The organism is Kribbella sp. C-35 (assembly GCF_046549195.1).
In the GTDB taxonomy this organism is placed as follows: domain Bacteria; phylum Actinomycetota; class Actinomycetes; order Propionibacteriales; family Kribbellaceae; genus Kribbella.
The window spans coordinates 738,792-854,134 of the sequence record NZ_JAJPWG010000005.1 but is presented as its reverse complement, the minus strand read 5'-3'; the positions used below and the strand labels follow the sequence as shown (position 1 = coordinate 854,134).

Annotated in this window: 94 protein-coding genes and 1 pseudogene (2 of these 95 cut by a window edge); 51 read left to right on the top strand and 44 right to left on the bottom strand. The window is 68.0% G+C overall.

Features of this window, described 5'->3' with window-relative positions; all coding sequences use genetic code 11:
• The 7 genes from ACLJOO_RS34305 to ACLJOO_RS34275 all read right to left on the bottom strand — a co-directional run.
• Positions 1-767, bottom strand: partial view of an ABC transporter permease gene (locus ACLJOO_RS34305; RefSeq protein WP_410791819.1) — the 5' portion only. The gene continues 172 nt to the left of window position 1, outside the view; only the first 767 of its 939 coding nucleotides appear in the window; its start codon is at positions 765-767; its stop codon lies beyond the left edge, outside the window.
• Positions 764-2,314, bottom strand: a complete 1,551-nt coding sequence (locus ACLJOO_RS34300; RefSeq protein ID WP_410791818.1) for an ABC transporter substrate-binding protein — start codon at positions 2,312-2,314, stop codon at positions 764-766. The genes ACLJOO_RS34305 and ACLJOO_RS34300 overlap by 4 nt, the downstream gene beginning before the upstream one ends.
• A 108-nt stretch (positions 2,315-2,422) precedes the next feature.
• Entirely contained in the window at positions 2,423-4,057 is a 1,635-nt protein-coding gene (locus ACLJOO_RS34295; RefSeq protein ID WP_410791817.1) for a ricin-type beta-trefoil lectin domain protein, read from the bottom strand.
• A 39-nt stretch (positions 4,058-4,096) separates the two neighbouring features.
• The gene (locus ACLJOO_RS34290; RefSeq protein ID WP_410791816.1) at positions 4,097-6,004 is read right to left on the bottom strand and encodes a glycoside hydrolase family 2 protein; all 1,908 of its coding nucleotides are present in this window, start codon (positions 6,002-6,004) and stop codon (positions 4,097-4,099) included.
• Positions 6,005-6,019: 15 nt separating this feature from the next.
• Entirely contained in the window at positions 6,020-6,856 is an 837-nt protein-coding gene (locus ACLJOO_RS34285) for a carbohydrate ABC transporter permease (protein WP_410791815.1), read from the bottom strand.
• Positions 6,853-7,764, bottom strand: coding sequence for a carbohydrate ABC transporter permease (locus tag ACLJOO_RS34280; RefSeq protein ID WP_410791814.1), 912 nt, complete (start codon positions 7,762-7,764; stop codon positions 6,853-6,855). The genes ACLJOO_RS34285 and ACLJOO_RS34280 overlap by 4 nt, the downstream gene beginning before the upstream one ends.
• Entirely contained in the window at positions 7,765-9,120 is a 1,356-nt protein-coding gene (locus ACLJOO_RS34275; protein WP_410791813.1) for an ABC transporter substrate-binding protein, read from the bottom strand.
• A gap of 129 nt (positions 9,121-9,249) precedes the next feature.
• Between ACLJOO_RS34275 and ACLJOO_RS34270 the strand changes: the two genes are divergently transcribed.
• Positions 9,250-10,278: a LacI family DNA-binding transcriptional regulator gene (locus tag ACLJOO_RS34270; RefSeq protein ID WP_410791812.1), complete on the top strand. Its 1,029-nt coding sequence runs from the start codon at positions 9,250-9,252 to the stop codon at positions 10,276-10,278.
• A gap of 7 nt (positions 10,279-10,285) precedes the next feature.
• Entirely contained in the window at positions 10,286-10,705 is a 420-nt protein-coding gene (locus ACLJOO_RS34265) for a DUF1801 domain-containing protein (RefSeq protein ID WP_410791811.1), read from the top strand.
• On the opposite strand, the gene ACLJOO_RS34260 is transcribed toward ACLJOO_RS34265, so the two are convergent.
• Positions 10,702-11,661, bottom strand: a complete 960-nt coding sequence (locus ACLJOO_RS34260; RefSeq protein ID WP_410791810.1) for a DUF5937 family protein — start codon at positions 11,659-11,661, stop codon at positions 10,702-10,704. The genes ACLJOO_RS34265 and ACLJOO_RS34260 overlap by 4 nt on opposite strands.
• A gap of 56 nt (positions 11,662-11,717) precedes the next feature.
• On the opposite strand from ACLJOO_RS34260, the gene ACLJOO_RS34255 reads away from it, so the two are divergent.
• On the top strand, positions 11,718-12,968 hold the full coding sequence (locus ACLJOO_RS34255) for an MFS transporter (protein ID WP_410791809.1): 1,251 nt from the start codon (positions 11,718-11,720) through the stop codon (positions 12,966-12,968).
• A 269-nt stretch (positions 12,969-13,237) separates the two neighbouring features.
• Here the strand turns inward: ACLJOO_RS34255 and ACLJOO_RS34250 are convergent, their stop codons facing one another.
• Positions 13,238-15,535 (bottom strand): hypothetical protein, encoded by a 2,298-nt coding sequence (locus ACLJOO_RS34250; protein ID WP_410791808.1) that lies wholly within the window; start codon positions 15,533-15,535, stop codon positions 13,238-13,240.
• 159 nt (positions 15,536-15,694) lie between these two features.
• On the bottom strand, positions 15,695-16,504 hold the full coding sequence (locus ACLJOO_RS34245; protein ID WP_410791807.1) for a PaaX family transcriptional regulator C-terminal domain-containing protein: 810 nt from the start codon (positions 16,502-16,504) through the stop codon (positions 15,695-15,697).
• 147 nt (positions 16,505-16,651) lie between these two features.
• Between ACLJOO_RS34245 and ACLJOO_RS34240 the strand changes: the two genes are divergently transcribed.
• Genes ACLJOO_RS34240 through ACLJOO_RS34225 form a run of 4 tightly spaced genes read left to right on the top strand, consistent with a single transcriptional unit; the run spans position 16,652 to position 23,228 of the window.
• On the top strand, positions 16,652-17,962 hold the full coding sequence (locus tag ACLJOO_RS34240) for an MFS transporter (RefSeq protein ID WP_410791806.1): 1,311 nt from the start codon (positions 16,652-16,654) through the stop codon (positions 17,960-17,962).
• A gap of 12 nt (positions 17,963-17,974) precedes the next feature.
• The gene (locus ACLJOO_RS34235) at positions 17,975-19,591 is read left to right on the top strand and encodes an FAD-dependent monooxygenase (RefSeq protein WP_410791805.1); all 1,617 of its coding nucleotides are present in this window, start codon (positions 17,975-17,977) and stop codon (positions 19,589-19,591) included.
• The gene (locus tag ACLJOO_RS34230; protein ID WP_410791804.1) at positions 19,588-21,591 is read left to right on the top strand and encodes an acetate--CoA ligase family protein; all 2,004 of its coding nucleotides are present in this window, start codon (positions 19,588-19,590) and stop codon (positions 21,589-21,591) included. The genes ACLJOO_RS34235 and ACLJOO_RS34230 overlap by 4 nt, the downstream gene beginning before the upstream one ends.
• Positions 21,591-23,228: a (2,3-dihydroxybenzoyl)adenylate synthase gene (locus tag ACLJOO_RS34225; protein ID WP_410791803.1), complete on the top strand. Its 1,638-nt coding sequence runs from the start codon at positions 21,591-21,593 to the stop codon at positions 23,226-23,228. The genes ACLJOO_RS34230 and ACLJOO_RS34225 overlap by 1 nt, the downstream gene beginning before the upstream one ends.
• Here the strand turns inward: ACLJOO_RS34225 and ACLJOO_RS34220 are convergent.
• The gene (locus ACLJOO_RS34220) at positions 23,225-23,968 is read right to left on the bottom strand and encodes an IclR family transcriptional regulator (RefSeq protein WP_410791802.1); all 744 of its coding nucleotides are present in this window, start codon (positions 23,966-23,968) and stop codon (positions 23,225-23,227) included. The two genes, ACLJOO_RS34225 and ACLJOO_RS34220, sit on opposite strands and share 4 nt — an antisense overlap.
• Before the next feature lie 68 nt (positions 23,969-24,036).
• Here ACLJOO_RS34220 and ACLJOO_RS34215 point away from each other — a divergent pair, with 68 nt between their 5' ends.
• The 7 genes from ACLJOO_RS34215 (at position 24,037) to ACLJOO_RS34185 (ending at position 29,141) form a co-directional block, all read left to right on the top strand.
• On the top strand, positions 24,037-25,167 hold the full coding sequence (locus ACLJOO_RS34215; RefSeq protein WP_410791801.1) for a cupin domain-containing protein: 1,131 nt from the start codon (positions 24,037-24,039) through the stop codon (positions 25,165-25,167).
• Positions 25,164-25,973, top strand: a complete 810-nt coding sequence (locus ACLJOO_RS34210; protein WP_410791800.1) for a fumarylacetoacetate hydrolase family protein — start codon at positions 25,164-25,166, stop codon at positions 25,971-25,973. The genes ACLJOO_RS34215 and ACLJOO_RS34210 overlap by 4 nt, the downstream gene beginning before the upstream one ends.
• Complete coding sequence (locus ACLJOO_RS34205) at positions 25,973-26,584, top strand: maleylpyruvate isomerase family mycothiol-dependent enzyme (protein WP_410791799.1); 612 nt, start codon at positions 25,973-25,975, stop codon at positions 26,582-26,584. The genes ACLJOO_RS34210 and ACLJOO_RS34205 overlap by 1 nt, the downstream gene beginning before the upstream one ends.
• A gap of 130 nt (positions 26,585-26,714) precedes the next feature.
• Positions 26,715-27,044 carry a hypothetical protein gene (locus ACLJOO_RS34200; RefSeq protein WP_410791798.1) on the top strand — a complete coding sequence of 110 codons (330 nt, stop codon included), beginning with the start codon at positions 26,715-26,717 and terminating at the stop codon, positions 27,042-27,044.
• Between the two features lie 92 nt (positions 27,045-27,136).
• Positions 27,137-27,412 (top strand): twin-arginine translocation signal domain-containing protein, encoded by a 276-nt coding sequence (locus ACLJOO_RS34195; protein WP_410791797.1) that lies wholly within the window; start codon positions 27,137-27,139, stop codon positions 27,410-27,412.
• Between the two features lie 44 nt (positions 27,413-27,456).
• Positions 27,457-28,833, top strand: a complete 1,377-nt coding sequence (locus tag ACLJOO_RS34190; protein ID WP_410791796.1) for a DUF4331 domain-containing protein — start codon at positions 27,457-27,459, stop codon at positions 28,831-28,833.
• Positions 28,830-29,141, top strand: a complete 312-nt coding sequence (locus tag ACLJOO_RS34185; protein ID WP_410791795.1) for a hypothetical protein — start codon at positions 28,830-28,832, stop codon at positions 29,139-29,141. The genes ACLJOO_RS34190 and ACLJOO_RS34185 overlap by 4 nt, the downstream gene beginning before the upstream one ends.
• On the opposite strand, the gene ACLJOO_RS34180 is transcribed toward ACLJOO_RS34185, so the two are convergent.
• The 7 genes from ACLJOO_RS34180 to ACLJOO_RS34150 all read right to left on the bottom strand — a co-directional run bounded on the left by ACLJOO_RS34180 (position 29,124) and on the right by ACLJOO_RS34150 (position 39,703).
• On the bottom strand, positions 29,124-30,134 hold the full coding sequence (locus ACLJOO_RS34180) for a zinc-binding dehydrogenase (RefSeq protein WP_410791794.1): 1,011 nt from the start codon (positions 30,132-30,134) through the stop codon (positions 29,124-29,126). The genes ACLJOO_RS34185 and ACLJOO_RS34180 overlap by 18 nt on opposite strands.
• A gap of 9 nt (positions 30,135-30,143) precedes the next feature.
• Positions 30,144-31,511, bottom strand: a complete 1,368-nt coding sequence (locus tag ACLJOO_RS34175) for an MFS transporter (protein WP_410791793.1) — start codon at positions 31,509-31,511, stop codon at positions 30,144-30,146.
• A gap of 19 nt (positions 31,512-31,530) precedes the next feature.
• Positions 31,531-33,000: a mannitol dehydrogenase family protein gene (locus ACLJOO_RS34170; protein ID WP_410791792.1), complete on the bottom strand. Its 1,470-nt coding sequence runs from the start codon at positions 32,998-33,000 to the stop codon at positions 31,531-31,533.
• A complete protein-coding gene (manD, locus tag ACLJOO_RS34165) occupies positions 32,997-34,238 on the bottom strand; it encodes a D-mannonate dehydratase ManD (RefSeq protein WP_410791791.1) in 1,242 nt (413 codons plus the stop codon). Before manD ends, ACLJOO_RS34170 begins: the two co-directional genes overlap by 4 nt.
• Entirely contained in the window at positions 34,222-35,160 is a 939-nt protein-coding gene (locus tag ACLJOO_RS34160; RefSeq protein WP_410791790.1) for a 2-hydroxyacid dehydrogenase, read from the bottom strand. The genes manD and ACLJOO_RS34160 overlap by 17 nt, the downstream gene beginning before the upstream one ends.
• Complete coding sequence (locus tag ACLJOO_RS34155) at positions 35,157-36,182, bottom strand: LacI family DNA-binding transcriptional regulator (protein WP_410791789.1); 1,026 nt, start codon at positions 36,180-36,182, stop codon at positions 35,157-35,159. Before ACLJOO_RS34155 ends, ACLJOO_RS34160 begins: the two co-directional genes overlap by 4 nt.
• Positions 36,183-36,259: 77 nt before the next feature.
• Positions 36,260-39,703 (bottom strand): putative Ig domain-containing protein, encoded by a 3,444-nt coding sequence (locus ACLJOO_RS34150; RefSeq protein ID WP_410791788.1) that lies wholly within the window; start codon positions 39,701-39,703, stop codon positions 36,260-36,262.
• Positions 39,704-39,859: 156 nt separating this feature from the next.
• Here ACLJOO_RS34150 and ACLJOO_RS34145 point away from each other — a divergent pair, with 156 nt between their 5' ends.
• The 5 genes from ACLJOO_RS34145 (at position 39,860) to ACLJOO_RS34125 (ending at position 44,931) form a co-directional block, all read left to right on the top strand.
• Positions 39,860-40,861, top strand: coding sequence for a hydroxyacid dehydrogenase (locus tag ACLJOO_RS34145; protein WP_410791787.1), 1,002 nt, complete (start codon positions 39,860-39,862; stop codon positions 40,859-40,861).
• Between the two features lie 106 nt (positions 40,862-40,967).
• Positions 40,968-41,888, top strand: a complete 921-nt coding sequence (locus tag ACLJOO_RS34140) for an ABC transporter permease (RefSeq protein ID WP_410791786.1) — start codon at positions 40,968-40,970, stop codon at positions 41,886-41,888.
• Between the two features lie 5 nt (positions 41,889-41,893).
• Complete coding sequence (locus tag ACLJOO_RS34135) at positions 41,894-42,805, top strand: carbohydrate ABC transporter permease (protein WP_410791892.1); 912 nt, start codon at positions 41,894-41,896, stop codon at positions 42,803-42,805.
• Positions 42,806-42,844: 39 nt separating this feature from the next.
• Positions 42,845-44,404: a DUF3502 domain-containing protein gene (locus ACLJOO_RS34130; protein WP_410791785.1), complete on the top strand. Its 1,560-nt coding sequence runs from the start codon at positions 42,845-42,847 to the stop codon at positions 44,402-44,404.
• A gap of 11 nt (positions 44,405-44,415) precedes the next feature.
• Positions 44,416-44,931, top strand: a complete 516-nt coding sequence (locus tag ACLJOO_RS34125) for a LacI family DNA-binding transcriptional regulator (RefSeq protein ID WP_410791784.1) — start codon at positions 44,416-44,418, stop codon at positions 44,929-44,931.
• Here the strand turns inward: ACLJOO_RS34125 and ACLJOO_RS34120 are convergent.
• Both ACLJOO_RS34120 and ACLJOO_RS34115 read right to left on the bottom strand, forming a co-directional pair.
• Positions 44,915-46,000 (bottom strand): LacI family DNA-binding transcriptional regulator, encoded by a 1,086-nt coding sequence (locus tag ACLJOO_RS34120; protein ID WP_410791783.1) that lies wholly within the window; start codon positions 45,998-46,000, stop codon positions 44,915-44,917. The two genes, ACLJOO_RS34125 and ACLJOO_RS34120, sit on opposite strands and share 17 nt — an antisense overlap.
• A gap of 7 nt (positions 46,001-46,007) precedes the next feature.
• Positions 46,008-47,066 (bottom strand): LacI family DNA-binding transcriptional regulator, encoded by a 1,059-nt coding sequence (locus ACLJOO_RS34115; protein WP_410791782.1) that lies wholly within the window; start codon positions 47,064-47,066, stop codon positions 46,008-46,010.
• Positions 47,067-47,137: 71 nt separating this feature from the next.
• Between ACLJOO_RS34115 and ACLJOO_RS34110 the strand changes: the two are divergent.
• The 3 genes and pseudogenes from ACLJOO_RS34110 to ACLJOO_RS34100 all read left to right on the top strand — a co-directional run.
• Positions 47,138-47,809: pseudogene (locus tag ACLJOO_RS34110) on the top strand (alpha/beta fold hydrolase); the annotation flags it as partial.
• Between the two features lie 194 nt (positions 47,810-48,003).
• Positions 48,004-48,375, top strand: a complete 372-nt coding sequence (locus tag ACLJOO_RS34105) for a hypothetical protein (RefSeq protein ID WP_410791893.1) — start codon at positions 48,004-48,006, stop codon at positions 48,373-48,375.
• The gene (locus tag ACLJOO_RS34100; RefSeq protein ID WP_410791781.1) at positions 48,372-49,037 is read left to right on the top strand and encodes a hypothetical protein; all 666 of its coding nucleotides are present in this window, start codon (positions 48,372-48,374) and stop codon (positions 49,035-49,037) included. The genes ACLJOO_RS34105 and ACLJOO_RS34100 overlap by 4 nt, the downstream gene beginning before the upstream one ends.
• Positions 49,038-49,143: 106 nt before the next feature.
• On the opposite strand, the gene ACLJOO_RS34095 is transcribed toward ACLJOO_RS34100, so the two are convergent.
• Positions 49,144-50,844 carry a DUF222 domain-containing protein gene (locus tag ACLJOO_RS34095; protein WP_410791780.1) on the bottom strand — a complete coding sequence of 567 codons (1,701 nt, stop codon included), beginning with the start codon at positions 50,842-50,844 and terminating at the stop codon, positions 49,144-49,146.
• Between the two features lie 273 nt (positions 50,845-51,117).
• Positions 51,118-51,597, bottom strand: coding sequence for a winged helix-turn-helix transcriptional regulator (locus ACLJOO_RS34090; RefSeq protein ID WP_410791779.1), 480 nt, complete (start codon positions 51,595-51,597; stop codon positions 51,118-51,120).
• A gap of 151 nt (positions 51,598-51,748) precedes the next feature.
• Between ACLJOO_RS34090 and ACLJOO_RS34085 the strand changes: the two genes are divergently transcribed.
• The 3 genes from ACLJOO_RS34085 to ACLJOO_RS34075 all read left to right on the top strand — a co-directional run bounded on the left by ACLJOO_RS34085 (position 51,749) and on the right by ACLJOO_RS34075 (position 57,554).
• On the top strand, positions 51,749-52,753 hold the full coding sequence (locus ACLJOO_RS34085; protein ID WP_410791778.1) for a helix-turn-helix domain-containing protein: 1,005 nt from the start codon (positions 51,749-51,751) through the stop codon (positions 52,751-52,753).
• Positions 52,754-53,011: 258 nt separating this feature from the next.
• Positions 53,012-53,854: an alpha/beta fold hydrolase gene (locus tag ACLJOO_RS34080; protein WP_410791777.1), complete on the top strand. Its 843-nt coding sequence runs from the start codon at positions 53,012-53,014 to the stop codon at positions 53,852-53,854.
• 361 nt (positions 53,855-54,215) lie between these two features.
• Positions 54,216-57,554: an alginate lyase family protein gene (locus ACLJOO_RS34075; protein WP_410791776.1), complete on the top strand. Its 3,339-nt coding sequence runs from the start codon at positions 54,216-54,218 to the stop codon at positions 57,552-57,554.
• 45 nt (positions 57,555-57,599) lie between these two features.
• Here ACLJOO_RS34075 and ACLJOO_RS34070 read toward each other — a convergent pair whose 3' ends face one another.
• The 3 genes from ACLJOO_RS34070 to ACLJOO_RS34060 all read right to left on the bottom strand — a co-directional run bounded on the left by ACLJOO_RS34070 (position 57,600) and on the right by ACLJOO_RS34060 (position 61,741).
• Positions 57,600-58,820 carry an alginate lyase family protein gene (locus tag ACLJOO_RS34070; protein ID WP_410791775.1) on the bottom strand — a complete coding sequence of 407 codons (1,221 nt, stop codon included), beginning with the start codon at positions 58,818-58,820 and terminating at the stop codon, positions 57,600-57,602.
• Between the two features lie 38 nt (positions 58,821-58,858).
• Positions 58,859-60,616: a glycosyl hydrolase family 28 protein gene (locus ACLJOO_RS34065; RefSeq protein WP_410791774.1), complete on the bottom strand. Its 1,758-nt coding sequence runs from the start codon at positions 60,614-60,616 to the stop codon at positions 58,859-58,861.
• A 105-nt stretch (positions 60,617-60,721) separates the two neighbouring features.
• Positions 60,722-61,741, bottom strand: a complete 1,020-nt coding sequence (locus tag ACLJOO_RS34060; RefSeq protein WP_410791773.1) for a LacI family DNA-binding transcriptional regulator — start codon at positions 61,739-61,741, stop codon at positions 60,722-60,724.
• Between the two features lie 94 nt (positions 61,742-61,835).
• Here ACLJOO_RS34060 and ACLJOO_RS34055 point away from each other — a divergent pair, with 94 nt between their 5' ends.
• Together ACLJOO_RS34055 and ACLJOO_RS34050 are read left to right on the top strand one after the other, a co-directional pair.
• Positions 61,836-62,888 (top strand): Gfo/Idh/MocA family protein, encoded by a 1,053-nt coding sequence (locus ACLJOO_RS34055; protein ID WP_410791772.1) that lies wholly within the window; start codon positions 61,836-61,838, stop codon positions 62,886-62,888.
• Entirely contained in the window at positions 62,885-64,039 is a 1,155-nt protein-coding gene (locus ACLJOO_RS34050) for a Gfo/Idh/MocA family protein (protein ID WP_410791771.1), read from the top strand. The genes ACLJOO_RS34055 and ACLJOO_RS34050 overlap by 4 nt, the downstream gene beginning before the upstream one ends.
• Before the next feature lie 6 nt (positions 64,040-64,045).
• On the opposite strand, the gene ACLJOO_RS34045 is transcribed toward ACLJOO_RS34050, so the two are convergent.
• Both ACLJOO_RS34045 and ACLJOO_RS34040 read right to left on the bottom strand, forming a co-directional pair.
• The gene (locus tag ACLJOO_RS34045; RefSeq protein ID WP_410791770.1) at positions 64,046-65,311 is read right to left on the bottom strand and encodes a sensor histidine kinase; all 1,266 of its coding nucleotides are present in this window, start codon (positions 65,309-65,311) and stop codon (positions 64,046-64,048) included.
• Positions 65,308-66,000 (bottom strand): response regulator transcription factor, encoded by a 693-nt coding sequence (locus ACLJOO_RS34040; protein ID WP_410791769.1) that lies wholly within the window; start codon positions 65,998-66,000, stop codon positions 65,308-65,310. Before ACLJOO_RS34040 ends, ACLJOO_RS34045 begins: the two co-directional genes overlap by 4 nt.
• Positions 66,001-66,125: 125 nt before the next feature.
• On the opposite strand from ACLJOO_RS34040, the gene ACLJOO_RS34035 reads away from it, so the two are divergent.
• From ACLJOO_RS34035 to ACLJOO_RS34005, 7 genes are all read left to right on the top strand, one after another.
• Positions 66,126-66,368, top strand: a complete 243-nt coding sequence (locus tag ACLJOO_RS34035) for a hypothetical protein (protein WP_410791768.1) — start codon at positions 66,126-66,128, stop codon at positions 66,366-66,368.
• Positions 66,365-67,351 (top strand): AAA family ATPase, encoded by a 987-nt coding sequence (locus ACLJOO_RS34030; protein ID WP_410791767.1) that lies wholly within the window; start codon positions 66,365-66,367, stop codon positions 67,349-67,351. Before ACLJOO_RS34035 ends, ACLJOO_RS34030 begins: the two co-directional genes overlap by 4 nt.
• Positions 67,348-68,277: a DUF58 domain-containing protein gene (locus ACLJOO_RS34025; RefSeq protein WP_410791766.1), complete on the top strand. Its 930-nt coding sequence runs from the start codon at positions 67,348-67,350 to the stop codon at positions 68,275-68,277. The genes ACLJOO_RS34030 and ACLJOO_RS34025 overlap by 4 nt, the downstream gene beginning before the upstream one ends.
• A complete protein-coding gene (locus ACLJOO_RS34020; RefSeq protein ID WP_410791765.1) occupies positions 68,274-69,212 on the top strand; it encodes a VWA domain-containing protein in 939 nt (312 codons plus the stop codon). The genes ACLJOO_RS34025 and ACLJOO_RS34020 overlap by 4 nt, the downstream gene beginning before the upstream one ends.
• Positions 69,213-69,368: 156 nt before the next feature.
• Positions 69,369-70,154, top strand: a complete 786-nt coding sequence (locus ACLJOO_RS34015; RefSeq protein ID WP_410791764.1) for a S1C family serine protease — start codon at positions 69,369-69,371, stop codon at positions 70,152-70,154.
• Positions 70,155-70,487: 333 nt separating this feature from the next.
• On the top strand, positions 70,488-71,525 hold the full coding sequence (locus ACLJOO_RS34010; protein WP_410791763.1) for a M23 family peptidase: 1,038 nt from the start codon (positions 70,488-70,490) through the stop codon (positions 71,523-71,525).
• A gap of 20 nt (positions 71,526-71,545) precedes the next feature.
• Positions 71,546-72,493 carry a helix-turn-helix domain-containing protein gene (locus ACLJOO_RS34005; RefSeq protein WP_410791762.1) on the top strand — a complete coding sequence of 316 codons (948 nt, stop codon included), beginning with the start codon at positions 71,546-71,548 and terminating at the stop codon, positions 72,491-72,493.
• Here ACLJOO_RS34005 and ACLJOO_RS34000 read toward each other — a convergent pair whose 3' ends face one another.
• Genes ACLJOO_RS34000 through ACLJOO_RS33980 form a run of 5 tightly spaced genes read right to left on the bottom strand, consistent with a single transcriptional unit; the run spans position 72,494 to position 79,527 of the window.
• A complete protein-coding gene (locus ACLJOO_RS34000) occupies positions 72,494-74,197 on the bottom strand; it encodes a right-handed parallel beta-helix repeat-containing protein (protein WP_410791761.1) in 1,704 nt (567 codons plus the stop codon). It abuts the gene before it with no gap.
• Positions 74,198-74,205: 8 nt separating this feature from the next.
• Positions 74,206-76,020, bottom strand: coding sequence for a hypothetical protein (locus ACLJOO_RS33995; RefSeq protein WP_410791760.1), 1,815 nt, complete (start codon positions 76,018-76,020; stop codon positions 74,206-74,208).
• Positions 76,017-77,645 carry an extracellular solute-binding protein gene (locus ACLJOO_RS33990; protein WP_410791759.1) on the bottom strand — a complete coding sequence of 543 codons (1,629 nt, stop codon included), beginning with the start codon at positions 77,643-77,645 and terminating at the stop codon, positions 76,017-76,019. Before ACLJOO_RS33990 ends, ACLJOO_RS33995 begins: the two co-directional genes overlap by 4 nt.
• Positions 77,646-77,662: 17 nt before the next feature.
• A complete protein-coding gene (locus ACLJOO_RS33985; protein WP_410791758.1) occupies positions 77,663-78,553 on the bottom strand; it encodes a carbohydrate ABC transporter permease in 891 nt (296 codons plus the stop codon).
• Positions 78,550-79,527, bottom strand: coding sequence for an ABC transporter permease (locus ACLJOO_RS33980; RefSeq protein WP_410791757.1), 978 nt, complete (start codon positions 79,525-79,527; stop codon positions 78,550-78,552). The genes ACLJOO_RS33985 and ACLJOO_RS33980 overlap by 4 nt, the downstream gene beginning before the upstream one ends.
• Before the next feature lie 97 nt (positions 79,528-79,624).
• Between ACLJOO_RS33980 and ACLJOO_RS33975 the strand changes: the two genes are divergently transcribed.
• Positions 79,625-80,647 carry a LacI family DNA-binding transcriptional regulator gene (locus tag ACLJOO_RS33975; protein ID WP_410791756.1) on the top strand — a complete coding sequence of 341 codons (1,023 nt, stop codon included), beginning with the start codon at positions 79,625-79,627 and terminating at the stop codon, positions 80,645-80,647.
• Here the strand turns inward: ACLJOO_RS33975 and ACLJOO_RS33970 are convergent.
• Positions 80,612-81,478: a phytanoyl-CoA dioxygenase family protein gene (locus ACLJOO_RS33970; RefSeq protein WP_410791755.1), complete on the bottom strand. Its 867-nt coding sequence runs from the start codon at positions 81,476-81,478 to the stop codon at positions 80,612-80,614. The two genes, ACLJOO_RS33975 and ACLJOO_RS33970, sit on opposite strands and share 36 nt — an antisense overlap.
• An 86-nt stretch (positions 81,479-81,564) precedes the next feature.
• Here ACLJOO_RS33970 and ACLJOO_RS33965 point away from each other — a divergent pair, with 86 nt between their 5' ends.
• From ACLJOO_RS33965 to ACLJOO_RS33915, 11 genes are all read left to right on the top strand, one after another.
• A complete protein-coding gene (locus ACLJOO_RS33965; RefSeq protein WP_410791754.1) occupies positions 81,565-82,407 on the top strand; it encodes an AraC family transcriptional regulator in 843 nt (280 codons plus the stop codon).
• A gap of 73 nt (positions 82,408-82,480) precedes the next feature.
• Positions 82,481-82,831, top strand: a complete 351-nt coding sequence (locus ACLJOO_RS33960; protein ID WP_410791753.1) for a hypothetical protein — start codon at positions 82,481-82,483, stop codon at positions 82,829-82,831.
• A 17-nt stretch (positions 82,832-82,848) separates the two neighbouring features.
• A complete protein-coding gene (locus tag ACLJOO_RS33955) occupies positions 82,849-83,154 on the top strand; it encodes a hypothetical protein (protein WP_410791752.1) in 306 nt (101 codons plus the stop codon).
• A gap of 10 nt (positions 83,155-83,164) precedes the next feature.
• A complete protein-coding gene (locus ACLJOO_RS33950; RefSeq protein ID WP_410791751.1) occupies positions 83,165-83,686 on the top strand; it encodes a DUF6507 family protein in 522 nt (173 codons plus the stop codon).
• Positions 83,686-89,544, top strand: a complete 5,859-nt coding sequence (locus ACLJOO_RS33945; RefSeq protein ID WP_410791750.1) for a toxin glutamine deamidase domain-containing protein — start codon at positions 83,686-83,688, stop codon at positions 89,542-89,544. The genes ACLJOO_RS33950 and ACLJOO_RS33945 overlap by 1 nt, the downstream gene beginning before the upstream one ends.
• 197 nt (positions 89,545-89,741) lie before the next feature.
• Entirely contained in the window at positions 89,742-90,086 is a 345-nt protein-coding gene (locus ACLJOO_RS33940; RefSeq protein ID WP_410791749.1) for a hypothetical protein, read from the top strand.
• A gap of 362 nt (positions 90,087-90,448) precedes the next feature.
• Entirely contained in the window at positions 90,449-94,447 is a 3,999-nt protein-coding gene (gene eccCa / locus ACLJOO_RS33935; protein WP_410791748.1) for a type VII secretion protein EccCa, read from the top strand.
• Entirely contained in the window at positions 94,444-94,824 is a 381-nt protein-coding gene (locus ACLJOO_RS33930) for a hypothetical protein (RefSeq protein ID WP_410791747.1), read from the top strand. The genes eccCa and ACLJOO_RS33930 overlap by 4 nt, the downstream gene beginning before the upstream one ends.
• Positions 94,817-95,860 carry a DUF6177 family protein gene (locus ACLJOO_RS33925; protein WP_410791746.1) on the top strand — a complete coding sequence of 348 codons (1,044 nt, stop codon included), beginning with the start codon at positions 94,817-94,819 and terminating at the stop codon, positions 95,858-95,860. The genes ACLJOO_RS33930 and ACLJOO_RS33925 overlap by 8 nt, the downstream gene beginning before the upstream one ends.
• 4 nt (positions 95,861-95,864) lie before the next feature.
• Positions 95,865-97,190: an EsaB/YukD family protein gene (locus ACLJOO_RS33920; RefSeq protein WP_410791745.1), complete on the top strand. Its 1,326-nt coding sequence runs from the start codon at positions 95,865-95,867 to the stop codon at positions 97,188-97,190.
• 15 nt (positions 97,191-97,205) lie between these two features.
• Positions 97,206-97,931, top strand: coding sequence for a TSUP family transporter (locus ACLJOO_RS33915; RefSeq protein WP_410791744.1), 726 nt, complete (start codon positions 97,206-97,208; stop codon positions 97,929-97,931).
• A gap of 311 nt (positions 97,932-98,242) precedes the next feature.
• On the opposite strand, the gene ACLJOO_RS33910 is transcribed toward ACLJOO_RS33915, so the two are convergent.
• From ACLJOO_RS33910 to ACLJOO_RS33885, 6 genes are all read right to left on the bottom strand, one after another.
• Positions 98,243-99,985: a glycoside hydrolase family 35 protein gene (locus tag ACLJOO_RS33910; RefSeq protein WP_410791743.1), complete on the bottom strand. Its 1,743-nt coding sequence runs from the start codon at positions 99,983-99,985 to the stop codon at positions 98,243-98,245.
• Positions 99,986-100,057: 72 nt separating this feature from the next.
• Positions 100,058-101,125 (bottom strand): LacI family DNA-binding transcriptional regulator, encoded by a 1,068-nt coding sequence (locus tag ACLJOO_RS33905; protein WP_410791742.1) that lies wholly within the window; start codon positions 101,123-101,125, stop codon positions 100,058-100,060.
• 22 nt (positions 101,126-101,147) lie between these two features.
• Entirely contained in the window at positions 101,148-103,091 is a 1,944-nt protein-coding gene (locus ACLJOO_RS33900; RefSeq protein WP_410791741.1) for a glycoside hydrolase family 43 protein, read from the bottom strand.
• A gap of 6 nt (positions 103,092-103,097) precedes the next feature.
• Complete coding sequence (locus tag ACLJOO_RS33895; RefSeq protein ID WP_410791740.1) at positions 103,098-103,967, bottom strand: carbohydrate ABC transporter permease; 870 nt, start codon at positions 103,965-103,967, stop codon at positions 103,098-103,100.
• A gap of 21 nt (positions 103,968-103,988) precedes the next feature.
• A complete protein-coding gene (locus tag ACLJOO_RS33890) occupies positions 103,989-104,948 on the bottom strand; it encodes a carbohydrate ABC transporter permease (protein WP_410791739.1) in 960 nt (319 codons plus the stop codon).
• A complete protein-coding gene (locus tag ACLJOO_RS33885; protein WP_410791738.1) occupies positions 104,948-106,213 on the bottom strand; it encodes an ABC transporter substrate-binding protein in 1,266 nt (421 codons plus the stop codon). Before ACLJOO_RS33885 ends, ACLJOO_RS33890 begins: the two co-directional genes overlap by 1 nt.
• 293 nt (positions 106,214-106,506) lie before the next feature.
• On the opposite strand from ACLJOO_RS33885, the gene ACLJOO_RS33880 reads away from it, so the two are divergent.
• Complete coding sequence (locus tag ACLJOO_RS33880; protein ID WP_410791737.1) at positions 106,507-106,866, top strand: DUF4345 domain-containing protein; 360 nt, start codon at positions 106,507-106,509, stop codon at positions 106,864-106,866.
• Here ACLJOO_RS33880 and ACLJOO_RS33875 read toward each other — a convergent pair.
• From ACLJOO_RS33875 to ACLJOO_RS33865, 3 genes are read right to left on the bottom strand one after another with little or no spacing between them, the layout of a single operon-like run.
• Complete coding sequence (locus ACLJOO_RS33875; RefSeq protein ID WP_410791736.1) at positions 106,812-108,224, bottom strand: carboxyl transferase domain-containing protein; 1,413 nt, start codon at positions 108,222-108,224, stop codon at positions 106,812-106,814. The two genes, ACLJOO_RS33880 and ACLJOO_RS33875, sit on opposite strands and share 55 nt — an antisense overlap.
• On the bottom strand, positions 108,221-109,363 hold the full coding sequence (locus ACLJOO_RS33870; RefSeq protein WP_410791735.1) for a CaiB/BaiF CoA transferase family protein: 1,143 nt from the start codon (positions 109,361-109,363) through the stop codon (positions 108,221-108,223). The genes ACLJOO_RS33875 and ACLJOO_RS33870 overlap by 4 nt, the downstream gene beginning before the upstream one ends.
• Positions 109,364-109,368: 5 nt before the next feature.
• Positions 109,369-110,688 carry an SLC13 family permease gene (locus ACLJOO_RS33865; protein WP_410791734.1) on the bottom strand — a complete coding sequence of 440 codons (1,320 nt, stop codon included), beginning with the start codon at positions 110,686-110,688 and terminating at the stop codon, positions 109,369-109,371.
• A gap of 103 nt (positions 110,689-110,791) precedes the next feature.
• Between ACLJOO_RS33865 and ACLJOO_RS33860 the strand changes: the two genes are divergently transcribed.
• Entirely contained in the window at positions 110,792-111,493 is a 702-nt protein-coding gene (locus ACLJOO_RS33860) for a FadR/GntR family transcriptional regulator (RefSeq protein ID WP_410791733.1), read from the top strand.
• Complete coding sequence (locus ACLJOO_RS33855; protein ID WP_410791732.1) at positions 111,490-112,254, top strand: sulfite exporter TauE/SafE family protein; 765 nt, start codon at positions 111,490-111,492, stop codon at positions 112,252-112,254. The genes ACLJOO_RS33860 and ACLJOO_RS33855 overlap by 4 nt, the downstream gene beginning before the upstream one ends.
• Before the next feature lie 2 nt (positions 112,255-112,256).
• Here ACLJOO_RS33855 and ACLJOO_RS33850 read toward each other — a convergent pair whose 3' ends face one another.
• A complete protein-coding gene (locus tag ACLJOO_RS33850) occupies positions 112,257-113,570 on the bottom strand; it encodes a hypothetical protein (RefSeq protein ID WP_410791731.1) in 1,314 nt (437 codons plus the stop codon).
• Between the two features lie 339 nt (positions 113,571-113,909).
• The gene (locus ACLJOO_RS33845) at positions 113,910-114,332 is read right to left on the bottom strand and encodes a MarR family winged helix-turn-helix transcriptional regulator (RefSeq protein WP_410791730.1); all 423 of its coding nucleotides are present in this window, start codon (positions 114,330-114,332) and stop codon (positions 113,910-113,912) included.
• A gap of 77 nt (positions 114,333-114,409) precedes the next feature.
• On the opposite strand from ACLJOO_RS33845, the gene ACLJOO_RS33840 reads away from it, so the two are divergent.
• Both ACLJOO_RS33840 and ACLJOO_RS33835 read left to right on the top strand, forming a co-directional pair.
• Positions 114,410-115,096: an alpha/beta fold hydrolase gene (locus ACLJOO_RS33840; protein WP_410791729.1), complete on the top strand. Its 687-nt coding sequence runs from the start codon at positions 114,410-114,412 to the stop codon at positions 115,094-115,096.
• Between the two features lie 27 nt (positions 115,097-115,123).
• Positions 115,124-115,343, top strand: the 5' portion of a protein-coding gene (locus ACLJOO_RS33835; protein ID WP_410791728.1) for an FAD-dependent oxidoreductase. 1,121 nt of this gene lie beyond the right edge of the window; the window shows 220 of its 1,341 coding nt (coding positions 1-220); the start codon lies at positions 115,124-115,126; its stop codon lies beyond the right edge, outside the window.

Sequence of the window (115,343 nt, the reverse complement as noted above, 5' to 3'; positions counted from 1 at the left end):
GCCTCGACGACGATCACCCCGCCGACCAGCCAGTCGACCGTGCGCGCGAGTTGCTGGACCGATGGTGCGAGCGCGTTGGGCAGCGCGTGCAGCAGCCGGATGCGGACCGGCGACAGTCCGATCGTCCTGGCATGCCGCACGTAGTCCGACTGCTGCGCGTCGATCATTCCGGCGCGCACCAAGCGGCTCAGCGAGCAGATCGGGCGCAGCAGGAGCACGACGACCGGCAGTACGAGAACGGCCGGGTTGTCGGCGAGCGACGTACCGACGGCTGTTGGCGGGAACCAGCCGAGCTGCACGGCGAAGACCGTGACCACGAGGATTCCCATCGCGAACTCGGGAGCCGAGTACAGCCCGACCGTGCTGCCGGTGATCAGGCGATCCCAGCGACTGCCCTCGCGGTGCGCGGCGAGCAGACCGAGCCCGAGCGACAGCGGAACGAGCAGTACCACCGTCAGACCGGCCAGCAGAACCGTCGGCGCGGCGGCGGCCGCCACGATGTCCGCCACCGAGCGGGGACCGATCAACGAGTGACCGAAATCGCCGTGCAGCACCGCGACCAGCCAGTCGCCGAGCCGGTGCCAGGCCGACTCGTTCAGGCCGAGGCGTTCCCGGAGCGCCGCGATGATCGCCGGGTCCGGATTGTCTCCGGCGATCGTCACCGCGGCGTCGCCGGGTAGCGCTTCGGTCAGGAAGAACATCCCCGTCATCACCACGAGGACCTGGACGATACCGAGCAGCAGGCGATGGACGACGTACCGCGTCACGCGATCCAGACCTTGTCGAAGCGTGCCCAGTTCAGAGTGTTCGCGGGGGCCTTGGCATCGATGCCTTGCACGGTCGGCGCCGACGCGACGATCCAGTCCGAAACGCCCCACCAGAGGAAGCCGCCCTCGTTGAACAGCTGCTCCTGCATGCGCAGGTACAGGTCGGCGCGTCGCTTCTCGTCGGTGGTCGACTGGGAGTCGTAGTACAGCTTGTCGAACTCCGGTCGACGCCATTGCGTGTTGTTCGTCGTCGAGCTGGTCAGCAGTCGCTGCGAGATGTGCGACTCGAGCGGCATCGCGCCCGATCGATAGCTGGCCAGCACGCCGTTCTTCGCGATGTCGGCCCAGTAGGTGTCCTTGTTGCCGAGCTTCACGTTCAAGTGGAGTCCGACGGTGCGCGCCTGGTCGCTGATCGCCAGTGCGGCCTCCTTGAGGCCGGTCGAGGCGTCGGAGGTGTCGAAATCGATCGTCAGGCCGTCGGCCCCGGCCTGCTTCACCAGCGCCTTGGCGCGCTCCGGGTCCTGACTGCGCTGGCCCAGGCCGTCGGCGTAGTAGCGGTAGTTCTTGCCGTAGAGATCGTTGCCGACCTCACCCGATCCGTGCAGAACGGACCGGATCAACTCGTCGCGGTCGACCAGGTGGAACAGCGCCTGGCGTAGCTCAGGCCGGTTGAAGGGCGGACGGTCGATCTTCATCGCGAGCCCGTGGAAGTTGCTCAGCGGAAGCCGATGGATCTGGACGGTCTTCTCGTGCGTGCGGGCGCTGGTCGGCGTGAGGTCGTGGGCGTACTCGACCTGCTTGCCCAGCAGGGCGTTCACGCGGGCCGCTTCGTCGTTGCTGATCACGAGGTGCAGCTCGTCGACGTACGGCGCCCCGTCCCAGTAGTCGGGGTTGCGCTCGGCAACGAAACTGCGACCGGGTTCGAACGACCGGAACCGGAACGGGCCCGACCCGACCGGCTTGGCCGGATCAGGTGTGCCCGTCGGCACGATATAGGTCCCGAGCGTGGCGAGCGCGTTCGGGAATTCGCCGTACGGGCGTTTGAGCCGGAACTCGATCGTACGGTCGCCGATCGCGCGGCTGTTCGCCAGATCGATCACCGACAGCGCCGACTTCGCGCGCCGGGTGGATGCCGGCTCGACGATCCGCGCGAAGCTTGCCAGCACATCCGCGGGCCGCACCGGGCGGCCGTCGTGGAAGTTTGCCTCGCGCAACGTGATCCGCCAGGTCCGCAGGTCGGCGCTCGGCTCCCATCCCTGCGCGAGCCGCGGTTCGGGTGCCATGTCGGAGCCGTAGTCTGCGAGCTTGTCGAACAGCGCCTTGGCCCGCGCGATCTCGACGTACAGGTTGGTCTGATGCGGATCGAGCACCTCGGTCGCGCCGCCACCGGAGAACACGGCCCGCAGACGCCCGCCGGTCCGCGGCTTTCCGACGGCCTGCTGGGTGCCGCTTCCGCCGGCGCACCCAGGCAGCACCGCGGCCGCTGCACCGGCCGCGGCCAGGCCGAGCAGCGTCCGACGGCTCAACGCATGACTTGACGGGGACATCTGGGACCTCACTCCTCACGACACCGGCAGACAGTCGAAAATGATAATGGTTTTCATCTCATCTGACCAACTGCCAGCCGATCCCGTGAAGCGTTCGGCATGCTCGCGTTACAGCGGCACCTTCCATTTCTGGGGGTCGAGCCCGTTGCAGTCGTAGATCTGGAGTTTCGTGCCGTCGGCGGTGGCGCCGCCGGGGCTGTCCAGGCAGCGGCCGGATTGTGGGTTCAGCAGCGAACCGTTGGCCTGCGGTTGCCAGATCTGTCCACCGGCGGTTCCGCAGTCCCAGAGCTGGACTTTGGTGAGGTTCGCCGTACCGTTGCCGACGATGTCCAGGCACTTGCCGAAGGCGCGGATGGTGCCGTCGGCCATCATGGTCCACTGCTGGCCGGGTACGGCGCCGCAGGTCCACAGTTGCGCGGCGTTTCCGTTGACTGCGGTGTTGTGGTCGACGTCCAGGCACTTGCCGGCTGCGGCCGGTCCGGTGATCGCGCCGGTGAGGCCGCCGACGGCTCCGGTGCCGAAGCGGACTTGGCATTGGTTCCCGGTGCCGAGCCACGTGGCTGCCAGGTAGAGGAACGACGTACCGTTGGCCGACGGAACGATCGGCGAACTGTAGCCGGGACAGCCGGGTGCACCCGGGCCGTAGCTGCCGGTGGGATTGACGTTGACGGGAGCCTCGAGTTCGGTCCAGCTGCCGCTGCCGAGGGAAGTGTTTGCCAGGAGCACCGATCCCGACTCGGCCATCACTGCTTTGTTGCCGGTCGGTCCGGTGACGACACGTTGGCCGGAGAGGAGCAGCGTGCCGTTCGGGCCGCCGCCCGGGATCCAGGCGACGTACGGCGTGTGCAGGAGATGCCGGCCGTCGTTGGTCTGAGCGAGGGTGCCTGGACTGTTTGTCGGTGACCAGTTGAGGCCGTCGGGGCTGGTCTTCAAGTAGACCTCGCAGGCGTGGTCCGCGTTGGTGGCGTCGCGGCACAGCTCGTAGGTCATCATGAACTGGCCGTTGGGCAGCGGGGTGATGATCGACATACCTGGGCGCGCCAGGTTGTCCGCGGGGAAGGCGACGTCCGGGGTGATGCTCCCGCTCCAGCTCGCGCCGCCGTTGGTCGAGGTGTAGTGGCCGATGATCTGGTTGTTGGTCGGCGAACCGGCTGGGCGTTCGTCGGAGATGAAGCAGGCGAGGGTGTTGTTCGGCGCGAGCAGGAACCACGGTTCCCAGATGCCTTGACCGATCGTGTTCGGTTGGCCGCTGGTCTGGGTGCAGTTCGACAGGTATTGCCAGCTGGCGCCGTGGTCGGTGCTCTTGAACACCTCGATCTTCTGGGCGGTGAAGTTGCCCTCGTCCCAGGCGGTACCGGCCGCGAGCAGGTCGCCGGCGTTGAGCCCGTTGGCGGTGCGCGGTACTTCGTAGATCACGGGCGCACCGAGATCCCACCCGGCCGTGTTCGAGGTGATCGTACTGATCGGGTTGCCACCGAACGTGGCGCCGCCGTCGGTACTGCGGAAGACCGGGAAGTTGCTCGGTCCGGATTCGTTGCGCCGAGCGAAGGTCGCGAGGACCGTCCGGCCGGCGTTGCCGTCGTGGTCGAGCCGGATCGCCCGCGGGTAGCTGGCGTCGGCGTTCGGGAAGGTGGACAGGTTCGGGCTGTACAGCACGTTGCCCGGTGGTGCGGCGCTTGCCGGCAGGGTGACGAGCGCTGCCGCAATGATGCCAAGGGCAACCAGTAGCCTACGGATGGGCATGGATCCTCCTCTGACGAAGGGCGGTGGGTCGAGGGAAGGTCACTCGGTGGTGACGTCGATGAAGGCGCGAGCCACGACGGTGCCGGCGGCGTCCGTGAGCCATAGCCGGACGCGTCCGGGCTCGGACACCGTGACGTCGATCGGATCGGTGACGGTGAAGGGCTTGGCGTCGACCGGTGCCGTACCAGTTGCCCAGTGCAATGTGCCCAGCAGAGGCTCATGCCCGTGGTGAGAGACGCGGATCGGGACAGTCGCGGCCTCTCCTGAGAGCACGAGGTCACGGCCCGGCGCCTCAGGTGTCAGGTCGACGATCAGTACGGTTTCTGCGTGGACGTCGGACGGGACGACGCCGCCGAGATCCTTGGTACGGCGGTCGTAGGTGTGGACACCGACCGTCTCGTGCTCGATGTCGTACAACTCGGTATAGATGTAGCCCGCGTTGCGCGGGTGCCGGCGGAGCTCCTGGGTCTGCCAACGGAGGTGCCACCCACGTTCCACGCTCGTCGCGCCGCCGCCGTACTCACCGTTCAGCTGGATCTTGTCGGTCGCATCGAAGCCGGGGGCCGCGATCGCCTTGTCCACCAGGAGATCAGGCCCGAGCTTGACCGGAAAGGCGCCGTCGGCGGTATTGACCAGCCGGTCCACGGTCGCTGCCCACGAGGCGACGTTCTCGTCGTAGTAGTGCCAGTCGACCAGATCGGTCTCGACATGCGCCCAGCCCGAGTTGTCGACAATCGGACGTGTCGGATCCGCGTCCCGGATGATCCGGTACGCACGACGTACGGCGTCCTGCTTCGCCGGGTCACCGGGCACGTCCCAGTCGAGCCCCCACTCCTCGTTGTACCCGCCCCAGATCACGATGCTCGGATGGTTGCCGTCCCGTGCGACCATCCCGGCCGTCACGTCCTCGAAGGCCGCGACTGCCTCAGGCGTGAAGCGCCCGGTCGACGGCGGCTCGGCCCACACCAGCATCCCGAGCCGGTCGGCCCAGTACAGCCACCGCGGATCCTCGAGCTTGATGTGCTTGCGAACCAGGTTGAACCCGGCCGCCCGCGCCAGCCTGAGGTCCTGCTGAAGGGCCTCGTCGCTCGGCGCCGCGTGCCCGCCCGTCGGCCAGAATCCCTGATCGAGCACGCCTCGCACGTACGTCGGTACGCCGTTCACCATGAGGTTGCCGCCGTTCCACTCCACCTTCCGCAACCCGGTGTATCCACGCACCGTGTCCGCGCCGGCGGTCACGACTACGTCGTACAGATGCGGATCGTCAGGACTCCACAGGCGGGGCTGGGCGATCGGCAGCGTCGCCGTCCCGGGCCATTCGTCGTACTCGCGGACCACGACCCCAGGGATCTCGATCCGGACCGGCGACGGGCCGGAGAACGTGACCTCGATGCCGTCGAGCGCTTCGGTCGGGCGGAGATCGAGCTGGGAGATGTACGACGGCGGCCGCGGCTCGAGCCACACGGTCTGCCAGATCCCGCTGGACGGGGTGAACGCGCAGCCGTCGTAGTCGTCGGCGGGCATACTGCGCTGTTTCCCGTGCGGGATGAACCGCTTGTCGGTCGGCGCGGCGACCTGGACGACGAGTTCGCCGGCGCCGTTGTCCAAGAGCTCGGTGATGTCGGCCTCGAACGGCAGGTAACCGCCTTCGTGCTCGACGGCGAGCTCGCCGTTCACCCAGGCGGTCGCGCGATGATGGACGGCGCCGAAGTGCAGGATGGTCCGCTCCGCGGCCCAGTCGGCCGGGCGCTCGATCTGTCGCCGGTACCAGGCCGTCGGCAGCCAGTGTGCGACGACACCGGAGGCGGCGTGCTCCCACGGAAACGGGACGACAACGGTTTCCGTGAACTCGCCGGGACTCCGCGCGAACTCCCATTCGCCGTTGAGGTTGAGCCAGCGGCCGGATCGGTCGAAGTGCGGGCGTGGATATTCGGGACGTGTGTTCACAGTTTGCTCCAGGTCTCAGCCCTTGAGGCTGCCGGCCATGACGCCTTTGATCAGGTGACGTTGCAGGAAGACGAAGACGACGAGGACAGGGATCGCGGCCACGGTGCTTGCCGCGAGCAACTGACCCCAAACGCTGGTCCAGTCCGCGCCGAGCTGGCCCGAGCGGATGTTCTGTGCGAGTGCCGAGAGCATCACCTGGAGGGTCTGGTGCTGCTCGTCGTTCACCGCGACCACGGGCCAGACGAAGTCGTTGTAGATGTTGATGAAGGTCAGTACGCCGAGTGCCGCCAGCCCCGGCCTGATCACCGGGAGCACGATGCTCGCGAAGATCCGCAGCTCGCCCGCGCCGTCGACCCGGGCCGCGTCGAGCAGCTCGTCGGGGATCGCCAGGATCACCTGCCGCATCCAGAACACGCCGAACGCGTCGATCGCGCCGGGCAGGATCAGGGCCTGGAACGTGCTCACCCAGCCGAGCTGGCTCATCTCCAGCAGCAACGGGATCAGCAGGACCAGCGTCGGCAGCATCAACGTGGTCAGCACGGTCGCGAACAGCAGCCGCTTGCCCGGGAAGGCGTACTTCGCGAACGCGAACCCGGCCATCGGGCAGAAGACCATCGTCAGCGCGCCCTTGACCAAGACCACGATCGCGGTGTTCCGGAAACCGGTGCCGATCGGGATCGTGTCCAGCATCGACCGGAAGTTCGTCAGCGTCAGCTGCCCCGGGTCGAAGCTGAACGGCCGCGCGATGATGTCACCGCCGGCCTTGAGCGACGAGGCCATCATCCACAGCAGCGGCGCGAGACTGATGACACCGGCGACCGTCAGCAGGCCGTAGCGTCCAAGAGACTTCATGAATCCTCCCTGGACCGCAGTAGCCGGATCGACGCGAGCGACAACGCCAGCACCATCACCACGAGCAGCATCGAGTTCGCCGCCCCGAGGCCGAGGTCGGAGTTGGTGATGTGCTTGTAGAGGTAGAGCCCGGCGGTCCTGGTCGCGTTGAACGGTCCGCCGCCGGTCACGACGTACGGCTCGGCGAACAACTGGAAGACAGTCAGCGTGCCGATGACGACGACGAAGCTGAGCGTCCGGGTCACCAACGGGACGGTGATCGACCAGAACTGCTGCCAGGCGCCGGCCCCGTCGATCCGGGCTGCCTCGTAGACGTCTGAGGGGATTGTCGACAATCCGGCCAGCAACAGGATGACGGCGTAACCGGTCGTTCTCCACAGGACGAGGAGCGCGACCGTCACCTTCGCCCCCGCGGAGGTTGTCAACCAGCCGATTGTCGGCAATCCGATCGACGACAAGCCGTGGTTGACGGCGCCGAAGTCCTGGTCGAAGAGAATGATCCACACCTGCGCCATCGCCACCAGCGGCGTCACGAACGGCGCGATCAGCGCGGCACTGAACAGTCCGCGGAACCGGGCCTTGCGCAACGCGACCGCGATGGTCAGCGCCAGCAGCACCTGCGCCGGTACGACGAGCAGCCAGAGCGCGCCGGACGTCGCCATCGACTGCCAGAAGTCCGGGCTGGTCAGCAGGTACCTGTAGTTCGCGAGCCCTGTGACCTTCAACGCGCCCGCGCCGTGCCAGTCGGTGAAACTCAACTGCAGGGCGAAGAAGATCGGGTACGCGCTGAACGCGGCGAAGACCAGGACGAAGGGCGCGACGAACAGGTACGGCGCGGCCTTGACCCGGCGCCGTCGTACTCGGTGCGCCCGCCGCCGGGTCGTCGTCGCCTCGGTAAGGGTCGCCATTCAGCTGGGCCCCATCAGGTTCTTCTGGATCTGGGTCGCCGACGTCTTGAGGACCTCATCGGGTGTCATCTGCCCGGCCAGCAGCTTCTGCACGTTGACGCCGAAGTAGTCGACGGCCTTCCCCCACCAGGTGGGAATCGTGTACCCGCTCGGTACCTGCTTGCCTGCCTCGACCGCGACCTTCCACAGGTCCTGGCCGCCGAGCGCCTCGATCGGCTTGAACAGCGGGGCGTTCGGGTCGAGCGCCGGGAGGTACGACGGGATCGACGTGTTGAGCCCGCCCGGGTACACGTCGTTCGGTCCGTAGACCGTCGTGTAGCCCTCTTTGCTGAACACGAGGTGCTCGTACAGCCGCCAGGCCAGCTCGGGGTTCTTGGCCTTGGCCGGGATGACGAACGACGAACCGCCCATCACGCCCGCCCGCGCGCCGCCGGCCTGCCAGGCGGGCAGTGCGGCCGCCCGCCATTTGCCCTTGCTTGCCTTCAGCAACTGTTGCGGCGCGAACACGAACCACTGTGCCCAGGGCACGAACACCTGGGTGCCGTTGTCCTGCGTCTGCAGATCGGTCGGCTGGGTGTACTTCGCCAGCGTCCCCAGCCCTTCGGACCGGACCTTGTCGAGCCAGGTCAGCACGTTGCGGTACGGGTCGGAGTCGATCGTGAGCTTGCCGTCGGCGCCGACCATCCCGCCGCCTTGCTGGTTGGCGAACATGTCGATCCACAGCTGAGCGAGGAACTGGTCGTTCTCGAGGTGGATCGGCTTGGCGTTCGGAGACTTCTCCCGGACAGTCCGCGCGGCGTCGAGCAGAGCGTCGTACGTCGTCAGGCTCGCCGGGTCGACGCCCGCCTGCGTGACGATGTCCTCGCGGTAGAACAGGAGCCCGGGATCGAGGTCCCAGGGCACCGCGACGACCTTGCCGTCGACGGTCACCACACCGAGTTTGTACGGCGCGATGTCCGGCTTGTACTGCTCGATCAGCTGGCTGAGATCGTGCAGGTGCGGCGCGACACCGGTGAGCAGCGCATCGTCGTAGAACGCACCGTCGGGCACGCCCGCGCCGCTGATCAGTGTCGCCGGCAGCTTGGCGTTGATATCGACGGCAACGTGGTTGACCTTCACCTGCGGGTACTTCGCGGTGAACGACGCGATCGCCTTGTCGAACACCTTGTACAGGTCGCCGGTGCGGTCCCAGATGGTGATCTCACCGGACGGCTTGGTTGCGCTTGCACTCGGCAGCGGACTGCTGCCGGTGGTGGTGCCGGGAGCGCAGGCGCCGACGCCGCCGGCCACCAGCGCGGCGCCGGCCCCGCGGAACAGGGTGCGGCGGGAAAGTGGGCTTGCCAGGGGAGTGGTCATGGCGTGAGTCCTTCATGACTTTTGCTGAGCTTGCAACGTTGCAAGTGGTGCTGGAGACGCTAAGGTTGCAACGTTGCAAGTGTCAAGACTTCAGCCGCTCACGAAACCGCTCACGAAACGAGGTGCCCAGTGGCCGCCACACTGCGCGAAGTCGCCGAGCGGGCCGGTGTCTCGGTCCGGACGGTGTCGAACGTCGTCAACGACTTCCCGCAGGTCGCCGCGGAGACCCGTGCCCGAGTGCAACGTGCGCTCGACGAGCTGGGATACCAGCCGAACGCGGTCGCCCGGACGCTGCGCAACGGCCGCTCCGGACTCATCGCGCTGGTGCTGCCTGAGCTCGACGTACCGTATTTCGCCGAGCTGACCCGGGCCGTGATCGAGCAGGCGGCGGTGGCGGGCTACACGGTCGTGGTCGACCAGACCGACGGCGACCCGGTCCGCGAGCGCGAACTGGTCATGCGCGGCAACCGGGCCGCGATGTTCGACGGGCTGATCTTCAACCCGCTGGCACTCGGCCGTGCCGATCTGCGCAACCGGGCGTCGTCGACGCCGGTGGTGCTGCTCGGTGAGCGTGTCATCCAGGGCGGGCTCGACCACATCATGATCGACAACGTCGGCGCCGCCGAGCTCGCGACGCGGCATCTCATCGAACTCGGCCGGCAGCGGATCGCCGCGATCGGCGACCAGTTCGACGAGACCCGCCAGACCGGTCAGCTCCGGACGCAGGGTTACCGGGCTGCTCTCCGCTCGGCCGGCCGACAGGTGATCCCCGAGCTCGTTCGGCCGACGGAGTATTTCCACCGGGCCGACGGCGCCGCCGCGATGGCCGACCTGCTCGCGCTCCCCGAGCCACCCGACGCGGTGTTCTGCTACAACGACCTGCTGGCCCTCGGTGCACTCCGCACCATCCTCAGCCGTGGCCTCCGCGTCCCCGACGACATTGCCCTGGTCGGCTTCGACGACATCGAGGACGGCCGGTACAGCACCCCGAGCCTCACCACGATCAGCCCCGACAAGACCCAGATCGCCAAGAACGCCGTACGACTCCTGCTGAACCGCCTGGACGGCGACCGCTCCGCGCCTGCCGAACTACCCGCCGACTACACCCTCCAGATCCGCGAAAGCACCACAGGCCAGGACGCGGGCGCAGTGGAATGATGCCGTTATGACGAGCTCGGAGGTTGAGTCCCACCTCGCCAAGGTGCGCTCGGCGACGCGTCGCCGGGACGCCGAGACGATGATCGAGCTGATGCGCCGGGTCACCGGCGAGGAGCCGCGGATGTGGGCCACCGTTGTGGGTTTCGGTGAGTACCACTACCGGTACGAGAGTGGCCGGGAAGGCGATGCACCGGCGGCCGGTTTCGCGCCGCGGTCGACGGCGACCACGGTCTATCTCAACGACGGTGTCGGGGCGCACGCCGACCTGCTCGAGAAGCTGGGTCCGCACACGACCGGCGTCGGCTGCGTGTACATCAAGAAGCTCGACGAGATCGACCTCGACGTGCTCGAGACGGTCGTACGGCGCTCGTACCAGAATCTGACCGCCGGTACCTACCCGCACCGCGCCCGCGAGTCGTCGGACTAGGCCCCGTGGACCAGTCTGTCGCCGAGGTCTGAGCGGCGGTAGAGGACGGAGCGCCCGTGGCGTGCGGAGATGAGGAGGCCGGCCGCTCGTAGTGCTCGCAGGTGCTGGTTGACGGCGGTCGGCGTGACGTCCAGGCGTACGGCGAGTTCGGTCGACGATGTCGGTGTTTCGAGGAGTCCCATCAGCCGGGCGCGGACGCGGCCGATCAGGCCCACCAGGGCAAGAGCCGGCGTACTTGTCTCGGTCTGCCAGAGCGTTCCGAGGCCGCGCGCCGGGTACATGATGTGCGGTGCTTCGTCGGGGGAGATCGGCGACGACGCCCGCCTGCTGAACAGCGACGGGGCGAGCGTCAGCCCGCGGCCGGCCGTCGTGGCGCGGTACGAAAGGTTGCTGCGCAGGCGCACGCACACGACGTTGTCCTCGAGATGAATGTGCTGGGCGAGGTCGGCGAACATCGCCGCGAGGCCGGATTGTGCTGTGACCCGGCCCCGGTAGACGACATCGGCCTCGAGCACGGTCCGCATGCGTTGCCAGTACGGCTCGAAGCAGGCATCCCAGTAGTCCCTCAGCGCCTCCACGACACGGGTGAGCACCCTGTCCGGCCGGCCTCGAAGCGCCGGCGGCAGTGCGTCGGCGTGGACCTCGGCCAGGTCCGCGCGTACGACGCTGGTCGGTGTGGTGCTCACGGCTGAGAGCTCGTCGTCGATCCTGCCGAGCGGGGTGTACGGCCGCGGGGTGAGGAAGTCCGGCGTCCACAGCTCTTCGTTCGTCAAGGCGCGGAGCAGATCCAGTGGGAGCCCGGCACGGGCCGCCTCGGTGGCGCGCAGCCAGGGCAGCTGCAGCGGGAACCGGCCCGGATCGCGCAGCGTCCGTAGCGACAGCACGAGCTCGTTCAGCGGGGAGATCGCGAAACGCACCTCACCGAGATCGTTGTCGACGAGCTCGTACTCGATCATGAAGCAATACGCTACATCAGTGGTGGCGCCGGACACCCGGATGCGACAACTGACGCGTGCCCGAACTCCTTCGTGATCCTGTCGAGCGTGCGCTCGCCTCCGCTGTGTCCGCGCTGGCGCTGTCCCGTGGGATGTTCTTCGCGGTCAGCGCGCTGTATTTCACTCGCGGGGTAGGCCTGTCCCCGGCCACGGTCGGAATCGGTCTCGCCCTCGCCGGTGCAGTCGGTGTCCTGGCGTCGTACGCCGGTGGGCGGCTGAGTGACCGCTGCGGCGCCGATCGGCTTCAGCAGTGGGCCCTCGCCGCGCACGGCGTCGCACTGCTGGGATACGCCTTTGCCCACGACGTCGTCACCTTCGTCGTGGTCGCGGCCTGTGTGTCCGCCTCCCGCGGTGTGCAGAGCACCGCCCAGATGACGCTGCTCGCCCGATGGTTCGTCGGCCCGGAGCGGGTTGCCGTCCGCGCCCGGTTGCGCGTGGTGATGAACGTCGGCATCGGGATCGGCACCCTGCTTGCGGGTCTGGCTCTGGTGGTGGACACGGCAACGGCGTACCGCCTGACGGTGGTGCTTGTCGGCGTCATCACCATCCTCGGCACGATCCCACTGGCCGGTCTGCGCCGGAGAGTCTCCGGGCTGGCGGAGCGAATGGATGCCTCCGCAAGCGTCGAGGCGCCGCGGGGACCGTCGCCGCTGAAAGATCGCACGTACGTCGCATCGACCGTTCTCAACGCTCTACTGGCGATCCACTTCGGGCTGACGTCGGTAGGCATCCCGCTGTGGGTGGCGGATCACACCGAGGCGCCGACCGTCGTCGTATCGGCGCTCCTCGTGGTCAACACGGCGTACGTCGCGCTCTTCCAGGTCCGCGCGTCCCGCGGCACCCAGGACCTGCGCACGGCCGGACGATCAGCACGCCGAGCCGGCCTGCTGCTTCTCGCGGCCTGCTTGCTCTTCGCACTCGCAGGTCACCTCGGCGCCGCTGCAGCGACCGGCGTCCTGTTGCTCGGCGCGATCGCCTCTTCCGCAGGCGAGACGCGCGGCGAAGCGGGGAGTTGGGGTATGGCGTTCGAACTCGCCGACCCCGCTCGGGCCGGCGCCTACCAAGGCCTCAGCCAGACCGGCCTCGCGCTGGCACTGATGCTCGGCCCGGCGGTCGTCACCACAACCGCCATCGACCACGGCACTCTGGGCTGGATCGCACTCGGAACCCTCTTCGCAGTCACCGGCACCGCAACCGCGATCGTCGCAAACCGCGCCGCAGCAAGCAGAAGCCGGTCGTGCTCTCTGGTCAGAGGCGTTTCAGCATGATGTTGCGCCAGCGGCAGGCGGCGAGGAACTCCTCGATGGGTGCGGCGTACTCGAGCATGTCCGCCTTCTCGCGGGAGAAGGGCTCCGCCGACGTCGCCGGGTCGTCCTCGCGGAGGCCGACGGGGTTGCCGGTGGCGTCGAGCCGGGCCCGGCCGGCGGCGGAGCATGACGCCGGTGTCGGCGGGCCAGTCGGGGTTCAGCTCGAGGGTGGGACCTGCATGGCCTGGTCGCCACCCACCTCGACCAGGCCATCACCCGCTGGGAAGCCCTTAGTTGAAGGTGCGGTCGGGGCAGTTGAGCATGCGGACGGTGAGTGGTCCGTCGGTTGTCACGTGCAGGTCGGCGTCGCAGGTGACCTTGGCCTGCTGGGGGTCGATCGTCACCGTGCTGATGTTCGTTGCGGTGATGTCGAGCCGGTTCGCGGTCGGTGCACTGACGGGAGCCGGCTTGGTGCGGTGTTCGGAGGTGTAGGCGTTGACGGGCACTGTCGAGCCGGTCGCGACGCCCGCGCCGGTGACGACCGGGGCGGCTGGTGCGTCGGCGAGGCCGAAGCCGTGCGACTGTACGTCGATGGTGCCGAGGTCAGCGGAGCGGCTCTGGATGGCGGACAACCAGTAGGCGTGGTCGCCGACCAGTCCGGATTCCGGGTCGTCCATGGCGGGGTTGCGTACGTAGGTGACGTGGAACGGATCCTGCGTGCCGCGCATGTCGCCGAGCCAGTCGGTCAGCACCTTCCAGGTCGCGTTCGCGCACATCACCACGTGATCGGAGGATGCGCCGAGCCAGCTGTCAAAGGTGAAGTCGTACTGCGCGCCGGCGATATAGGCGTTCGCACGCTCCCGGGGGATGTTGTACGGGATGTAGTTGTCCGGAAGGCCGGCCCATTCCAGCACCGGTTGGTTGCGGCGTGACGGCAGCAACGGTGTCAGGACCGAGCCAGCTTCGTGCTGCGTCGCGGTGTCGACGGGAAGAGTGTCGGCGATGCCGTTGATCCCGGGGAACGACGGTGCCATGTTCAGGCCGTCGCAGATGAAGGCTTTGCTGAACACGTCGGGGAACTGCAGTGCGAGTTTGTTCGCGCCGTACGCGCCGCTCGAGAAGCCGCTCATCACGGTGCGCGTGGGGTCGAGCCCGAACGCGCGCCGCGCATCGGCGAGCGCCTCGAACACGGATGCTCCGGAGCGTCCGTAGTACCAGTTGTCGTTGCCGCGGCCGTCGACCGAGATCACGACGGTCGGGGCGGACGGGCGGTTCGCGACCTGATGGAACAGGTCCCGGTCACCGGCCGGCAGCAGCGCTCCGGTTCCGGGGTCGCCGACCTGGTCGTTCGCGCTCTGGGCGTAGCCGGGGGTCCAGACCATGCTCGCGTAGCCGTTGGCCGGGCGCGGCAGGGCGGGGACGTAGGCGACGTACCGCTGCAGCCGGCCGGGGAGGTCGGAGACGCAGTCGTCGCGGCAGATCCAGCCGAACTGGACACTCGGCATACCTGCACCGTCGACGGTCGCGCCGTTCTGCTGGGTGAAGGACCCGAGCGGGGGCTTGCCCGCGTCTCCCGGCAACCGGCGGCCCTGCGCGACCTCGCTGTTCGTGGCGTAGAGCCGCTCGATGTAGCCCGAGGTCGGGACGGCGCTGTTGTCGGTCGTGTGCTGCGCCAGCTTGGCGAAGTCCACGTTCGCGAAGAACTTGCCGATGTTGCCGCTGGCAAGCGTCGTCTTCTGGTTGTCGTTGCGCCACGGCGAGTCGAACGGCTCCTGCCGGAACGCGACGTCGAAGTACGCCGACGGTCGCAGGCCGGCCGTGAGCGCGCCACCTGGGTGGGTCGCGTCGGCGACCGCCTGCGGGAGCAGGAACTTGTCTCCGGCGCGGTCCCACAGACCGGCTGCCGCGGCGACCCGGACGGTGCGCGTGCCGGGGTCGTAGGCGGTGTGCGGGACGCGGACCTCGACCTGCCGGCGCGCGACGTCGACCGAGACCGTCGGTGCCACGGGTGACGTCTTGCCGGTGGCCGCGTCGACGATGTCACCTGTCCGGCCATGGACGGTGACGAACTTCTCGGCCGGCATCAGGGTGTTCGCGCCGTGCGGCGCCTGCTTCGGGAGCAGCGAGTTGCCGAGCGCGATCGTCGTACCCACCAGGTCCGGGTCGGTCATCGTGTTGAAGGTGATCCGGAACGCGGTCGCGTCGGCGAGCGGCTTGACGCGAACCTCGACCAGGTCGGCGGCGTTGCCTCGGTACGCCGGGTTGGTCGGATACGTGTACGCGAACGTGAGGGAATGTTCTGGCCAGTTGGTGGTGACGAGCTGGGCGCCCTGGTCGTCGTACACGCAGCCCTGGTTGAGGAACTCGCCGTCGCGGTACGCGTTGCTGTGGCACACCATGGTCGGCTGGGCCTGCCAGATGCCGGTGTTCTCCAGTTGTGCGGCGGTGGGCGGGAGAGCGTTCAGTACGCCGGGACCCGGGGCGGGTGGTGTTGCGGCGGCGGTCTGCTGGCCCGCGGCGGGATACGCCCACCAGGCGAGTAGCCCGCCCGCGGCCAGCACGGCAAGGGTCGATTTGATCGGTCTCATCGGCGGTGCCTCCAGAGCACGCGAGGGGGAGGGCGGACCGGGGCCGGCGATCCTGTTCGGGGCTGGTACTTGAAATACGTGGGGATTGAAGTACATATGTACGCCGCTCGTCAAGAATCTGACACATGACAACGTTGCCGCGTCGCCGTACCTGACGAGTCAGGCGACGCGGTCGGTGCCAGCGGCCTCGACGAAGAACCCGTCGGCGGGCGCCTTCAGGGCCTCGTGAGCCTGGAGGAAGAGGTCATGCGCCTCGCGGCCGTGCCAGCCGGTGGGGAGCAGCTCTTCGGGGAGATCGGGATCGCGGAACGGGAACATCCGGTAGTCGTGAACCAGTTTCATCCGCTCGACGAGCGCCTCGCGTGGCGACAGGGAGCCGGCGCGGTACGAGCGCATGCGCGGCCGGTAGGTCCGCAGCAGGGTCGCGTAGTCGGCGTCGAGGGAGTCGAGTTCCCAGCATCGCGCCGCCATTTCGCGGTCGCGGGACAGTCCGGACGAGGTGCACTGCAGCAGATCGAGCTGGATCGACGGCTGATCGGCGAAGTGCTCCTGGATCTCGGTGAGCCGGTCGTGCGGACTCACCCAGGTCGACGACGTCAGCGGCCCGAACCCGAGCCAGGCGAGCTCCTTGCGCAACTCCTCGCGGAGGGCTCGCTCGCTCTCCGGGACGGAGTAGATCACCATCGACCACTGCCGGTTCCATGGCTCACGGGACCGTTCGAAGATCCGGGTCCGCCCCTCGTCGAGCAGTCGCCAGCTCTTGTCGTTGAGTGCATACACCGTCTCGCGGCCGTCCCGCCGGGTGTCGAACCAGCCCTCGCGCCGCAGGCGCGCCATCACCACCCGCACGGTGCTCTCGCCCACGTCGAAGCACTCCAGCAGCGCGGTCAGTGTGCGCAGCCGGACCTCGCCGCCGTGATAGCGGATGTAGTCGCCGAACAGGTCGAAGACGATCGACCGAGGCTTCATCGCGTCTCCTCGGAGCCGTTCCCAGTGGTTCGCTGCGCTCATCCTCTCATGATGCCATCAGAAGCGTGTCAAAGTCTTGACGGTCGTCCCTGAATCGTCCTACTTTCGTCACATCCACCGTCAGTCCGGCACCGAAACGAGGCCGCCATGACCAGTTCCCCTGCCGCAACCACCACCCGGTCCAGGACCGGGCTCTGGGTGGTCGCCATCTGCTTCGTCACGATCGTCTTCGACGGTTACGACCTGATCGTGTACGGCGCCGTCGTCCCGTCCCTGCTGAAGAACCCGGACTGGCACCTCACGCCTGGTCAGGCCGGTGCGATCGGCAGCTACGCGCTGACCGGGATGGTGATCGGGACGCTGTGCGTGGGCGCCCTGACCGACATCCTCGGCCGGCGCCGGATCATGTTCGCCAGCATCACCTGGTTCTCACTCGCGATGGGTGCGACCGCGCTGGCGCCGAACGCCGAGGTGTTCGGAATCCTCCGCTTCGTCACCGGCCTCGGGCTCGGCGGCGTGGTCCCGACCGCGATCGCCCTCACCGTCGAGTACGCCCCACCCCACCGCCGGAACTTCAACAACGCGCTGATGTTCTCCGGGTTCTCGCTGGGCGGCGTGCTGGCCGCGGTACTGGCGATCAACCTCGTACCGGTGCATGGTTTCCGCATCATGTTCGCGATCGGCATGGCTCCTTTGGTCCTGGTGCTGCCGCTGGCCTGGCGGTTCCTGCCCGAGTCGGTCAGCTTCCTGCAGGCCCGCGGCCGGTACGACGAAGCGGCTGCGCTCGCGGCCAAGTACGGCGTACAGCCCGAGCCCGCTGAGACGAAGCGGACCCCGCTCGCGGTGCTGTTCGGGCGCAAGCATCTGGTTGCGACGATCCTCTTCGGACTTGCCAGCTTCTTCGGCCTGCTCCTGGTGTACGGGCTGAACACCTGGCTCCCGCAGATCATGCGCCAGTCCGGCTACCCGCTAGGCTCCTCGCTGCGGTTCCTCCTGGTGATGAACGTCGGCGCGGTCGTCGGCGCCCTGGTCGCCTCGGCCCTGGCCGACTGGCTCGGCTCCAAGGTGGTCACGACGGTGGCCTTCTCCCTCGCCGCCGTGTCCATCTACGCACTCAGCACCGACCCGGCCGCGTTCGCGCTCTACCTACTGATCGCGATCGCCGGTGTCGGCACGGTCGGCACGCAGATCCTGGTCAACGGGTACGTCGCGACGCACTACCCGGCCGGGAGTCGCGCGACCGCGCTCGGCTGGTCCCTCGGCGTCGGGCGGCTCGGCGCGATCGTCGGTCCGCTCTTCGGCGGATGGGTACTGGACTCGGGCCTGAGTCTGGACTGGAACTTCTACGGGTTCGCGGTCCCTGCAGTGCTCGGTGCGCTGGTGATTGCCGCCGTACCCCGAGGCGACCGCGAGCGTCGGCCCGAACCCGCCCTTGGTACGACGCCCCAGACGGCTTGAGAGGGAATGACGATGCGGATCGCGATTGTCGGTGGCGGGCCCGGTGGGCTGTTCCTCGCCACTCTGGTGAAGGCGAGTGACCCGGCCGCCGAGGTGACCGTGTTCGAACGCAACCGTGCGGACGACACGTTCGGTTTCGGGGTGGTCTTCTCCGACGCCACCTTGGCCGGAATCCACGCGGCCGACCCCGTGGTCCGCGACGCGTTGACGGAGTACGGCGTGCACTGGGACGCGATCGAGGTCCGCCTCAAGGGGGAGCGGTTCCGCTGTGGCGGGATGGGGATGGCGGCGATCGCCCGCAAGACGTTGCTCGCCGTACTGCAGGAACGCGCTGAGGCGGTTGGGGTGACCCTGCGCTTCCGGACCGAGGTCGAGCTCGAGGACCTGACCGGCTTCGACCTGGTGGTCGCGGCCGATGGCGCCAACTCGCGGATCCGGGAGCGGCTGGCCGCCGTTCTCGAGCCGACGGTCGAGACGGCCGCGGCCAAGTTCATCTGGTTCGGTACGACGTACCACTTCGACGGGCTCACCTTCGTCCATGAGCGTGGCGACGACGGAGTGTTCGCCGTTCACGGTTATCCGATCAGTCCCGAGGTCAGCACGTTCATCGTGGAGACCGATCGGGAGTCGTGGCTGCGGGCCGGGCTGGACGAGTTCGACGTGTCGCAGCCGCCCGGGCCGAGCGATCTGAAGACCAAGCAGTACCTGGAGAAGCTCTTCGCCGAGCAGATCGAGGGGCATCCGCTGCTGGTGAACAACTCCCGCTGGGCGAGCTTCCGGACCCGGCGGACCGGGCGCTGGTCGCACGGCAACGTCGTACTGGTCGGCGATGCGGTGCACACCGCGCACTTCTCGGTCGGGTCCGGGACCAAGATGGCGATGGAGGACGCGGTCGCACTGGCCGCGGCTCTCTCGGCGTACGACGATGTCCCGGCGGCGCTCGCGGCGTACGAGGAGTCGGCGCGGCCCTCGGTCGAGAAGATCCAAGGTTCGGCACGGCCGTCGTTGTCGTGGTGGGAGCACTTCGGGCGATATCACGACACGTTGGAGCCGTGGCAGTTCGCCTTCCACTTCCTGACCCGCAGCATCAGCGGCGGCAAGCTCGCCCGCCGCGACCCAGCCTTCGTCGCCGCGACACGCTCCTGTTGGCACGCCGCGTACGGGCCGGCTCCGCTGGAGACACCGTTCCGGTCGGCCGGTCTGACCTTGCCCGGTCGTTGGGTGGCGGTTTCCGACGTTGGCGACCGCGCGCTGTGGGTGGAGGCGCCGGCCTCGGAGCAGGACTTGCCCAGTGCGCTGGCCGCGCTGCACTCCGCCGTGCTGGCTGGGCCTGCGGTGGTGGCGGTTCACGGCGGCTCGCGATTGACGCGGACTTTGCTGGCGGAGGAGGCCCGGCTGGTGGCCGGGACTCCCGCGATGGTGATTGATGACGAGCTGACCCCGGACGACGCGGAGACCCTCCTCCTGTCCGGCCGCGCCGACCTGGTGGGCCGGACCAGCGGCAGTCCGGACAGGCACCCGCTCGCCGGGGTCAGCCGTAGTGTGGGCGTGAGCGAGCGTAGCGAGCGAACCAAGGGTAGAGCCGCGTCGTTCACGCCGGAGGCGAGCGCCAGCGAGGTGAAGGTGTGAAGGGCCTGGACGGGTTGTTTGCCCCTCGCGGGGTCGCAGTGATCGGCGCCTCGCGCAACCCGGCCAAGCTCGGCGCGGTAATGGCGCGCTCCCTCTCCATCTACGACGCACCACTCGCGCTGGTCAATCCGCGCGACTCCGAGCTGCACGGTTCTGTCGCCGAGGCAGTGGATTCCCTCGGCGCACCGATCGACCTCGCTGTGGTGTGCGTTCCGGCCGCCGCGGCTGCTGATGCGGTGGCTGAGGCAGCGAAGGCGGGTGCCTCGGCGGCTCTCGTGTGTGCGGGAGGTTTCGCGGAGGCCGGCCATCCGGAGTACCAGCGCGCGTTGGTGGACGTGGTCGATCGCCATGGCATTCGGCTGCTCGGGCCGAACACTTCTGGCTTCCTGGTGCCTGGTCGCGGACTGACGGCCAGCTTCGTGCCGAGCGTCGGGTCGGTGCCTGCCGGTGGAGTCGCCGTCGTCGCGGCCAGTGGCGGCGTAAACCATGCGCTGTCCTTCCTCCTCGCGGAGGCCGGGTACGGCGTGAGCCTCGCGGTCGGACTGGGGAACGCCGCCGACATCGACGCAGCCGACGTACTGGACCATCTACTGGCGGATCCGGCGACCAAGGCCGTTGCTCTGCACATCGAATCGGTCGCCGACGGGTCGCGGCTCGCCGGCGCCGTCGCGCGGCTCTCGGCGCAGAAGCCGGTGGTGGCGTTGGTTGTCGGGCGCAACGATGTTGGCGCATTCGCGAAGTCGCACACGGGCGCACTGGCGACCTCGTGGCGGACCACTCGGGGCGTACTGCGGCAGTCCGGCGCCGTCCTTGTCGACGACGAACGTCAGCTGGTCGATGCTGTCGGCGCCTTGTCGACAACTCGATTGGCACCGGCTGCGTCGCCCGGCGTGGGTGCGGTGACAGCGCAGGCCGGTCCAGGGCTGTTGTTGCTGGACGGGCTGCGGGGCGCCGGGATCCGGGTTCCGGTGCTTGCGGATGAGACGCAGCAGCGGCTTGGTGAGCTGCTACCTCCCATGACATTCCAGGCCAATCCGGTGGACACCGGTCGGCCGGGCCCTGGGTTCGGTGAGGTGGTTCAGACGGTTGGCGACGACCCCGACATCGACCTGGTCGCGGTCTACGCGTTGACCGAGCCGGACAGCGTCGACCTCGTGTCCGAGCTCTCCCCGCAAACCGCTTCGACGCCTACTGTGGTCGCCGTGGGCGGTTCCATGGCGGACGTCACCGCAGTTCGGTCGGGCCTGCACGAGCGCGGCTACCCGGTAGCCACGAGCCCGGCCGCCCTCACCCATGCGATCCGAGCGCTGGTCGAGGACGCCTGCCTCAGCAACCGGCGATCCGCGGACCAGCCCCTCCCATCGGTCGCCGTACCCCAAGGTCCCTGGGACGAACACCAAGCCAAGACCGTCCTGGACGCCCTTGGCGTGCGCACCCCACGCCGCGCTGCCTGCAACACTCCTGAGGAAGCCCACGCCGCCCTGGACACGCTGGGTGGTCTGGTCGCACTCAAGATCCTCGACGCCACGATCCTCCACAAGACCGAGATCGGCGGAGTACACCTGGGAATCCGCACCCATGCAGAACTGCAGGAAGCACTGGATGCCTTGGGTGTGGAGCGGGTGCTGGTGGAGCGGATGGCTGCACCGGGAGTCGATCTGATTGTCGGCGCGCGGCGGGATCCGGTGTTCGGGCCGGTGGTGTTGGTCGGGCTGGGTGGTACGACGGCGGAGGCCCTTGCGGATGTCGCCGTACGAGCGGCGCCGCTGTCCGCGGCCGAGGCAGCCTCGATGGCGGATGAACTGCTCGGGCGTGCCCTGCTGGACGGCTGGCGCGGTGGACCTGTGCTGGACCGGAGCGAGCTGGCTCGCGTTGTGCGGGCGTTGGGGCAGGTCTTGCTGGACGCACCCCAGGTGGACGAGATCGAGATCAATCCCCTCCGGCTGACGCGTGACGGTCTGATCGCGCTGGACGCCGTGATCACGGGCAAGGAGCAGTGATGGTCAGTCCGATCGCTGATGGCGTGGTTCCGTGGCCGGCCGAGGAGGTGGAACGCTACGTCGCGGCCGGCTACTGGGAGGGGCGAAGTCTGCCGTCTCACATCTGGGAGCAGGCCGCGCGTACTCCGGACAAGGTCGCACTCGTCGATGGCGATCTCCGGCTCACGTACGCCGAGCTCACCACCCGCGCGGACTCCGCCGCGACGGCGTTGACCGACCTCGGACTCCGGGCCGACGACCGGATCGTCGTACAGCTGCCCAACGGGTGGGAGTTCGTCGTACTCACGCTCGCCTGTTTCCGCGCAGGCATCGTCCCTGTGATGGCGCTGCCGGGGCACCGGTACCACGAGCTGTCCTACCTGGCGGCTCATGCCGAGGCCGCGGCGATCGCCGTACCCGATGTCCTGCGCGGCTTCGACCACCAGGCGCTCGCACATCGGCTGAAGGATGAAGTCGACTCGCTCGATCACGTCCTGGTCGTCGGCGGGGATCTGACCGAGGGCGGCGTGGATCTGCGCGCCCTGTGCTCAGGCGCCGACGCATGGCGAGGCCCCGAGCCGGACAGCCGCAGCGTGGCGGTCTTCCTCCTGTCCGGCGGTACGACGGGACTTCCGAAGCTGATCGCCCGCACCCACGACGACTACACCTACAACGCCAAGCGCAGCGGGACGGTGTCCGGGATGGACGCCTCCACGGTCTACCTGGTCGCGCTGCCGGCCGGACACAACTTTCCGCTCGCCTGCCCGGGTCTTCTGGGGGCACTGCTCGTCGGCGGGACGGTGGTGATGCTGCCTAGTCCGGAGCCGATCCGCACGTTCGCGACGATCGCCGCGGAAGGTGTTACGCACACCGCAGTGGTGCCGGCGGTGGCGCAGCGCTGGCTGGACGAGTACTCCGACTCGTACGACCTGTCGTCGCTGCGGGTCCTGCAGGTGGGCGGTGCGCGGCTGGCCGACAAGGTAGCGCGCAAGATCAAACCGGTGCTGGGGTGCACGCTGCAGCAGGTGTTCGGGATGGCCGAGGGCCTGCTCAACTACACCCGCCTGGACGACCCGGAAGACGTCATCTGTACGACGCAAGGCCGCCCGATGTGCCCTGACGACGAGCTCCTGGTGGTCGATCCGTTCGATCGTCCGGTCCCGCTCGGCGAACCGGGTTCGCTGCTGACCCGCGGACCGTACACGCCCCGAGGCTACTACAAGGCCGAGCAGCAGAACGCCCGCGCCTTCACGCCGGACGGCTGGTACCGCAGCGGCGACGTCTGCCGCATCGTTGCTGGCGGCAACCTGGTGGTCGAGGGCCGGGACAAGGACATGATCAACCGCGGCGGCGAGAAGATCTCCGCCGAGGAGGTCGAGAACCTCACCTACACGCTCCCCGGTGTCCAGCAGGTCGCCGCGGTCGCGATGCCCGATCCGAGCCTCGGTGAACGCGTCTGCGTGTACGTCGTCCCGCGCGGCAGCACCGACATCACCCTCGACGACGTCCGGCACGCGATGGCCGAGCTGGGCGTGGCGCCGTACAAGTTCCCCGAACGCCTGGTTCTGATCCCCGAGCTCCCCACCACGAAGGTCGGCAAGATCGACAAAGTCGCCCTCCGCGCCGACATCGCAACCCGCCTGGAGACCGGCGTCTAGGAGAGGGCGGTCGAGATGGCGTTCGCCGCGGTGGTGAGGGCGGGCGTGATGCGGCGGACGCGGGCGGTCGAGTAGCGGACGCTGGGCATCGAGACCGAGACGGCCGCGACGGTGGTCCCGGTGGTGTCGGTGATGCCGTGGCCCATTGCGATCAGGCCGCGTTCGGTGCGTTCGAGGTTGATGGCGATGCCGCTGCGCCGTACCGCTTTCAGTTCGGCGTGGAGTTTGCTCAGGTCGATGCGTTCGCCGGGCGGCGCGGCGTCGTACAGCGTGCTGATCTGCTCATTGGTGAGTGCGGCGAGCATGACGAGGCCGCCGGTGGATTGGTGGGCGGGCAGGACCATGCCTTCGCGGCTGCCGACGCGGAGGGTTTGGCGGGATTCGACCGAGGCGATGAAGCGGATGGTGCGGCCGGTGCGGATGCTGAGGTTCACGGTTTCGTCGACGGTGTCGACCAGTGCCTGCATGGGGCCGAGGGCGGCGGCACGGATCGCGCCGGTCCTCGAGTGTGCGGTGGCGGCGAGTTCGAGGACCGGGCCGGCGTGGTAGCTGCGGTCGTCGTCCTGTACGGCGAAGTCGCGGTAGACGAGCGTGGTCAGGAGCCGGTGCGCGGTGGACTTGGCGACGCCGAGGCGCTCGGCCGCGGTCGAGACGGTGAGGGGTCCCTCGACCTGGAGGATGACGGCCAGTCGCAGGGCGTGGTCGACACTTGTCACGCCGTACGCCGGCGGGTTCTTCATCGTCTCGCTCCGTTCTGCTGTGCAGAATCTTCTGTTCCAGAATCGCAGGGACCAGCACCGTAGTCCATATGACCGAGTCACCTGTGAAACTGACCGCGGAGAACGGCCCCGACCAGCCGCCGGCCACCCCCGAACTCGAGGATCTGTACCGCGGCTTCGAGAAGGAGCTGCTGGTCCCGTTGTGGACCCGGATCGGTGACCTGATGCCGCAGCAGCCGGTGTCGAAGGCGCAGCCGCATCGGTGGGAGTGGAAGCAGCTGGTCGAGTTGGCGGCGCGTTCTGGTGAGCTGGTCCCGGTCGGCCGGGGCGGTGAGCGGCGGGCGATCGCGCTGGCGAACCCGAGCCTCGGCGGGCGCCCGTACGCGACACCGACGTTGTGGGCTGCGATCCAGTACCTGATGCCCGGTGAGAATGCGCCGGAGCATCGGCACACACAGAACGCGTTCCGGTTCGTGGTCGAAGGTGACGGGGTCTGGACGGTGGTCGAAGGTGACCCGGTGCCGATGCGTCGCGGCGACTTCCTGCCGCAGGCGGGGATGAACTGGCACGCGCACCACAACTCGGCCGAGCAGCCGATGGCGTGGATCGACGGCCTGGACATCCCGTTCCAGTACGACGTCGAGTCGCAGTTCTTCGACTTCGGCCGCGAGCAGCTGTCGGAGGAAGAGCACGCGACGCCGGATCGCTCCCGGTCGGAGCGGCTGTGGGGTCATCCCGGGCTGGTCCCGGTATCGCAGTTCAAGGCGGCCGCGGGCAGTCCGTTGCTGTGCTACCGCTGGGCGGATACCGACGCGGCGCTCGCGGATCAGCTGGAGCTGGAGCAGGCGGGCTACCCGGGCACTGTCGAGCGGGGTCACGCGGTCGTGCGGTACACGAACCCGACCACGGCGGGGGATGTGTTGCCGACGATCCGGGTGCAGTTCCACCGGATCGCGGCGGGTGTCGAGACCGCGCCGCGGCGCGAGACGGGTTCGTCGGTGTACCAGGTGTTCGACGGTTCGGGACGGGTGACGGTCGGTGACTTCTCCTGGTCGGTGCAGCGCGGCGATCTGTTCGTCGTACCGTCCTGGATGTCGTTGTCGGTCGTGTCGGAGGCGTCCGGGTCGGACTCGGACTCGGGTGCGCTGGATCTGTTCCAGTTCAGCGACGCGCCGATCTTCAGCAAGCTCAATCTGTTCCGCGAGGAGGTCGGCCGGTGAAGCTGGCAACGGTCCGCATCGACGGGCGTACGACGGCGGTGCGGGCCGAGGGCGACGTACTGGTCGATCTCGGGGTGCCGGACGTCGGCGCCGTACTGGCCGGAGCTGAGGTTGCCGACGGCAAGGAGTATGCGCTGGCGGGCGCCGACTTCGCGCCGCTGATCCCGCAGCCGAGCAAGGTCGTGTGCGTCGGGCTGAACTACCGCAACCACATCCAGGAGATGGGCCGGGACCTGCCCGAGTACCCGACACTGTTCAGCAAGTTCTCCGACACACTGATCGGTGCGTACGACGACATCGTGCGGCCGGCCGAGACGTCGGAGTTCGACTGGGAGGCCGAGCTCGCGGTGGTGATCGGACAGCCGGTACGGCGAGCCGACGAGGCGACCGCGATCGCGGCGATTGCCGGGTTCACCGTGCTGAACGATGTCACGTGCCGGGACTGGCAGTTCCGGACCAGGGAATGGCTGCAGGGCAAGAACTGGGACTCCACGACGCCCGTCGGCCCGTGGCTGGTCACGCCGGACGAGGTCGGCGGACCGCGACCCGCTCTCGACATCCAGTGCTCGGTGAATGACCAAGTGATGCAGAAGGACAACACCGGCGACCTGCTCTTCGACCCGGTCGACCTGGTCCGCTACGTGTCCACGATGATCCGCCTGAACCCTGGCGACCTGATCGCCACCGGCACCCCCGGCGGCGTCGGGCACGCCCGCAAACCGCCGGTCTTCCTCCGCGGCGGCGAAACCGTCGTCACCCAGATCGAAGGTATCGGCCGCCTCGAGAACCACGTGACGACCGGCTGATGCGCGCTCGTGAATGGGTCACCGAGGGTACGGCGCTCTCCCGCCGTGCCCTCGTCGACCTGGACGGCCCGTCCTTGCTCCCGGGATGGACTCGTCGACATGTCGCCGCCCACCTGTCCCTCAACGCCGAGGCACTCGGCAACCTGGTCCACTGGGCGCGAACAGGCGACGAGCGGCCGATGTACTCGTCGCCCGGTCAGCGCAACGCCGACATCGAGGCAGGTGCCCTCCGTCCGCCGGACGACCTGCGCGCCTGGTTCGACGAGTCCGCGAGCAAACTGTCCGCTGCGATGGACGAGCTGACCGCCGAGCAATGGCAAACCCCGGTCCGCACCGCCCAGGGCCGCCAGGTCCCCGCCACCGAAATCGTCTGGCTGCGCAGCCGCGAGGTGATGATCCACGCCGTCGACCTGGGCGCCGGCATCACCTTCGCCGACCTACCCACCGACTTCCTCGAGGCCCTGTCCCGAGACATCCGCACCAAACGCGATGATGCCCCAGAAGTGCGTGGCCCCCTCCCGGACACAACCGCCTACCTGGCCGGCCGCCCGTACACAGGAGTCCACACCCTCGACGGTGCCCCCGCCCAACCACTCCCGCCCTGGCTGTAGCGTCCTGCGCCGCGCCTGGCTCCGCTGAGCCATCTTTGAGAAGCCACCGATCATTCTCGCGGCCCGATCGTGGTCGGTGGGTTCCCAAAGATGGGATCCGCGGGGTGAATGGCCGTGGGAGACTCGGTGGGTGGCGACGTGGCGGGATGTCGAGCGAATCGCTGGGGGTTTGGCCGGTGCGCGGCCGGGGCGTGCGCATGAAGGTTCGCCGACGGTCGACGTCGGGCGGCATCCGTTCGCCAGATTGCGGTGGGACGACGCAGGGCGGGAGATCTTGCAGTACTGGAGTCTCGACCTCGATTCGGAGGACGCCCTCGCCGACCGCCGCGACGTGTTCTTCGCCGTGTACAGGTTCAAGGTCAAGGTGTCGATCTGGGCCTGGCTCGATCGGCTGGACGAGGACGAGCTGACCGAGATCCTGACCGACTCGTGGTTGGCCCGGCGCGGCGTCCGGGCCTGACGGCAGGTCAAATCCGCCGCCCATCTGCTGGTGCGGGTGCTCCGAATGCCCACGGGCGCTCGATGTGCCTGACAGCAGAGGGAGGAACAGTCATGAGTGACGCAACACGCCGGGGTTTCCTGGTGGTAGCGGGCGCGGGTACGGCGGCCGCGGTCGGGGCGGTCGCGGTGCCGAAGGTCTTCGGCGATCGGTCGACGGAGGCCTCGAACCAGCCGCTGACGGCGGCGGACCTGGGGAATGCGGAGTCGTTCGTGGTCCACGTGAAAGACGTGCGCACGGGCCGGATGGCGATCCTGGTCGGCGAACGCGAGGTGCCGGTGACGGACCGCGAGCTCGCCGCGCGGATCGCCGGCCTGACCACCCCCTGACCATCGCCTGACTCTCGCCAGAATTCCAGTGGAGGAACCCCGTCATGTCTTCGCACCGCGAGGCGCCCGAGATCTCGAAGGACCCGGTCGCCGACAACACCGATGTCTACGCTTTCGTCAGTCCTGACAAGCCGGACACCGTGACCTTGATCGCCAACTTCATCCCGTTCCAGAACCCGTACGGCGGCCCGAACTTCTACGAGTTCGGTGACGACGTGCTCTACCAGATCCACATCTCGAACAGCGGTTCCGGCAAGGCCGACATCTCGTACCAGTTCCGGTTCCGGGCCGAGATCCGCAACAAGAAGACCTTCCTGTACAACACCGGCCCGATCACCTCGATCAAGGACCCGGCGTGGAACCGGCCGCAGTACTACTCGGTCACCCGGGTGGAGCACGGCCGGTCCCGGGTGCTGGCCCGCAACCTGGCCGCGCCGCCGGTCAACGTCGGGATCCGCAGTACGCCGGACTACGCCAAGCTCGCCCGCCAGGCGATCCACACCATCGGCACGAACCGCAAGGTGTTCGCCGGCCAGCGCGCGGACGGGTTCTTCGCCGACCTCGGCAGCATCTTCGACCTCGGTACGTTGCGCCCGTTCCAGATGGCGCACCTGATCCCGTCCGCCGCGGCGATGGGCGTCAACGGCCTGCAGGGCTCCAACGTGCACACGATCGCGCTGCAGGTCCCGATCCGCGACCTGACCCGCGACGGCAAGCGGCCGACCGACGTGATGGACCCACAGTCGGTCATCGGCGTCTACGCTTCGGCGAGCCGCCGGTCGTCCAAGATCCTTGACGACGCACGCGGGATCCCGGTCTGGCACGGCCCGCACAAGCAGGTGTCGCGGCTGGGCAACCCGTTGTTCAACGAGGTCATCGTGCCGATGGCCGACAAGGACAAGTGGAACGTGCTGCCCCCGAGCGGCGACAAGCGGTTCGCGGCGTACGTGACGAAGCCCGAGCTGGCCGGGTTGCTGCCGGTCCTGTACCCGGGCGTGTTCCCGAACCTCGCGGCGTACAAGAAACCGCGGGCCGACCTGGCGGCGATCCTGCTGACCGGGATCCCGAAAGGCGTCGTCCCCGGTTTCCAGAACTACACCGGCCCGGTCCAGGCGGACCTGTTGCGGCTCAACGTCGCCGTACCGCCGTCGAAGTCGCCGAACCCGCTCGGCCTGGTGGCCGGCGACGCGGCCGGGTTCCCGAACGGCCGCCGGGTGTTCGACGACGTGGTCACTGTCGAGCTGCGGGCGGTCGCCGGGCTCACGATTCCGCTGGTGGATCCGTCGTTCAAGCCCGACGATGCGACGGCCGCGATCACGGACGGTACGTCGAACACGAACGCCGACTACCTGACCTGGTTCCCGTACCTGGGCACGCCGGCCGGCGGGTACCAGTCCAAGCCCGGAAGGCCGGCCGCATGAGCGAGAATCCGCATGCAGGCAAGGGATCGTCGGTGCTGCTGGACATCGGCGGTGACGTCGGGGCGCTCGTCATCGAGATGCCGGCCGCGCTCGAGGGTGAGGAGATCGAGCTACGCGGACTGCACCAGCATGTCGCCGTGGTTCCGCGGTCGGTGCCGGACGGGCAAGTCATTCATTCGGCGGTGTTCTTCGAAGTACCTCGGGGCAGCTACGAGCTCTACGTCCGCCCGTCGGGACCGGTGCAGTTGACCGTCGACGTCACCGGTGGGGCAGTCACCTACGCGAAGTGGTCAGGGCCAGAGGGTTAGGAGGACTTTGCCGGAGAGGTCGGAGTTGGCGGCGGTGGTGAACGCGTCGACCGCTTGGCTCGCCGGGTACTCGTGGGTGATGACCTGGTCGAGCGCGGGATTCGTGGTGAGGAGTCGGATCGCCTCGTCGATCTCGTTGTTGAAGCGCAAGGTGCCGCGCAGTTGGAGTTCGCGGGAGACCAGGGGAGCGAGGTTCACGCCGCGCGGCTCGTCGGCGGGGATGCCGACGAGTACGACGGTGCCCGCCCGGCGGGTCGCGGCGAGCGCGGCACTGAGCGCGGCCGGTACGGCGGTGCACTCGAGGACGACGTCGAAGTACCCCGCTGGGATCTCGTCCTTGCCGACCTGGAGCGTACCGTGCACCCCGAGCTCCCGGGCCCGCCGCAGCGGGCCCGGGAGTACGTCGGTCGTCACCACCTCGGCCGCACCCGCGGACAGCGCGGCCGACGCCGTGAGCAGGCCGATCGCACCCGAGCCGGAGACGAGCACCCGCTTGTCCTTCACGCCGTCGGCGATAGCGATGGCATGCAGGGCGACGGCCAGCGGCTCGGCCAGGGCAGCACGGCGAAGAGGCAGCGACTCCGGCAACGTTCGCACCATGTGTTTGGCGACGACAACGAATTCGCTCATGCCGCCCTGGGTGTGCGGCCAGGTGGAGGCGCTACCCAGGTAGGCGCCGTTCGGCCACAGGTGCGGGCGGTCCTCGATCCCCGGCTCCGGCGTCCCGAAGGTGGCTGGGTGGATCGTGACCGGCGTACCGGGTGCCAGCTCGCCGGACGGGTCGAGGTCGACGGTGCCCGACAGTTCATGACCGGGCACCAGCGGTTCGCGGACGACGTACGCGCCGTTCGCGCCCTCGTGGTAGTAGTGCAGGTCGGACCCGCAGATCCCGCCGTACGCCATCCGGAGGCGAACCTGGCCGGCCTGTGGCTCCGGGGTCGGCAGCTCGGTCTCGACGAGGTCGAGCTTGCTCCGGATGACGATCGCCTTCATGGTTCTCCTTCAGGCCGTGGCGGTGGCGGTGGCAGTTGCGGTCGCGGGCAAAGGTGCGCGGTCGGTGGCGTTCTCCGGCGCGAGCAGGTCGCGGTCCCGGGTCTCCGGCGCGAACAGCGCGGCGCCGAAGGTGATCGCCATCGCGACGGTCATGTAGATCGCGACCGGCACCCAGGAGCCGAACGCGTTCATCAGCGCGACCGCGATGAGTGGTGCGAAGCCGCCACCGAGTACGGCGGCGAACTCGCGGCCGAGCGTGACACCGGCGTACCGGTACCGGCTGCCGAACAGCTCCGGGAAGTAGCTCATCGTCACCGCCACGCCGCCCTGACAGGCGAACACGAAGCCGACGATCATGGCCAGGTAGATGACCGTGAGATTTCCGGTGCTCAGGGCAACGAACGTCGGGAACGGCAGGAGCAGCAGCAACCCGGCGATGCCGAGGAACACGGACCGCCGTCCGAACAGGTCGGACAGGTAGCCGAGGACGACCGCGCCGAGTCCTCCGAAGATCGCTCCCACCAGCAGGATCTCCGGCACGGTCTGCGCGTCGATCTTCACGGTTCCCTTGAGATAGGAGGCCATGAACACCTGGTACGTGTACGACTGCACGCTCAGTCCGACGGTCATCAAGGTAACCAGGGCAACGGCCTTCTTGCCGTTCCGGAACACCTCACGCACCGGAGCGGCTGCGGCGGTGCGCTCGGCCTTGATCTCCGCGAACACCGGCGTCTCCTTGAGCTTCCGCCGCAGGATGTACGCCGCGATCGTAACGAACGCACTGCTCAGGAACACCACCCGCCAGCCCCACGACATCAACTGGTCGTCCGGGAGCAGCTGCACCAACGCCCACGCCCCGGCGCCGAGCGCCGTACCGGCCGCTGCTCCGGTCATGATCAGGGCCGCCAGCCGTCCGCGCTTGCCGCGTACAGCCGTCTCGGTCAGTAGAGTGGCGCCGCCGGACTGCTCGGCGCCGGCGCCGAAGCCCTGCAGGAACCGGCTCAGGACGAGCAGGATCGGCGCCCAGACGCCCACGGACTCGTACGTCGGCAGTACGCCGATCGCCATCGTCGCGACGCCCATCAGGGTCAACGTGGCCACCAGGATCCACTTGCGCCCGAGGCGATCGCCGTACCGCGAGAAGAAGAACCCGCCGAGCGGCCGGGCGCAGAAGCCGACCGCGTAGGCGCTGAAGCTGGCGAGCAGCCCGGCCGTCGCGGAGATGTTGGGGAAGAACAGATGACTGAAGACCAGCGCTGACGCGGTCCCGTAGATGACGAAGTCGTACTGCTCGAGAGCGGTGCCGATCAGGCCGGCGAGCGCGGCCCGGCGGACCTCCTGCCGAGACGGCTCGGGGGTCGAGGGGTTGGGTTCCATGGCGGATTCCTTCGGGGTCTCAGGCCGCGGGCGAGGCGTGCGGCCGGGACGGTCGGGAGCGCGCGGCCTCACGGGCCGCGGCGCGGACGCCGTCACGGGTGATGACGGCGACGTAGTCGCTGACGCGCCGGGCAAAGTCATTGCTCTCGGCAAGTTCCGTGGCGAACACCTGGCCGATCGCCGACCGGACCAGGTCCTCGGTACTGCGGGACTGCGCCGCGAGCGCCCCGAGCCGCTCGCGGGCAGGGTCGACCATGGCCCGCGCGTGCGGACCGGGATCGAACCCGTGCAGGGGTACGACGCAACACAGCCAGGCGGCGCACGTCAACGCGAGATGCTCCGGCATCACGCCCTGACGTAGGAGCTCGAGCGCCGGCGAAGGGACGCGCTGCGGCAGCTTGACGGATCCGTCGCTACCGACCTGCTGGGTCCGGTGACCGAGCGCGTCGTTGGACCACCGCTCGAACAGCGAGGCGATGTACGCGTCGACGTCGAAGTCACGCGGCAGCGTGACCGTGGGCAGGTACTCGTCCTCGAGGGCGGCCCGGGCAGCAGACTCGATGAAGCCGGTGGCGCGCGCCTCAGGGATGGTCGCGTGCCCATCGAGCGCACCGAGGTACGCGATCAGTGAGTGTGTGCCGTTCAGCAGCCGAAGCTTCAGTAGTTCGTACGCCTCGACCTCGTCGGAGAACACCGCGCCGCCGCGTTCCCACGCCGGTCGCCCGGCGGCGAAGCGATCCTCCATCACCCACATCGTGAACGGCTCGGCCGGCACAGGGCTGAGGTCGTGCACGCCCAGCAGTTCGTACGCCGCCGCACGGTAGGCATCCGTGGTCGCGGGGACGATGCGGTCGACCATGGAGTTCGGGAAGGCGACGTTCTCCGCGACCCAGTTCTCGGCCTTACTGCCTTGCAGGAACTCGAGCACCAAACGACGGGTCTGGGTTCCGTTCGCCTGCATGTTGTCGCAGTTCAGGACGGTGATCGGAGCGCCGTGCGTCGCGGCCCGGCGTTCCAGGGCGCGCGCGATCTGCCCGATGACAGTGCGTGGTGTCGCGCCGGAGAGGTCCGCCACGATGCCGGGATGATCCAGCGCGAGCCGATGCGTACTCGGGTCCATGCAGTAGCCGTGCTCGGTCACCGTCATCGAGACGATGCGAGTGTCCTCGGCCGCGATGGCGTCGACCACCGCAGTGGGGTTGCTCGCGGCAACGATCGCGCCGGTGTGAACACCCGGGACGCTGATGGACGAGCCCTCGGGCGACAACTCCAGCACGGAGTACAGACCGCCCTGCGCGTTCATCGCCTCGGCAACCTCGGTCGAGCGGCTCGCGACGCCGAGGATGCCCCAGCCGTCGTCGGCCTGCGCGGTGTAGACGGCTTGATGGGCCCGATGGAAGTTACCGAGGCCGAGATGCACGATGCCGGTGCCGGTCGGCCGGGCGGTCAGCAGGTGCCGGGAAACCGAGGCGCGGTTCAAGGCGCTCACCAGTCGGTCACTGAACCGTCGAGGCGGCGCGCAACGGGCAGATACGCGGGTTCGTACGGGAACTTCGCGGCCAGCGCCTCGTCGACCTCGACGCCGAGGCCGGGTGCTTCGCCCGGGTGCAGGTAGCCGTCGCTGAACGACCAGGCGTGCGGGAACACCTCGTGCGCAAGGGCGTCGTACCCCATGTACTCCTGGATGCCGAAGTTGTACGTCGACAACCCGAGGTGGACGCTCGCGCCGAACGAGACCGGCGAGACATCGGACGGCCCATGCGGCGCCGCCTTCACCTGGTACACGGAGGCGAGCGCGAAGATCGAGCGTAGGTGGCTGATCCCGCCGGCATGCGCGACCGCGACCCGGATGTAGTCGATCAGCTGCCCGGTGATGAGGTCCTTGCAGTCATAGATCGAGTTGAAGACCTCGCCGATCGCGAGTGGAGTGGTGGTGTGCTGCCGGACCAGACGCAGCGCTTCCTGGTTCTCCGCCGGGGTGACGTCCTCGAGCCAGAACAGGTCCGCGGGTTCGAGCGCCTTGCCGAGTCGCGCGGCCTGCTGCGGCGTGAGTCGGTGATGCGCGTCGTGCAGCAGTGCTAATTCCGGGCCGACGTGCTCCCTCACCTTTGCCAGCACGCCAGGCACGTGGCGCAAGTAGGCGTCCGTGTCCCACGACTCGACCACCGGTGCAGCACCACGCTTCGCCGGCTCGTACCCGGCGGCCTCGCGATGAACGCCGTACACGGTCTCCAGCCCTGGTACGCCGGACTGCGCGCGGACCGCCCGGAATCCGTCCTCGCGGCGTGCGTCGACCTCGTCGAGCAGTGCGGGCAGCTCCCAGGCCGAGGCGTGCGTGTAGGCGAGGACGCGGTCGCGGACCGCGCCGCCGAGCAGTTGGTAGACGGGCATCCCGGCGGCCTTGCCCTTGATGTCCCAGAGGGCGAGGTCGACCGCGCTGATCGCGGCCATCGTGATCGGGCCGCGGCGCCAGTACGCCCCGCGATACAGGTACTGCCAGGTGTCCTCGATCCGCGCCGGGTCGAGGCCGGTGAGCAACGGTACGACGTGGTCGCGCAGGTAGCTCGCGACGGCGAGCTCACGGCCGTTGACGGTGGCGTCGCCGTACCCGACGAGGCCGTCCGCGGTCTGCAGTTTGAGGGTGACGTAGTTGCGGCCGGGGCTGGTGATGATGACCTCGGCGGCGACGATGCTGGTCATGAGGATGCTCTCAGAGTCGGACGACATTGCGCAGCTCGTTGCCCTCGGCAAGGGCGGTGAGGTTGGCGGCGATGTCGTGGATGCGGCCGCGGTAGGTCTGCTGGGTGATCCCGGACAGGTGCGGGGTGAGCAGCACGTTGTCCAGTTCCCCGAACGGTGCTTCGGCCGGTTGGGCGTGGTCCCCGTTGGACGGGTACGAGTACCAGACGTCGAGGGCGGCGCCGCGGATCGTGCGGTTGCGCAGAGCGTCGTACAAGGGCTGCTCCTGGACGAGCGGGCCGCGGGCGACGTTGACGAGTACGCCGTCTGCGCCGAGTTTGCTCAGCTCGGCGGCGCCGACGATGCCGCGGGTGGCCTCGGTCAGCGGAGCGGACACGACGAGGACGTTCGACTCGTCGAGTAGGCGTGGGAGTTGGGAGGTGTCACCGGCCCAACTCAGGCCATCGGCCTTTCCGCTCGCGGTCACGGCTTGGGCTTGTGCGCCGAAGGACTGGAGCACTCGCCAGGTGGCTCGGCCGATGTGGCCGAAGCCGAGGAAGCCGACCTTCGCGCTCGACAGCGTCTCGGGTTGCGGGAGTGCCGCGTCGTACACGGGCGAGCGCCACCGGTTCTGGCGGAGGGCGGCGTCGGCTTGGGGAAGCTCGCGGCGCAGGGCGATCAGGGCCCAGACGATGTACTCGGCGATCGAGTCCTCGTGGTGATAGGTGTTCGCGACCGGTACGCCAGTCGCCTGGACGCGATCGGTGCCGGCTCCGGCCACCTGCACGAGCCGGAGGCCGGGCGCGGCGTCCGCCATTTCCTGGGTGAACGCCGGACCCACCAGGACGTCGGCGGTCTTCAACGCATCGAGGAGATTGTCGGGAAGCCAGATCAGTTCGGTTTGAGGCACCAGGGCCTCGAGCTCATAGCGCAAGGGCAGCAGGTTGGGGTCAGTGACGACGACTCTCATGCGTCGCTCCGTTCGCGGCGCGCGGGGGTCCATCCGGCGACCGGGCCGGTGCTCTGACGGACGACGAGCTGGGTCGGCAGTGTGACGGTGCGCGGCTCGGCCGGAGTCTCTGCGGTCAGTTGCTGGTGGAGCATGTCGATGCTCATCACGCCGGCCCGCGACATCGGGACCTGGATGCTGGTCAGCGTGGGGCGGCCGACCTCCGCGAGCGGGGTGTCGTCGATGCCGATGACGCTCAGCTCGGCCGGTACCTCGACACCGAGCGCGGCCGCGCCGGCGATGATGCCCAGTGCCATCAGGTCGTTGTGGGCGATCACCGCCGTGGCGCCAGAGGCGACGACGCTAGCTGCTGCGGCCTGGCCGCCGGCCACCGTCTCCGCCTGCCAGCCGAGGACTTCCAGCTCGATATCGGTCTGGTCGGCCAGTTGCCGAATCGCTTCCACCCGGGTCTGGTTCGACCAGGACAGCGGCGACCCTTGGGCGTAGGCGACATGCTCGTGACCGAGGACGCGCAGATACTCCAGCGCCTGACGCAGACCGTCGGCGGCGTCCGGTACGACGCTGCTCGTCTCGTCGCTCGTCCGGTTCACCAGGACGAGCGGGGTGTCGCCGCACAGTTCGACGATGTCGTGCGCTGGCAGCCGGGGCGAGCAGACGACGAACCCGTCGACCCGCTCGTGCAGTTCGCCGATGATCTCCCGCTCGCGGTCCGGGCTGCCGTCGGTGTCGGTCAGCACGACGGTCTGGCGGCGGTTCCAACCGTGCGCCTGGGCGGCCTTGACGAAGCTCGCCCAGACCGGGTTGCCGATGTCCGGGACGATCATCGCGACGGTCGCCGAGCGGGTCGGGAGCCCCGACCGGGAGCGGCGGCCGGCCGAGGCGACGTACCCGATCTCCTCCGCGGCGCCGATGATCCGGCGCAGGGTGTCGCGGCCGATCCGGTCCGGGTCGCTGAACGCCCGGGACGCGGTCGACAACGACACACCTGCGCGCTGCGCGACGTCGGTCAGGGTGGGATTCACGGCTCGCTCCAGAGGTTGCGCCAAGGTTTCGCCAAGATTGCGGCAAGTTGCGCAACTCTGTCAAGAGCTCGGTTTGGTCAGCTGTCCAGGAGCTGGACCTCCGCGAGGTTGGTGAAGCCGCCGTGCGTGTCGGCGATCCGGATCATCGGGTACGACGCCTGCGTGGCCAGCGGGAACGCGTACCACTGGTTGCCGTCGGTGATGCCGTTGATCGTGGTCAGCGTGGTCCAGGTGGTACCGCCGTCGCTCGAGCCCTGGACGAGGTCGCCGTTGGCTCGTGCGGGGAAGTTGCTGCGCGGACGGACCCGGACGGCGTCGAACGTGAGGTTCGTGCCGGCCGGGGGAGTGACGGAGACCCATCCGTTGCCGGAGGTGGTGTCGGTGAAGGTGTTGAGGTCCCCGTCGAACATCCGCCAGCCGTTGGCCTCGGGGGTGCCGACGCCGGGGAAGGCCGGACTGGAGGCGACCACCCAGCCTTGCTGGACTTCCACAGTCCGGACGCGGGTGTTCCAGAGTTCGAGCGCGGTGCCGTCGGTGGTGGCGATGATCGTCGCCCCGGGCTGGCCGCTCGCAGTCGTGTAGTCGACGGTGAAGCGCAACGGGCGACCGTAGCCGACGTCGTCGGGCAGCTTGATCGTCGCAGTCCAGTGCAGGCCGTCCTGGCTCGTGACCTGAGCCTCGCTCCCTTCGATCGAGGCGTCGACCTGGCTCAGCGGTTCGCTGGCGGTCATCGTCAGCGTGACGGTGTCGCCGTTCTGCGCGCGTTTCGGGTCGCTGCCGTCGGAGGCGATCGACACCGAGTTGATCGCCGTACTCATCTCCATCCGCTGTCCGTAGATGCGGAACTCACTGAAGCTCGACAGGCCCGGGTACGCCGGATCCGTGGGTACGCCGGGATGGTCGACCTGGATCTTGAGGAACCGGAAGCTGTCGCCGAGGACGTCGTCGCGGACCGGGATCCGCTCGAGTGCGAAGCCTTCGTCGGAGGTGTCCGTGGTCTCGCGGGACGTGAGCAGGGTCCACGCCCGGCCGTCGTTCGACCCGTACACGTTCGCGCCCTGGGTGCGGTTGCCGAAGTTGTACCGCGCCTGCAGCCCGAACGCGTCGGCCGTGACCCGGAAGCCGGCGCCGACGTCGATGATCGCCGGAGCGGTCAGGTCACCGGAGGTGGTGTTGAAGTCCCCGTCGAGCATGTTGCCCAGGGCAACCTGAGACAGCGACGCCGAGGTCGCGCGACCCCAGTAGTCGAACGAGCCGTCGTCCGGCATCGTCGGTGTCAGCTTCTCGAGCCGGGCGACCGCGGCCTGCAGCGCGACGAGATCCGCGGCGAAGGTCGCCGGGTCGGCGGTCGCGAGATCTGCTTCAGCAGCCGCTTTCGCCGCGTCGACGGCGGAGCGTGAGGCTCGGACGTACGTCGTACCGGCGTCGTAGCCCGCGAGCGCCGCGGTCACGGCGTCCTGACGGGTCGCGCTGACGGTCAACCGCACCCTGAGTACGGCGTCTGTGGCCGCGTCGGATGCGACGACGAAGGTGTTGTGGTCACCGACCTGGCTTGCTGTCGGCTGCCAGGTCAGGACACCGGTTGCCTGGTCGAGCGATGCGCCTGCGGGGAAGTTGGTTCCGGAGGCGTACGACAGCTGGTCGGAGTCGGCTGCCGAGAGCGTTGTGGACAAGGGTTCGCCGGCGATCGCGAGCAGTCTGACGTCCGAGCCCTGTGCGAACTGCGGCGGCGTGAGCTGGGTCTTCGCCTGGAGGTTGATCGCGTCGATGTCGACGCTGACCTCGACCGATCCGACGACCGTGTAGTAGGCGAGAGACTCGCCGCCGGCACTGCCGCGGAGTTTGCTCGTGTCCATGTCGTAGGTGACGTACCGCCAGGCGCCGTGCGTGTTCGGAAGCGTCAGCGTTTGGTACGGCGCGAGCCCTTGCTCCTTCCTGATCTGCAAGGTCGCCGTGCCGTTCGTGCGGATCAGTACGCCGACCGGGCTGTAGCCGTTGCGGTTGTCGTACAGCAACGTCCGCACGGCGATCGTCGTACCAGCGGACCGAGCCCGCATCCGGACGAACCCGCTGTCCACCGACGTACCAGGAGTGACGGGAGTGGTTCTCGTCTCCGCCTGCACGAGGGCGTTGCGCTGGACCGGAGGCGCCGATCCGGCGACGGAGGCGGGGAAGGATAGCCAGGAATCCGGGTTGAAGTCCGGATTGCTGTTCCAGAAGTTGTACGCCGACGTTCCCCAGTAGAACTGCGCGCCGGAGTCTTGGGTCGTGGCGACTGCGGTGATGCTCGGAGCGATCGCGGCCATGGCCGAGCCGAGCCGCTGCTTGTAGATGGTGTAGAGCTCGTTGGTCGGGTCGAAGATCCGCCCGCGGTACGCCTGGGACAGCACGCCGCCGCGCTGGGTCGTGTCGATCCACGGGATCGTCTTGCCCATCATGAACGCGAAGAACTGTTCGGAGCCACGCAGCAGCCGATCGCCGCCGAAGGCGTACACCGAGACCGCGTCCGGCCGTGTCGACACGGTGCCGCGCACCGGGTCCAGTTTGGTTCCCTGGATGTCGATGACGCGGGCGAGCTGGGTCAGCATCGTGACGTCGTCCCAGGCGTGGGCCTGGTCGCGTCCCATCTCCTGCAACTGGACGAACGTCTTGCCGTACGGGTTCCGCGGATCGTTCTTCGCGATCACCGGCATGACCTTGCTGAGCGCGCCGTTGGTGTCGTCGTCAGGGTTGGTGGAGTTCACCGAGAACCACTCGACCGCCTCGCGGTAGCGCGGGAGGTTGTCGGTGAAGACGTAGCCCGCGATCGCGCCGATGAGCGAGTAGCTGTGCTGATTCATGAAGTTGCGATTGCGGTACAGGAACGTCTGCGTGAGCGGCACCACCAGGTTGCCGGTGAGATCCGCAGTATCGCTGTCGTTCCAGCCGAGGTCGTAGCCGTCCTCGGCCGGTTCCGTGACGGTCGAATAGCGCACGATCTCGGCGGCCGCGAGCATCCGCATCAGCGGCGCTCCGCTGTGGATGTGCGCGTCGGGGTAGTAGACGTAGGCAGTGGGATCCATGTGGGCCCAGATCCGGATCAGCTTGAGGCTGTTCTCGCGGTAGACCGGATCACCGGTGATGAAGTAGAGGATCGACTGCGTGTAGGCCCGGAACGCGTCGTCGATGAACCTCGCCTGGATGCCCTGGGAGTTGAAGGCGCTGCTGGCCGGCCGGTCGACGACGGTGCCCTGGTTCTTGGAGCTGAAGGTCCGGGAGGCGTACGTCGTCGCGTTCATCGCGGCGTAGTACGACGCCCACGGCTCGACCCCGGCGCGGACCTGCTTGCGAGCGAGTTCGAGGGACGATGCGCTCACGGCGAGTCCCGGATGGACGAAGCCGGCGCCCGACGTAACCCGGGTCAGCGTCGGCAGCGGGTCGGCCTCGGCCGACGCGGGCGTGGCCGCGACCGGGACGACTCCGACGACTGCGAGGAGCGCGGCCAGTAGGGCGGTCAGAACGATCGATCTCAGAACAGCCATCAGGACACTCTCCAGTGTGGTGGCAGCCGCCTGTGCTTATGAAAGGCGGGGAGCGGTCGGAGCCTCGCATCGCGCCTCGGTGGCCGTGAAGCGGGTGACCACCTCCGAAAATTTTGATCCCCTGATAGTTAACGTTTTCTATGCCAGCCTGACGGCATGTCTCCCGTACCCGAAAAACTGCCGGCGCTCGTCGCCATGTCCCCCGAGCACTGGCCGCTGCTGTTCCCGGCGGACGTCCGCCGGCGTCTGGCGCAGTTCGCGCTCGTCGATCCGGCCGATCCCGTCGACCGGTTCGACGATCCGTACGTCGTGGATCGCCTGGCCGAGGTCGAAGTTCTGATCACCGGCTGGGGATGCCCGGTCATCGACCGCCGGCTTCTCGAGTCGGCCCCGAAGCTGCGAGCGGTGCTGCACGCCGCCGGGAGCGTGAAGGGTCACCTGAGCCGCGAGGTCTGGGAGCGCGGCATCGTCGTCTCGTCGGCGGCAGCAGCGAACGGCGTACCGGTCGCGGAGTTCACGCTCGGCGCGATCCTGCTGGCCGGTAAGGGCGCCTTCGATCTGCGGGAGCGCTATCGCCGCGAGGGGACCTTCGAGCTCGGCTACATCCACCCGGACGTCGGGAACAACGGTCGTACCGTCGGACTGATCGGCGCCTCGCGGATCGGCCGGCAGGTGCTCGATCTGCTGCGGCCGTTCGGGTTCCGGGTCCAGGTGTACGACCCGTACGCCGGGAATCTCGACGTACCGACCGTCGATCTGGGGACGCTGCTGAGTACGAGCGACATCGTCAGTGTGCATGCCCCGTTGACCGCGGAAACCCATCATCTGCTGGGGCGATCGGAGCTTGCAATGCTCCGGGACGGTGCGACGCTGATCAACACGGCGCGCGGGCAACTGATCGACACCGACGCGTTGACGGCGGAACTGGTCTCCGGGCGAATCGCTGCGGTGCTGGACGTCACAGAGCCCGAACCGCTGCCATCCGGATCGCCGCTGTACCGGCTGCCGAACGTGTTCCTCACGCCCCATGTCGCCGGCTCCCACGGCAACGAACTCGGACGTCTCGGCCTGTGCGTCGCGGACGAACTGGGGCGGTTCGCGGTCGGTGAGCCGCTCCGCTTCGGGGTCGGCGTCACCGACCTGGATCGTGCCGCCTGATCGGAAAAGGCAACGATTGCCACGCCTTGACACGTCTGAACGCCAGCGCTACCTTCACGGCAGATGGAAAGCGCTTTCTAGATCTGGTGCTGAAGGAGCTCCTCCCATGAGTACTCGAACCCCCGTGCGCTCCAGCCTCTGGCTGGGGTTGCTGGCGGTCCCCGCAGTCGCGTTCTTCCTGGTGTTCAGCTACGCGCCGATGGCCGGCCTGGTGGTGGCGTTCAAGGAGTTCGACATCAGCAAGGGCCTCTTCGGCAGCCCGTGGAACGGCCTGGACAACTTCCGCTACTTCTTCGCCTCCGGCGACGCGCAGCGGATCCTGGTCAACACCATCGTGCTGAACGTGCTGTTCCTGGCCGCGACGCTCGCCGCCGGCGTGACGCTGGCGATCATGCTGAACGAGATCCGCGGCCGCTTCTTCAAGCGAGCGGCCCAGTCGACGATCTTCTTCCCGTACTTCGTCTCGCCGGTCGTCATCGCGATCATGCTGCAGGTCCTGCTGTCCGGGCCGGCGGGAGACGGAGGCGTCGTCAACGACGCGCTGGCCGGCTTCGGGCTGCCGACCGTCAGCTGGTACACGGAGCCGGGACCGTGGCCGTGGATCCTGACCTTCGTCAAGATCTGGCAGATGGGCGGCTACATGAGCGTCATCTTCCTGGCCGCGATCACCTCGATCCCGGAGGACGTCTACGAGGCGGGCCAGATCGACGGTGCGAGCCGGGCGCAGATGGCGCTCCGGATCACCCTGCCGCTGCTGAAGCCGACGGCCGCGGTCCTGCTGGTGCTCGGCGTCGGCCGGATCTTCTACGGGGACTTCGGCACGATCTACGCGATCGTCGGCGACAACGGCACGCTCTTCCCGACGACCGACGTGATCGACACCTACGTGTTCCGGTCCCTGCGCCAGATCGGTGACTTCGGCACCACCGCCGCGATCGGTCTGTTCCAGTCGGTGGTCGGCTTCGTCCTGGTGTCGACCGCGGTGCTGATCCAGCGCCGGTACTCGAAGGAGACGAGTCTGCTGTGACCACCATGACCTCGAGCCTGGCCAAGGCCGCCGGCCGGACCACAGCCAAGCGGCGCTCCGGTCGGTGGGAACCGTTCACCGTCGTCAGCGTCATCGGCGTCGCGCTGTTCATGCTGGTCTGCCTGATTCCGTTCTGGGTGATCCTGTCCGGCTCGTTCACCGACGAGCAGACCCTGGCAGGCAAGGGCTACAGCTTCATCCCGCAACCGTTCTCGACCGCGGCGTACAAACTGATCTTCACCGGGCCGACGCTGGTCAGCGCGTACGTCGCCAGCGTCGTCATCACTGTCGTCGGTACGGTGCTGGCGCTGAGCATCACGTCCGGGCTGAGCTGGGTGATCGCGCGGCGACTGCCCTATGTCAGCCGGCCGTTGGCGATCTTCGCCTACATCCCGATGCTGTTCGCCGGCGGACTCGTCCCGCTGTACCTGCTGGTCACGCAGTACCTCAAGCTGCAGAACAGCTACCTCGCGGTGATCCTGCCGTTGCTGGTGGCGCCTTTCCTGGTCTTCATCCAGGTCTCGGCGTTCCGCCAGTTGCCGGAGGAGATCCTCGACTCGGCCCGGGTCGACGGCGCGGGGGAGATGCAGATCTTCTTCCGGATCGGACTGCCGTTGTCCAAGCCGATCCTCGCCGTCGTCGGCCTGTTCTACGCGGTCCACTACTGGAACGAGTGGTTCACCGCACTGCTGTTCATCTCGGACGTCCACAAGTACCCGCTCCCGCTGCTGTTGCAGAACCTGATCTCGAACGTCACGTTCTCGCAGATGCTGCCGACAGCAGCAGCTCAGTCGACGCCGGTCTACCAGCTCCGGCTCGCGCTCACGGTCGTCACCATCGGCCCGATCCTGCTCGCGTACCCGTTCGCGCAGCGCTACTTCGTCAAAGGCATCACCTTGGGAGCCACCAAAGGCTGACGGTCTCCCACCACAACATCTGGAACATCTGGAGGCATTGTGCCCGCCACATCTCCCGCCGGCCTCAGCAGGCGCGGCTTCCTGGCCGCCGGCGGCGGCCTGTCACTCGCAGCCATGCTCGGACTGAGCGGCTGCGGAGACTCGTCGTCACCGAGCTCCGGCCAGGCCGCAGACACACTCGCCCTGCTGCTGCCCGGTGACGCACCGACCGGCTGGGACGCGATTCTTGCCAAGGTCAACGAGAAGCTCAAGAAGGACCTGGGCTTCACCATCGCTCCGCAGTTCGTCGCCTGGTCCAACTACCAGCAGCAGTCGCTGCTCAAGTTCACCGCCGGCGAGAACTTCGACACCGCGCTGCAGGCCCGCTGGCTGAACATGATCCAGCTGGTCGCCAGCAAGTCGCTGGTTCCCGTCGACGGTCTGATCAGCAAGTACCCGAACCTGAGCAAGACCCTGGACCCGCAGTTGCTCGAGCAGAACAAGTGGGCCGGCAAGCTGTACGGGATTCCGCAGGTGAACTCCGCCGCACGGTTCCACCACTTCACGGTCCGCCAGGACCTGGCCGACAAGCTCGGTGCCGGGGAGCTCTCGACGTTCGACCAGTTGGAGAAGTTCTGGTACGACGTCAAGCAGAAGGAGAAGCTCACCCCGATCGGGATCTCGTCGAACATGCCGGATCTCCTGGTGGCCTTCGCGCCGGTCGGCTGGCTGAACCAGCACGACTGGGAGAACCCGCACGTCAGTGTGCAGACCTTCAGCGGCGGTTCGCTCCCGTTCTACCTGGCGCAGGACGGGAAGAGCACCGGATCCGCGAAGCCGATCCCGTTCTGGGAAGCTCCGGGCGTCGTCGACGCGCTGCACAAGGTCCGCAAGTACTACCTCGACGGCATCATCAACAAGGACGCGCTGAACGTGGACTCGAGCACGATCAAGTCCCAGTTCGAGTCCGGACGCATCGCGACCCGGTGGGCGATGACGGACGGGCTGTCCTCGCAGTCGCTCACGCCGCTGCGGAAGGCCGTACCGACCGCGCAGATCGCCAACGTGGTCCCGCTGCGCGGTGGCAAGGACGCCAAGCCGAACCAGACGTTCCAGGCCGACAACTTCGTCGTACTCAACGTCAAGGGCCGCAGTAACGAGCGGGCGATGCAGCTGGAGGACTGGGTCTCGATCAAGGAGAACCACGACCTGCTCAGCTACGGCGTCGAGGGCACGGACTGGAAGCCGGTCGGCGCGGACAAGTTCCAGCAGCTGTCGCAGTACAGCTTCCCCGGGTTCGCGTTGTGCTGGCGGCAGAAGCTCGAGCTCAAGATCAAGGACATCACGCCGACCGAGGAGGCGTGGTTCGACTGGGCGCAGAAGTACGACAACTTCACGCTGGACCCGTACGCGTCGTTCGTGCCGGACGTGACGCCGGTGAAGCGTCAAGACAGCCAGGTCAACGCAGCGATGACGCAGTACGGCAATCCGTTGTGGATCGGGGCGGTCGACGTCGACAAGGGTCTCGACAACCTCAAGAAGGCGGTGGACAAGGCCGGTCTCTCCGAGCTGCAGGCGGAGATGGAGAAGCAGGCGAACGCGTACCTCAAGGGCCAGTGAGGCTGTCCTCGATGTCCGCCCCACGGAGGAAGCTCGCGGTGGTCGCGCGCGAGGCCGGTGTGTCGATCTCGACCGTCTCGAAGGTCTTGCGCGCCTACCCCGATGTCGCGCCGGCCACCAGGACCCGGGTACGAGAGGTACTGCGTCGCGCCGGGTATCCACTGGACTCCGATACCTCAGGAAACCGTCGCGACGAGTCCGAACTGGTCGACGTGGTGGTCGCCAGTCAGAGCAGCGGCTGGGCCGGTGACGTACTCGCCGGCCTTGCCGACGCCGCCCGCGAACCAGGGCTGGCTCTCGTCGTCACGACAGTGAACGGGCGAGAGCCAGTACCCCGGCTATGGCTGGAGCGACTCTTTGCCCGCGGCACACGCGGCGTCATCGGCCTCGACGTCGAGTTCACCGACACCCAACGGGCCTACCTCGCCGCGTACGACATCCCCTGCATTGAGGTCGATCACCTCTCGTCGCCCTCGGACGTGCTGGCAGCAGTGGTCGTGCCATCTATGGTCAGCCGCGTCGGCTGACTGAGTTGCGGACGACGACGTGGGTGGTGAAGAGGCGGTGGGCTCCAGTCCAGTCGGGTTGCTGGTGCTGGGAGTCCAGTGCGACCTTCGCCGCCGCTCGTCCTAGTTCCTCGTAGGGGACGTGGACCGACGTGAGTCGGGGGCGGAGGTCTTGGGCCAGTTCGACGTCGTCGTAGCCGACCACCGAGAGGTCCTCGGGCACTCTCAGGTCGAACTCGGCGGCAGCGGCGTACACGCCCGCGGCCACGACGTCGGTGGCCGCAAAGACCGCGGTGAAGTCCTGTCCGGCGGCCAGCCGGTTCTTCGTCAGCTGGTAGCCGGAGGCCCGGGTGAAGACGCCGTGCTCGACCAGCTCCGGCGCATCCGGTACGCCGAAGTCGTGCAGGGCCCGTCGATGTCCGGCCAACCGCTGCATGCTGGTGCTCTGACGCTCGGGACCGGCAAGGAAAAGGGTCCGGCGATGCCCCTGCGACAACAGGTGGCTGGTCATCGCGTAGGCGCCCTGCTCGTTGTCGTACTCGATCACGGCGGTCGGTACGTCGTCGCCCAGCGGAGGTCGTCCACACAACACCAGCAGGGAACCGGCGGAGTGCAGTGAGCGGGCCAGGTCGGTCATCTTCGCGCGGTAGTCGGCGGCTTCGTTGGTGACACCACCGATCAGGATCACCGCGCCGGCGCGCTGCTCGCGCATCAGTCGCACGAGGGCGAGCTCCCGCTCCGAGTCGCCCTGGGTGGTGCCGATCAGGCTGAGCCATCCACGGCGTGACGCCTCCTGCTCGACGCCGTGCGCCGCGTCCGCGAACGACTGGCCGCGTACGTCGGCCAGGATGAACGCGATCGTCTTCGTCTGCACACCGGCCAAGGCCCGGGCGTGGGTGTTCGCGGAGTAGTTGAGCTCGCGGATCGATCGCAGAACGCGCTGATTCGCCGATCGGGAGACCGGGTAGTTGCCGGCCAGGACGCGGGAGACCGTCGCGGGCGACACCCCGGCGTGCGCGGCGACGTCGGCCAGGGTGGGCGAGCTCGAAGACTTGCGCCTACCGGACCCCGGCGTACTGCTGTTTGCCATGCGTCTCCTAGCGATCCCTGGGCGGTGCGGTCGACTTCCTGATCACCACGTGCGTCCCGAGCATCAGGTGCTGATCCTGCGCGTAGTCGTCCCGATGCAGTGCGAGCCGTACGGCGGAACGCCCGAGTTCCTCGTGCGGGATGTGGACCGTGGTCAGCGCCGGATGGAGATCGGCGCTGAGCGGAATGTCGTCGTACCCAGCGACCGAGACGTCCTCAGGGACCCGGAGCCCGGACTCGTGGAGCGCGGCGAGGACACCGCTGGCGACGATGTCCGTGATGCCGACGACGGCGGTCATGCCGGTGTCGCGGGCCAGCAGGGCCTTGGTCTGCCGGTAGCCGGACTCGCGATCGAAGGTGCCGCCGGCAACGAGGCCGGGATCGACGGTCAGGCCGTGCGCCGCGTGGGCGCGGGTGAAGCCGTCGAAGCGTGCGCTGGTCGTGGTGTGGTCCGGCTCGGCAGCGCCGACGAACGCGATCCGGCGATGGCCAAGTGAGAGCAGGTAGTTCGTCACCGCGAACGCGCCGCCCTCGTTGTCGTACTCGACGACTGTCGCCGGTGCGTCCGGACCTATCGGCGGGCGCCCGCAGAGCACCAGGCGCGAGCCGACCCGCTCGAGGGAACGCGCGATCTGTGCCATCCGCTCGAGGTGTTCCGGCGTACGCATGCCGCCGCCGACGAGCACGACCGCCTCGGCCTGTTGCTCGCGCATCAGTTCGATGAGTTCGAGTTCGCGATCGGCGTCGCCGTGATGGGTGCAGACGAGACACACCCGGCCCTCGGCGGTGGCTTGCTGCTCGACGCCTTGCCCGATGTAGGCGAACAGCGGGCCGACGAGGTCGCGGACGATGAACGCGACGGTCCGCGTCGTGCCGCCGACCAGGGCGCGGGCCTGCGCGTTGATCACGTAGTCGAGGTCCTGGACGGCCCGGAGCACCCGTTTCCGGGTCGAGGCGCTGACCGGGTAGTTCCCGGCGAGCACCCGCGAAACCGTCGTGGCGCTCACGCCCGCGGCCGCGGCGACGTCCTTCACCGTCGGACGGCTCCCGAGGCTCACTCCAGCCACGCGCCAACCCCTTTGTCCGTCGAAAATTTCTGTCCGGGCCTCGCCCTGACTTGGTGTAGAAAACGTTAACTATGCTGCCATCCATGGCGGCGAATGTCGAAGCCCGCGGGGTTCCGATCTGGCTGAGCGACACCGGTACGGGTGATCCGTTGCTGCTCGTCCATGGCTGGGGTGGTGACAGCCGCGCGTGGAGCGGCCTGAGTTTCGCGGGCCGCCGTGTCATCACGGTGGACCTGCGCGGTCACGGGCGTTCGCCGGTACTGCGGCACGGGTATCGGCCGGCGGACTACGCGGCAGATCTCGCGATGCTCGTCGACCGAATGAATCTCGGGCCGGTCGTGGCGGTCGGGCACTCGATGGGCGGACAGATCGTCGCGGAGCTCGCACTGGAACGCCCTGACCTGGTCGCGGCGGTCGTGGTCATCGATCCGGCGTACGGCGCGGACGAAGCAGAGGTAGCCACCTTCGAGCAGCGTCTCGCCGCGCTCCGGAACGACGGACCGAAGGCGGCTGTCCGCCAACTCGGACTGCCTGCCGGCGCGGTTCGCGACCAGTTGCTCGCGACACCGGGGCATGTGCTCGCCGACAGTTACGCAGGGATGTACACGGACCCAGATGCCTTCGGCGCGCGTCCAGCCGCTGCCAGTCGACTGGCGGGCCTGACCCGACCACTCCTGTGCATCCGCCCAACTCCCACGATGGCCGCGTGGGACATCAGCCTGTCGCTGCCCTACGGATCACGAGTCGTCCTGTGGAACGGCTGCGGCCACTTCCTCCACCACGAGCGTCCGACGCAGTTCGTCAACCTGATCGAGAGTTGGCTGACCTCACTGCCCGAGTCGCCTGATAGAGCCTGTGGAAATCTCCCCCGAGAAGATGCGCGCGGAAACTATCCTGGATCACGCAACGTGTCCGACCTTCCCGCATCGGAGCAATCATGGAAGCCCTCTACGACCTCCCGAACGGCGACCGAGTCCGGGTCATCGACACCCCCACCGTCGGCCAGAGCCTCGGCAGGGTCCTCGAACTCTTCCGTTCCGGCAACACCGCGCCGGTCTTCTTCGGCGACCAGCCTCGTCCGGAGGGTGTCGTCATCTCCTTCGAGCAATGGTCAGAGTACGAAACCTTGAAGGAGGACGCGGACAACGACCGCCGCCGGGAGGACATGGTCCGCCAACGCCTCGCCAACGACGATCCGTCGAAGTGGGAGACGTACGAGGAAATGATGGACAGGTACGGGCTCGACCCCGACAGCGACGAGTTGAAGCCGAAGGGCGGTGGCACGACCGACGGTGACGGGACGCCGTGACCTACTACCTGATCCACCATCCTGACTTCAGTCGGGACATGGACCGGCTGCACGAGGCCTGGAAGCAGGACCGAGACAGCCCCGCCGGCCGCGAATTCCAAGCAGCGGTGGCTGCGCTGCGGGCGTTGCGTGAGGAGCGCGAGGGGGAGTACCAGGGCAAGCAACTCGGTTACGGGCCGCAGTCGTACGACCTGCGGGACTGCGCGGAGCTGAAGGTTCCCGTGGACCGTGAGTTCACGCCAGGTGGGTTCGAGCGAGGGCCGTCGCATCGGTTGGTCTACCGCGAATTCGATCCGCTGCCGGTGATCGAGGGTGATCGAGTTGTGCAGGATCCGGACGCTCAGCCCTACCGGCAGCCGATCGCTTTCGCCCACCGTTCGAACGATCCCGCGGACATAGCGGGGAAGCGCTTGGGCCGGACACTGGGTATGCCTTCCCAGGAGCTCCTTGGGGTGACCGGCGGAGGACGTCCGGACATTGGGCCCCAGCGGGAGGGCGTGCGGACGACGCCGCATCGGATTCCGGTGCCGGGCGATCTGCTGAGGCAGGCGCAGATCCTTCGGGACAGCCCGCCGGCCAGCACGGCGCCGAAGTTGGCCGCGGCGCCGCAGGCGAACGTCAACCGACCTGGTACAGGTATGTCCAAGTCGAAGGAACGCTGACAACACCCGATCAGGACTACTCGTGAAGACCCGTCCAGCGTGAGAGCAGGCTTCGAGAGGGAGGGCTGAGTCGGAGCGGGGTCCGGGCTCTGACCCGTTGCTCGCTTCAGAACGGTGGAGGGTCGTGGGTCTTTTGCTCCTGTGCGATGGGGCCGCGGGCGGGCGGGACTGTTGTGTAGCGGTGGCCGGTGGGTGCGGTGAGGGTGACGGAGCCGTCGGGGTGGGCGGTGCTGGTCCATCCCCACGCCGGCGTGTCCTTCACGACGTGGTGGTACTCGCAGTAGGGCACAAGCCCGGTGAGGGTCGTTCGGCCGGTTTGTGCGAAGGGGGTTGTGTGGTCCCGGTCGCATTCGCGGGAGGTGCGGTTGCAGCCGGGCCAGGCGCAGACGGGGTGGCGGGCAAGCAGGGTTTCGGTGACGGCGGTGCCGGGGTCGTGGCGGGTGGTGGAGGCATCGAGGACGACGCCGTTGGTGGGGTCGGTGAGCAGGCGTCGCCAGGTGCCGTCGGTGGCGATGCGGCGCGCCATCTCGGCGGGAATGGGCCCGTAGCCGGTGAGTTCGCAGGGGTTGTCGTCCATCCCGAGCAGGGTGGTGATGGGGACGAAGATCTCGATGTGGGGTCGTCGGCGGTGGTGGTCGGGTAGCCGGCGGCCGAGCCAGTCGAGGCCGTTGTGCAGCATGTGTTCGAAGACGTCGACGATGGCATCGGCACGCCGCTGCTCGGCGGTGCGATCGTCTCGCATTGGTTCCCCGTCTGCCGTGGCACGAACCGCACCAGTCGTTGCCTCTGGCGATCGATCGGCCGCACAGTTGCCGGCCGCATCGGTTGCTGGTGCGCCGTCGGCACTGGCGGTCGGCACGGACGAGGTGCCTCGTTTGGCGAGGTCGGCCATGGCCTGCACGACGACCCACATCTGCTGGATCTTGTCGGCGGTGTGGACGACCCAGAGACCGGCCATGCCGTCGGCCAGCGGCACGATTTTGCAGGTGCGGTCTCGAACCGCCTCACGGTGCCGGTTGGCCTCGTCCGCGGCGCAGTGTTTGGCGACCTGTCTGCGGAGGGACTTGCGCAGGTTGGCGTGGGTCTGGGACGCGGCACGGCGCAGGACATGGGATTCGACGGCTTGGGCCGCGTCGTCGGGCAGGTGCCGGGTGGCCTCGGAGATCGAGAGGGCCTTGGACCACGTCAGGGCACCGCAGCTCAGTGCGGTGTGAGTGGCGGCGAGTGGGCCGGTCAGGTGCAGGGCGGTGTCGATGTGGCGAGCGGCGGTGTCCTTGGACAGGTGCAGAGCGGCGCCGATCTCGGCGGCCCAGGAGCGCTCGGGATCGATGGGGCGGCCCGAGGAGTCGATCTGGGTCGGCCGGGGAATCTCTGTTGCCTGGGCCTTGCGTTGGCGGACGAACGACGCCATCGCGTCGGCCTTGATCGACTCCGCCCACGACACCATCCGGGACGCGGCCTTCATCAGTTCGATCAGCGCCATCGGCGACTCGCACTGTGGTCGCACCGGCTCCAGCGCGGCGGCCAGTTCGGCGCCGGGTGGCAGGAACACCCACGCCGGCGCCTTCAGGCGCAGCATCTCGCGTTCGGTCTCGTCCTGATCTACCCCGGCCCACAACTCCCACTCCAGGCCGTCGACCCGCGACATCGGCGGCAGGTCGTCGTACAGATCCTCCTCGCACAGGTACCGGGGAGGATGCGGGTCCTCGGGGTCATACAGATCATCGGGAGGCTCCACGGCGTCCAACCAAGCCGCCTCCGCTCCATCCAGCGAAGGCGTGACCTCCTTCTCCATGGTCGCCGTCATGCACTTATATTAGAACAAATGTTCGACAGCTCAAAATCGGCTGCTCGGTGTCATGTCGCAGGACATCGGTGACAGTTCTGCATCAGGACATCGGTGACACTTTCGGGGATCTTGGTGGTGGCACTTCGGTGAGTCGGCGGCGCGGGTGAGGGCCTGGCTCGGTCGATCGCGCCGGTGCCGAAGAACGAGTCTGTTGATCCCCGTGTCCGTATCGCGATACCAGGAAACTCAAAACGCGCAATGATGCGCGCGACCGGGCCCTGGGATGCGAAGTCAGGAAACTGTGATCAGCCCCGGGCCTGCCTCGATTGCGACGTCACCCGGATCCACATCGTGGCCCGCGTCGCAACGGATGCGGACTCCGACGGCTGCGCCGCAGGCGCGGTGGGTCGCACGCAGGGGCGGGCCCGCCTCGTCGGTCTCCCACTTCGAACCCCATTGAAGCAGGGCATAGACAACGGGCTGGAAGTCCATTCCCTTGGCGGTCAATTGGTATTCGTGCCGGGTCCGCTGACCGGGCTCCTGGTAGGGCACCCGCTCCAGCAGCCCGGCGGCGGTCAGTTCCTTGAGCCGGGCTGCCGCCGCGGGCTCACCGATCCCGACTCGGTGGACGAAGTCCTCGAATCGGCGGGTGCCGAAGATCGCCTCCCGCAGGACCAGGATCGCCGAACGAGTGCCGACGACGTCGATCGAGGCGGCGACCGAGCAGTTGGCCATCGACCAGGTCTCCCGGTGGCTGAGCAGATCTGTCATGTCACGAGTGTAGGGCTGACTTGCGTGGACAATAGTCTGGATCGTACCCTGACTTAGATAAACAGAAGTCAGCCCGACTGCAGCGGCGTCGCAGAGACGGCCGCCTGGGCGGATGGTCGTGAGCTGGTGCCGCGGATCGAAGGTGGGCGGGATGACAGACATTCTTGATACGCGAAGCGTGCCTGTCGCCGATCGGGCTGAGGTGGTGCGGGAGACGATCGGGAGCGCGAAGGTCCGGGTCGAGATCGATTTCCCGGCCGAGGCCGGGCCGGCGGCTGCCTACGGCGCCATCAGTCAGCTCGGACAGCTGACGGTGTGTTCGGTCCGCTCGAACGCGCTCAGTGTGGAGCGGACCCCGGCCCTGGCCCGGGACGAGCTTGCGCCGAGCATCTTCCTCGGTCTTCAACTGGCCGGTTCAAGCCTGGTCGTCCAGGGTGGCCGGGAAGCGGTCCTCAAACCACGCGATCTGGTCATCTACGACTCGACCGCGCCGTACACGCTGGTCGATTCCGACGGCATCCGCCAGCACTTCTTCCGGATCCCCATCGCTGCCCTGGGTCTGCCGCACGACGCGATCAGACAGATCTGCGCCACGACTCTCAGCCCCGGGCATCCGATCGCCGACCTGGTCGCCACCTATCTGTATCGGCTGGCGAGCCGCCCGGACATCTACGGCCATCCGGCGGCTGACGCGGTGAGCAACCCGAGTGTCGAACTGGTCCGTGCGCTCATCACCACCCACCTGGATGCCACCGCACAGGGGAAGGAACCACCGCACGCGACATTGCGGTTGCGGATCCTCGAGTACGTCCGCGCCCGTCTGGGCGACCCCGGGCTGCACCCCGGCGAGATCGCGGCCGAGCACCACATCTCGGTCCGGCACCTCTACAACGTCCTCGCCGCGGGCGGGATCTCGCTCGGTGACTGGATCCGCAGTCAGCGGCTGGAGGGATGCCGCGAAGACCTCGCCCGGCCAGGGTTGCGATCGTTGACGATAGCAACGATCGCCCGGCGTTGGGGATTCACCGATCCGTCCAGCTTCGGCCGCGTCTTCCGTGCGGCGTACGGGCTCTCGCCGCGCGAGTGGCGAACCCTGGCGGACCGTGATCCGGTAGGCGCCACGGGCCTCTCGACCCTGATCGCGCCGACGGAGTAGTCCGTCTCGGTGGATCATCCGTGCACAGGTATCTGCACGGTGTGCAGGATGACCCGCACAGCGGCGCGAGCGGCTGCGTCGGACCCTAGCGTCGACTTCGACACCACCGACGGTGTCCTCGACGGGCGGCCCAGACGCCACCTTCTGGACGTACGCCGAGCCGTTCACGCGGCGCTGCTCAAGCTTCTCTCCAAGCTCGGCGCCGACCCCCGCCCGGCGAGGCTGCTGAGCGGATCACGACCCTGCAAAGGAAATGCCATGCGTACACCGAAGAAGTCACTGCCCGTCGCCGTCGCGGCTCTCACCGCCGGCGTGCTCGCGCTGGGCGTGGGCAGTGCCAGCGCCAGCAGCGCGCAAACCACGCAGAGCGACGCGTCGCCCAAACCGACGATCGTGCTTGTGCACGGCGCGTGGGCCGACGGCTCGAGCTGGTCCGCCGTCACGGCAAAGCTGCAGAGCGCCGGATACACCGTCGATGTCGAGGCAAACCCGTTGCGCGGTCTCGCAACCGACGCGCTGTACCTGCGTGATCTGCTGGCCACGATCCCTGGCCCGGTCGTGCTCGTCGGGCACTCCTACGGCGGCATGGTGACCACCAGCGCTGCCACTGGCAACCCCAACGTCAAGGCCCTCGTCTACGTGGATGCCTTCATCCCGGACCAAGGCGACAGCCTGGGCGCGCTCGCCGCCGCACAGCCCGGCTCCGAACTGGACCCGAGCAGCTCGATCACCACGGTGCCGATCCACGACGCCGGCGGGAAAGTCGTCAACGCCGACGTCTACATCAAGCCGAATCAGTTCGCGGGCCTCTTCGCCTGTGGCATCCCTGCCAGGCAGGCCGCCGGCCTGGCCGCCACCCAGCGACCGCTGACCGCCAGCACGCTCACTGAGACCCTCGACAGTGTTCCGGCGTGGAAGACCATCCCGTCCTGGGACGTCATCGGTACGGCGGACAAGGTACTGCCGCCGGCGGAGCAGCAGATCATGGCGAACCGCGCCGGCGCGCACATCACCAAGGTCGACGCGCCGCACCTGTCGATGATCTCCGACCCGGACGTGGTGACCGGCGTGATCGTCGACGCCGCCCGTGCCACCAGCTGACCGACCAACCGCCAAGAAGTGCACGGATCGACGACCGATGTCGCGCTCATCGCCAATGCGATCGACAACGGACCCGACGGCCTGCGGGACCTCGTCGACGGGCGACGAGGCTTCCAGCAGGTCCTCGTCATCACCGCCGGCGACAAGATCACCGTCGCCGACCTGGAAGGCGAGATCCTTATCGAGCACCCCCAGGCCCGCGCCCACATCACATGCTCGGCTGTTCGGTGCCTCCTTGAAGTCGAGCTGAGGGTCTGGCGAAAGTTTCTGTCCGGGCAGCACGCCTGCGAACCGTTGACCGGTTGTGCCTGCCGCTCATTAGCTTGGCCGCTCAACCAGCGGTTTTCGAGGAGGAGCGCAGATGCCGGAACCCGATGTCACCTCGTTGTCGACCATGAGCCGCCGGACGTTGCTGATCGCTTCCGGCGGCTCGGTGCTCGCGGGTCAGCTCGGATCCGCCGCCACGTCGTCCGCGGCACCGACCGGGTCCGCGGCGCCGGCAGCATTCAGGCATCCAGGGTTGTTGCACGATGTGGATGATGTGCAGCGGATGCGGCGCGGCGTGGCAGATCGCGTGAGTCCGGCGTACGACGGGTTCTTGGCGATGGCGGCGAACAACAGGTCGTCGTACGACTATGTCGTTCGCAACGTCGGGCAGGTCACTTCCTGGGGGCGTGGGCCGGCGAACTTCATGAGTGAGGCGGTGAACGATTCGGGCGCTGCTTACCAGAACGCGTTGATGTGGTCGGCCACTGGTGATGTGCGATACGCGGACAAGGCGCGGGACATCCTGGACGCATGGTCGGCCAGCTTGACCGCGATCACCGGCGCGGACGGGCAGCTCGGCGTCGGACTGCAGGTGTTCAAGTTCGCGAACGCCGCCGAGATCCTGCGGCACAGCGGGTACGACGGGTGGTCGCCTGCTGCTGTCCGGCGGTGCGAGGAGTCGTTCCGCAAGGTTTGGTATCCGGCCGTGTCAGGCTATGCGCTGTTTGCCAACGGCAACTGGGATCTCGCCGCTTTGCAGGCGGTTCTGGCGATCGCGGTGTTCTGCGACGACCGGGTGATGTTCGAGAACGCTGTGCGTTACGCCGTGGAGGGTGCGGGCAACGGCCGGATCGAACACATCGTCGTGTCGGCGACCGGGCAGGGGCAGGAGAGTGGTCGATCGCAGTCTTATGCGCAGTTGGCGTTGGGGCTTCTGGCAAACTGCGCCGCGGTGGCCTGGAGCCAGGGTGTCGATCTGTTCGGGCGGCTGGACAACAGGATCCTCCGCGGCTTCGAGTACACCGCTCGCTACAACCTGGGCGATGACGCGGTGTCGTTCACGCCCGATCTCGACCGCACCGGGAAGTACGTCAAGACGGCGATCTCCACGATCAACCGCGGCGCTTTCCAGCCGATCTACGAACTTGCCTACGCCCACTACGTCAGCCGGCGCGGACTGTCCGCGCCGAACGTCGAACGAGTGGTGTTCCGGGGCGCCGGCGGCACGCGCTTCGTCGAGGGGAACAGCGACGACCACCCCGCTTGGGGCACGTTCACCCAGGCCCGGACTGCGGTGTCTCAGAGCGCGCCCGACGTACCACCGGGTGTTCCGAGCGGTTTGACGGCGCGGGCGGCGGCCGGCGGGGTAGTGGTGTCGTGGGCGGCGTCGGTCGAACCGCGGAGCGGCGCGGACGCGAGCAGCTACACGATCAGCCGAGCGACCGGCAGCGCTGGGCACTACGCGGTCGTTGCCGAAGGCATTCGATCGACGACCTGGACCGACACGTCCGCGCGCGGACACGCCTACACATACAAGGTCCGGGCCGAGAACCCGGCAGGCGCGAGCAGTGAGTCGCTGCCGGTGAGGGTGGCGCGCCCGGATCCGTGGGTGAGTCAGGACATCGGCCGGGTTGTGGTTGCGGGCAGTACGGGCTACGACGGGGAAATGTTCACGGTCGAGGCAGGCGGCGTGGACATCGGCGGTGAGCAGGACAGTTTCCGGTTCGTGTCTGTGCCGCTGCGTGGTGACGGGGTGCTGACGGCGCGGGTGGTGCACCCGGTGAGTTCGCAGTACGCGACCATCGGCGTGATGATGCGGCAGAGCTTGTCGGCGTCCTCGGCGCATGCCTCGATGCTGATCAAGGGGCTGCCGTTGCACACCTGGAGCGGCGTGTGGACGGTTCGGCCCGTCGGCGGCACGCGTACGACGGCGACGGGCAGCACCGTCGTACCGCCGACGCAACAGCAGAGCATTACTGTCAACGCGGGATTCCCGATCTCCGATCTCGGCACGCTCCCGGAGTCCGCGACTCCCTTGCCGCCGCCGTACGTCGAGGCCGCGAGCGACGGCTACCGGCTGCGGCGACCGTACTGGGTCAGGCTCGTCCGCAGGGGAGACGTCCTGACCGGATCCATCTCACCCGACGGCGTTGCGTGGACCGAGGTCGGCTCGTCCCGGGTTCACCTCGGTCGGGATGTCTACGCGGGTCTCGCGACCTGTGGGGCACTCGGGGTTGACCAGCCGTACGCGGAGTCGACCACGGCCGCCTTCGACAACGTGACCGTCCAGGGATGGACGACTGATGCGCCGGGTGCGCCGCTCGGTGAACTTCGGGGCGGTAGCGCGGAGAGTGCGATCGAGTTGGCGTGGTCCGATCTGGACGTGTCGGCGACGTACACCGTCAAACGCCGGTACGCCGGTGGACCGTACCGGGTGATCGCCTCAGGCGTGGCGCCGATCGGGTTCGGTGTGGAGACCCGCTACCGGGACGTCACGGCGGTGCCGGGCGAGAGCTACGACTACGTGGTCGCGAAGACGAACGCGGCCGGGACCGGGCCCGACTCGTCGAAGCTGACGGTGACAATGCCGACGCCGGCCGTGCCGTCGATCACGAGCGCCGGATCCGCGTTCGCGAACACCGGCACGGGGTTCCGCTTCCGGGTTGCCGCCAGCAACGATCCGATCAGCTTCGCAGCGACCGGTCTGCCGGACGGTCTGTCCCTGGACCGGAAGACCGGTGTCATCAGCGGCAGGCCGCTCAGGACCGGGACGGCCAAGCTGGGTGTCTCCGCGCGCAATGCCGCCGGCGTCGGCTCCGCAGAGGTCACACTCACCGTTGCAGCACCTCCGCCGGCGCCGTGGCAGTACGCCGATATCGGTGACTATGTGCTGGACGAGCGGCAACTCGGGAGCGTCAGCGCCGTCGCGATCAGAACACCGGGGATCACCAGCTACGACGGTCAGTTCACCGTTCGGGGAGCCGGCTCGGATCTGAACGTGATCGGGCAGGGCATGACGGTCCAGTTCGCCTATCTGCCCGTGACCGGTAACGCGACGTTCACGGCGCGCGTCGTGAGTCGGGGCGATGCCGGCCGGGTTGGCGTGCTGATGACCAAGTCGCTGTCACCGTTCGACCAACTGGCCGGCCTGGTCCTTAACGGCGGTACGCCGCAGTTCGTTCAGCGGCTGCGCGTGGCGACCGGCCTCGTGACCGCGACCGGTACCGGTGCGCCCGGCTGGTTGCGCATCCGGCGTACCGGAAACGCCTTCTCCGCGGAGGTTTCCACCGACGGCGAGAGCTGGATCGCGCTCGGCGTACCGGGACAGATCGAGACGTTCGGTTCCGCGCCCTACTACGTGGGGCTGGCCGTTGTCTCGGGCGATCCCTTCGCCCTGAACACCGCCGTCTTCGACCACGTCGCACTGACCTGAAACGGACAGTGGCCCGGCCCTCGAGGGGCCGGGCCACTGTGCGAACTACTTGGCGTATGCCAGAGTGCCGAAACCGGTCTGGTCGAAGCCGCCGCTCGTCGAGCCGTAGTCGCCGCCTCCGCCCTCGGGGCGGACCTGAGCGGCCATGGCCGAGATGTACGGCACCGAGAGGTTCTTACGCCTGGTGTAGTGGAAGTGCAGGATCTCCCACACCGGCCGGATCTGGCCGCGGCTCGCGCTCGAGATGACAGTGTGTTCCTGATAGGCACAGTTCTGGCCGGTGCCCCAGGTGTACTTCGTGAACGGTACATCCTGGCCGAGGTTGTACTTCGCGACGTACTGCGCTGCCTTCAGGAAGCGGTTGTTGTCGTAGCCGTACAGGTCTTCACCCTGGTTCCAGGCCATCTCACAGAACGCGCCCATCTGGCCCATCCCCATCATGGTGTGGCCCTGATCGCGCCCCGACTCCTGCCATTGCGCGAGGCCCTGGTCGTCGTACACGAACGGCACGGCGTGCTTGATCGAGCCGTTGCCGGCGCCGGTCTTGAAGTAGTTGACGGCCTGGTCGTACTTCGCGGCGTCGTCGCAGAGGATGCCGATGGCAAGGATCGAGTTCATGGTGCAGAGATCCCAGTTGGCCCAGTAGTTCGTGATGCAGGCGTCGTTGTGGTTGATGAGGAACGAGTTGTTCATCGGGTAGAAGACGTTGAGCATCATCGTCTTGAACCGTGCCAGGTCGAAGCCCGAGTAGCCGCGCATCAGCTCGGCGACCGCTGCGAACTGGTACCCGTAGATGCCGGCCGCCAGGAACCGGTCTGCGTTGCCGCTGATCGAGGTCAGCGTGGCCGACCAGGCGTTGAGGATGTTGCGTGCGCAGTCGCCGTGCGCGGTCGATCCCTGCACCCACCAGCGGAGGGCGTTCTGATAGGCGGCGTGGATGTCGTTGTAGAGGATGCCGTAGTTCTCGCCGGTGCCGCCGCGGATGATCGTCGCCTGCGGCCTCGGTGCCCAGGTGGACTGCGCATGCGAGTTGGCGGTGAGGCGGTTCCAGCCGGACAGCCATGGGTCGTCGCCCGCCGCAACCCGGACCTTGGCCCGATTGAGGTCACCCCAGTTGTGCAGCGCTCCGGGGTGGGTGAACGTGGCGGGTGCGGCGTCCGCGCGCCGGTCGAATGCGGTGACGCCGGCCATGGCCGCTACTCCCGCAGCGGCCACACCTCCGGCGGCTTTCAGGATGGTACGTCGATCGATCTCCCTCTCGTACATGTCCTTCTCCTTCGGGGCGGTGGTGTGTGCACAGGTGTTCAGCGCACGGTCAGGATGAGGCTCTTGGTGGTGGTCCCGGCGACGTTGGTGACGCTCAGGTTCGCGGCGTACGTGCCGGGGCTGGTCGCGGCGCCGGTGATGACGCCGGTGGTCTTGTCGACGGTGAGCCCGGCCGGCAGATTCTGGGCGTCGAAGCCGATGGGGAAGCCGGTCGCGCTGATCGTGAAGACGACCGGTACGCCGGCGACGAGGTTGCCGGTGTCGGCGGTCGTGATCATCGGAGGCGTTGTCGTCGGGGCCGTGGCCGCGTCCAGCCAGCGCAGGTTGGTCACGTGCTCGTTGACGTGCATGTCGGCCATGTCGGCGACCGTGAACCACCCGGGCTTGCGCATGGTCGAGGCCATCACAGTGCCGTTCACCACGAGGTTCTGGAACGTCACGTCCTTGATGCCGTGCGTCTCGTCGTACCCGAGCATCATCGCGGCCTCCGCGTTCTTGCCCGTGTAGGTCAGGTTCTTGACATAGACGCTCTCGATGCCGCGGCCGGCCGACGTGTTGTACGACTTGTTGTAGGCCACGCGCAGATGGATGAACTGTCCCCAGCGGAAGTCCTCCACGCGCACGTTCTCGATCCGCACGTTCCGGACCAGATTGCTGTCGCCGGGATTGAGCGCGATGGCTCCCTGGTACCACTTCTGCGGTTCGCGGTGGTCGAGGATGTCGACGTTGTTGATCGTGATGTTCTCCAGCACCTCAGGATCGGCCGTGTTGCCGTGGGTGCCGATGTTGATCGGGTGCGCGACATCCGCCCAGAGGCTCGAGTTGGAGACGGTGACGTTCCGGGTGTCGCCGTAGTAGTCCCAGCGGTGCGTGTAGAGCGCGATACAGTCGTCGGAACAGCGCAGGAACGAGTTGTCGATCAGTACGTCGCTACTGGAGAAGATGTCGATCCCGTCGCCCCACTGGCCCGCGCTGAAGTAGCCGAGGTCGGTGATGCTGACCTGCTCGGACATCCCCGCGGTGATCGCGTAGCCGGTCGTCAGATCGAGCATCGAGATGCCGTTGACGCGGATGTTCTTCGAGCCGACGATGGTGCAGCCGCCGCCGTTCGTGCCGTAGATGAGACCGCGTCCGGTCAAGGCGGCGTTCGTGACGTTCTTGAAGATCACCGAGGCCTTCAGTACGGCGCCACCGGCCAGATAGACCGTCTTCCCACTCGGCACCTCCAGTTGCCCGGTCGCGGTCGTGTGCACGCCGGGGCCGTAGTAGATGACGTCCGGGTCGTCGGGGGAGGGGGCGTCGGTCTCGACCGGGCGGGCGAGCAGGTGCAGGCAGTCGAAGATGTCGCCGTTCACCTCGATCATGATCTTGCGCGGCTCGGTGAGCGTGAAGCGCAACGTGCTCTCGTCGATGGTCGGCTCGATCCCGAGGGACAGCGGCCGGATCCGGGCGGTGTCGATGGTGCCCTTCGTGTACTTGACCCGGACCTCGACCGCATCGGCGAAGTCGAAGTACGCCATCGACGACTTCAGCACCTGGCCGGCGCCGGTCGTCGCGTTGATCTCCTTGAGGTTGACCGAGTACGTCGGCACCGCGGTCCAGGCGCCCGCCTTCGTACGGACCTTCACCTCGAACGTGGACGCCTGCGCGATCCCGGCCGGAATCGGGTAGGTGATGAGCGGTGGAACGGACGCGGGCGCGGCGGTCGCGATCCCGGCCTCGGACGTGACGTAGCTGGCGGCAACGGTCGCACCGGCTGCTTGGAGCAGGCGGCGTCGCGTGAGGTCTGCGGTCATCTTCAGGCTCCTTGGCATCTCCGGCGGAAGGCCCTGAAACCTTGTCCGGAGAACCCGACCCGATCAATAGCAACCGCTTCCCACGAAATTTTCGCTCCCGCTGCGTCAGGTGGTTGTCGTACGGCGGGGTGGTGGGGCGGTTGATTCTCGGTAGATGAGGTGGTTGATGGTTTGGGGTAGCGGGGGCGGGATCGGTTCGCCGCGGATCTCCGCGAGGAGTTGGTGGATCGCGGCGCGGCCCTGGGCCTCGCGGTCGACTGCGACGGTGGAGAGTGACGGGGTTGCGAAGCGGCCCATCTCCTCGTCGTCCCAGCCGAAGACGCTGAGATCGTCGGGCACGGTCCAGCCGCGGGAGAGCGCGCCGCGGATCACGCCCATCGCGACGACGTCGTTCGCTGCCACGACCGCGGTGACACCGCAGTCGGGCGGCAGCGCGGTGATCGCGTCGAAACCGGACTGGGCCGACCAGTCGCCGTCGACGGCTCCGACCGATTCCAGTCCGAGGCGTTCGATCGTCTCGAGGTAGACGCTCTTCCGGTTGCGTGCCGAGGCGAAGTTCTGGGCGCCGGCGACATGCAGGAACCTCCGGTGCCCCAAAGAGACCAGGTATTCGATGATCTCGCGGATCTCACTGGCGTCGGCGAGCTCCGCCAAGCCGTGCAACTTGTCGTCGTAGGTACCGTTCTCCACGATCGGCACCCGATTCGAGCTCCTGCCCTTGAGGCTGATCGGCGAGAGGGCCAGGATGCCTTCGACCTGACCGGATCTGGCCAGCTCGTCGATCCGTTCCGAACGCTCGCGGGCGCCGCCCTCGACGCTGACGATCTCGACCTGGTAGCCGGCGTCGTGCGCCGTTCGGGACGCCGCGGCGAGCAGGCGCCCGGGAAAATGCGCTCCCGAGGCGAGCACGATCGCGAGCCGGTTCGTGTGCCGCGTCCGCATGGAGCGGGCGACCAGGTTGGGGCGGTAGTCGAGGGCCTTCACGGCGTACTCGACCTTGACCCTGGTCTTCGGCTTCAGGCTGTCCTTGTCCTGGAGATACCGGGACACGGTCGTGTGCGACACGCCGGCAAGGCTGGCCACTTGGTGGATGGTCGCCGGCCGTTCGGCTGCCGAATCTGCCACGTTCCCCTCCTTGAACCGGGCCTTGACACTAAATCCCGGCTCGGATTAGCTGTCAACTCAGAAGTGGATCGATCACTTTTTTATGGGAGTCGTCTTGAATTCCACTCAACCCATCAGATTCGCCGCCGTCGGGCTCGACCACGCGCACATCTTCGGTCAGGTCGCCGGCCTGATCGAGGCCGGTGCGACGTTCGCCGGGATGGCCACCGACGACCCGTCGGCTGCGGTCGCGGCCACGGCCCGGGAGCGGTATCCCGACGTACCCGTGATCGACGATCCCGACGAGCTGATCGCGCAGGACGGGATCGACCTGATCGTGACCGCCGCCGTACCGGACCGGCGCGGGCCGATCGCGGTCGCGGCGTTGCGGGCGGGCAAGGACGTGATGGCCGACAAGCCGGGGTGCGTCAGCTTCGAGCAGCTGGAGGAGGTCGAGAAGGCGGTTGGCCAGAGCGGCCGGTTCTGGTCGGTGACCTTCTCCGAGCGGTTCGAGGTCAAGTGCGTGGTCAAGGCAGGTGAGCTGGTCCGCGAGGGCCGGATCGGCACGGTCGTGCAGACGCTCGGGGTCGGGCCGCACCGGATCGGGGATCGCGGGCATCTCGCCGGTGGCGGCGGCCGCCCGGACTGGTTCTACGACAAGGCGCGGTACGGCGGCATTCTGACCGATATCGCCTCGCACCAGATCGACCAGTTCCTCTGGTTCACGGGTGCGCGGACCGCCGAGGTGGTGACCAGCGCGGTCGGGAACTTCGCCAACCCCGACGAGCCGGGGCTCCAGGACTTCGGCGAGCTCCTGCTGCGCAGCGGCAACGCCCAGGGCTACATCCGGGTCGACTGGTACACCCCGGACGGGTTGCCGACCTGGGGTGACGGCCGGCTGACCGTGCTCGGCACCGAGGGCTACATCGAGATGCGCAAGTACGTCGACATTGCGGGCCGCGACGGCGGCGACCACCTGTTCCTGGTGGACAAGGACGGCATGCACTACATCGATTGCTCGGACGTCGAGCTGACCTACTACTCGGACGTGCTGCGTGACGTCCGGGACCGGACCACGACGGCCGCGCCGCAGGAGCACACGTTCGAAACCATGCGGCTGGCGTTGACAGCTCAGCAGAACGCGGCCTACCGCGGAGCCGCCCAGTGACTGTGAAGGTCGCGATCGTCGGCTGTGGCAACATCAGCCGCCGGCATGCGGAGGCGTACGCGAACACCGGCCGGACCTCGCTGGTCGGTGTCGCGGACATCGTCGAGGCGAATGCACAGGCGCTGGCCGAGAAGTACGGCGCGACGCCGTACGCGAATGTGACGGAGCTGCTGGCGGCGGAGGACCCCGATCTGGTTTCGGTGACGACGCCGCCCGGTAGTCATGCCGAGATCGCGATCGAGATCCTTGCCGCCGGAAAATCGGTGCTCCTGGAGAAGCCGCCGGTCCTGAGCCTGGCCGAGATGGACGCGGTCGCGGACGCCGAGCGGGCGAGCGAAGGCTCGGTGTGGGTGATCTTCCAGCACCGGCACGGATCCGGCGCACTGCGCGCGGCCGACCTCCTCGGCCGCGGTGCGCTCGGGCGTCCGCTGGTCGCGGTCTGCGAGACGTTGTGGTTCCGGCCGCTCAGCTACTTCGACCCGGACTGGCGCGGTACGTGGGTCGGTGAGGGCGGCGGGCCGACGCTCGGCCACGGCATCCACCAGATCGACCTGCTGCTGCATCTGCTCGGGCCGTGGCGGACGATCAACGCCACGGCCGTACGGCTGGATCGACCGGTCGAGTTCGAGGACGTTTCGATGGCGTCGGTGATCTTCGAGAGCGACGCGGTCGGGACCGTGATCAACAGCCTGGTGTCGCCGCGGGAGCTGAGCAGGATCCGGATCGACACGGCGGGCGGAACGCTCGAGGTGAACCACGTCTACGGCTACTCCGACCAGGACTGGACGTTCCACCCGGCCCCGGACGCGGCGAAGGCGGCGACGCTCGGGATCGATCCCGGCGTACGGAAAGCAGACGCGGTCGAGACCGGCGTGGCGGACGACCCGTGGATCGCGTCGGCAAGTGACGACGTACCGAGCAACCACGAAGCGCAGATCAGCCGCCTGATCGACGACCTACTGGCTGGCCGGCCCCACGACACCACGCTGGCGAGCACGCGGCTGACGATGGAGTTCGTCACGGCGCTCTACGCCTCGGCGATCACCGGGCAGGCAGTACGCCGCACCGACCTGACCCCGGACCACCCGTTCTACCGAGCCCTCCACGGAGACACCCCGAAAACCCAACTCAGCGAGTCGTTCCAGCCCTGAGAGGAATCAGCCGCGTGGGCCCAGGGGGTCTTCGGTGGGGGGTGTGGGGGAGCGGCGGGTTGTGTTGGTGAGGGAGCGTTCGGGGAGCCAGATGACGAAGGTGGTGCCGATGCCCAGTTCGGAGTGCAGGGTGACGGTGCCGCCGTGTGATTCGGCGATCTGGCGGACGATGGCGAGGCCCAGGCCGGCCCGGCGTTGGCCGGTCGACGGGTCGGTCGGCGGCACGGTGGCGGGCGGTTGTTGCTGGCCGGCGCGGTAGAAGCGGTCGAAGACGCGGTCGGCGTCTTCGGGTGCGATGCCTGGGCCTTCGTCGCGGACCGCGATCCAGGCCCAGCCGTTGCGGCTGCCGACCGCGAGGACGAGTTCGCTGCCGCCCCGGGCCAGGCGGACCGCGTTCGAGAGCAGGTTGTCGACGGCGCGCCGCAGCGCGGACGCGTCTCCGGCGGCGATGGGGCCGGGCGAGAGGCGTCGTACGACGTGCAGCTCGCGATCGGCTGCCAGCAGTTCGTACTCCTCGGCCGCCTCGCCCGCGATCGTGGCGAGGTCCACGTCGGCGTCGACGAAGGCCGGTGACGACCGGCGGGCGGAGGCGAGGAGATCCTCGACGAGGCGGGTCATCCGCTGGATCGCGCGGCCGACGATCGCGGTGGCCTGGGCGCGGTCGTCCGGTGGCGTGTCGTCGTGCGCGAGGACGGCGTCGACGTTCGCCTGGATCACGGCGAGGGGGTTCCGGAGTTCGTGGGAGGCGTCGTCGACGAGCTGGCGCTGGGTCAGGAACGCCGTCTCGAGCCGGCCGAGCATGCCGTCGACGGTGTCGGCCAGGTTGCGCAGCTCGTCGTGCGGTCCTTCGAGGGCGATCCGGCGGGACAGATCAGTCGCGGAGATCTCCTGCGCGGTCGCCGTGATCCGCCGTACCGGACGCAGCACGCGGCCCGACAACCACCAGCCGGTGCCGAGGCTGACCAGGAACAGCACGCCCATGCCCGCCGCGGAGTAGTCCCGCAGCGTTTGCAGCGTCTGGTAGTTCACCGCGGCCTGCACACTCGAGAGCTCGGCAGCCTGGATCACCTCGCCCTGCTTGAGCTGGATGTTGCCGTGGGCATCCTTGTAGTACTTCTTGACCGGGATCTGGTCCAGCGGCTTCGGCTCGAGGATCTGGGACAGCGCGACATACACGCCCCCGAGCAGCAGTGCGGACAGGGCGATCAGTACGGCGGAATAGGTGAGCGTCAGGCGGAACCGGATCGTCTGCGCCCACAGCGGGAGCTTCATGAGTCACCTCTGAGGCGGTAGCCGCGACCGATCACGGTCTCCAGGATGGGGTCTTCGCCCTCTTGTGCGAGTTTGCGGCGCAGCGTGCCGACGGTCACGCGGACGGTCTGGGTGAACGGGTCCGCGTTCTCGTCCCACACGTGTTCGAGCAGTTCCTCGGCCGAGATGACGTGCCCGGGGCGCGACATCAGGTACCGCAGGATGCCGAACTCCTTCAGCGTCAGCGGAAGCTCCCGTCCGGCGCGGGTGGCGAGATGGCGGGACGAGTCCAGGATGAGGTCGCCGACGTGCAGTTGGGTCGTGCCGTTGGTGACGTCGCGGCGGAGGAGAGCACGGATCCGGGCGAGCAACTCGACGAGTGCGAACGGCTTCGTCAGGTAGTCGTCCGCGCCTTCGTCGAGCCCGCGGACACGGTCCGCGAGCGAGGCGCGTGCGGTCAGCATCAGCACCCGCAGCTCCCGTCCGGACGCCACCTCGATCTCGCCTCGGCGGACGGCGCGGCACAGGTCGAGGCCGCTGGTGTCCGGCAGCGTGATGTCCAGGATCGCCAGGTCGTACGGCGTGGACGCGAGCTTCTCGATCGCCTCGGCGCCGGTGGTCGCCGCGTCCACGGCGTACCCGGCCCGGCCGAGTCCCGAGCGCAGCGCGCTGACCAGGCCTTCCTCGTCCTCCACCACAAGTAGTCGCACGCAACCAAGGTAGCCGGGGACCCTCGCGCGGACGGTGCGCGCTTTCGCCGGGCTTTCGGTCGGCTTTCCGGTCGTTTTCGCGGCCTCTTGATGAGCTGTGGCCAATCGAGTCGAAGGAGATCCTGATGAAACTCCCCGTGAAACTGAAACTCCCCGTGAAACGACTGATCCTCGGCAGCGCGGTGGCGGTCGCGGCGCTCGGCGCCGGTGGGATCGCGTACGCCGCCGGAAACGACCCCGCCGTCCCGGAGCAGGGTTATGTGACGGTCGAGGAGGGCGCGACGACTCCGTCACCAGCACAGTCACCGTCGCCTGATTGCCCCGAGAAGAGCGGCACCGCGCAGCCGTCCGAGCAGAACCCCGCATGAGTGCGGCGACTCTCGAACATGCCTTGTTCGAGGTGAAGCGGGTCGTCGTCGGGCAGGACCACCTGGTCGAGCGGATGCTCGTCGGGTTGCTGGCCCGCGGCCACTGTCTGCTGGAAGGCGTACCGGGAGTCGCCAAGACGCTCGCGGTCCGCACGCTGGCGCAGGTGATCGGCGGGCAGTTCTCGCGGCTTCAGTTCACTCCGGACCTGGTGCCCGGCGACATCATGGGCACCCGGATCTGGCGGCCGTCCACGGAGGGCTTCGACACCGAGCTCGGTCCCGTGTTCGCCAATCTGGTGCTCGCGGACGAGATCAACCGTGCACCGGCCAAGGTGCAGTCCGCGTTGCTCGAGGCGATGGCGGAACATCAGGTCAGCATCGGCGGTACGTCGTACCCGCTGCCGGATCCCTTCCTGGTGCTCGCGACCCAGAACCCGATCGAGTCCGACGGCGTGTACGCGTTGCCCGAGGCGCAGCGGGACCGGTTCCTGCTGAAGATCACGGTCGACTACCCGACGCCGTTGGAGGAATTGACGATCCTGCAGCGGATGAGCTCGCACCGGCCGCACGCGAACGCCGTACTCACTCCGGGGCAGCTCGCACAGTTGCAGGAGGCAACGGACGACGTGTTCGTCCACAACGCGGTCGCGGAGTACGTCGTACGGCTGGTGCACGCGACCCGGGTGCCGTCGCAGTACGGCATCCAGGATTTGGCCGGCGTACTGGAGTTCGGCGCGAGCCCTCGTGCCACGCTGGGACTGGTCGCGGCGGGCCGGGCGTTGGCGTTGCTGCGCGGGCGGGACTACGTGTTGCCGGCCGACGTGTACGACGTTGCGCTCGACGTGATGTCGCACCGGTTGGTGCTCACGTTCGACGCGCTGGCCGACGGGATCGATCCGCGGTCGGTCGTCACGCGGATCCTGCACACGATCGAACAGCCGCACGTGGTGCCCGCCGACGACGCCCAAGGGTCAGCGGCATGAATGACCTGCTGGCCGGCCGCGAGCGGGCGTTGCGTGCGCTCGAGCTGACGGTGAAGCGCAAGCTGGAAGGCTTCCTGCACGGCGAGATCACCGGTCTGCGGAGTGGTCCCGGCAGCGAGCCGAACGAAGCGCGTCCGTACCAGGCGGGCCAGGACGACGTACGGCGGATGGATTGGAACGTGACCGCTCGCTCGCTGGAACCGCACGTGCGAGCACCGCTCGCCGAGCGGGAGCTGGAGACGTGGGCGTTGCTGGATGCGTCGGCGAGCATGGACTTCGGTACTGCCTTGAGCGAGAAGCGTGACGTGGCGATCGCTGTCGTCGGGGCGGTCGGTCTGCTCTCCGACCGTCCCGGCAACCGGCTCGGCGTACGGATTGCCCTGGGCAACGACCTGCGTCGTCTCCCGGCCGCAGCCGGCGCTGTCCAGCTCCGCCGTACGCTCCGGACGCTTCTTTCGTTGCCCCGAGCAATACCCGGCGCGTTTCCGCGAACAGATCTCGGCAAGGCGATCAGTCGACTTGACCGCGAACATACACGCCCCGGCTTGCGCGTGATCGTCTCGGACTTCCACGAGGACGGGTGGGCAGACCCATTGCGCCGCCTGGCCGCACGTCACGAGGTGATCGCGGTCGAGGTTCTCGACCCGCGCGAACTCGAGCTCCCCGAGGTCGGTCTGCTCACGCTGGTGGATCCGGAGACCGGCCGCCGCCGGGAGGTCCAGACCGCGAGCCGCAAACTCCGTCGCCGGTACGCCGACGCGATGGCCGCCCACCGCTCGAAGACCAGGCAGGCGATTCGGTCCGTTGGTGCGGCACATCTCGTACTGCGCACCGACACCGACTGGGTCCGTGACGTTGCCGCCTTCACCACCGCTCGCCGTCGGGCCGGCGTACGGCGGAACCCGACTGCTGTGAGGACCAGATGAGATTCGAGCAACCGCTGTGGCTCTGGCTGCTGGTGCTGGTCGCCGCGCTCGTGGCGGCGTACCTGATCGCCCAGCGACGCAGAACGAAGTACGCCGTCCGATTCGCGACCCTTCCGATGCTGGAGAAGGTCGCCCCTGTACGGCCCGGCTGGCGCCGGCACGCGCCGGCCGCGGCCTTTCTCGCTGCGCTCACCGTGCTGACGATCGCGATCGCCCGGCCGGTCGCGGACATCCGGGTCCCGCGGGAGCGCGCCACCGTGCTGGTCGCGATGGACGTCTCGAACTCGATGGCGGCGACCGATGTCGCGCCGAACCGGTTCGAGACCGCCAAGCAGGCGGCGGTCGAGTTCGTGCGGGACCTGCCGGAGAAGTTCAACGTCGGGCTGGTGTCGTTCGCGCGGACGGCGACCGTGGTGTCGGCGCCGAGTACGAACCATCAGGCGACGGTGGACGCGATCAACAGTCTGCAGTTGCGCGACTCGACGGCGATCGGGGACGCCGTACTCACGAGCCTGCAGGCGGTACGGTCGATCGACCCGGACGATCCGCCGCCGAGCCGGATCGTGCTGCTGTCGGACGGCGGGAACACCGCGGGCAGCCCGGTCGACGAGGCAGCTGCTGCGGCGGCGCAGGCCGGCGTACCTGTGTCGACGATCGCGTACGGCACGCCTGAGGGCACTGTGAATCTGGAAGGGCGGGACGTTCCGGTTCCGGCCGACACCGAGGCGTTGCAAGGTCTTGCGGACGCGACCAATGGGTCGTTCTACGAGGCCGAGAACAACGAGCAGTTGCGCGACGTGTACTCCGACCTGCAGTCCTCCATCGGCTGGACCACCGAACCCCGCGAGATCACCAACCTGGTCGCCGGCATCGCCCTGGCCGCGGCACTCCTGGCCGCGCTGGCCTCGCTGCTCTGGTTCTCCCGCCTCCCGTGATCAGGAGCTGACATGCCCCCACACCTAGGCCACCCCTTCCGCGGCCCCGACTACATCCCAGGCCCACCACCCAACCACTCCGTCACCCCGGCCACCGCTCGGGAGGGGACCCCCTCATTTGTTCCCACCTCTCCGGCTGCGGCACCTCAGGCCGGGGTGACGGTCACCTCACCCATCACGCCGCCCGCCGTCCGACCTCGCGCGGGCCGTCGGCGAGCCGGTCTCGTCGTCGGCACGCTCGCCCTTTCCCTCGCGGCGGGTGGACTGGCCGGTGCCGTCACCGGCTCGCGCGACGCCGCACCCGTCGACCTCCAGCAGGCAGCCCCGCCAGCAGCAGCCGCCCAGGGTTCCATCACCGCAGCCGCCGCGAGCGTCCTACCAGGAGTCGTCTCAGTACGCGCGGGCCGCGCAACCGGCTCCGGCTTCGCGATCGACGAGCAAGGCCACGTGGTGACCAACGCCCATGTCGTGGAAGGAGCGAGTGATGTGTCATTGGTCCTGTCGAACGGCCGTACGGTCGACGCTCGCGTCGTCGGCGCCGACGACGACAACGATCTCGCCGTACTCCAGGTCTCGCCCTCCGACGCCGCGGGCCTGCGCGCGCTCACGCTCGGCCGGTCCGCGCAACTCCGGGTCGGCGACCCGGTGCTGGCCGTCGGATCCCCACTCGGCCTGGAAGGAACGGTGACCGCCGGCATCGTCAGCGCCGTCAACCGCCAGGCCCGCTTCGGCGACAACAGCACCCGCCAGTCCGCCATCCAGACCGACGCAGCCATCAACCCCGGCAACTCCGGCGGCCCCCTCGTCAACGCAGCCGGTCAGGTAGTAGGCGTCAACACCGCGATCGCCACCCTAGGCACCACCCGCTCCGGCAACATAGGCATCGGCTTCGCCATCCCAGTAGACCGCATGACCACCATCGTCAAGAACCTCCTCGACTGACAACGAAGCGGAACTGATCTGCAGCTGGACAGGACGTGTCGGGTAGCCGGGTAGTGCACCTGAGCGTGAATTTGTCCGTGCGTACAGCGTTCCACCGGTGCACTACCTGTCGAGCTGCAGATCCACGGCCGCGCGGAGCCGCCAACCCGCTGGCAGGTCACCGCTGGCCTGCTGCTTCCCGCCATCGGACACATAACCCGCCAGCCGGCAACACCTGGCTGATTAAGGCTTTGGCTTCATCTTCTGCTGGCGGGCGGGGGCCTCTGTCACACTCGCGGCATTCGTCAGTCGAACAGAAGGGTTCCGCCCATGCCCTCGAAACTGTCCGTGAGAATGTCTGCCACTGCATTGGCCGCGGCAACCGTCTTCGCTGTCGCGCCCACGGCGTCGGCGGCACCCCCGCGCTACGCCGAGGCAAACCCGGCTCCGGCAGCAGCTGAGGTGAAGCTGCCTGCTGAGGTTGCGGAGGTCCTCGGCGCCTCCGGCCGGACTCTGGTCGACGCGGTCGCCACCGACGCGCTGGGCCGGTCCCAGGATGGCCGGGGTCTCGCCCCGTCCGTTGCCCTCGGCAAGCTTACCGCCCAGGGCCGGCAGGTCGTCGTCGACGTCCGGTCGGCTGCGCCGGGCTGGGCGCGGGGTGTCGCGTACGTCAAGGCTTCCGCCACGGAAGGCGCTCATCCGGAGGGCTGGCTGTACATCGCTCGCTACCTCGACGGTCACTGGGTCAGTGGAGTCGAGGGTGACAGCGAGTTCGCAGACTATGTCGCGAAGTCCCCGCTCGTCGGCGCCGCAGAGCGTCGGACCATGACGGCGTACGCGAGACACCAGACCGCGACGACCATGGCTACCACGGCCAACACCGGTGGGTTGTTGCTGCCGTGGATGCCGGACTACTACATGACCGTCACTGGTGGCCCGCACGCCAGTGACGGCGTGAACGGCTACTGGAGCAGCTTGGACCTTGCCGGCGGCAACGCCAGCGGGCGGGTCCGCTCCTCGCGCGACGGCACGGCCACCTCGATGTGCGGCGCCGGTGGCGGCTGGACGCGAGTGATCCACCCGAACGGCTTCTCCACGGACTACTACCACATGTACAACGCCACCTACTACAACGCGACCACGGTCGGGACGAGCGCGCTGCTGGGCAACATCGGCCGAGACGTCTGCGCCGGTGGCTCCGCGACGGGCAACCATGTCCACTGGAGTCTGCGGACGTACGACGCCAACTACAACGGCACGTACACCTGGCTGCACGGCCGCACCATCGGCGGTTGGACCTGGTGGAACGGCTCGAGCCAGTACACCGGCTGCGCGACCCGGCTCGGCGTCACCGCCTGCCCGGGCACCGCGATCTACAACCGCACCAGCTGACCCCATGCCTACAATCGGCCGTGGCGCGCTATCAGTTGGAGCCTGGCGACTACGGACTGGTGCGCTTCGCGGTCTCGCCACTCACCGAGCTCGGGAACTCGCTGCGCGCGCTGCGGTCGCCCACCAGCTACCCGCTTCAGGCTCCCTGGTACGCCGCCGCGTGCCGGGTCCGCGACCAACTTCCGCTCGATGTGCTGAGCGGGCTGATCGGCCCGAACTTCGACACCCCCGACCTGTTCAACCCGCGGGTGGGCGTACCGCAGACCATCGACGCCCAGCTCGCCTACCTGCGGGACCAGGACCTGCGCACGCTCGGCGCGGACATCGAGTTCGCGGTCGGCGGCGTACCCCATCGGCTGGGAGCGAGTGGACGATCCTTCGGCGACCGGTTGGCGGATGCGCTGGCGGTGTACTGGCGTCTGGCGTTTCAGCCGCATTGGCCGCGGATGCGTGCGATCCTCGACGCCGATGTCGCGGTCCGCGCCAGATCACTGGCGGCGGAGGGGGTGATCGCCACCCTGAACCGTTGCGGGCCGGGCGTCCGCGCCGACCCGGCGTCCATCACGGCCCGGATCCTGAATGGCCACGACGACCTCACTCTCCATACGCGCGGGCGCCCGTTGTTCGTCGTACCGTCACTGTTCACCCTGAGCAGCTCGACCCCGCTGACCGACTCGGACCCGATGGTGATCTACCGCGCGACGAACCAGCGAGCGATGTGGTCCGACGCGACCGGCCTCCCGGGCGGCGCGGGCTTGCTCAGCCCGCACCGCCTTCGCTATCTCCGAGCCATCGGCTCCGGCCAGTCGACGACCGCACTGGCGGACAGGTTCGGCGTGTCCCCATCGGCCGCGAACCAGGCCCTCCGCGCGATGGCCGCACAGGGCCTGATCCGGGCCCGTCGCAGCGGCCGAGCCGTCATCTACGAACGCACGCCACTAGGTGATCTGCTCTCCGACCTGCCGTGATCAGCTGGCGTCGGCTCCGATGTTGGGTGGGTTGGGGATGGTGGCGCCGTAGTAGTCGACGCCGCCGTTGCCGGATACCGGCGTGCCCGTGCCGAGGGCGGGGGAGCCGGCCTTGAGCGTGTAGGCCTGCGGACACGGTTGCGGGCCGGTTCCGGAGGGCGGTGACCACGAGCAGGTGCCGCCGCCACCGGGTGAGGTGAACAGCGGGTCGCCCCACACGCCACCCGTCTCGAGACCCGCGGCCTTCCAGGCGGCGAAGTCGGCGTACGTCGTGCCTCCCCAGCGCCAACCGCCCGTGTTCGTGCCGTAGTAGAGGTTGTTCGCGAGCGTCATCCCGGTCTGCGTGTACGGGTTGTAGTAGAACTGCCCGGTCTTACCCGAGCTGCCCTTGTTGGCCATGTAGCAGATGTTGTCCTTCAGGAACGAGCCACTGGCCCACGTGCCCGTGCTGAATCCGAAGTTGAAGCAGGCGCTGGCTCCCGCCTTCTTGTTCGCGCTCTGATCCTTGTTGCTGAAGAGCGTGTTGCCGTAGATGGACAGCGCGTTCTTCGGAGCGCTCGGCACCACGACGAACAGGCCGCCCTGGGCGTTGGCCCAGTCGTCGTTCTGCGAGATGTTGTACCGGAAGGTGTTCGGTCCCCAGACTCTCGACGCGGCCGTCGAGGTGTAGGCCGCCAGACCGCTGCCGGCGTTGTCGTGGGTGTAGTTGTACTCGACGACCGAGTTCGTCGTACCGCCGTCGAGGTCGATGCCGTCCCAGTCGCAGCCGGCTGTGTACGCCGGTGAGGGCTGCACCCGGTAGATCTCGTTGTAGCGGATCGTGACGTTGTTCGAGGTGTACGCCATGATGCCGCTGGTGCCTCCGCACGAGGTCACGTTCGCGCCGATGTCATGGACGACGTTGTGCTGGAAGACCGCACCGTTCCAGCCGTTCGCCTGGAGCGCCGCACCGACGGTCTTGGCGATCATGCCCAGGTTGTACACGGTGTTGCCCTCGACCCGGACGTTGGTGATGTTGACACCCGAGCCCCACCCGTAGATGCCCGGACCGGCGGTGGAGGTGACGCTGGCGCCGTGCAGCTTGTTGTTGAGGATCTGGATGTCGTCCAGCGGTCCGCTGTGACTGTTCAACGCATATCCGAGCACCATGATCTGTGCGCCGAACGCGCTCGTGCTGCCGCTCGGCGTACCGAATCCGGAGATGTCGGAGTTGGTGATCCGCAGACCGGTCGTTGCCGTCGACGACGTCTGATTCTGCAGCAGTACGCCGGCCGCGGTCGTGCTGCCGTTGACGACCTTGATGTTGTTCAGCTGGAAGCCGTTGACGGCGTCCGCGGTGATCGCTGCCGAGGTGTCGCCGGTGCAGCTGGACTGGATGGTGGCCTGCCCGGTGCCGTACGAGTAGACCCGGAACGGTGTCGACGCGGACGACGCCGGCACGTTCGTCGAGTTGAAGACCAGGCAGCCGGTGAACGTCTGCCCGCCTTCGAAGTACACGAGGCTGCCTTGTGGATAGGTGAAGCTGTTGACCTTTCCGATCGTCTTCCAGGCCTGGCTGGGGGAGAGGCCGCTGTTGCTGTCGTTTCCGTTCGGCGAGACGTAGTACGTGCCGGCGGCGGCTTGCGCGGGATCTGTGAGGGCACCCGCCAGGAGGGCTCCCAATATCCCGGGTACGGCGGTTGCGGCGAGCCATCTCGTTCTCATGTTTCTCCTCACTTCGTGGGCGGGGGTATTGCAGGTGGCTGTCTGTCGATCGTTGCCGTGTGGGTATCGCCGTGTTCCTCGACTGTTCCGACCGTGGTGCGGCCCGTGAGTTCGAGGTGCGCATCGGGCGTCCAGCTCCACCTGGCTTGGTTGCCCGCAGCATGCATCGACACGGACGGGCTTGCCGCTGTCTCGCCGTTCGGCAGGAGGGAGAAGGCACCTCCCACGTACGCCGAGTCGAGTGACGACAGGTCGATCGGTTGTGGTTCGGGGGCGGAGAACAGTTCGACTTCGACGGTGAGTACGCCGTTCGCGCCGGCGGTGATCCGGCCGGCTGGGGGACTGCCGTTCCAGCTGCCTCCGGCCGGGATGATGCTGACCGTGCTGCCGTCGTCGGAGACTGTCACCTGGTCGTGGAGCGTGAAGCTGTTGCCTGGGGCACCGTTGACGCGGATCACCGGATCCGTGACGCCGCGGATCTCGAACAGCACCCGGAGAGAGCGCATCGGGACAGGTTCCCCGCTCGGGATGACGTTCCGGTGCACGTGATGATCGCCGCCTGGACTCGCGAATCCGACATGCCACAGGGCGTGTGGACCTTCCTGGACGGCGGAGAAGATCGCGGACACGAAGTCGACATCGTCTTTCACGACGCGCAGCCGGACGGACCGCGGCGGGTGTCGCCAGGCGTCGTTGGCACCCCAGTAGCCGAGCAGATTCCGGCGTTGGAACCAGCAATCGGCGAAGTTGATGGTGCCGAGGGTGTTCTTGGCGTGCAGCCACGTGCTCCCGACGCGGTCGCGGCTGAACAGCTCGCGGCGCATTGTCGGCGGCGCAGCGGTGACAAGTTGCCTGACCACATCGGCAGGCGCGTCCGGGCCGAGGATCGCGGTGTGGATGAGACCGAGGGCAGCCGGCGAGTCGCCGACCCGTTCGAGCGCGCTGTCGAACGGCGGCTGTCCGCCGACGGCCTTGGCGAGGTGAGCCAGGAGGTGCGGCTCTTCGCCGAGATCATCGCGGTAGGCCCGTGACATCGGTCCCGATAGTTGCCCGGACGGAAGGTGCCACCGCTGGACGAGATGCCGCCAGAGCCGGTCGACGAGCTCGGCCGCGATCGTTGCTGATCGCTGGTCGGTGATGTATTGGCTGATGGCCGACATGGCGGTGCAGGTCACGAGCCAGTACGTCGGGCTGTTGTACTCGGCGAAGCTCCCGGTGTCGTGGACGGTCGCCGCCAGCCGTTCGATTCGCTCGCGTCCGTAGCGGGTCAGTTCGGGATCGCCGAGGACCTGACCGGCGCCGAGCGTCACGAACGTGCCTTTGCTGGCGATGTTCGTGTAGGACATCGGCACGTTCCGGCGTACGACGGCCTCCGCTGCGGCAGCGATTGCGGTTCGCAGGCGCTGTCGCAGCTGGTCGGGGAGGGCGGCCGCGTGGCGGATCATGATCAGGACCAGCTCCTGCCCGATGAAGTCCGCCCAGTTGGTGTCGGGACGCGCCATCCTTGCGAGGGGTTCCTCGAGGTAGTACGGCCAGATGCCGTAGGTGTCCGACACGAGATCGAGGTCCTGCCCGTCGAGGACCCGGTCCAGGATCCCGGCCGCCTCGTCGGCCGCCCCGGTCTCGAGCAGGATCAGTGCGTAGGTGGTGGATTCGCGGAAGGCGTGCACAGTCCGGCCGCCCAGTGCGGTGTGCACGGAGCTCGCCGAGGCCGGCATCCGGATCAGCCGGTGTGCGACGTCGTACGCACGCTTTCCGACAGCCGCGGCGGTTGCGGTCAGCCATTCGTCGAGCTCGCCGGGCGCGAGCGGTCTGGTGCTCATCCGTGCTGCTTGGCGTACTCGTCCCGGATCTTGTCGCCGACGGCGGACTTCCAGGTCTTGACCGCGGCGGTGAAGTCGTCGATCTTCTTGCGTCCCATGATGACGTCGCTGACGGTGTCGCGGACCTTCTGCTCCTCGTCGCCGGAGCGGCTCGCGGTCTCGGAGTACAGACCGAGCGTCGGATCGGCGACACCGTGCGGGGCGACGCTCTTCTCCCACTCGTACTGCGCCCGGACCCAGTCGGGCTGGCCGGGGCCGTACATCACCCGGAACTCGGACCCGGTGACGTACCCGACGTTGACGACTTCCTTCTTGCCGACGTCGGTCAGTTTCGGTTCGCCGTTCTCGAGCTGGTAGTCGGGCCCGGAGATGCCGTAGTGGACCAGGAGGTACTCCTCGGTGCCGAACGGCGCGGCATAGAGGTTGAGCAGTCGCAGGCACTCGGCGGCCCGGTCGGTGGAGGCCTTCTTGAGCAGAATGACGCCGTACACGCCGGTGCCGTAGTACAACGCCGGCTGCTGACCCTTGGCGCTGAACAGCGGCATCGCTGTCACCTGCGAGGACTTCAGGCCTTGCACGCTGGTCAGGGCCTTCCACCCGCTCAGCTGACCGGCGTTGCAGACGACCTGTCCGGCAACGAAGAGTTCGGTGATCTGCGAGCCGGTGAGGTTCGCGGACCTCGGATGGAAGTAGCCGGACTGCCGGAGCTTCGCGGTGAACTCGACGGCTGCCTTGTACTCGTCGGTCTCGAAGTCCCGGGTGAAGCTGCCGTCGGAGTCCTTGCGCCAGTTGTTCGGTGCGCCGAACGCGGCCGCGAACGCCGGCAGGCTGAACGATCCGTACGAGCCGGTGAGGGCCCAGCGATTGTGGCGCGGATCGTTGACCTCGGCGCACATGGCCTCGAAGTCGTCCGTCGTGGCGATGCTGCCCGGGTCCGCCTTCATCAGGTCCGTACGTGCCAGCATGACGTTCCAGAGCAGGGGACGCTCGACCGGAACACCCCACAGCCGGCCGAACATGCGGGCGTTGGTCCAGGCCTTGGACGGGATCGCGGCGAGATGCGGATGGGCCAGGATCTTGTCGCCGGTCAACAGGTCGGAGACGTCGGCGAACTTGTTCTCCAGCAGCTTGTCCAGCCGCGGCTGGCCGAAGTCCTGAACCAGGACCATGTCCGGCAGATCGTTGCCCGCCAGCAAGGTGTCGACCTTGGTGCCGTACTCGCTGGACGGCGCCGTACGAATCGTGAACTTCCCGCCGAGACGGGCGTTCATGGCCTGTGCATAGGTGTTGTTGCTGAGCGCAGGCGGCGGGGGAGCGAGCGTCGGCACCATGATGCTGATCTCGCCGCCGCTCATCGGGGCGCTGTCGACCGAGCGCCGGAGGTCCTTCGGCATGGTGAAGAAGCCGTCCTGGATCCCGCGGGCCGGTTCGCCGGCCAGATCCGGCTTCACGCCGGTCGGCACCCGGTACGTAGGTAGGTCGACCTGCTTGGCGGCGGCGGTGCCCGTCCCGCCGTTGTTGCCACAGGCGACGAGACTCGGTACGCCGAACGCGAGGGCGGAGCCGCCGAGGACAGCCGACTTCAGCGCCGTTCTGCGGGTGATTTCTCGGTTGGTGGATGACATCTGTCCTCCTGGAAGGGTCAGCCTTTGACGGCGCCAGTGAGTACGCCCTTGGTGAAGTGGCGTTGCAGGAACGGGTAGACCAGCAAGATCGGGACCAGCGCGACGATGACGACGGCTGCCTGCACCGCCTGCTGTGGCGGCGGCGCCTCGCCCGAGGCGACGGCCGAACTGTCGCCGAGCGACTGGCCTTGCAGGACATAGGTTCTGAGCAGCAGTTGCAGCGGCCACTTGTGGGAGTCGTTCAGATAGAGCAGCGCGTTGAACCACGCGTTCCAGAAGCCGACCGCGTAGAACAGCCCGACGACCGCGATCACGGCTTTGGACAGCGGTACGACGATCTGCCCGAGAATCCGGAACTCGCCGGCGCCGTCGATCCGCGCGCTGTCGTACAACTCGGTCGGCAGCCCCATGAAGAAGCCGCGCATGATGATCACGTTGAACGCGCTGAGCGCGGTCGGCAGGATCAGGGCCGCGTAGCTGTCGAGCAGACCGAGGGACTTGACGGTCAGGTACTGCGGAATGATGCCGGGGTGAAACAGGAAGGTGAGGAGTACGGCGCTCAGGATCGCGCGGTGACCGAAGGAGCCGCGACGGCTCAGACCGTACGCGAGGAGCGCGGTCACCGTCGTCGCCAGAACACTGCCCACGATGGTCACACCAGCGCTGATCAGCAGTGCGCGCGTGACGGCGCCGCCGGCCCAGATCTCCCGGTACGCCGCCCAGGTCGGATCGCGGGGGATGAGAACGTACGACCCCGCTTCGGCGAGCGCCTTCTGGCTGGAGAGGCTGGTGGAGAGAACGCCGGCGAAGGGGAGCAGTACCAGTACGCACACGACCGACAGAGCGGCAGCCTTGCTGACTTTCCCGGCAACTGTCGGCTCTTCCATCCACGGCGGACGGTTAGTCATCGCTGGTACACCCCCTGCTCGCCCAGGGCGTGAGCTGCCTTGTTCGCGGTGAGGATGAGGAGGAACCCGACGAGGCCTTTCAGCAGACCTGCGGCGACGGCGACGCCCCAGTTGCTGTCGACCACGCCGTGGAAATAGACGTAGCTGTCGAGTACCTCGGACGCGTCGGCGCCGACGGACGCTCGCTGCAGGATGATCGGCTCGAAACCGACGGACAACGCCTCGCCGAGACGCAGTACGAGCAGCAGCACGATCACCGGGCGGATACCCGGCAGGGTCACGTGCCACAGTTGCCGCCACCGCCCGGCGCCGTCGACCGCGGCCGATTCGTAGAGCTGAACATCGATGGCCGCCAGGGCCGCGAGAAAGATGATCGTGCCCCAGCCGGCGTCCTTCCAGATGCCCTCGGCCGTGACCAGCAGCTTGAACAGGTGCGGACTGGTCATGATGTCGAACGTCGCGAGGCCGTGACTCCGGGCGAACGAGTTGATCATGCCGGCGCCGCCCAGCGTCTGCTGGAACAGCACGATCACGATCACCCAGGAGATGAAGTGCGGCAGGTAGACGATGTTCTGGATCAAGCGGCGCAGCCATGACCGCAGGACGCCGTGCAGGAGAATCGCCAGGCCGATCGCGGCAGGGAAGAACAGCACGACCTGGAGGAAGGTGATCTCGAGCGTGTTCCGCAGTGCGTTCCAGAAGTCGGGATCGGCGAACAGGTCGGTGAAGTTCCGTAGCCCGATCCACGGGCTGTCCACCAGGCCGACGTACGGCAGGTAGTCCTTGAAGGCGACCACGTTCCCGAGCAGCGGGATGTAGTGGAAGAGCAGGAGCAGCAGGAGGCCGGGCGCCGCCATGATCAGCAGCGCCAGGTCGCGGCGGAGGCGGTCACGTCGCGATGCGCCGCGACCGTCGCCGCTCGCCAGGCGGCGGGGGGAAGCGCTTGCCGAAGAGTCGCGACGACGGGCTGTCATGCGGTCTCCCTGTGGTCGGCCCGAACTGAGCGAAATCGCGCAACTGTCACGTGATAGCTGTGGAACTATCACGTGATAGTCGGCTAAGATCAGCATCATGGCAGCGGACCAGCAGAGGCGCAAGAGCGCGACCCGGATGGATGTGGCGAAGCTCGCCGGGGTGGCGCCGACGACGGTTTCGGCGATCCTGAACGGCCGGGCCGCCGAGCTGAAACTGGCCGCGGCGACGGTCCTTCGGGTCGAGGAGGCCGCGCGCGAGCTTCGCTATCTCCCGAACGCCGCCGCCCGTGCGCTGCGCCGGCAGGGCTCACGCACGGTGGGCCTGATGTGGGGACCTGGCTATCGGGACACGATCACCGCGGCCGCGGTGCACGCACACCAACTCGGGTACTTCACCGTGCTGCTCAATGCCACCGGCGACGCGCGCGACGCGATCATGGCGGTGCGGGACGCCGGGATCGCCGGCCTCATGTGCCCGGCCGGCGGCCAGCAGCAGGCGTTCGGTGAGGAGTTGCACGCCGCCGGGGTGCCGGTGGTGTGGATGGATCCGTACTTCACCGAAGACCACGGGCTGCCAGGTCCGCTGATCGCGATCGATGCCCGGATCGGCACCAGAGCACTGGCGAAACACCTCGTCGAGCGTGGTCATCGGAGCCTGGTTGCGCTGACCGGTCCCAACGCCGCCCTTCCCGCACGGCCGACGTCACCGGAAGCGGCCGGTCCGCGGTACCAGCCGCTGATCGAGGCGTTCGGCGACGGCTTCTCCGCTGTGTACGCCGACGACTGGGAAGCGGGCTCCGGCCGTGCGGCGATCGAACGACTGCTTGCCGCCGGCAACGTTCCCGACGCACTGTTCGCGGCCAGCGACCGGCTGGCAGCGGGCGCCATGAGTGCCTGCCTCCGAGCCGGCCTGCAGGTGCCCGGGGACATCGCGATCGCCGGCTTCGGCAACGAAGACTTCAGCGAATGCCTCACTCCCGCACTGACCACAGTGCAGTGGCCGCTGCGCAAACTGGCGCAGCGCGGCGTCGACCTTCTCGTCCAGACCGTCGACCAACCCGGAACCGAACCCCAACGCCAGGTCCTAGCCTCCGAGCTCGTGATTCGCGAATCCACCTGAGGCCGTGCCGTCGTACAGGATCGGGTTCAGGGGGGATTGGGGGACCTGTCCTACCTCGGTTCCTGGCATCCAGTTGGCGAGGTCTGCGGTTTGGTTGTGGTTGGTGGGTTCGGTGGTGCGGAGGTCGGCGTCGAGGTAGATGACGGTCATGACGCGGCGTGGCTCGGTGGCGCGGTTCGGGCCGGCGTGGTGGAAGGTCCAGCCGCGGTGGAAGCTGGCGTCGCCGAGTGCGAACGGTTCCACCACGTCCTCGAAGTACTGCTCGGCCACGGCGTTCTTGAGTTGTTCCTCGGACTCGTCGGAAATCGGGAGGTCGCGGCCGAAGGCGAAGTTGTGGCTGCCGCGGGCGAAGGCGAGCGGGCCCATCTCGAGCGGGGTCTCCTGCAAGGGCAGCCAGAGCGTCACGCACCGGTCGGAGGACAGCGGCCAATAGTACTGGTCGGCGTGCCACGGGGTGATGCCGCCGCTCGGCTCCTTGTAGAGCGCCTGGTCGTGGTACAGCCGTACGGCGTGCACCCCGAGGAGCTGCGCCGCGATGCCGGCCAGGCGGCGTGCGAAGACGAGCTCCTTGACCTTTTCGTTGTGCCGCCACAGGTTCGTCACCTGCAGGAACGCCTTGCCGTACGTGTCGCGCTCGGCCAGCGGCAGATCCTGGGTGTTCAGCCGGATCACCTCGGACGTGATCGTCGGCTCGTACTCCGCGATCGTCTCGGAGCTGAGTACGCCGGACAGGTGCACGAACCCGTCGCGGTTGAAGTCGGCGGTGGCGGTCGGCGGCAGACCGTCGTACGGCGTCTCGAGCTCGTCGACGGAGATGTTCGTGGTCGTCATGGTCTCCACGATTCCAAGCGCAGACCTTGAGTGCTACGCCAGTGATGACCAGTTCTGGTACTCAGTTGTCCTCTTAGAATGTGTGGATGAAGCCGCGCTACGAACGGCCGGGAGTCCCCAGCGGTACGACGTTCACGTGCTTCACTCGGCGAGAACGGTGCTTCGATTTCGCCTGGCATTTCCATCAGGAGTACGAGCTCACCTTGATCTCTGTCGGATCTGGCACGAGGTATGTGGGTACCGCCGTCGAGCGCTACCTCCCGGGCGACCTGGTGCTGCTAGGCCCCGATCTGCCGCACACATACGCGTCCGAGCCGTCCGATCAGCTGTCCGAGGCCGCGGTCACCCAGTTCCGGCACGACTTCCTCGGCGCGGACTTCTTCGACCTCCCGCAGTTCGGCACCGTCCGCGACCTCCTGGGCGGTTCGGCTCGCGGGCTGTCCTTCGGCGACGTCGGACAGGAACTGCGAGCGGACATCGCAGGCCTTCCACACCTCGCGCCGGCGGTCCAGACGACGCGGCTTCTCGACGTACTGCATCGCCTCGCCGACACCACGGCGACGCCTATCACCGGCGCCGGGTACGCCGCTGCGCCGAGCACCGCCGTACGCGATCGGATCGATGTCGTGGTCCGGTACCTGCAGAAGGCTCACACCGAGCCGGTGCTCCTGGACGAGGTCGCGGCGCTCGTGCACATGTCGCCGACGTCGTTCAGCCGCTTCTTCCGCCGCGCCATCGGCTGCACGCTCACCGACTACGTCAACCAGTTGAAAGTGGAGACAGCCTGCCGTCTGCTCACGACGACCTCGCTCCCCGTGACCGAGGTCGCGGCGCGCAGCGGCTACCGCAACCTCGCCAACTTCAACCGCCGCTTCCGCGCGCTGAAATCGATGCGCCCGACCCACTACCGAGCCGCGCTGACCCGATGAAAGCGATTTGAAAGCGGCGTCGGGAACTCTGAGTCGACTGTGAACGCCGAACGGGCTCAGGAGGAACCGAGAGATGGCTGGTCAGCGATGGGACATGAGTCAGGGCGCGTTCGACCAGGCGGCCAAGGGCACCGCCGGTCGCGCCCAGGACCTGGGCGGACTGGTCAAGCAGCTCGTCGACGCCGCCGCGCCGCTGGAGGGGAAGTTCGGCGGTGAGGGCAAGAAGCAGTTCGACGCCTTCAAGCAGAACGTCGACAGCATCGCCGCGAGCCTGAACGCGGGGATGGCGCACCTCGCCGGCGGCCAGCACGGCGTCGGGACCGCGATGAACACCGCGCAGAACGAGCAGGTGACCACGGCCAAGCAGAACATGGGCAGCGCCGAAGGCCAGTCGGCCGCCGCGCGCCGGTTCCGCGGGCGCTGACTAGGAGAGCTTGGGATATGAACGAGCGCAACAGCTATGACATCGGCGCCTCCGAAGAGGTACAGACACGGATCAAGCAGCTGTCCGGGCAGATCAACTCGCTGATCGGCCAGCACGAACGATCCGTGCAGGCGTTGCTGTCGGACGCGTCGATGACGAACGTCACCGAGGAGTACCGCGGGATCGAGTCGGAGTTCAGCAAGGCGGCCGAGGACGTCCGGGGCATCATCAAGCTGCTGACCGACACGTTGCAGGCCAACGACCGTACGGCGGAGGCCGCGCTGAAGAAGGCCGGCGCGGCCGTCAACCAGATCCCGCACTGACCGCCGGGCCATGACGGACTGGGACATCGACCCGGAAGGGGTCAGCCAGGTACTGCAGGCGACGTACGACCAGGCACTGAACCTCGAGACGTACGCCGGGAACTACGCCTCGTACCTGCAGGGCGCGGCCGGTAACGCCGGCGGCATGATCGCCGACGCGCTGAACGGGTTCGCGATCGCCTACAACGGGTCGTTCAACGCGATCGCGGCGCAGATCATCGCGTCGATGACCGGGGCCAAGGACGCCACGATCGCCTACCTGGACGGGCATCAGGAGATGGCGCTGAACGCGGCGCGGGGCGCGAACGGCGTGTTCGACCGCGAGCACGAGGTCGCCGAGCACAAGTCGGAGGAGCAGATGAAGTCGCGGGAGGCCGAGCGCCCGGAGCCTGAGGCTCCCTCCACCGGCAAGGGCAAGTTCGAAAGGTCCGGCGGTCTCGGCGGGGACGAACTGGGTCCGACCGAGCCGTACACCGGCACCGGGGGCACGTCGACGGTGGACTCTGGCAAGACTCCGGGCGGAGCGGCCTGATGCCACTGGTCAATCCCGACGGTCTGCCGGACCTGATCCCCGGCAACCTCGATTACGTCGAGTCCAACGGCAGGAATCTGTCGGACGTCGGGCAGTTCATCACCGACACCGGCGCGGCGGTCAGCCGGAGCTTCTGGCAGTTGCAGGGCGTGTACGTCGCGCCGGAGGCGTACCAGCTGATGTGCACCATCAACCCGGCGTACAACGAATGCGCCCGGGTCGGGAACGCGATCAAGGACGCCGGCGACGCGATCCAGTCCTACGTGCGGGAGGTCCGGCCGCTGCACGACCGGCTCGAGCGCACCAAGCAGGAGGCGTACACGTTCCTCGACGTCATCGACCGCGAGGTCACGTCCGAGGGCGAGGACTGGAACGACTACGAGAACATCGTTGCCGACAACAACCGGATGGCCGAGGACATGGGCAACCTCGTCCTGGCGATCCTCGACTGTCAGGTCCGGTGCGCCAACAAGATCGAGGCGGTGTACGGCGGGGCGGGCTGGAACCCGGAGACGCTCGACCGGAACTGGCAGCCCGGTATGCCGTTCAAGCACGGCCCCAAGGTGCTGGTCCACAACGAGGATCCGGTCTACCCGGCCTGGGGCGGGTACGAGGAATGGGACAAGCCCTGGATCATGGACGTCGGCGATTTCGCCGTCAACGCCGTGGACGCGCTGACGGTGATGTTCGGCATCCAGTGGGCGGCCCGGGAGTGGTTCGGCGTCGACAAGATGTTCGGGCACGCGCCGGCCGACATGTACGCGACATTCGACGCCTGGGGCGAGGCCGCGCTGGATTTCGTCTCCCTGCTGCACGCCATTCCGGGCGTCGGCGAGGCGATCGACCTGGTCACGCCGGAGAACTTCGGCAAAGACATGGACGCCAGGTTCAACTCCCAGATCGACGACATCCGCGAGGACTGGAACTCCGGCAACCAGGCGCGCGCGGTGGCCGGCGTACTCGGCTTCATCCCCGGCGTCGGCAAGCTCGCGACGCTCGCGACGAAGGTGGGCAAGTTCGCCGGCCTCGCCAGCAAGGTGCCCGTGATCGGCAAGATCGCCGATCACGCCGGCGCGTACCTGGACTTCAAGGCGAACATCCGCGCCTCGGCGATCCGCGGCGCCACCAAACTCCCGGTCCTCGGCGACGTCCTGAAGGGCATCTCCCACATCCCGATCCTCGGCGAAACGGTACGCATCGAACGCGGCATACCCCTCACCAAGACCCCGACCCCCGAACTACCCCAGCCCCACATCACCGACCCCAACCACACCCCCCACAACCCACCCGACCCCCGCCACCCGGCCGACCCACGCGTGACAGTCGACCCACGTCACCCTGTGGATCCGCGCCAGACGGTCGACCCGCGTCATCCTGTCGACCCACGTGAGACGGTGGACCCGCGTAATCCGGTCGATTCGCGGGAGAAGGTGGATCCGCGCCAGCCCGTGGATGCGCGTCACCCGGTTGACCCGCGCCGGCCAGTCGACCCACGCCAGCCAGTCGATCCGCGTCACCCGGTCGATCCACGTCATACGGTTGACCCGCGCCACACCGGTGACCCAGGTCGGGTCGCCCCGAAGGAACACCCCGACGGCCGCAAAGAGCCGCAGGGCCGCCCGAACGAGCCGCGCCAGCCCGCCGAACCTGAGCAGCCCGCCGAACCCGAGCAGCCCGGCCGCGAACGTACGCCCACCCCGATCGGCAACCCGACCCCGATCCCCGCAGGCTCCGGCACCCCGAACGCCCACCGTGGCGACAGCGGTACGCCGTCCCGTGGCATCGACCCCGACCGCCCCCGACGCGAAGGCCACGACCAGACCGACGACGGCTCGGACCGGACCCACTCGAACGACGAACGCAAACCCAACCGAACCAAACCCCGTCCCGAAACCCCCGCCACGCCCCGCGAACACACCCAACCGGACCGTCCGACCCGTCCCGATCACACGGATCGTCCGACCCACCCGGACCATGCAGATCGTCCGGACCGCACGGATCGTCCGGACAACTGGCCGGATCCGGCCAAGCCCACCCACCCCGAGCCCGCGCCGTTCGCGCCGGTCGCCGCGACGGCCGGCGTGGACACCGGTCGCCTGGCCCGGTCCGGCCAGAGCGGCTCGCCGACCAATGACCCACACCACCACGATCGGAACGCGGACCGCGACGCCAACGACAGCGCAGATCGCAACGTCGGGGACGGTGTGCCGGAGAGTGCGGTGCGGTTCATCGGGGAGCGCGTGCGGAAGTTCTACGAGCACCCAGGGGCACGGGTAGAGCTGCTCGATCGCGGCAGCCCGCGGTACGAGATGTTCGCTCAGCAGGCCCGTCGCGAGATGGACTCCGGCAACCTGCCGGAGCGTCAGCGCAAGGGCCGCGAGTACCTGTCCGAGGCCCTGGACGGATCGCATCCGCACGCCGTGGTCGCCAGTGTCGGCGACCGGATCGCGTCCGCGATCTCCCTCGACGTACGCCACGGTGAAGTCCAGCTCAGCAAACTCGGCAGCGCCCACACCGGCACGCGCGGTGCGGCGACCGCGGTCGAGCACTTCGTCGCGCGGTACGCCGCGGACAACGGCGGTCTCGCGGTCACGTCGGAGATGCCGCTCGCCGATGCGCACGACTTCCACCACAAGATCGGCCGCCGTACCGACCGTCTGCCCGGCAGCGGCCTGTCCGAGTGGTCGCCGTCCGATGCGCAGCAGATCGCGCGGCGGACGGAGTCGATGTTCGACCACGAGACGCTGGACCTGGTACGCCGGGATTTCGCGGACCTGCACGCACGCCGTACGGCAGCCTCCCCGTCCGGGATCGACCCGGGCGCGACTGCGAACAGACTGTCGCGTGCAGCCGACGAGTTCCGCCGCGAGGGCGGCTGCGTCGAGGTCGTCGAGAACGACACCAAGACCGACGCGCACGTCGATCTCGGAGACGGCGACGGCGTCAACGTGCCGGCGAACGGCCGGACCTTCGTCTCGTACGACGGGCACGGCCGCCCGACGTCGGTGCTGACGATCCGGGACACGCGCACCCACGTAGAGATCGAGGGACTCCACCTCGGCGGCACGCCGTCGCCCGGTTCGGTGGAGGCCGGCGTACGCGAACTGGTCCGGCACGCGTCCCGCAGCGGCCTGGACATCCGCGGACAGCTGACGGGCGACGCGCGTACGGCGTTCGGCCGCGCACTCGGGACAGAACACGGCCGTACGCCGACGGGTGGCCTGCCGTCCCGCACAGCAACAGAAATCACCCACCACCTACCCGAAGGAGACCGACCCCCAGTACACGTAGTAGAAGAAGGTGGCACAGTCCGCCACGCCCCAAAACCTTCCACTCCAACCCACACCAACAACCCGACGCACGCCGACCACCCGACCCAGGTGGAGCGGCCAGGGCATGTGGAGCATCCGGATCATGTGGAGCCGGGTGGTGGCGAAGGATCGGGGCACGACGACGGAGGCCTGGCGGAGATCGGGCGCAGGCTTTCGGGGGACGACGACCCGGACGCCCGTCCTACGAAGGACGGTTCTGGGACACCGGAAGGTGCTCGCCGCGACGGCGCCCAGCCGAGTCACGCCGAGCGAGGCCAGACCGAGCAGCCGGGGCGTGCGGAGGAGCCGGGGAACTCCGAGCGGCCGGGGGAGGCGGGGCGTGCCGAAGAGTTGGGGCGTGGTGGGAGTGACGGGGATCTGGGGGAGATTGGGCGTCGGCTTCTTGGGGAGGACGGGGCGGGGCGGCGGCGTACGCAGGGGCGTTCTGAGGTGCCGGGAGGGGGTGGGCGGCGCGGGGAGCGTGGTGGACCGGATCGGGATGGTGGGGAGCCGGATCGACGTACCAAGGAACTGGGTCGACGCGGTGGGGAACCGGGGCGTCGGGAGGATCCGGATATCAGTCGGGCTGCTCGGTGGCGGTCTGGGGATGAGAAGTTGATTGAGTCGTTGCGGTCGGATCGGCAGCGGGTGGGGGCGCCGGGGGAGGCGCGTCCGGCGGTTCGGCCGGTTTTGTGGGAGAGCGGGGATCCGGACGGGAGCAAGCTGGAACGGGTACGTGAGGCTTCGGCCGGGGATCGGTTGGAGCGGGTCGACGAATGGTCGGGCATCCTCGACGACGGGTCGCCCGGGAAGCTCTCGACGCGGACGGCTTGTGCGGAACGGTTCCGGGCGTTCGCCGACATGATGAACGGTGGGGATCCGCGACTGGCCGTCGGTAATGCGTTCGGTACGGGCGAATCGCGCGCGGAGATGTGGGAGTGGTTCGGCGGCCGTCCGGGGTATCGATCGCATGACCCGCTGCGCAGTACGCCGGAGGAGTTCACGGCCGAGGCGTATCAGCAGTTGGAGCGGTCGTTGCGCGGGAGCCCGCCGGGGACCTTGGCGTATCTCGGTGTCGATTGGCACGAGGGTAGTGGGCATGCGTTCGGTGCGTTCGTCGATCGTGGTGGGCGGGTTCGGTGGTGGGACGGGAACCAACGGTTGTACGACGAGCACGCGCCGGTGACTGGTGCGTGGCCGCCGCGGACCCGCGCGCTGCGGGGTCTCGAGGTGGCGATGCGGCGACCGGGGGAGCGGTGGTTGACGCCGGGTGCCGATGGCCGGTGGGGCGAACTCGGGCCGCTGCCCGACGACTCACGAATGATCGACTACCGCTATCCCCGGGCCGATCGCCCATCAACCCCCGGCACCACCCAGCAAGCCGGCGAACCCCAGCACCCACGAGCTTCCTCCGGGCCAGGTGAGCGCGAGACACCGAGTTCGCCGGTTGGTTCTGGAGGTGATGGTGGGCCTGCGCGTCCGGTCGTTGGGTCCGAGGGGCCGGAGGGTCCTGGGGAACCTGGGGGTGTTGGGCGGTTGGGGCGGAATGAGTTTCGGGCGGCTGTGCCGGAGGGCGGAGGCCCGGGGTTGTGGGTGACTGCTCGGGAGGCGGTTGGGGGTGATCCTTGGGGGCGGCATGTTCCTTGGGCTGCGGTGGATCGGTTGGTGCCGCGGGAGGCGAGGGTGAATGCGGCTGCCTGGGAGCGGATGGGTGACGAATGGGACCGGTGGATCGGGTCTGGGCATGAGGTGCGGGCCGAGCTCGTGCCGTCCGTGCCAGACGCGGGACCGGGTGCGCTCAGGGTGCGCTACGAGGTTGTCGACCCGCGGACCGGTCGGACCGTCTGGGGCGGTGGGCGCGGAACGTTCGACCACACGGGCGGCGCCGTACTGCGGCACCCGGACGGCAAGGTCGAGCAGTTCGATCCCACCGGTACGCCGACGCACAACCAGATCCCCGTCCCGAACCCCGCGACACACAACCCGACGCCCGAGTCGCAGAACAAGTTGCCCGAGGCACCGTCCGCGCATGACCCGGTTCCTCAGGTGCATTGGGGGACTGGGCGGGGGGTGGAGTTTGGGCGGGTGTTTCCGGAGTTGGTGGAGGTTAATCCGGATCGGCCGGGGTTGCCGGCTCGGCGGAAGTGGGAGAACTGCGAGGGGTCGGTGATTGCGGCCGAGTTGACCTTGCGGGGGCAGCCGTCTTCGGCGGTGATGGTTGATCCGCGGGAGCTCGAAGGGAGTCAGCGGCTGCGGATGACGCAGCGGGTTGGTCTGCCGTACGAGACCTTCCGCGAGGTCGGTGGCTTCGAGGAGATCGCGCAGGAGATCTACCGGGCCGGTGACGGGGCTCGCGGCCTGGTGTGTGGATACCGCTCGTTCCTCGGGGTCCCGACGTCGGGTCACGTGTTCATGGTCGTCAACCGCCACAACCGCGTGTACTTCGTCGACCCGCAACAGCGCACCTGGGCCCGGCTCGAACGGTTCAGCGCCGGGCTCGAGTTCCTGCGGACGAACTACGGAAGCAACGAAGGACAGCGTGGTTGAGATGAAGCTGACTGACGCGCGCGCAGCAGCGGCGACATTCCTGAAGAGCATGGAGTCAGGCGAACCGTTGCGATTGGCAACCGATGACGAGCACGTGGCGGATGTCGGCTGGGCGTGGGTCTTCGCCTGGTCGACACAGGAGTGGTTCGACACCGGTCAGGGCAGGCCTCCCCGTCGGTGCCGGCCCGATCGTGGTGGTGAAGTCGACCGGCGACACCTGGATGCTCGGCAGCGCGACGCCGTACGAGGAGCAACTAAAGGGTTATGCGGCCGAGCGCGGCCTAGAGCACGCGGATCCCGGGGCGGAGGCGGCGACCGAGCTTGCCGGCTGGCTGACTGCGCAGGCGCCGGCGCGTCCGGAGCCGGTGACGTCAGCCGACCTGGCGACCTGGCGTCGTCGCGAGGTGCGGGGCTGGTGGCTGTTCGAGATGCCTGGGTTCACCGACACGATGTTCTGGGTCGGCGAGGCAGTGGTGTACGAGTTCCACCCGAGCCGGACGTCCGTCGACGAGGCGCTGGCCGCGGCCGGCGGGACGGGGTGAGCGGCTGTGCCTCGGGAGTACAACAACCAGATCATCGAGTCGGTCAGCGTACGGCGGCAGCGGCTCCGTGACGCCGCGCTGTTCGGGGCCGACCGGGCTCGGCACAGCCTGGACGAGGGTGTCGGGAAGTTGTTCGCCAGTGTCGTGCTGGCCGCGGTGATCTGCGCCGGGTGCGTCGGCTGGTCCTTCATCGATCGCGAGCTGGCGAAGGAGAAACAGCAGCAGAACCGGCCGACCCAAACCGTGGCCCCGAGCCCGTCACCGACGCCATCAGCCACACCTTCGACCAGACCGACCAAACGACCGACGGCGAGCCCGTCCCGAAACCCGCTGAGCGACAGCGTCCCCGGAAGGAGATCCCCGTGTCCACCCTCGTGCACCGCCCGGCGCGGAGCACCCGGCATCTCGGCGAGCAGCCGCCGAAGGTGATCGAGGCGCCGCCGACGCTCGGCCAGGCCGGCGGCGGTGGCGGGCCGATGCAGGCCCTGCTGCCGATCACCGGCGTACTCGGCTCGGTCGGCATGATGGCGGTGACGCGGAGCACCCTGTTCATGGTGGTCGGCGCGGCGATGCTGGTGGCCACGCTCGCCGGCGTACTCGGGTCGGCGATGTCGCAGCGCGGACGCGCCGGCCGGGACCGGCGCAAGCAGCGCGAGCGGTACCTCGACTATCTGGAGCGCCTGCGCGACGAGTTCGCCAAGACCGAGCGGACGGTACGTTCGGAGGCCGGCCTCCTGGACCCGCCGAGCGACGCCTTGGTCGACTGTGCGCGCGATCCGGCGCGGCTCTGGGAACGCCGACGTACCGACTCGGATTTCCTCAAAGTCCGCTGCGGCACCGGCCGCATCCCGGTCGGCCCGGCCACTGTCGCGCAGAACCCCGGCGCCACCATGGATCCGCCCGATCCGTTCATGATGGCGGAAGCACAGGCCGTCGTACGCCGTTTTGCGCTGATGCCGGAGATGCCCCTCACGGTGCCGATGGACCAGGTCGGCAACATCAGCATCGTCGGCGATCGTGACGGCGTGGTGAACGTGGCCCGATCGCTGTTGCTGCAGTCGGCGGTGTTTCACGCGCCGGAGGACGTCGAGCTGGCGGCGTGTTTCCCGCCCGCAGCGATGTCGGACTGGCAGTGGCTGAGCTGGTTGCCGCACGTACTGGACCCGGAACGCCAGGACGGCCCGCACCCGTTCCGCAGGATCGCGCCGTCGCCGGTCGAGCTGGCCGGCTTGATCGCGAACGATCTGGCGGAGCGGACGAAGTGGGCGAGTGAGGCCCGCCGTGGATCGATGGGGCAGCAGGACAGTCGCCGTCTGACCCAGCGTCTCGTGGTGCTCCACGACACGTACGGTCAGGTCAGTGCCGAGGTCCGCGCGCCGGGTGAGGGACAGGACACTCCGGCACTGGGTCTGACTGTTCTGCACCTGGTCGCCGACCGGACCCAGGAACCCAGCAACGTCGCGGTCCGGATCTCGGTACAAGGCGACGAGGTGGTTGTCGAGGACCTTCGAGGCGGTCAGCCACTGGTCGCCACCGGCCAGCCCGATCGCACGACTGCCGCCGTCGCCGAGGGGATCGCCCGGAGGCTGGCGCCGCTGCGGCTGTCGAAGGAGTCCGCCGAGGAGGACGCGTACACGTCCGACATCGACGTGATGAGCATGCTCGGCATCGACGACCCGGGCCGGCTCGACCGGGCGAGGATGTGGTCCACTCGGAGCGAGCGGAACTTCCTGCGCGTCCCGATCGGTCTCGACCAGGCCGGCGCCCCGGTGATGCTGGACCTCAAGGAGTCCGCCCAGCTCGGGATGGGTCCGCACGGTTTGTGCGTCGGCGCCACCGGTTCGGGCAAGTCCGAGCTGCTGCGCACGCTGGTGCTCGGGCTGCTCGCGACGCACAGCCCGGACGATCTGGCGATGGTCCTGATCGACTACAAGGGCGGCGCGACCTTCGCCCCGTTCGACGGCGTACCGCATGTCGCCGGGATCATCACCAACCTGGTCGACGATCCGACCATGACCGAGCGGGCGTATGCGAGCCTGGCCGGTGAGGTCCAGCGCCGGCAGCGGGTACTGCGGGATGCCGGGAACATCGCGAACATCACCGATTACCGGCTGCTCCGGCAGCAGCGGCCCGAACTGGATCCGTTGCCGCACCTGTTCGTGATCATCGACGAGTTCGGGGAACTGCTGACAGTACGGCCCGACTTCATCGACCTGTTCTTGTCGATAGGCCGGATCGGGCGATCGATCGGCGTACATCTGCTGCTGTCCAGCCAACGGATCGAGAGCGGTCAGCTGCGCGGGCTGGAGACCTACTTGTCGTACAGGCTGGGCCTGCGGACGTTCTCCGAGGACGAGAGCCGCTCGGTGCTCGACACCACCGATGCCTTCCACCTGCCGCCGCTGCCGGGCTTCGGCTGTCTCAAGGTCGACGTCTCCGTCTACCAGCGGTTCAAGGCGGCCTACGTCTCCGGCCCATACACCGGTCGAATCAACCGCGAGCTGGAAAAACCAGGCCCGGTGGTCCGGCCGTACCTGTTGACGCCGTACCAGCAAGACCTCGGTGCGCTCGCGCCTGCGGCAAACGACGAGGACGGCGCTACCGAGCGCACAACCGGCCCGACGGTGCTCGACATGTTCGTCGGCGAGGTCAAACCGGCCGCCAAGAAGGTGAGCCAGATCTGGCTGCCGCCGCTGCCGGTTGCCTGCACGCTGGACCAGCTCGCGGGCGATCCGCGGCCAGGTCCGCGCGGACTGCAGTTCCCGGCCGGGTCACCGCAGTTGGCGCCGCCCATCGGAGTCCTCGACGATCCACGCAGGCAACGGCAGGAGGTCATGCGGCTCGACCTGACGGCGGCGGGCGGGCATTGCGCGTTGATCGGTGGTCCGCAGTCCGGCAAGACCACCACGATCCGGACGATCGTGACCGCGCTCGCCCACAGCCACACCCCGGCCGAGGTGGCGATCTACGGACTCGACCTGGCCGGCGGCGGGCTGCAGCCGCTGCGCGATCTACCGCACGTCGGCGGGATCGCGATCCGCACCGACCGCAACCGGCTGCGGCGGACGCTGGAGGAGATCCGGGGGATGATCGACCAGCGCGAACGCGTGTTCCGCGACCGCGGGATCGACACCATGGAGACCCTGCGCGAACTCCACGGCGCGGGCGAGGTTCCGGAGTTACCCTGCGCGGACGTGGTGCTGCTGGTCGACAACTTCGGCGCGATCCGGACGCAGTTCGACGAGATCGACGAGCCGATCGCGGACATTCTCCAGCGCGGGAGCGGGTACGGCGTCCATGTCGTGGCGGCGATGCTCCGCTGGAACGACGTACGGATGCAGCTGCAGTCGCTGTTCGGCACGGTGCTCGAGCTGAGGTTGAACGATCCGTCCGACTCGATGATCGACACGCGTCTGCAGGGGACGATGCGCAGCGCCCGGCCCGGCCGGCTGCTCACCCCGCAGGGAAAGCTGTTCGCTCAGGTCGCGCTGCCACGGGTCGACGGCCGGGTCGACGACGATCGCCTCAGCCAGGTCCTCGAGTCGCAGTCGGTCGCGATCAGGTCAGCCTGGAGCGGCGCGCTCGCTCCGCAGGTCAGGGTGCTGCCGCTCCAGGTCGGACGTCGGGCGTTGCCGAGCTCGGTGACCGAGCCGGAGCGGGTGCCGATCGGCCTGGACGAGGCCGGGTTGGCGCCGGTGCTGCTCGACCTGTCCGGCGACGACGGCAATTTGGTTGCCTTCGGCGACAACGAGTGCGGCAAGACGAACCTGCTCCGGCTGGTGATGCAGCAGCTCGCCGACCGGTACGCCGCGTCCTCGGAGCTCGTGTTCGGCGTGATGGATCCCCGGCGCTCCCTGACCGACGTGGTGAAGTCGTTGCCCGAGGACTACATCGGCGGCCACGCCACCAACATCCGGCAAGCTGCCGGGCTGGCGAGCGCGATCGCCGAGGAGCTGGAGCGGCGCATGCCCGACGACTCCGGTACGCCGGCCGGCGCCGGACCGCGGATCGTCGTGGTGGTCGACGACTACGACCTGCTCACCACCGGCGGTCAGTCGCCGCTCGAACCGCTGCTGCCGTACGTCGCGTCCGGTCGCGATCTGAACCTGCATTTCGTCGTCGTACGGCGTGCCTCGGGCGCGTCCCGCTCGATGTACGAACCGTTCCTGCAGGCCATACTCGAGTCCGGTTGCGCCGGCCTGGTGATGGCCGGGGATCGGGGCGAAGGCCAGATCTTCACCGGCGCCCGTCCGGGCAGCTACCCGGCCGGCCGGGGTCTGTTCGTCCGGCGCGGGGACAGTCCGGTACTGATCCAAACGGCGCTTGCCGACGGCAACGGCCAACTAGGAGGTTCTCAATGACGTACGACGTAGTGGCGCTGCTGGAGCGGATGCCGTCCGACGAGGACGTACTGGCGTCGCTCGCGGCAACCGGTACCGAGCATCGGGTCCGGGCGGTGTCGGGCGGCATGGTGATCCAGCTCTGCGACGAGCAGGACGTCCCGCTGGTGTCGATCGACACCCCGATGTACATCCAGGTGCCGGGCGAGCCGATGCGACAGTTCGGGCCCGCGTACGCCGACGTACCGACGCCGACCTGGTGGGTGGAGATCCGCGCCGCGACGCACGACGTCGGCTCGCGGTTGGCCTGGCGGTACGCCGAGGAGCTGGTCGAACGGACTGGCGGCCGGATCTGGGCGCCGCCGCCCGCTGCTCAGAACGGAGCCGACCATGCCTAACGCCCTGGACTACAGCCCCGGCCTGGATCTGATCACCGACGAAGTGGCGGTGATGATGCAGGACCGCCCGGTGGTCGGCCTGTCCGCCTGGTTGCTCGATGCGGTGGCCGCCGCCGAGCGCGAGGGCCGCGGCGTCCAACTGGTGACCCCTGCGGGCGTCCGACTCAGCTACCCGGCGCGCACCCGCCTGTTCTCGGGACGGAACACCCGCTGGGTGGTGCAGGCCGTCGGCGGCGACGAGGCGTACGACGGGCTGACGGGTGTGAAACTCAGCTGGGACGGGAAGAAGTTCGCCCCGGTCACCGGAACCGATGGACGTGGAGAGCTGGCGGCCGCGTGGATGGCCGATCCTGAGCAGCTGGACGTTCGGGCGAACCTTCACGTGCTCGCCCGCGTGCGCTACCCAGCGTTGGACAGCACGATCGTTGGCCGGGCCACCGAGTTGCTGTTCACCGAGCTGACCGGCGCGCCGCCGATCGGCTGGGGCACCGAGGAACCAGTGAACCGTCCGTGGAACGCCGAGGCCAGCGCCTCGCTGACGGCGTACTGCCATCGCCGGTCCCCGAGGCCGTCACTCCTCACTGTGGTCGGCGCACCGACCGATGGAGTCCTGCCCGCGACCGGATCCGCGGTCATCAGCAGCCGGCCTGCCGGTATCGAGGAAACCGTGATGCTCGCGGTCGCACAGCCGGGACTCGAACCACCCGACGCTGACACGGTCCGGGATGCGATCGGACGGCTCGCCGACGAGTTGGAGCTGGTGACGGTGCTGGTCAGCGCGGCGGGCGCGGCCGCCGACACCACGTCGTACCCGCACTTCACCGGATTCCCCGGGCCGATCGGTCTCGCGATCGGTCCGCAGGAAGCGCGGATCGGCACGACAACCACCTCGGTGCCGATCGGACCGGCCTCCCGTCCGGCGGCCTGGTACGGGCTCGGCGACGGCACGCGGCTGCCGGACTGGGAACGACTCGGCGACCTGCTGCGCAGCGCCATCGCCGGTACAAGCAGCTCCGGAATCAACAGAGAAGGATGAGCTAATGGGTGCGACGTACAGCAGGGTGACGGTGATCGGCCGGCGTCGGCGGATGGACGCCGTACTGCCGGTCGACGAGCCACTCGGCAAGCTGTTGCCGGACCTGATGCAGATGCTGGACGAGCCGGTGGAGCGGTGGCCGCGACGCAGGTTCCTGACCACTGTCAGCGGAGAGCAGGTGGCGCCCGAGTACAGCCTGGCCAGTGCGAGGCTCGGCGACGGCGCCGTGCTCCGACTGATTGCCGAGGGCGAGCTGCCGCCGCCTCCGACGGTGTACGACATCACCGAGGAGACCGTGGACGACCTGGATCGGCGGGCGACCGCGTTCCAGCCCAAGCACCGCAGGGCGCTGGCCGGCGCCGCTTTGGTGGTCAGTGTGCTGGCCGGCGTGATCGCTCTGGTCACCCAGGCCGAATCGGACCTGGCGTTGTTCCTGCTGCTGGTGCTCACCACACTGACCGGCTTCGTCGGAGTTGTGCTCGGCCGCTACCAGCGACCGGTGGTCGGCATCCCGCTGTTGGCGATCGCCACCGGATGCCTCTCGATCGGACTGGTGGTCTGGGCGATCGCAGGCGGCTGGTCGGTGCCGATGGCGTTCGCGGCCGGCGCGGCCGGGATCGGAATTGGCGCCGTACTGTTCGCCGGAGCCGGATTGGCGCGTGGCGGGGTGCTCGGCGGTTCGGTCACCGTGGCGTTCGCGGTGTGCTGGATCGGCGGTGTGCGGCTCGGTATCGACGCGGATCGGGTCGGCGTCGTGGCCGGTGCGTTGTCCGTGCTCGTGCTCGGGTTGCTGCCCAGGATCGGGCTCGCGATGTCGGGTCTGACCGCGCTCGACGACCGGCGGGCCCAGGGCGCCGAGATCCAGCGCACCGACGTACATTCGGCGATCAACGCAGCGCACCTCGGGATCGCGCTGGCCACGGTTCCGGTCGCGATGTCGTCGGTCGCGTCGGCCGTGGTGATGCTGCGGAGTTGGAACGGCTGGTCGATCAGCGTCGCGGTGCTGCTGGCGTTCCTGCTCGCGTCCCGAGCGCGCCTGTACCCGCTGCTGACCGAGGTCGCGGTTCTCTGCGCGGCGGCGCTGAGCATCATGCTGGTGCTCACGTTCGTCCTGTCCACCAAGGAAGCCGGAGGCGCGCTGATCGCCGTCGGCCTTCTCGTCGTGGTCGGCATGGTCGCCGCCTTCGGGATGCGCCCGGAGTCACCCCAACACCTCCAGGCCCGCGCCTCACAGGTCCTCGACGCGATCGAGGTCGCCGCGATGATCGCCTTTGTACCACTCGCGTTCGGAGTCTTCGACCTGTATGCGAAACTTCTGAACGTCGCCTAACAGGAGGTTCCCGCAGTGAGTGGTGCTGCGGGTCTGCTCCTCGGCGGGGTTGTGCTGCTCGGTGCCTTCGTCCAATGGCTCACGGGCATGGGATTCGCGCTGGTCGCGGTGCCCGCGCTCGTGATGGTGCTCGGGCCGACGGACGGCGTCTCGTTCGCGAACTGCGCGGCCGGAGTCGTGTGTGTCCTGGGACTGTCCCGCGGGTGGCGCCAGGTGCGCCTGAAAGCGATGGGCCCGCTGGTGATCGCCGCCGCGTGTACGGCGCCGCTCGGCGCTTGGTTCTCCCGAGTCCTGCCCGAGCCGGTGCTCCTGGTGGTGATGGGGGCTCTGGTGACGGTGACCGCGGCGCTGCTGATGAGCGGTCTGCGCGTGCGGTCGTTGAAAGGACTCGCCGGCGCGCTGACCGCAGGTGCGGCCGGCGGTTTCATGAACACGGCCGCCGGCCTGGGCGGACCCCCGGTGTCGCTGTACGCCGTCAACGCGAACTGGACGATCCGCGAGTTCGTGCCGAACGCCCTCTTCTACGGCACGATCGTCAACATCTTCTCCCTCGTCACCCGCGGCGTACCTCCGCTCGCGGGTGACGAATGGCTCGTGGCGGCCGCCGGCTTGCTCCTCGGCGCAGGCCTGGGCGCCTTGCTGGCCGGGCGAATCCCGGACCGGGTGGCCCGGCTGATGGTGCTGTCGCTAGCCGTTGCCGGCGGCATCGTCACGGCGATCAAGGGCCTGTTGGCGTTCTAGTGCCGCAGGTACCGGTGTCCGTCGAGTCGTGCGTTTTGGTGGTCAAATGCAGCCTCGATCCACGACTCGCGGTTTCGAGGGACAACCAAACGCGTAACCCGCCAGTGGTGGGTGATGTGCAAGCTCGACAGGTAGTGCACCGGCGAGACGCTGTACGCACGAACGCGTTCACGCTCAGGTGCACTACCCGGCCGCCCGATACATCCTGTCGAGCTGCCGATCACACCAGGCCGCTGACGCCCTGGGACCCGTCGACCACCCACATCATTCACAAGAGCCGAAGTGCCCTTCCGCACCCTCCTTCGATAGCGCTAGAGGTCGGTGTAGCCCAACCGCGGCGAGCCGGTGAAGGTTGCCGTGGGGGTTTCGAGGACCTCTAGTTCGAGTACGACGAGGTTGTTCGCGCCCGGCTCCAGCAGAGGCGCCGGCACATAGAGGGTTTCCTGCGGGCCGCGGCGCCAGTACCTGCCGAGGCAGAAGCCGTTGATCCAGGCGTAACCCTTGCCCCAGGCATCGGTTCGCAGGAACAGGTCGGACTCACCGTCGGTCTCGAACGTCGCGCGCCACGCGGTCGGCCCGATCCCGAGCGCGGACGGCGTCGGGCCCGCGGACTGCCACAGCTGCGGAACCCTCTCGAGATCGACCCCGCAGGCAGTCCACCCGGTGAGTTCCTCGGTGCCGACGCGGACCGGCCCGATGAGGCCCTTGGGCTCGCCGATGCGGGGTCCGTAGTTGACCCGACCCTGGTCCTCGACGACGAGCTCGAGCCGTCCGCGGGTGTGGGGGAGCATGATCGCGCGCTCGTGGCGTTCGCGTTCGAGGATGCCGACCGGTGCGCCGTCGAGGAGCACCTGCACACGGTCGCGGACCTCGCCGAACGTCAGCAACGCCGGCCCGCCCTGACGCAGCTCGGTCCGGAAGATCCCAAGCCGTGCGTCGAGATCGTCGAGCGTCGGCAGCTCCTGATGTTCCGTCCACGGTCCGCCGAAGCCTGGGAGGAGCCCAACCGGATCGGACAGCCCGACGGTGAACCCCGGCGCGGCCGGCTTCGAGGCCGGTACGGCGTCCGGCACCGGTGCGTACCGCGAGATCACCTCACGGAACGCGTGGAACTTCTCCGTCGGATTCCCCGCCTCGTCCAGCGGTGCGTCGTAGTCGTACGACGTGACGGTCGCGCGGTACACGCCCTTGTCGTTCGCCCCGCTCGACAGTCCGAAGTTCGTACCACCGTGGAACATGTAGATGTTGACCGACGCCCCAGCCGCGAGCAGCGTGTCCAGCTCCGCGGCGGCATCGGCCGCGCTCGTCGTGTGGTGCCGTCCACCCCAGTAGTCGAACCACCCGTCCCAGAACTCCATGCACATCAGCGGCCCGGTCGGCTGGTGCTTCCGCAGCGTTTCGAGCCTCGACGTGACACGGGACCCGAACGACGCGGTCCGCAGTACGCCGTCCAACCCGCCGGCGGCGAGCATCGAGTCCGTCGGCTGATCCACCGTGACGAGCGGAACCGTGGCACCGGCGTTCCGAATGACCTCGGCCAACGCCTTCAAGTAGGTCTGGTCGTCCCCGAACGCGCCGTACTCGTTCTCGACCTGAACAAGCAGCACCGGTCCGCCCTGGTCGATCTGCAGCGGCCGGACGATCTCCAGCACATCCTGCAGGTACTGCGTGACCGCGGACATGAACGTCGGCTCGTAACGGCGTACCCCGGCATGGTCATCGCGGAAGAGCCAGGCGGGGAGTCCCCCGTTGTCCAGCTCCGCGCAGATGTAAGGCCCTGGCCGCACGATCGCGTACAGCCCGGCGGCCGCGACCTCGCGGAGGAACCGCCCGAGGTCGAGCATTCCGGAGGTGTCGAAGACGCCAGGACGCGGGCTGTGCAGGTTCCACGGAACGTAGGTCTCGATGGTGTTGAGCCCCATCAGCCGCGCCTTCTCGATCCGGTCCGCCCAGCAGTCCGGGTGCATCCGGAAGTAGTGCAGGGCGCCGGAGATGATCTGCAGCGGACGGCCGTCCAGGACGAAGTCGGACTCACCGATGGCGAAGTCAGGCATGGGCTCTCATCTCTTGTTTACGTAAACATCTCTGACGGTAACTGGACCGGCTGGCGCCTGTCCACCCCGAAATCAGCGGCGGGTACGTCGGCGCTTGCGAGGTGCTGCCGTGCTCTGCCGGACGATCAGCGGCGCGGGCACCGTGCCGTGGTATCCGGTCAGCTGCTCCCGCCCGCCGAGTTGCCGCATGATGACCTCGACGAGGTCGTGACCGATCTGGTGGAACTCCTGCCGGACCGTGGTCAGCGGCGGCCAGAGGTGCGCGGCGAGGTCGATGTCGTCGAACCCGACGACGCTCACGTCGTCCGGCACCCGGCGTCCGGCCTCGTGCAGCGCGTGGATCAGGCCGGCTGCCATCTCGTCGTTCGCCGCGAAGACCGCCGTCACGTCGTCGCGCTGCGCGATCTCGCTCCCGATCTTGTAGCCGGTCTCCGCGGACCAGTCGCCGCCGAACGGCTCCGGGATCTCGCGTCCGGCGTTGACCAGCGTCTGCTTCCAGGCGGTCGCCCGGAGGTCCGCAGGGCCGGAGTCGCTCGGCCCCGCGATGTGGTGGACGGTCGCGTGCCCGAGATCCAGCAGGTGCTGGACCGCGGCGCGGCTGCCGCCGACCTGGTCGGCGCCGACCGCCGGATGGTGCCCGATGAACCGCGAGTCGGACACCGCGACCGGCATGGTCGGCGGCAGCGCCAGAGCCGCCGGGGTCGCGGTCTCGGCCCGGATGATGATCAAGCCGTCGATCGCCTGGTGACTGAGGTGCTGCACGGCCTCGCTGACGTCGCTCGACGACGGACTCTCGACGTCGACGAGGCTCACCGAGTAACCCTCCTGCCGGGCGGCCTCGATGACCGCCTCGATCGTCTTCGACTCACCGGTCCGGATGACTTGGTGAGCGATCAGACCGATCGACCGGAAGTTGCCTCGGCGCAGCGCCCGGGCGGCGAGGTTCGGCGCATACCCCAGCTGCCGCATCGCGTCGAGCACCCGTTCCCGGGTCTCGGCCTTGACCGGCTCCGCGCCCGTGGACACGCGGGAGACGGTCTGCGACGAGACACCGGCCAACCGTGCGACGTCGCCGATGGACGGCCCCGACTTCGGGTGTCCCTTGGACCCGCGGCGTGCACCCCTGACCTCGCTCGACATGGCATCAGCATAGGTGGCGCTGCTAGTTACCGCGGGCGATCATGAGCCAGCTGACCTGGATGTCGGGGGAGCGGGTCGGCGCGATCGACACCGTGATCTTGCCGTCGGCCCCGACCGAGACTCCGCCGTACGACGCGGCGACGCCGGTCGCGGTGAACAGGCGTTGCTGGTCGACGACCGACCCGTTGACGGTCACCTCGGCTGCGCGGTTGGCCCATGGCCACGGGTCGTAGTAGCCCGCGTGGACCGTGTACGTGCCGGGCTCGAGGCCCTCGAACGTATAGACCAGCGGCTCGTGGTTCTTGGCGTACCGCAGTGTCGTATAGAGGTCGCCGGTACCGGCCGGCGCGCTCGAACCCGTGTAGCCCCACTGCGTGCCCGTCACGGGATCACTCCCCAGCGGCTGTTCCGGTGCCGAGTTGAGCAGTGGTTGCTCGGTCGAGGCGACCTGGGTGAGACGGGTCCAGTCGGGTGTGGCAGTCCCGCCGGCGTTCACGGCGTACCGCAGACCATGTGGCACGACCACGACCGAGCGAGTGAACGTCCTGCCGTCCGCCAACGAGCCACGCAGGGTCGCGGGTCCCGGCTGCGCGATCGTCGACGGATCCCAGGTGACAGCGACCTGCTGCGACCCGCGCGCGGTCGTCACGGTGACGGTTGTCGGCAGAGTGCTCGTGTCGTTGAGCCAGACGTTGTCCGGAATCGTGCTCGTGACGGTCCAGCGGGTGTACGGCGCCAGATCGCCCAACGTCCACTCGGTGTCCGGGCCGATGGTGAGCGCGCCGCCTTCGCCGAAGCTCATCGGCATCCAGACGTACGGCGCGTTCGCGAGATCGTCCGGGGTCCACCGATCGCCCATGAAGACGAACTTGTTGTGCTTCTGGTCGACCGGGATCACGTTGGTGCTTTGCGATCGGTAGGTGGTCGCCGCGCCGTCGCCGGTGATCGGGACCCCACGGTCGGTGAACTGACCCAGGACGTTCTGCGAGGTCGCGTAGCGCGCCGGGTTCGGATCCCAGCCGGTGGCTCCCGACGTCACCAGGTAGTAGGTGCCCTCCGACTTGAACATGGCCGGCGCCTCACGTTGGTTGCAGGCGAGTGTGCGCACGAAGTCCTTGCCAGGTACAGCGGTTTCCGGCGTCGCGGACAGGTACGTGTACGACTTGTTCAGCTTGGAGACGTACATCGTCCGGTTCTCCTCGGAGGAGTAGATGATGTACGCCGTACCGTCGTCGTCCACGAACAGGTTCATGTCCCGCGCCATCCCGCCGGCCGGGTCGAACGCGGACGACGTACCGCACCACGGCACCGAGTCGCTCGGCACCCGGTTCAGGCGGTACGAGTCGATCCAGCGGAACGGGCCCTTCGGCGAGTCGGCGATCGCCACCCCGGCCTCGGCGCGGGCGTACGTCGACGTACTGGTCGGCGAAGACGGGCCGTCGGAGTGCACCCACATCACCCACTTGCCGGTGCTCTTGTTGTAGATCACCTTGGGGCGTTCAAGGATCGACGGGCGCGCCCAACCGTCGGTGCGGACGCTGTTGGTCGACAGGTCACGCCAGACGACGTCCTTCTGCGCGGTTGTGTACTTCTTGTAGAGCTTCGCGAAGTACGGGTCGTTCTCGAACTGGTCGGGGGAGTTCATCGCGCGGAGTGCGAGTCCCTCGTCCTTCCAGTTGTACAGGTCGTACGACGAATACAGGTGCACACCCGGGCTGTCGTAATAGCCGTTGCTGCGATCCTCGCCGTACCAGTAGTAGATACGCCGGCCGCGCTCGTCCGTCGACGGCACGACCTGCCCGCCGTGAGCCTGAACGACCTTGCCGCTGGTGTCGAGCCAGGGCTCACCCGGGCGGAAGGAGGTGTACGCCGAAGGTTCGGCGGAGTTGGCCGGTGACGTCAGGAGACTGAGCCCGACCGCGGCGAGCAGGACACCCACCGCGGCCCGAATACTTCTTCGGTTCATAGGGTTTCAACCTTTCAGACCGGTCTGAGCAACACCCTGCACGAGATAACGCTGCAGGAAGACGAAGACCAGGACCAGCGGCACGATCGAGACGGCGGCCGCCATGAACAGTTGCGGGATGTTGATCGTCTGCGCGGTGACGAACGTCGAGAGCGTGACCTGCACGGTCCAGGCGCTCTCGTCCTGGGCAACCACGAGCGGCCAGAGGAACGAGTTCCAGCTCGCGATGAATGTGATCACCGCGATCGCCGCAATGAAGTTCCCGGAGTTCGGTACGACGATCCGCCAGAACGTCCCGCCGTACCCGAGACCGTCGATCCGGGCCGCCTCCTCGAGCTCCTTCGGAAATGACAGGAAATACTGGCGGAACAGGAAGACGGTGAAGCCGCTGAACAGCGCCGGGATGATCAGGCCGCGGTAGTCCGAGACCCACCCGAGCCAGGACACGATCACGAAGCTCGGGACGAACGTCACCGCGCCCGGGATCATCAAGGTGGCGAGCACCGCGTAGAAGATCTTGTTGCTGTGCGGGTGGTTGATCCGGGCCAGCGCGTACCCGGCCAGCGAGCAGACGAGCAGCGTGCCGGCCGTGGTCAGGACGGCCACGATCGCGGAGTTCCGCAGCGAACTGAGCATCGGCACCTCGGGATCGTTGAACAGATCCACCAGGTTGTGCCACTGCACGTCCCGCGGGAACACCGTCCATCCCGGCGCGGTGATGTCCTTGGTACTGGCCAGACCGTTCCGGATCAACAGGTAGAACGGGATCAGGAAGAGCAGCGTCATCACGAGCAGCACGGCCAGTCCGGCGCCGCTGGCGATCCGGTCGGCGACCGTCCGCCGGTAACCGACGGCCTTCGGCTGATGGGAATCCATGGGGTTCTCCTTGTTTCTCGATCAGTCGCTCGGTTTGCCGAAGCCGAGGATCTTGCCCTGCAGCACGGTGACGACGGCGATGATCGCGGCCAGGATCAGGGATCCCGCACTGCCCAGACCGAAGTTCTGCTGACTGCCGAGCGCCAGGTGGTAGAGGTACACCAGCGGCGGGCGCGCGTACTCGACCGCGCCGAGCAGGTTGTAGAACTCGTCGAAGGCCTGGTACGCCGCGATCAGGCAGAGCAGGAGCACCGAGATCGAGGTCGGCCGGAGGAGGGGGAGCGTGATGTGCCGGAAGACCTGCCATCCGGGTTTGGCGCCGTCGACGTACGCGGCCTCGTACAGCTCCGGATTGATGTTCTGCAACGCGGCCAGGAACAGGATCATGTAGAAGCCGGCCTGCAACCACAGCCGCGCGGTCACGATGACGAGCCAGTACCAGGGCGGATCGAGCGAGGCCAGCCAGCTGATCGGCTCCACGCCGATCCAGCCGAGCAACGTGTTCGCCATCCCGAACCGGACGCCGTTGAAGATCGACAGTTTCCAGATCAGCGACGCGACGACGTACGAGCACGCGGTCGGCAGGAAGAACACCGAGCGGAAGAACGCCCGCGCCACCCGGACCCGGTTCACCAGCATCGCCAGGAACAGCGACACCACGAACGTGGTCGGCACGATCAGCAGGGCGAACGCGCTGAACGTGACGAGCGACGAGACGAACGCCTTGTCGGAGAGCATCGTGGTGTAGTTGCCCAGGCCAACGAACTTCGTCGGCGTCACGGTGCCCTGCGCGTCGAAGAAACTCAGGAACGCACTCCATGCGATCGGGAAGTAGACGAAGACGACGAGCCCGATCAGGAACGGCGCGGTGAACAGCCAGAACGCGCGCCGCTGCCCGTGGATCGCGCGCGTTCTCCGGGCGGTCCGGAGGCGCCCGTCGGCCGGGCGCACTCCGGGGGCAGCGGTGGTCTGCTCCGACATCACCCGAAGATCTTGTCGAGCTCGGTGTTGATCTTCTTCACCGCGCCGGCCAGCTCGGCCTCCGGATCCGCACCCTTGCCGACGATCCTGGTCACCGCGTCCTTGAGTGCGGTGTCCATGGCGGGCGTCCAGTTCGGGTTACCGGGTACGCCGTACTGCGTGTTGAGCGACACGGACTCGGCGGCGGGACCGGACTGGAGCTTCGACGCCTTCGCGGCGAGGCTCTTCCGCGGCGGGATGTGGAATCCGTAGCTGAGGCACCAGTCCTCCTGGAGATCGGCTTTGTCCACCCAGAGCCACTTGGTGAGAGCCTTCGCGGCGTCGATGTTCTTGGACTTCGCGCTGACGAACGCGGACCAGCCGCCCGAGATCACCGCCGGCTTGCCGCCGGTCGCGGCCGGGAACGGGAACGCGCCGATCTCTTCCTCGCCGAGTGCGGCCGACATACCGGGCACGGCCCACATGCCGAGCCACTGCATCGCCGCCAGGTTCTGGTTGATCGCCGAGGGGTCCCACCAGTCCGTCGGTGCGCCGAGAAGGAGGCTCTTGTCGGCGGAGAGTTTGCGGAGCTTCACGAGCACCTCGGCGACCTTCGCCGGCTCGAAGCCGACCTTGTGGTCGTCGGTCAGCAGGCGTCCGCCGGTCGAGAAGATCGCGGCCGGGTAGAGGCCGCCGCCGGTGATGTTCGCGTCGTTGCCGGCGAACAGGCCCTTCGTCGTCTTGCCGGTCAGCTCCTTCGCCGCGGCCACGAAGTCGTCGACGGTCTCCGGCGGCTTGATGCCCTTCGCCTCGAACAGGCTCTTGCGGTAGTAGAGCATCTGCGGGTCGTTGATCATCGGGATCGAGTACAGCTTCCCGTCGATCGAGTTGGCGGCCAGATCGCCCTCGGCGAAGTCGTCCTTCACGTCGGCGATCAGGTCGTCGAGCGGTACGACCTGGCCCGAGCTGACCAGGGAGCGCTCGAGGTGGCTCTCGAACGCGTCCGGCCCGTTGCCGGACGAGAGGCCGCTCGACAGTTTCGCGGGGTAGTCGCCGGGGATCCACTGGATCTGGACGGTGGCGCCGGTGTACTCGGCCGCGTATTTCTTCGCCGCCTCCTGCGTCCCTTTCTCACCGTACTGGTGGTACCACTGGCTGAGCGAGACCTTGCTCCCGCCGCCACTGGCGGCGGCCCCGGTTCCCTTGTTGGAGCCGCAGGCGCCGAGCACTCCGGCAGCGGCCAGACCAAGCGCTCCGCCGAGGACGGCGCGGCGAGAGACAGTCATTATTACCTCCGGATGGCAAAAATGTTTACGTGAACAGATTGCGTGCCCTGATTAGAGCGTCACCCCGATCCGGCGTCAAGAGCCCGTCTCCGAGAACTTCAGCTGATCCGGTTAAGCGCCTGCATCCCTTGTTTTGCGGGCATTTCGACGTAATGGCCGTGGGTCGGTGCAACGGATTCAGATCGGCCGGCGCTGCCCTCTTGACGTCCACGCCGTACCAGCGCCATGATCAGGGCGACCTGTCTGTTTGCGTAAACAGCCAGCGTGCCTGCGTTGTGCTCTACGCTGTTGCAATGATTGCAATAGTGGTCGCGGCGGTGTTCTTCGCCGGCATGGGGATCTATGGGCTCGTCATGCCCGCGGCGCTGGTGCGGCCCTTCGGGATCGTGGCGGCGGGGCCGGACGCGCGCAACGAAGTACGTGCCGTGTACGGCGGGTTCGGGCTCGCGATTGCGGGTCTGCTCGTCGCAGCGGCGCTCGACGAGGGGATCCGGCGCGGGGCGGTGATCGCGGTTGCGGTCGCGCTGGGTGGAATGGCCGCGGGGCGATTGATCGGCGCGTTGCGCGATCGCCCGCAGGCCTTCTACCCGTCCTGGTTCTATTTCTGTGTGGAGGTCGTCCTCGGCGGAGTGCTGTGGTTCGCGGTGAGTTGAGCCGCGCATTCGGCGGCTAGTGCTATCGCGAGGGTCTCCGCGGTGTCCGTGTCGTGTTCGGGGATCAGGTGGTGGATGGTGCCGGAGGCGTGTAGGTCAGGGGCCGTGATGTGCTGGGCGGCGGCGAGTTCGGGAGCGTGTGTGGTGTCGCGGTACACGATCGCGCTGGCTCCCTCCGGCGGCAGCGGTGCGAGCCAGGCGTGCGCTGCCGCGACGACGGTGGTTGCCGGGAGCAACGCCAGCGCGCCGCCACCGGTGCCTTGACCCAGGAGGATCGACAGGGTCGGCACGGTCAGCGTCGTCATCGTCGAGATGCACAAGGCGATCTCGCCGGCCAGGCCGCCTTCCTCTGCGGCGCGGGACAGTTCGGCGCCGGCGGTGTCGATGACCGTGACGAGTGGGAGGCCGACGGTCTGGGCGAGGTTCATGCCGCGGCGGGCTTGGCGTAACGCGGCCGGTCCCATCGGCTTGGTCTGCGAACGGTCCTGGCCGACCAGTACGCACGGCCGACCGTCGAGTCGGGTCAGCGCGACGAGGACGGCCGCGTCGGGTTCGGTGAGCCGGAGGGTTCCGGTGGCCCCATAGCGGAGGAGTTCGCGGACGCCGGCGCGGTCGGGCCGACGAGTACGCAGTACGGACGTCCAGGCATCGACGGGTCCGGCGGCCCCGGTACGGCGGGGGAGTGTCGGGGCGACCGGGGGATCGACGAGCACTCCGAGCGCCCGATCGAGCAGGAACGGGAGATCGCTCGTCTCGACCACGCCGTCGATCACCCCGTGCGCGGCGAGGTTCTCGGCCGTCTGGACGTCGGACGGGAACGGCTCGTTGTGAAGCGCCTCGTATACCTTGGGGCCGAGGAAGCCGATCAACGCTCCGGGCTCAGCGACTGTGACGTGACCGAGCGAGCCCCACGAGGCGAAGACGCCGCCAGTCGTGGGATGCCGGAGATGAACGAGATAGGGGAGACCCGCCGCGCGGTGGTCCATCAGGGCCTTGGAGATCGTGATCATCTCGACGAAGGCGGCCGCTCCTTCTTGCATGCGGGTCCCACCGGACGCGGTCGACGCCACGATGGGCAGCCGCTCCGCCGTCGCCCGACGTACCGCCGCGGTGATCCGCTCCGCGGCCACCCGGCCGATCGACCCGGCCAGGAACGCGAACTCGCTCACCAGTACGGCGACCTGCCGCCCACGGACCGAACCGCGTCCGGTGATCACCGACTCGTCCGTCCCCGCCCGCTCGGCGGCCCGCCGCAGCTGCTGCTGATAGGAATCGTCGGCTGACTGAGTACCCGGCCGATCCCACGACTGGAAGGATCCTGGATCGAGGACGGCGTCGATCAACCCGTGGGCGCTCATTCCTTCAGCCAATCCCGGATCGAGGCGCCGTGCTCGTCGAGCGTCGGCGGCGGCCGGTGATCACCTCGGGTCGTCTCCCGCGATCCGTCGAAGAACCGCAGCGGCGGCCCGGGTAGTCGCAGCGGCCCGAGCGTCGCGTGCTCGACGTCGATCAACAGGCCCTGACTCGCGGTCTGGTCCCACGTGTACACCTCGTCCAGACTCCGCACCCGCCCGGCGGGGATGCCGGCCGCATCGAGTTTCGCGAGCAGCTCCGCACTGGTCAGACCAGCGAACGCCGCCTCGATCACCGCGATCAACCGATCTCGATGCGCCACCCGATCCGCGTTCGTGGTCAAGCCGTCCGTGTCGAGCTCGAAGGCCGCGCTGAACCGTTCCCACAACCCCTCGCTACCCACCGCGATCTGCACCGCGCCGTCCGCGCAATGGAACAGTCCGTACGGCGCGATCGACGGATGATGGTTGCCCTGGGCCACCCCGACCTCCCCGGCCACCGTGTATCGCGTGCCCTGGAACGCGTGCACGCCGACGATTGCCGCGAGCAACGACGTACGGACAATGCAACCGGTGCCCGTCTCCGACCGTTCGTGGAGCGCCGCGACGACGCCGTACGCGCCGTACATCCCGGCCAGCAGATCGCCGATCGGTACGCCGACCCGCTGTGGGTCCTCCGGCCCGGACCCGGTCAGCGACATCAGCCCCGCCTCACCCTGGGCGATCTGGTCGTAGCCGGCCCGTCCGCCTTCCGGTCCGTCGTGGCCGAAGCCGGTGATGGACAGCACGACCAGGCGTGGATTGCGTTCGCGCAACAGATCCAGGCCGAGGCCGAGCCGATCGAGGACGCCGGTCCGGAAGTTCTCCACCAGTACGTCGGCACGATCGATCAACCGCAGTACGACGTCGCGATCGGCCTCGTCCTTCAGGTCCAGCGTGATGGATTCCTTGTTGCGGTTGGCGGACAGGAAGTACGTCGACTCGTCACCGGCGAACGGCGGCCCCCAGCCGCGGGTGTCGTCGCCGCGGCCGGGGGCCTCCACCTTGATCACGCGCGCGCCGAGGTCGCCGAGCATCATCGTGGCGTGCGGCCCGGCCAGCGCCCGGGACAGATCCACGACGAGTACGCCGTCCAGCTGACCCATCCGAGTCACCAGCCCGGGAGCACTAGCGCGGCCCAGACGAGCAACGGGCCGGCCGCGACCACGATCACGCTGTAGGTGAGAATCTGCTTGTAATACACAGGTTCTGCGATCGTGTCCGGCCGGTTCGCGAGCATCAGCGCACCGTTGGTTGAGAACGGACTGACGTCGACGATGGTCGACGCGACTGCGAGCGCCGCGACGAAGAGACCGGCACTGATCCCGCCATGACCGATCAGCGGTACGGCGATCGGGATGATCACCGGCAGCAGCGCGGTCGACGACGCGAACGCCGACACGACACCGCCGACGTAACACAGGACGAGCGCGCCGATCACGGCCGCTCCGAGTCCGGCGGCCCATTTGCCGACGAACTGCGGCGCACCGGACTCGGTGAGAATCGCGGCGTACGTGCTGACACCCGCGACCAGCAGGACCGTCGGCCACGCTACCTGCTTGATCGCGTCCTTGTGCTCGGTCGGCGACAGGATCGCGAGCAGTACGGCGGCGGTGATCGCGACGAACCCGATGTTCTTGTCGAACACGAGCGCCACCACCGCCACACCGACGAACGCGATCAGCGTCAGCAGTTGATCCCGCTTCACGCCGCGAGCGAGCGTTCCGGTCGGGGCCGAGGCGCCGGTGCCGCGCGCGGTGACGGTGGCGCCGCCCTCATGCAGGTCGTCGGTGAGGTCGTCCGAGCTGTTCAGGTCGACACGCTGGTCCATCAGCTTCCGGCCGCCGAAGACGATGAACAGGATCGTCGCCATCACCAGGTTGACGACGAGGCTGGACAGGAACACGGTCAGCTCGCTGGACGGCAGCTTGGCGTCCTCCATCACCGAGTTGGTGATCGTGCCGTAGATGCTGATCGGCGAGAACCCGCCGCCCTGGGCGCCGTGCACGACGAACATGCCCATCATCAGCGGGTTGATCTTGTACCGCGCGGCGAAGCCGAGCGCGATCGGCCCGATGATCGCGCACGCGGCCGGGCTGGCGGCTCCGATCGCGGTCAGTACGGCGGTGACCGCGAACATCACCCACGGGATCAGCGCGACCCGGCCGCCGACGGCACGGACCGCACTGGCGACTATCAGGTCGACGGTGCCGTTGTTCTTGGCGATCGCGAACAGATAGGTGACGCCGATCAGCGTGAGGATCAGGTCGCCGCTGACGCCGGCCAGGATCTCCTTCTCACTCAGGTGCAACGAGTACAGGCCGACCAGCCACGCCGCGACGTACGCGAGCGCGCCCATGTTGATCGGCAGGACCGTACCGACGACGAACAGCGCGACGAGCGCCAGGATCGCAACCCACTCTGGTCCCATGACGGAATCCTCTTCCGGGCGGTTGACGGGGACATACCAGTTAGTAGCTGGCTCAGTGGCCTAGCCAATAGCCCAATGGGCCACTTGTCAATAAGCTGTGGGTATGGAGTCGCCGCCACCACCCCGTCCAGTACTGCGGTCCCGCCTCTACGAGCAGGTCGCCGGCCAGATCACCAGCTGGATCACGGAGAACGGTCTGCAGCCGGGCGACCGGCTGCCGCCCGAGCGCGAGTTGGCGCAGCGGCTCGGCGTGAGCCGGGCGACGCTGAGCCAGGCATTGGTGGCGCTCGAGGTGATCGGTGCGGTGGTGGTTCGGCATGGCGACGGCACGGTGCTGACCGAACGGGCCCGGACCGCGCCGGTGATCGAGGCGATCCGCGCGCACGCCGACCGGCTGCCCGAGATCATCGAGGCCCGTGACGCGCTCGAATCGAAGCTGGCCGCGCTGGCGGCGTCCCGTCGTACCGAGGCCGACCTGACGGCGATCCGGTCGGCTCTGGACGCGATGGAGCGCGACATCGAGGCTGGCGGCCGGGGTGTCGAGGGCGACGAGGCGTTCCACGGCGCGGTCACAGCGGCGGCGCGGTCGGAGTTGCTGGCGCAGATGATGATTGCCATCCACGACCTGATCCGGGAGACCAGGCTGGAGTCGTTGTCCCAGCCCGGCCGGCCGCGCGAGTCGCTTGCCGGCCACCGGAAGGTCGCGGATGCGATCGCCGCCGGCGATCCGGACGCCGCGGCTCAGGCCATGCATGAGCACGTGATGCTGGTGTCCGACGTCGCGTTGCTGCGAGACAGGCCGTGACCGGTGTCGAGCATCTGGCGATCATTGCGGCCGGACTCGGAGCTGGTGTGCTCACGTCCACCGTCGGGGTCGCGTCGCTGATCAGCTTCCCAGCGCTGATCGCGCTGGGGATTCCGCCGGTCGTGGCGAACGCATCGAACACGATCGGCCTCCTGCCCGGTGCACTCAGCGGTTCGTTCGGGTACCGCCGCGAGCTGCGCGAGGTCTCCCGGCCCACGACGATCGCGGTCGTGCTGACGTGTGCGATCGGCGCGATCGGTGGCGCCGTACTGCTGCTTGCGTTGCCGCCAGGAGTCTTCGCCGCGGCAGCTCCGTGGCTGATTCTGTTCACCTGTCTGATCGTCGGCGTCCAGCCGTGGATCTCCCGCTGGCTGCGCTCCCGGCACGAGGAACCGCAGGAAACGCGGACGACGATGACTCCGACGACGACGTTCTTCGCCGCGTTGACCGGCGTGTACGGCGGGTACTTCGGCGCCGGTGCGGGCGTGATGATGATGGCGGTGCTCGGCCTCGGCCTGGATCTCGAGCTGCGCGTCGTGAACGCCCTCAAAACCCTGTCCCTGCTGGCCGCGAACCTCGTCGCCAGCGTCATCTTCGTCTTCATCGCCGACCTGAACCCGACCGCGATCGTGCTGCTCGCGATCGGGTCCGTGGCCGGCGGGTACGTCGGTTCGCACATCGGCCGACGGCTCCCGAGCGGACTGCTCCGCGTCCTGATCGTGCTCGCCGGCGTCACCGCTGCAGTGCTGATGCTGCGCTGATCTCAGGAGTCCCAGATCGGACCGAGCGTTGGGATGCCGAGACTCTCGAGGCCGTGTACGACGGACCAGGTCAGCTTCCGGTTCGACACGCAGATCACGGCCTCCGCACCGGAGTCCTCGTAGGCCGAGTAGGCGAGCTTCACCATGTCTGGCTTGCCGTACGCATCGGTGTCCCAGATCAGCGCGTCCGGCTGCGCGGACAGGATCTCGTCGACCAGGTCCTGTCCGTACGTCTTCACCGGATCGCGCGTGACCCACACCAGTTTGTGCGGCACGCGAGCTGCCAGAACGTGCGCGAGCACCGGTCCGATCCCGCTGCCGGTCACCAGGTAGACGACCCGGCGGAAGACCGTCCCGTAGTTCGCCATACCTGCCGTCGCGACACCACGGACCCACACGTGCGTCGGCGGATTGTCGATGAAGTCGCCGGTCCAGTCGCCGGCGCGCGACACCGCCATCCGGAACCCTGGCGCGCCCGGCGTCGGGATCACGGCGAAGCTGTGCCATTGCTGCAAGGGATGCCGGGCGATCGCGCGGGCCGATCCGGCCATCGGCCGGCTGCGACCGGCCCGTACGAGGGCGACGTGGGACGACGGCCGCACGACCTCGATCGGGATGCGTCGCAGCATCGTCCACGGCAGCAGCGAACTGATCGTGGTGAGCATCAGTACCCAGACCGTCGGCGTACCTGCGATTGCGCTGAGCAGCGGCTCGGCTCCGCGTCGCTCGTCCGCGAGCAGGATCGCGCCGATCCAGAACAGCAGCGACAATCCCCAGCCCCCGAAGCGGTGCACGCGCTCGAAGAGGTCGTGCCGCTTGGTGCGCGCAGTGGGTCGAGCGGTGATGACGATGGCTAGCAGTGCCAGCGCCTGCAGGTAGTACACGAGCAGGAGTCCCACGCCGACCTGGCCGGTTGCGACGATGGTCAGGCCCAGGAACCACAAGGTGCCGCAGGCAGCACCACCGACGTGCAATCCGCCGAGGTGATAGCCCTTCGCCAGTGCCCACCGCACCCGCAGCGGCCACGACTTGGGTGCCTTCATCACGCAGCGGGAAAGCCAGTTCACGACGAACTGCTGGCGCACCAGAATTCCTACCGCGAAATTCACCTGCGCGACCAGTGCGAGCCCGGCGACATCGTTCCACCAATGACCGCTCAATGCGCCCGCGAAGATTCCACAATTGACAATCAGCATCAGCAACGCCAGCCGATTGCTCTGCATCAGCCGTGGATGCTTGAGGATCCGTCGTCGCCACGGCAACGGCGCCGGCAACAGGACGTCCGCCAGCATCGGATCACAACGAACCGCACTCATGAATTCCCCCCGAATTTCGGTACCACCCCCGGTAATGCAGGCTGAGACGCCTCGGCACACCAATTCGGTTGATCCACAGCACGGCGTTGCGCCCGACTGCAACAAAACCTCAACAAATGCCCGATCGGGCAATTCGCCAGTGGGCCGGGTCATCCAGCAGCGCCGACCCACACCTCGCGCACATAGCCGGATATCCCCTCGTGTTGGGGGTTCTCCCCTCGCAGACCAGCGGAGAACCCCCAACCCATGGGGATAACCCGTCTTGTGCGCGAGGTGTGGCTGATCGGCGGGATGTTCGATTGCGTCGGGCAAGCGGCGTACGGCGGTGGCTGACTGAGGTCAGGTGGTTGGGTCTGGGCCGAGGGTGATGTCCAGGAGGTCGCCCAGTTGTTGAAGTTGGGCGGCTGACAGGGGATGGAACGACGACTTGACGACGTCGTTCACGGCCTTCTGGCCCTCGGCGCGGAGTTGCTCGCCTTTTGTGGTGAGGCGGTGTTTTACGGCGCGGCCTGGTCCGGGGATCCGCTCGATCAGGCCGCGCTCCGCCATGCGCGTCGCCAATGAGCCGAAGGACTGGTCGGTCTGGAACGTCAGCATCGCGAGGTCGTGCAGCGACGCATCCGGCTGGCGGTGCAGGTGCCGCAGTGTGTCCCACTGCACGAGCGAGAGCCCGAGGGGTGCGAGCGCGCGGCTGAGTGCGCGGTGGTGCCGGTACTGCAGGCGCTTGACGGCCAGGGCGACGTCCGCGGGCTGGTGCTTCATGGGCCGATCTTACATCAGGTTGCTTATATCAGGATACTGACCTAAGGTTCCTTATATAGGCGAGCTGATGGAGAGTGATGATGAGTAGCCCGTTCCTGCTGCTGCACGGTGGAGGCGGTGTGCGAACGATGGCTGGCTTCGCAGACCTGCTCGCCGAACGCACGCGGTCCCAGGTCCTGCTGCCGACCCACCCGGGCTTCGGCGGCACACCCAAGCCGGCCGGACTCACCACGGTCGCCGACCTCGCCGCGGCGTACGTCGAGATGCTCGACGAGCAGGATCTCGCGGACGTGACCGTGATCGGCAACTCGTTCGGCGGCTGGCTCGCTGCGGAGATCGCGCTACGACAGAGTCCTCGCGTGAGTCGCGTGGTGATCGTGGACGGGATCGGTATCGAGGTCGACGGCCACCCATTGACCGACGTCAGCGGACTGTCGCCGGCGGAGATCCAGTCGTTCTCGTTCCATGACCCGAGCAAGCTTCCGGCGCCACCGGGTGCGGGCGGGCCAAGCCCCGACGTGCAGGCGCTGATCGGATACACCGGTCCGACCATGTCCGACCCGACCCTGATCAAGCGACTCGGCGACATCGAGCTCCCGGTGCACGTGATCTGGGGTGAAGGCGATCGGATCGCGGATCCGGAGTACGGCAAGGCCTACGCGGCCGCGATCCCGCAGTCGACGTACACGCTTCTGCCCCGCACCGGCCACCTTCCACAGCTCGAGACCCCCGAGGAGCTGCTTGCCGCACTTCGGGTAGGTTAGGCTCGCCTAACTTACTTGGAGTGATGAATGAGGGATCTCCGCCTTGCCGTGGTCGGTGCTGGACCGGCCGGCATCTACGCGGCTGACATATTGACGCAGGAACACCCGGGTGCGCACGTGGATCTGATCGAGCGCCTGCCGGCGCCGTTCGGGCTGGTGCGGTACGGCGTTGCGCCGGATCATCCGCGGATCAAAGAGATCGTGAAGGCGTTGCAGCGCGTTGTACGCCGGGACCGGATCAGGTTCG

Excerpts from the sequence above, each read along its gene's own strand:
- ACLJOO_RS34300 (WP_410791818.1), bottom strand. The coding sequence starts at position 2,314 with ATGTCCCCGTCAAGTCATGCGTTGAGCCGTCGGACGCTGCTCGGCCTG.
- ACLJOO_RS34295 (WP_410791817.1), bottom strand. The coding sequence starts at position 4,057 with ATGCCCATCCGTAGGCTACTGGTTGCCCTTGGCATCATTGCGGCAGCG.
- ACLJOO_RS34285 (WP_410791815.1), bottom strand. The coding sequence starts at position 6,856 with ATGAAGTCTCTTGGACGCTACGGCCTGCTGACGGTCGCCGGTGTCATC.
- ACLJOO_RS34280 (WP_410791814.1), bottom strand. The coding sequence starts at position 7,764 with ATGGCGACCCTTACCGAGGCGACGACGACCCGGCGGCGGGCGCACCGA.
- ACLJOO_RS34275 (WP_410791813.1), bottom strand. The coding sequence starts at position 9,120 with ATGACCACTCCCCTGGCAAGCCCACTTTCCCGCCGCACCCTGTTCCGC.
- ACLJOO_RS34265 (WP_410791811.1), top strand. The coding sequence starts at position 10,286 with ATGACGAGCTCGGAGGTTGAGTCCCACCTCGCCAAGGTGCGCTCGGCG.
- ACLJOO_RS34260 (WP_410791810.1), bottom strand. The coding sequence starts at position 11,661 with ATGATCGAGTACGAGCTCGTCGACAACGATCTCGGTGAGGTGCGTTTC.
- ACLJOO_RS34250 (WP_410791808.1), bottom strand. The coding sequence starts at position 15,535 with ATGAGACCGATCAAATCGACCCTTGCCGTGCTGGCCGCGGGCGGGCTA.
- ACLJOO_RS34245 (WP_410791807.1), bottom strand. The coding sequence starts at position 16,504 with ATGAAGCCTCGGTCGATCGTCTTCGACCTGTTCGGCGACTACATCCGC.
- ACLJOO_RS34240 (WP_410791806.1), top strand. The coding sequence starts at position 16,652 with ATGACCAGTTCCCCTGCCGCAACCACCACCCGGTCCAGGACCGGGCTC.
- ACLJOO_RS34235 (WP_410791805.1), top strand. The coding sequence starts at position 17,975 with ATGCGGATCGCGATTGTCGGTGGCGGGCCCGGTGGGCTGTTCCTCGCC.
- ACLJOO_RS34225 (WP_410791803.1), top strand. The coding sequence starts at position 21,591 with ATGGTCAGTCCGATCGCTGATGGCGTGGTTCCGTGGCCGGCCGAGGAG.
- ACLJOO_RS34220 (WP_410791802.1), bottom strand. The coding sequence starts at position 23,968 with ATGAAGAACCCGCCGGCGTACGGCGTGACAAGTGTCGACCACGCCCTG.
- ACLJOO_RS34215 (WP_410791801.1), top strand. The coding sequence starts at position 24,037 with ATGACCGAGTCACCTGTGAAACTGACCGCGGAGAACGGCCCCGACCAG.
- ACLJOO_RS34205 (WP_410791799.1), top strand. The coding sequence starts at position 25,973 with ATGCGCGCTCGTGAATGGGTCACCGAGGGTACGGCGCTCTCCCGCCGT.
- ACLJOO_RS34195 (WP_410791797.1), top strand. The coding sequence starts at position 27,137 with ATGAGTGACGCAACACGCCGGGGTTTCCTGGTGGTAGCGGGCGCGGGT.
- ACLJOO_RS34190 (WP_410791796.1), top strand. The coding sequence starts at position 27,457 with ATGTCTTCGCACCGCGAGGCGCCCGAGATCTCGAAGGACCCGGTCGCC.
- ACLJOO_RS34185 (WP_410791795.1), top strand. The coding sequence starts at position 28,830 with ATGAGCGAGAATCCGCATGCAGGCAAGGGATCGTCGGTGCTGCTGGAC.
- ACLJOO_RS34180 (WP_410791794.1), bottom strand. The coding sequence starts at position 30,134 with ATGAAGGCGATCGTCATCCGGAGCAAGCTCGACCTCGTCGAGACCGAG.
- ACLJOO_RS34175 (WP_410791793.1), bottom strand. The coding sequence starts at position 31,511 with ATGGAACCCAACCCCTCGACCCCCGAGCCGTCTCGGCAGGAGGTCCGC.
- manD (WP_410791791.1), bottom strand. The coding sequence starts at position 34,238 with ATGTCGTCCGACTCTGAGAGCATCCTCATGACCAGCATCGTCGCCGCC.
- ACLJOO_RS34160 (WP_410791790.1), bottom strand. The coding sequence starts at position 35,160 with ATGAGAGTCGTCGTCACTGACCCCAACCTGCTGCCCTTGCGCTATGAG.
- ACLJOO_RS34150 (WP_410791788.1), bottom strand. The coding sequence starts at position 39,703 with ATGGCTGTTCTGAGATCGATCGTTCTGACCGCCCTACTGGCCGCGCTC.
- ACLJOO_RS34145 (WP_410791787.1), top strand. The coding sequence starts at position 39,860 with ATGTCTCCCGTACCCGAAAAACTGCCGGCGCTCGTCGCCATGTCCCCC.
- ACLJOO_RS34140 (WP_410791786.1), top strand. The coding sequence starts at position 40,968 with ATGAGTACTCGAACCCCCGTGCGCTCCAGCCTCTGGCTGGGGTTGCTG.
- ACLJOO_RS34135 (WP_410791892.1), top strand. The coding sequence starts at position 41,894 with ATGACCTCGAGCCTGGCCAAGGCCGCCGGCCGGACCACAGCCAAGCGG.
- ACLJOO_RS34125 (WP_410791784.1), top strand. The coding sequence starts at position 44,416 with ATGTCCGCCCCACGGAGGAAGCTCGCGGTGGTCGCGCGCGAGGCCGGT.
- ACLJOO_RS34120 (WP_410791783.1), bottom strand. The coding sequence starts at position 46,000 with ATGGCAAACAGCAGTACGCCGGGGTCCGGTAGGCGCAAGTCTTCGAGC.
- ACLJOO_RS34105 (WP_410791893.1), top strand. The coding sequence starts at position 48,004 with ATGGAAGCCCTCTACGACCTCCCGAACGGCGACCGAGTCCGGGTCATC.
- ACLJOO_RS34095 (WP_410791780.1), bottom strand. The coding sequence starts at position 50,844 with ATGACGGCGACCATGGAGAAGGAGGTCACGCCTTCGCTGGATGGAGCG.
- ACLJOO_RS34090 (WP_410791779.1), bottom strand. The coding sequence starts at position 51,597 with ATGACAGATCTGCTCAGCCACCGGGAGACCTGGTCGATGGCCAACTGC.
- ACLJOO_RS34085 (WP_410791778.1), top strand. The coding sequence starts at position 51,749 with ATGACAGACATTCTTGATACGCGAAGCGTGCCTGTCGCCGATCGGGCT.
- ACLJOO_RS34080 (WP_410791777.1), top strand. The coding sequence starts at position 53,012 with ATGCGTACACCGAAGAAGTCACTGCCCGTCGCCGTCGCGGCTCTCACC.
- ACLJOO_RS34075 (WP_410791776.1), top strand. The coding sequence starts at position 54,216 with ATGCCGGAACCCGATGTCACCTCGTTGTCGACCATGAGCCGCCGGACG.
- ACLJOO_RS34070 (WP_410791775.1), bottom strand. The coding sequence starts at position 58,820 with ATGTACGAGAGGGAGATCGATCGACGTACCATCCTGAAAGCCGCCGGA.
- ACLJOO_RS34065 (WP_410791774.1), bottom strand. The coding sequence starts at position 60,616 with ATGACCGCAGACCTCACGCGACGCCGCCTGCTCCAAGCAGCCGGTGCG.
- ACLJOO_RS34045 (WP_410791770.1), bottom strand. The coding sequence starts at position 65,311 with ATGAAGCTCCCGCTGTGGGCGCAGACGATCCGGTTCCGCCTGACGCTC.
- ACLJOO_RS34035 (WP_410791768.1), top strand. The coding sequence starts at position 66,126 with ATGAAACTCCCCGTGAAACTGAAACTCCCCGTGAAACGACTGATCCTC.
- ACLJOO_RS34030 (WP_410791767.1), top strand. The coding sequence starts at position 66,365 with ATGAGTGCGGCGACTCTCGAACATGCCTTGTTCGAGGTGAAGCGGGTC.
- ACLJOO_RS34025 (WP_410791766.1), top strand. The coding sequence starts at position 67,348 with ATGAATGACCTGCTGGCCGGCCGCGAGCGGGCGTTGCGTGCGCTCGAG.
- ACLJOO_RS34020 (WP_410791765.1), top strand. The coding sequence starts at position 68,274 with ATGAGATTCGAGCAACCGCTGTGGCTCTGGCTGCTGGTGCTGGTCGCC.
- ACLJOO_RS34010 (WP_410791763.1), top strand. The coding sequence starts at position 70,488 with ATGTCTGCCACTGCATTGGCCGCGGCAACCGTCTTCGCTGTCGCGCCC.
- ACLJOO_RS34000 (WP_410791761.1), bottom strand. The coding sequence starts at position 74,197 with ATGAGAACGAGATGGCTCGCCGCAACCGCCGTACCCGGGATATTGGGA.
- ACLJOO_RS33995 (WP_410791760.1), bottom strand. The coding sequence starts at position 76,020 with ATGAGCACCAGACCGCTCGCGCCCGGCGAGCTCGACGAATGGCTGACC.
- ACLJOO_RS33990 (WP_410791759.1), bottom strand. The coding sequence starts at position 77,645 with ATGTCATCCACCAACCGAGAAATCACCCGCAGAACGGCGCTGAAGTCG.
- ACLJOO_RS33985 (WP_410791758.1), bottom strand. The coding sequence starts at position 78,553 with ATGACTAACCGTCCGCCGTGGATGGAAGAGCCGACAGTTGCCGGGAAA.
- ACLJOO_RS33980 (WP_410791757.1), bottom strand. The coding sequence starts at position 79,527 with ATGACAGCCCGTCGTCGCGACTCTTCGGCAAGCGCTTCCCCCCGCCGC.
- ACLJOO_RS33975 (WP_410791756.1), top strand. The coding sequence starts at position 79,625 with ATGGCAGCGGACCAGCAGAGGCGCAAGAGCGCGACCCGGATGGATGTG.
- ACLJOO_RS33970 (WP_410791755.1), bottom strand. The coding sequence starts at position 81,478 with ATGACGACCACGAACATCTCCGTCGACGAGCTCGAGACGCCGTACGAC.
- ACLJOO_RS33965 (WP_410791754.1), top strand. The coding sequence starts at position 81,565 with ATGAAGCCGCGCTACGAACGGCCGGGAGTCCCCAGCGGTACGACGTTC.
- ACLJOO_RS33960 (WP_410791753.1), top strand. The coding sequence starts at position 82,481 with ATGGCTGGTCAGCGATGGGACATGAGTCAGGGCGCGTTCGACCAGGCG.
- ACLJOO_RS33955 (WP_410791752.1), top strand. The coding sequence starts at position 82,849 with ATGAACGAGCGCAACAGCTATGACATCGGCGCCTCCGAAGAGGTACAG.
- ACLJOO_RS33950 (WP_410791751.1), top strand. The coding sequence starts at position 83,165 with ATGACGGACTGGGACATCGACCCGGAAGGGGTCAGCCAGGTACTGCAG.
- ACLJOO_RS33945 (WP_410791750.1), top strand. The coding sequence starts at position 83,686 with ATGCCACTGGTCAATCCCGACGGTCTGCCGGACCTGATCCCCGGCAAC.
- ACLJOO_RS33930 (WP_410791747.1), top strand. The coding sequence starts at position 94,444 with ATGACGTACGACGTAGTGGCGCTGCTGGAGCGGATGCCGTCCGACGAG.
- ACLJOO_RS33925 (WP_410791746.1), top strand. The coding sequence starts at position 94,817 with ATGCCTAACGCCCTGGACTACAGCCCCGGCCTGGATCTGATCACCGAC.
- ACLJOO_RS33920 (WP_410791745.1), top strand. The coding sequence starts at position 95,865 with ATGGGTGCGACGTACAGCAGGGTGACGGTGATCGGCCGGCGTCGGCGG.
- ACLJOO_RS33910 (WP_410791743.1), bottom strand. The coding sequence starts at position 99,985 with ATGCCTGACTTCGCCATCGGTGAGTCCGACTTCGTCCTGGACGGCCGT.
- ACLJOO_RS33905 (WP_410791742.1), bottom strand. The coding sequence starts at position 101,125 with ATGTCGAGCGAGGTCAGGGGTGCACGCCGCGGGTCCAAGGGACACCCG.
- ACLJOO_RS33900 (WP_410791741.1), bottom strand. The coding sequence starts at position 103,091 with ATGAACCGAAGAAGTATTCGGGCCGCGGTGGGTGTCCTGCTCGCCGCG.
- ACLJOO_RS33895 (WP_410791740.1), bottom strand. The coding sequence starts at position 103,967 with ATGGATTCCCATCAGCCGAAGGCCGTCGGTTACCGGCGGACGGTCGCC.
- ACLJOO_RS33890 (WP_410791739.1), bottom strand. The coding sequence starts at position 104,948 with ATGTCGGAGCAGACCACCGCTGCCCCCGGAGTGCGCCCGGCCGACGGG.
- ACLJOO_RS33885 (WP_410791738.1), bottom strand. The coding sequence starts at position 106,213 with ATGACTGTCTCTCGCCGCGCCGTCCTCGGCGGAGCGCTTGGTCTGGCC.
- ACLJOO_RS33880 (WP_410791737.1), top strand. The coding sequence starts at position 106,507 with ATGATTGCAATAGTGGTCGCGGCGGTGTTCTTCGCCGGCATGGGGATC.
- ACLJOO_RS33875 (WP_410791736.1), bottom strand. The coding sequence starts at position 108,224 with ATGAGCGCCCACGGGTTGATCGACGCCGTCCTCGATCCAGGATCCTTC.
- ACLJOO_RS33870 (WP_410791735.1), bottom strand. The coding sequence starts at position 109,363 with ATGGGTCAGCTGGACGGCGTACTCGTCGTGGATCTGTCCCGGGCGCTG.
- ACLJOO_RS33865 (WP_410791734.1), bottom strand. The coding sequence starts at position 110,688 with ATGGGACCAGAGTGGGTTGCGATCCTGGCGCTCGTCGCGCTGTTCGTC.
- ACLJOO_RS33860 (WP_410791733.1), top strand. The coding sequence starts at position 110,792 with ATGGAGTCGCCGCCACCACCCCGTCCAGTACTGCGGTCCCGCCTCTAC.
- ACLJOO_RS33850 (WP_410791731.1), bottom strand. The coding sequence starts at position 113,570 with ATGAGTGCGGTTCGTTGTGATCCGATGCTGGCGGACGTCCTGTTGCCG.
- ACLJOO_RS33845 (WP_410791730.1), bottom strand. The coding sequence starts at position 114,332 with ATGAAGCACCAGCCCGCGGACGTCGCCCTGGCCGTCAAGCGCCTGCAG.
- ACLJOO_RS33840 (WP_410791729.1), top strand. The coding sequence starts at position 114,410 with ATGATGAGTAGCCCGTTCCTGCTGCTGCACGGTGGAGGCGGTGTGCGA.